Consider the following 100,189-nt stretch of genomic DNA (forward strand, 5'->3'; position numbering starts at 1 on the left):
CCCGAACAACATGATCAACAACCCATGACACATCTATCGGGACTTCACCTTGACACATGTCTCGGGACAGCACAGTTCGCGCGGAACGGAAACTGTCCAAGATCTCCCCGTCGGTGAGGCCCGGACGATGACGGGTGGCGACGGCCGTCTGCCGGCAGCGGCACATCCGTCGCAGTGCGGGGTGTGGGTGCGTCGCGGGGTGGTCGAGTAGTTCACCCACCGCGTCGCCAGCCAGGAACGACCGCACGTCAGCCCGCACATCGTCCCGGCCCAAACCGGGCTGCACGTCAGGCCCTTTCCGGTCCGTTCGATCTGGACCGAGACGCCGACGGTGGTTGGGTGGGGCACATGGAACATCAGATTGACGGTCTCGTGGTCGATGGCGACCATGAGGTGGCTACGCTGCTGGCGCGCTGGGAGATGATCAGAAACGGTGCGTTGTCCCGCCGCCAGTCGATCGAGCTGATGAAGGAAGTTGTGACCTCATGGACCTGACCGGTGCACGCTGGCGCACGTCCAGCCGTAGCGGCAACGGAGAGTGTGTCGAGGTGGCGGACAACCTGCCCGGACTGGTGGGGGTGCGAGACAGCCTGGTGGGGGTGCGAGACAGCAAGGACTCGACCGGCCCGGTGTTGGTCTTCGCGCCGGCCGCGTGGCGGGCATTCGTGGCCACCGCTCCTCGTCCCACCGCCTGAGCCGGGAGGTCTCTGTGCCACAGCACGACAGGTCCGGCGACGACCCGGACGTGACCCCCAATCCCCTGCCGGCGAAGACGCCACCGCCAGCAGACGCGTCACCGCCGGCAGAGACGCCACCGCCAGCAGAGACGCCACCGCCAGCAGACACGGCACCGCCAGCAGACACGTCACCGCCAGCAGACGCACCACCGCCGGTACCGGTCCCCGCTCCGGGAATCGACCCGGACGCGCCGCCGGCGGTCCCGTCCGGAAAGTTCGGCACACCGGGGCGTCCGCTGCGCCGCAGCAGCTTCCTGATCGGGTTCACCGGGGCGCTGGGCGTGCTGCTGGCGTACACCCTCTATCTGGGGATTCGCAATGCCGGCGGCATCCTGGTGCTGGTGGTGATCGCACTGTTCCTGGCGGTCGGCCTCAACCCGGCGGTGGTCCGGCTACGCCGCTGGGGTGTGCCGCACGGCCTTGCGGTGGCGGCGGTCGCGTTGGTCGTGGTGCTGCTGCTCTGCGGTGGCGTGGTGGCGCTGGTCCCGCCGATCGTGACGCAGTCGGGGCAGTTCATCGACCAGATCCCGAACCTGCTCGACGAGTTGCGGCGCAATCCGACTGTCAATGACCTGGTGGAGCGGTACGACGTGGTGGAGCGCGTGCAGGGCGCGGCCAACGCGGAGACCGTCGGCCGGGCGCTCGGCGGGGTGCTCGGCGGCGCACAACTGATCTTCGGCACGGTGTTCCGGACGCTAACCGTGCTGGTGCTGACGATCTATTTCCTGGCCTACTTCAACAAGCTTCGCGCCCTGGGCTACTCGTTGGTGCCCCGGTCGCGGCGGGAGCGGGTGCAGCTGATCGGCGACGAAATCTTGGCCAAGGTCGGGGCCTACATGGTCGGCGCGCTCAGCATCGCGGTGCTGGCCGGCGCGACCACCTTCGTCTTCGCGCTGATCGTCGGGCTGCCGTACCCGTTCGCGCTGGCCGTGGTGGTGGCGGTGACCGACCTGATCCCGCAGATCGGCGCCACCCTGGGCGCGGTGATCGTGAGCCTGGTCGGCTTTGCCACCGACCTGCCCACCGGCATCGCCTGCGCGATCTTCTTCCTGGTCTACCAGCAGGTGGAGAACTACCTGATCTACCCGAAGGTGATGCGGCGCTCGGTGGAGGTCAACGAGGTGGCCGCCCTGCTGGCCGCGCTGCTGGGCGTGGCGCTGCTGGGCGTGGTGGGAGCGCTGATCGCCATCCCCACGGTGGCCGCGCTGCAACTGATCCTGCGCGAGGTGGTGCTACCCCGCCAGGAGACCCGCTGAGCGCCAGCCAGCCCGACCGGCGGCCGGCGCGCAGACGGACGGGTCAGCCGACCAGGCCGCGGACGGACGGGTCAGCCGACCAGGCCGCGGACGGACAGGTCAGCCGACCAGGCCGCGGGCGAACGGGTCAGCCGGCCTGCCCGGCGGCCGGGCCGGGGACGGGCGTGTCGGCGAACGAGGCCACCGTCCGGTCGGCGTACGCGCTGACGTCGCCGGCCTCCATCGGGCCGTCCCAGGTCGTGGGCAGCGGCACGTCGACGGCCGGGTTGACCCGCCGGACGATCTCGTCGAGCACCGTCTCCGCGTCGCCCACCCAGAGGTGCTTGGCGCCGGGCACCCCGACCACCTCGGCCTGCGGCACGGCGGCGAACCGTTCCCGCGCCTCGGTCGGGCGCAGGTAGTCGTCGAACTCGGGCACCAGCGCCGTCAGCGGCCGACCCGAGGCGGCCCAGGTGGCCAGGTCCGCAGGTGTCGAGAAGCGCAGCGGCGGGGAGAGCAGGATCGCTCCGGCGATCGCCGGGTCGCAGCCGTACTTCAGGGCCAGGTCCGTGCCGAACGACCAGCCGACGAGCCAGATGTTGGGCAGCTCGGCGAACTCCGCGTACTCGATGGCGGCGGCCACGTCGTACCGCTCCCCCACCGCGCCGTCGAACGCTCCCTCGCTGGTGCCACGCAGGCTGCTGGTGCCCCGGGTGTTGAACCGCAGCACGGCCAGGTCGGCCAGGGCGGGCAACCGCCAGGCCGCCTTACGGAAGACGTGGCTGTCCATCATTCCGCCGTGGGTGGGCAGCGGATGCAGGCAGACCAGGGTGGCCACCGGCGGCCGGTCGGCCGGCAGGGCCAGCTCACCGACCAGGCGCAGACCGTCGGCGGTGTGCAGCTCGATGTCCTCCCGGCTGCCGGGCAGGATGGACGACGCGCGAATCGCTGTGCTCACCGCCCAAGTCTGTCGCGAAGTCACCGCCGCCGCCCGCCCAGGCACAAACAGCGTGACCCAGGTCGCTGAGCCGCGCCAGGACACACCCCGACCCGGTCGGTCAGTAGCGCGGGGCGCCCCGGCCGCGTTGCACCGCCGGCCCGCGCCGGTCCCGGGCTCGCCAGCAGCCGCTGTGCCAGTGCCGTCGGTCGGTCAGGTCACCCAGGCCGTCGGACGGCCAGGCCACCAGGTGGGCCACTCCGGGTGGGATCTCCTGGTTACAGCCGGGGCAGCGGTACGTCTTGACGGACGCCCCGGCGCCGATCCCGCGTACCTGCCAGGCGCCGTCGGCCCACTGCTGCACCGAGGCGACACCCTGCCGGACCCGGTCGGCGTCCAGGTTGGCGTTCTCGTCCCGGCGAGGGCGATTGCGACGGGGGCTCACAGTCACCAAGCGTACGGTCCGTCTGGTGGGGCGGCCCGGTCGGTCACCAGGACGCGGGCTCGTCCAGCGGCTCGGCGACCTGCGCACCGCCCAGCACCGCTGCCGCGTCCTCCTCGTCGTACCCCTGTGCCGGCCAACCGAAGTTGGCGGTCAGGTGTGCCCTGGGAAAGCCGAGCAGCTCAAGTTCGCCAACCTGGGGGTCGATATGCGCTGGTTTGCCATTGACAGTCCGATTCCCTTCGGTGCGGGTGCCGGCGATGCCCGTCGCGTACTGCAACTCGACCTGGATCGCGCCCGGGGTGCTCCCGGAGACCATCATCTGCACGCCGAACGCCGCCGGGAACGGCGCCACCGTCACCGCGCACCTCGTGAGCCGCGTGCCCGCCGGCAGCGTGGTGAGCCGCAGTGGGCCACCGCACCGGTGTGCCTGGTCGAGGCGCAGCGCGGCGGCCACGTCGAACAGGTCCCGCTCGTCGGGGCCGCTGCTGCTGGCCCTGGCGTACACCCCGGGGGCGGGTTGCCAGTGCCGCAGCCAGGCCAGGACGCCGTAGGGCCCCTCGGCGTGCGACACCGACCCGTCGTAGACGCCGTCCTTGATCAGCTCCGGTACCAGGGCCGGCAGGCCCTGGGCGCGCATGGGCAGGGCGTCCGCGGAGGCGGCCAGCTCCACGGTGACGGCGCGCCCGTCGATGTCGACCCGCGCCATCTCCACGCCGTTCTGCACGGACCAGGAGAGGTACCGGGGGCCGTCCGGGGCGAACCCGAAGTGCAGCACGTTCGGGTCCGCGCCGACCAGGTCGGGTCGGGCGGCCGCACCCGGTACGCCGTCGAGCCGGGGCGGCGTCACGGCCTCCACGGCGTCGCTCGGCAGGCCCAGACCTGGAATGACGACGCGCGGGCCGGAGTCGGTGAGGTCCACCGGGCCGAGGGCCACGCCCGCGCCGAGGACGGCCACCACCCCGAGCACCGCGCCGGTGGTGGTGCGTCGGCGGCGGATTCGTCCCCGGCCCCGGGCCACGGCGACGGCCAGCAGCCGGTCGGTGTCCACAGTGCCCTCGGCGTGCTCGCGCAGCGTCTGGTCGATCCGCTGGTCGAGGTCTGTCACGGTCGGCTCCCGTTCGTGGCCGGGGCGCCGCAGCGCTCCCGGAGGTTGGCGAGCGCCCGCATCGCGTGGGTGCGGACGGTGACCGGCGCGCAGTCCAGGATCTGGGCGATCGTCGCGTCGTCGAGGTCCTCGTAGTAGCGCAGCACCAGCACCGCCCGCTGGCGGTCGGGCAGGCCGAGGATGAGCCGCCACATCTCGTCCCGGTCGGCCGCTTCGCCGCCGAGGTCGCCGCGGTGGGCCCGCTCGGCGAAGGAGTCGACGACGAGCTCGCGGCTGGACCGGCGACGCCACCAGGAGTGGTTGGCGTTGACAAGCATCCGGCGCACGTACACGTCGGGCCGGTCGGCGCGGGCGATCCTGCGCCACTGCACGTACGCCTGGGACAGCACCTCCTGGGTGAGGTCCTCGGCCCGGTGTTCGTCACCGGTCAGCAGCCGGGCGAGCCGGACCAGCGCCGGTCCCCGGCTGCTGACGTACTCCTCGAAGGTCACACCCTGCAGACGCCCTGGGCACCCTGCGGCGTTGACCCGGTCAGCGGTGCGAGTGGTCGCGGAAGCCGCGGCGGGTCTTACGACCCAGGTAGCCGGCCGTGACCAGGTGCTCCAACAGTGGCGCGGGTGCGAAGCCCGGCTCGCGCAACTCCAGGTACAGCTCGCGCTGGATCGCCAACGCGACGTCCAGCCCGACCACGTCGAGCAGCTCGAAGGGGCCCATCGGGTAGCCACAGCCCAGCTTCATGGCGTGGTCGATATCGTCGGCGGTCGAGTAGCTGGCCTCGAGCATCTTCACCGCGTCGTTCAGGTAGGGGAAGAGCAGCGCGTTGACGATGAACCCGGACCGGTCACCGCAGACCACACCGGTCTTGCCCAGAGCGGCGCAGACGGCGCGGACGGTGGCGGTGGCCTCCGGGGAGGTGCGGATCGTGCGGACCACCTCGACGAGCGGCATGACCGGCGCCGGGTTGAAGAAGTGCAGCCCCACCACGTCGGCCGGCCGGTGGGTGGCCATCGCCACGTCGATCACCGGCAGGGACGAGGTGGTGGTGGCCAGCACCACGCCGGGCTTGCAGATCTCGTCGAGGCTCGCGAAGAGCGCCTTCTTCACGCTCAACTCCTCGACCACCGCCTCGACCACCAGGTCGACGTCGGCGAGGTGGTCGAGGGTGGCCGACCAGCTGATCCGGCCGAGTGCGGCGTCCCGGTCGGCCTCGGTGAGCCGGCCGCGCACCACGCCCTTGTTCAGCGAGGTCTTCACCGCCTCGCAGACCGTCGCGGACTTCTCCGCGCCGCGGGTCACCGACACGACCTCGTAGCCGGCCTTCGCGAAGACCTCGATGATCCCGGTGGCCATCGTCCCGGAGCCCACGATGCCGACTTTGGTCACGACTGCGGGGCTCGCAAGCTCACTCCTCGCGCTCCCGATGCCGACCTCCGCGTAGATGGCCCGCGCGCCGTCGGCGACCGCCGCGTCCGTCGCCGGCGGCGTCGCCCCATCCGGTACGACCACCGGCGAGCCGGGCCGTTCGTAGGTGTAGAAGCCCCGACCGGACTTCCGGCCGAGCAGCCCCGCCGTCACCATCTGCTTGAGCAGCGGCACCGGTGCGTGCCGGCGGTCCCGCCCGCCGCGCCGGTACATGGTGTCCAGAATCTCGTACGCGGTGTCCAGGCCGATCAGGTCCATCAGCGCCAGCGGGCCCATCGGCAGGCCGCAGCCGAGCTTCATCGCGGCGTCGATGTCCTCCCGGGCGGCGTAGTGCGACTCGACCATGGCGACCGCGTGGTTGAGGTAGCCGAAGAGCAGCGCGTTGGCGATGAAGCCGGCCCGGTCGTTGATGGTGACGTCGACCTTGCCGAGCCGGGCGCAGAGGGCCTCGACGTCGGCGACCACCTCGGGCGAGGTGACAACGGTGCGGACCACCTCGACAAGCTTCATCACCGGGGCCGGGTTGAAGAAGTGGATGCCGATCACCTGGTTGGGCCGGGTGGTGGCCACCGAGATCTCGGTGACGCTCAGCGACGAGGTGTTGGTGGCGAGGATGGCCTCCGGCCGGCAGACCCGGTCCAGCTCCGCGAAGATCCGCTGCTTGAGGTCGAGGTGCTCGGGCACCGCCTCGATGACCAGGTCGACGGAGTGCAGCGCGGGCAGTCCGACCGCGAAGTGCACCCGCTCGTGCAGGGCGTCGCGGTCCGCCGGGGCGAGCTTGCCCTTGGCGACCGCCCGGTCGGTGGAGGCGGTGAGGGTGGCCCGGCCGCGTTCCAGCGCCGGCTCGGAGATCTCGACCGCGACCACGTCGATGCCGTTTCGGGCGAAGACCTCGACGATGCCGGCACCCATGGTGCCCAGCCCCACCACACCCACGGTGCTGAACTCGCGCGCCACGACCGGCCTCCCCAGACACTTCGCACGGCTCCTGAACGGCCGCTAAGGCTATGCGCGCGAGTCTGCCATGTGACGCTTGGTTGTCGAGACGCCGTGGCATATTTCACCGCCGACGGCGTCGGGCCGCTAGGCGGCGGGTCCGGTGGTCAGTGCCAGCAGTTCCGCCACGAACTCCGCCGGCCGCTCCAGGTGCGGGCTGTGTCCGCAACCGGGCAACACCACCTCCTGGTACGTGCCGCCGGCCGCCGCGTACCGCTCCAGCACCGACCGGGTCTGGCCGACCATCGGCTGCGGCGGGCAGGCCTCCGCGCCGGGCCAGCCCGGCACGAGACCCAGCGAGCCCAGGTACGCCAGGTCGAACAGCGAGGTGTCCGAGACGATGGCGTCGGCGTCGCCGCGTACCCAGGTGACCGGGGGCTTGTCGGCGACGGCCACCAGCTCGTCGGCGAGCCGGAACCAGGTCGGCGCGAGCGCGTTGAGCACGCCGCGCTTCCCCGGCGCGATGCCCGGCCAGTTCTCCGACGGCGCCGCCGTGCCCGGGTAGTTGTCGTCCCCGGTGGCGGTGGAGAGCACCGTGTCCAGGAGCAGGTCCTCGTCCGCGCCGAGCGCCGCCGGATCGGCCACGTAGGTGGCGCGCAGGACGGCGCGTGGGCTGGCCGGGTTGTCCGTGCTCCGATCGCCGGCGGCGAGCCGGGCGACGAAGTCCGGGTTCGCCGTGCCCGCGCCGGTGCCGGCGAAGTCGGGAGTGGTGGGTGTGCCGGTCAGGTCGCGGGTGCCACCGAAGCCGTACGGGGAGACCGGTGCCGCGAGCAGCAACGCGCCCACCCGGTGTGGGTGGTCGACGAGCAGTGTCATCGCCACTCCGCCGCCGAGGGAGTGCCCGACCACCACCGGGCGGGTGTCGGTGGCGCCGAAGAGCGTCGGGTCGTCCAGCAGGGCGGCCACGTCGTCGGCGAAGTCCCGCAGGCCCCGGGTGGCGTCCACCGGGGCCGTCGCGGAGTCGCCGTAGCCGCGCAGGTCGGGGGCGACCACCCGCAGCGTCGGCGGCAGCCGCCGGACCAGCGGCTCCCAGAACAGGGCGGCCGAGCAGTTGCCGTGGATCAGCAGCACCGGGATGCCGTCCGGTGGTCCGGCCACCCGGACCGCCTGGGTGATGCCGTTCGCCGTGACGCTCCGCTGCTCGGTTTCCATCCGCGGGATGGTGCCACGCCCCCCGGTGCCGGTCCAGGTGGCTGACAGCCATCCCGGGCGCGGCCCAGGTGTGGGCCACGCCCGGGTCGGCGTGCGTCGGTCAGCGGCGGGCGCCGGGCGGCGCGGCCAGCGGCAGCGGCAGCGTCGGTCGGACGTCCCGCCGGGACGGGCCGAAGCTGAGCCCCACCGGATCGGTGTGTGCCACCCCCGGATCGAACAGGCGCAGTTCGGTACGGCCGAGTCGGATGACGTCGCCGTCGGAGAGACGCTCGACGTCGGTGATCCGGCGGTCGTTGAGCCAGGTGCCGTTTGTCGAGCCGAGGTCCCGCAGCGACGGGCCCTCCGGGGCCAGCCACACCTCCGCGTGGCGGCGGCTCAGGTGCGGGTCGCTGATGACGACGTGGCCGGTCGGTGCCCGACCGACCACCTGCGGTTCGACCCGAAGTCGAAAACTCGCTCCGCGCATCGGCCCACCCGCCACCGTCAACAGCGGCATAAGTTCCGGATGTTCCTCCATGGACAGTCAGCCCTCCACCCCACACCGTTACTCCGCGCGTCAGCCTGCCATCAGACGGTAATCATCGACACCGACCGGCCGGTCAGCTCCTCGCCACCTCCCGGCTACCTGCCGTTCGACGATTCGGGCGGGTCCCGTTCTCCATCAACAGCTTGACCTGCACTGACAAACGATCAGGCACAGCGGTACGACTACGGGCCGCGAGGTTGCGATCCGGACCTACCGGCGAGTAATCCTCGGGTCTAGACTTCCGCCATGACGGCTGTGCAGGTCCCGGGTCTTCCGGTCATCGAGGCGGGTCGGCTGGTCTCCACCAGCCCGGCCACCGGCGCTGAGGCCGGCCGCTTCCCGGTCGCGACCGACGCCGACGTGCGGCGGGCCGTCGAGGACGCCCGCGTCGCCGGGGGGTGGTGGGCCGGGCTCGGCTTCACCGACCGCCGCGAACGGATGCTGCGGTGGCGGGCACTGCTCGCCAAACGCATCGAGGAGTTGGCCGAGCTGGTGCACGTCGAGGGTGGCAAGCCGACCGCCGACGCGATCGTCGAGATCGTCACGGCGATCGAGCACATCGACTGGGCCGCCCGCAACGCCAACCGCGTGCTGGGCCCGCGTCGGGTGCGGTCCCGGCTCATCCTCGCCGAGTTCTCCGGTCACCTCGAATACCAGCCGCACGGCGTGGTCGGCGTGATCGGGCCGTGGAACTATCCGGTCTTCACGCCGATCGGTTCCGCCGCGTACGCGTTGGCCGCCGGCAACGCCGTGGTGCTCAAGCCGAGCGAATACACCCCGGCCGCCGGCCAGTGGCTTGTGGACAGCTTCGCCGAGGTGGTGCCCGAGCATCAGGTCTTCACCGCCGTGCACGGGCTGGGCGACGTGGGTGCCGCGCTGTGCCGCTCCGGGGTCGACAAGCTGGCCTTCACCGGTTCGACCGCCACCGCCCGGAAGGTGATGGCCGCCTGCGCCGAGACGCTGACCCCGGTGCTGATCGAGGGCGGCGGCAAGGACGCCATGATCGTGGACAGCGACGCCGATCTGGACGCCGCGGCCGAGGCGTGTGTCTGGGGCGGCATGACGAACGCCGGACAGACCTGCATCGGCATCGAGCGGGTGTACGCGGTCGACGCCGTCTTCGACGCCTTCGTCGACAAGGTGGTGGCCCGCGCCGGTCGGTTGACCGTCGGGCCGGAGGGCACCGACATCGGCCCGATCACCATGCCGACGCAGATCGACGTGATCCGCCGGCACATCGACGCCGCGATCACGTCCGGCGGGCGCGCGGTGCTCGGCGGCCCGAGCGCGGTGCAGCCGCCGTACGTGCACCCGACCGTGCTCGTGGACGTCCCGGAGGAGTCGGCCGCCGTCCGCGAGGAGACCTTCGGCCCGACGCTGACCATCAGCCGGGTCCGCGACGCCGACGAGGCCGTGACCCGCGCCAACGCCCTGCCGTACGGGCTGGGGGGTTCGGTCTTCGGCCGGCGGCGGGCGGTGTCCATCGCGCGGCGGCTGCGCTCCGGAATGGCCTCGATCAATTCCGCGCTGACCTTCGCCGGCATGTCCACCCTGCCGTTCGGTGGGGTCGGCGACTCCGGCTTCGGGCGGATCCACGGCGAGGACGGGCTGCGTGAGTTCGGCCGGGCCAAGGCGGTCACCCGCCGTCGGGCCCGGTCGCTGTTGCCGTCGATGACCTTCGAACGGACTCCGACCGACGTGGCGCGACTCGTCAAGGCCATCAAGATCATGTACGGAAGGTGAGTGTCGGATAACCGATCTTCAACAAAGATCAGCGTATCCACATGTTTATACGCGGTGTCGGCGGCGGTACATTGCGTTAAATGGGCCCCAATCGATTGCGCTACCGCCTTGTCGACAGCGACCAGTCGTGGAGTGCGCGGCGGCGCCGGCATCGCTCGGACTGGTTGGCGCGCACTTTTCCCGACATTGGCGACATGCACGTGGTCGATCTCGGCGGCCGGCTCGGCACCTGGCACCGCGCGACGGTCCGTCCGGCCCGGGTGACAGTCATCAACCTGGAGCAGCCGCCCGCCGTCGTGCCGGACTGGGCCCACGTCGAACAGGCCGACGCCTGCGATCTGCCCCCGCGCCTCGCGAAGACCGAATACGACCTGGTCTTCTCCAACTCGGTCCTGGAGCATGTGGGCGGGCACGAACGCCGGCTGCGCTTCGCCGCGGCCGCCCGCGCGATGGCCGACCGGCACTGGGTGCAGACGCCCTACCGCTACTTCCCCATCGAGCCGCACTGGATCGCGCCCGGGATGCAGTTCCTGCCGGTGCGACTACGCACCGCGCTCGCCCGCCGCTGGCCACTGGGCCACAAGCCGACCCGCAGCCACGACGCCGCCATCCACCAGGTGCTCTGGACCGAGTTGCTGGACCGCTCGCAGATGCGCCACTACTTCCCCGACTCGACAATGCTCGTCGAGCGGGCGTTCGGCCTGCCCAAGTCGCTGATCGCGGTGCGTGCCGGCGGGTGAGCCGATGAGAGCCGGCGGGTGAGCCGATCAGAAGAGCGTCAGTTCGTCCTTCTCGATGCCCCGCAGCCGGTCGTAGTTGACGACCACGCACCGGATGCCCCGGTCGGCGGCGAGCACCCGGGCCTGCGGCTTGATCTCCTGCGCCGCGAAGACCCCGGCCACCGGGCTGAGCAGCGGATCGCGGTTCATCAACTCGAGGTATCGGGTGAGCTGCTCCACACCGTCGATGTCGCCGCGCCGCTTGACCTCGACGGCCACGGCGCCGGAGTTGGCATCCCGGCAGAGCAGGTCGACCGGGCCGATCGCCGTCATGTACTCGCGACGGACCAGCGTGAACCCCTCGCCCAACGCACCGGGGTTGGCGGCCAACAACTCCTGCAGGTGCGCCTCCACCCCGTCCTTGCGCAGGCCCGGGTCCACACCCAGCTCGTACGAGGTGTCCTGGAAGATCTCCTCCAGGGTGATCCGCAGCTCCTCGCCGGCCTTGTTGACCACCCGCCACACGCCGGGGGCCTCCTCCAGCCGGCAGGGCGGGCTCATCCAGTTCAACGGCTTGTACGCCCGGTCGTCGGCATGGATCGACACCGACCCGTCCGCCTTCACCATCAGCAACCGAGTGGCCGGCGGCAGGTGAGCCGAGAGCCGTCCGACATAGTCCACCGAGCACTTCGCAATGACCAACCGCACCCGACGAGGGTAGCCGAGGACCCACCGGTCACCGCCGAGCGGCACTGGCGCGTCGGTGCGATGCTGAGACGGTGTTCGAAGTCCTCACCGGCACCGGCCTCGCCGCCTCAGCGGGGCTGAACGCCTACATACCCCTGCTCGCCCTCGGCCTCCTCGGCCGCTACACCGACCTGATCGACCTGCCCAGCGGCTGGACCTGGCTCGGCAACGGCTGGGTCATCGTCATCCTGGCCGTGCTGCTCGCCGTAGAGATGGTCGCGGACAAGGTGCCCGTCGTCGACCACATCAACGACGTGGTGCAGACAGTGGTCCGACCCACCGCCGGTGGTCTGGCCTTCGGCGCCGGATCCTCGTCGGAGACGGTGACGGTCAGCGACCCGGGGAGTTTCTTCTCGTCGCACCAGTGGGTGCCGGTCGTCACCGGCGTGCTGCTGGCGTTGGGCGTACACCTGCTCAAGTCCGCGGCCCGCCCGATCATCAACGCGAGCACGGCCGGGTTCGGCGCACCGGTGGCCAGCACCGCCGAGGACGCCACGAGCGTGGTGGTCTCCCTGGTGGCGATCATCCTGCCGGTGCTGGTGCTGGCTTTCCTGCTCGGTCTGGTGGCCTTCGTCTACTGGTTCCTCCGGCGACGCTCCGCGCGCCGCCGGGAACGTGAGGCGGCCCGCGCCGCCGGCTTCCGCGTCTGACGATTCGCCGCCGCACGGCGGGACGGGCCTCCCCCTCTGGGCCGTCCCGCCGTACGATCCGGTTGCGCTCAGCGCCAGGGATCGTCGCACTCGACCTGCGACGAGCCGGTGTAGGTGCAGGCGCGGGCCCACAGGTTCTTGGTCGGGTAACGCGCCCTCGACCAGTAGATCGGCGAGGTCCCGCCGTCCGCTGAATTGGTGTCGCTGAGGTAGTTGCGGTTGTGGGACACCCATTTGCCGTTGATCCAGACGTCGTACTTGATCTGGAGCACCGCCCGCAGCCCGTCCGCCCCGGTGTCCTCGACGTAGCCCAGCACCCAGACGTCGTAGCCGCTCCAGCAGATGCTGGTGTCGGTGTCCGCGCCCCAGATGACGCTGTGGGCGAGCCGACACTGCCCGCTCTTGGCGCCCACGTTGTACCAGTCGTCGCTGGCTTGGGCGGCCGTGGTCGTCGCGGCGAGGCTGACCCCCGCAAGCGCGGCGACGGCCGCGGCGCGGCCGGCCCAGCGTCTGATCCTGACCCCTGTCGTCATCGTGCCCCTCCTCCTGGTCGGGCCGGCGAAAGGTCGCCAACCACAGCGAGGACGCTACGGACGCGACTACGTCGGATCGTCCCGCGGGAGATTGACGTTCGTGGAAACCTTGGCGGTACCGGCGCGGTGGCGACCGGCATCGGAGGGTCGGGAGCCCCATATCTGCGTACAACCAGAGCGGTAGGGCGAAAGCCCGTCACGGGTTGACGACCCGCGTACGAGGGCTGCGTTACCGTGCGCGCATGGTCGCTCATGCGGCACGGTGGCCGGGCCGCCTGCGGCGTCTCGTCGCTCACCGCCCGCTCCTCGTGGACGGGCTGCTGGCCGGCGCGACGGTCGTCGTCGGCCTGGCGTTGGCCAGCCAGCAGCCACCGGCGGGGATTCGCCCGATGGACCTGCCGGGTTACGCCCTGACCTGCCTGCTCGGTGCGCTGCTGGTGGCGCGGCAGCGGGCACCGATGGCCGTTCTGGTGGTGTACTGCGCCGTCTGGGCCGGCTACATCGACCTCGGCTACTGGCCGGTGGTGAACAGTCCGGGCATGCTGCTGGCGCTCTACACGGTCGCCGCGAAACGCCGGGTCCGCACGGCGCTCACCGCCGCGCTGATCGCGGCCACGGTCTGGGTGTACGCCGGCCACGAGTCCCTGCTGGTCGCCGTCGTGCAGGGCGTGGCGTGGACCGCCACGATCGCGTGGATCGGGCACGGCGCCGGGCAGCTGGCCGCGAGCAACAAGCGGCTCGCCCGGGTGGCCCGGCAACTGGAGTACGAGCAGGAGCAGCGCGCCCGTCGTGCCGTGGTCGAGGAACGGGTCCGGATAGCCCGGGAGCTGCACGACGTCGTCGCCCACCACATGTCGGTGATCTCGGTGCAGGCGGGGCTCGCCCGGTACGTCCTCGCCTCCGACCCGCAGACCGCCCGGGCCGCGCTGGGCACGGTGCTGGAGACCAGCGGCGAGGCGCTGGACGAGTTGCGTCGACTGCTGCACCTCCTGCGTCTGAACGCGGAGGGCACCGGCGACGAGAACGGCTCGTACGCCCCGGCGCCCGGGCTGGATCAGCTCGACGAGTTGGTCCAGCGGGTCCGGGCCGCCGGCGTACGGGTCGAGGTGACCACGGGTGGCGTCGCACGACAGTTGCCGCCCGGCACCGACCTCTGCGCGTACCGCGTGATCCAGGAGGGTCTGACCAATGTGCTCAAACACGCGCCGACGGCGGCGGCGACGGTGGCCCTGCTGTACGGCCGGGACCGGCTGACCGCCCGGGTCCGGGACGACGGCGGGCCGGAGGCGGGCCCACGCGGCGGCACCGAGGGTCATGGTCTGGTCGGCATGCGGGAACGCGCGCACCTCTACGGCGGCACGCTCACCGCCGGCCCACACCCGGAGGGCGGCTTCGAGGTCGTCCTCACCCTGCCGATACCTGCGATGGTGGACGACGAACGCGCCGACCCGGGGAGGGAGCTCACATGATCACCGTGCTCGTGGTGGATGACCAGGTGCTCATCCGTGCCGGCCTCTCGGCGCTCATCAGTGCCGCCCCCGGCCTGGAGGTGGTGGGCCAGGCTGCCAACGGTCACGAGGCGGTGGCCCTGGCGGGGTCGACCCGCCCGGACGTCATCCTCATGGACATCCGAATGCCGGGCCTCGACGGCGTCCGGGCCACCGAGCGGATCCTCGCCGCGGCTGGCGACACGCCACCCCGGATCCTCATCCTCACCACCTTCGACCTGGACGAGTACGTCTACGCCGCGCTGCGCGGGGGCGCGAGTGGCTTCCTGCTGAAGGAGACGCCGCCGCAGCGGCTGCTCGCCGCCATCCAGACAGTTGCCGAGGGTGAGCTGCTGTTCGCGCCGACGGTGACCCGGCGGCTGATCGAGGCGTACACCCACCGCGACCGGGACCCGGCCGGGCCGTCACCCGACCTGGGGCCGTTGACCGCCCGGGAGCTGGAGGTGCTGCGGCTGGTCGCCAGGGGGATGACGAACGGCGAGATCGCCGACACCCTGGTACTCAGCGAGGCGACGGTCAAAACCCACATCAACCGGACCATGACCAAGCTGAACCTGTGCAGCCGTGCCCAGGCGGTGGTGGCCGCGTACGAGGCGGGCCTGGTCGTTCCCCACGGGTCGGCCCGCCGCCAACCGAGCTGACCCGCCCCGTCACGCAACCCGGGCCGATCATCCAGGCCGGTGACTGGGCGGGGCGGCCAAATCGGGGTTGGGTGGGTCGGCAAAAGCCTAGGATCAGGGCAAAGGCCTAGAGGAGGTTGGCATGACTGCAGCGTTGGAGATGCCCCGAGTCCAGGAATGTGTCGTTGCCGCTTGCGCCTACAACCAGTCGGGCGACTGCCACGCCTTCGCGATCACGATCGGCAGCATGGATCACGCGCACTGCCACACCTTCGTCGAGTCGCCGATCCGGGGCGGCGTGGACGGCATGACCGCCCAGGTCGGCGCCTGCCAGCGTTCCGACTGTCGGCACAACGAGCAGTTGGAGTGCCACGCGTCGTCGATCAAGGTCGGCCCGGACAACGACCTGGCCGACTGCATGACCTACGCCGGCCGCTGACCCGCCCACAGCGGGGTCAGGGCAGGTCGTTGGCGTGCCGGATGACCGTCACCAGGTCGTCGATGATGTCGGTGAGGGCGAAGTCCCTCGGGGTGAAGACCCGGGCCACCCCGGCCGCCCGCAGCGTGTCGGCGTCATTGGCGGGGATGATGCCGCCCACGACCACCGGCAGGTCCGCCCGTCCGGCGGCGCGCAGCCCGTCCAGCACCGCGGGCACGGCGGCCAGGTGGGACCCGGAGAGCACGGACAGCCCGACCAGGTCGACGTCCTCCTCGACGGCGGCGGCGACGATCTGCCCCGCGGTCAGCCGGATGCCCTGGTAGACGACCTCGAAGCCGGCGTCGCGGGCGCGTACCGCGATCTGCTCCGCGCCGTTCGAGTGCCCGTCCAGGCCGGGTTTGCCGACCAGCAGCCGCAGCCGGCCGCTGCCCAACTCGCGGGCGGTGGCGACGACCCGCTCGCGGACGGCGGCGAGGCCCGCGTCTCCGCCGCTGGCGGTGGCGCCGGCCAGGCCGGTCGGCGCCCGGTACTCGCCGAAGACCTCCCGCAGCGCACCGGCCCACTCGCCGGTGGTCACCCCCACCCGGGCGCACTCCAGGGTGGCGGGCATCAGGTTGGCGGTGGTCGCGGCGTCCGCGCGCAGCCGGGCCAGTGCCGCGTCGACCGCGTCCGCGTCCCGATCGGCCCGCCACCGCCGTACGCCCTCCGCGGCGGCCGCCTCGACCGCCGGGTCGACCTGCTCGACGGCCTCCGCACCGGCTGCGGTCAGCGGGGAGGGTTCGGTCTCGGCGTACCTGTTGACCCCGACCACCACGTCCGCGCCGGACTCCATCCGGCGGCGGCGTTCGGCGAGCGAGGCGACAAGCGCGCTCTTGAGGTAGCCGGTCTCCACGGCGGCGACCACACCGCCCAGCTCCAGCACCTTGTCCAGCTCGACCCGCGCCCCGGTGACGACCTCGTCGACGAGCGCGGTCATCACGTACGAGCCGGCGAAGAGATCGGGATATTCGAGCAGATCCGACTCGTACGCCAGGACCTGCTGCATCCGCAGCGACCACTGTTGGTCCCAGGGGCGGGGCAGGCCGAGCGCCTCGTTCCAGGCGGGTAGCTGCACCGCGCGGGCCCGCGCGTCGCGGGACATCGTCACGCCGAGCATCTCCAGCACGATGCGCTGGATGTTGTTCTCCGGCTGCGCCTCGCTGAGGCCGAGCGAGTTGACCTGCACGCCGTAGCGGAAGCGCCGCTGCCGGGCCTCGGTGATCCCGTACCGGTCCCGGGTGATCTCGTCCCAGAGCACGCCGAACGCGCGCATCTTGGCGACCTCCTCGACGAAACGCACACCGGCGTTGACGAAGAACGAGATCCGCTGCACCACGTCGCCCATCCGCTCGGCCGGCACCTGACCCGCGTCCCGGACCGCGTCGAGCACGGCGACCGCGGTGGCCAGCGCGAAGCCGACCTCCTGCACGGGCGTGGCCCCGGCCTCCTGGAGGTGGTACGAGCAGATGTTGACCGGGTTCCACCGGGGCATCGTCTCGAGGGTGTGGGCGATGACGTCGGCGGTGAGCCGCAGCGACGCGGCCGGCGGGAAGATGTAGGTCCCCCGGGACAGGTACTCCTTGATGATGTCGTTCTGGGTGGTCCCGGAGAGCATGGCGGCGGTCGAGCCCTGCTCCTGGGCGACGATGCCGTAGAGGGAGAGCAGCCACATGGCCGGGGCGTTGATGGTCATCGAGGTGTTCATCTCGGCGAGCGGGATGCCGTCGAAGAGGGCCCGCATGTCGCCGAGGTGGGCCACCGGCACCCCCACCCGGCCGACCTCACCGACGGCCAACTCGTGGTCCGGGTCGTACCCGGTCTGGGTGGGCAGGTCGAAGGCGACCGAGAGGCCGGTCTGCCCCTTTGCCAGGTTGCGACGGAAGAGGGCGTTCGTCGCGGTGGCCGACGAGTGGCCGGCGTAGGTGCGCATCAACCACGGGCGGTCCCGCTCGGGCAGACGCAGCGCAGATGCCGTCTCATCCATGGCTGGAGCTTAAGTTACCGCCCGGTAAAACGGGCTGTGGAAAACCACACAGGTCCATGTCGGGGACGTCCGGGGGCGAAGCGCCCGTGGTGGCGCGCACCGCTACACCCCGGGGCACCGCGGCGACCGGGTCAGGGCGCACACTTGACGGCATGGATGACGAGCTGGCCATCTCCGTCCGCGGGCTGCGCAAGGCGTACGGCGACAACGTCGCGGTGGCGGGCGTGGACCTCGACGTACGCCGGGGCGAGGTGTTCGCGTTGCTCGGCCCGAACGGCGCCGGCAAGACCACCACCGTGGAGATCCTGGAGGGTTACCGACGCCGGGATGCCGGCGAGGTCTCGGTGCTCGGCACGGACCCGGCGCACCCGGACGCCGACTGGCGCTCCCGCGTCGGCATCGTGCTCCAGGGCACCGGGGAGTTCGACGAGTTGACGGTGGCCGAGGTGATCCGGCACTTCTCCGGTTTCTATCCCGACGCCGACGACCCGGACAAGGTGATCGCGCGGGTCGGGCTGGCCGACAAGGCGAAGGCCCGTACGCACACCCTCTCCGGCGGGCAGAAGCGCCGCCTGGACGTGGCGCTGGGCATCGTCGGTCGCCCCGAGCTGCTCTTCCTCGACGAGCCGACCACCGGCTTCGACCCCGAGGCGCGCCGCGAGTTCTGGGAGCTGATCCGCGACCTCGCCGCGGCGGGCACCACAATCGTGCTGACCACTCACTACCTGGACGAGGCGGAGGCGCTCGCCGACCGGGTCGGGGTGATCGCCGGCGGCCGACTTGTCGAGGTGGCCGCCCCGAACCAACTGGGCAACCGGCAGGAGGCCCTCGCGACGGTCTCCTGGCGTACCCCGGACGGGACGCCGGAGAGTGCGCAGAGCGCGACGCCGACGGCCCTGGTGGCCGAGCTGGCCGCGCGTTACGGCGGCGAGGTTCCCGGCCTCACGGTGACCCGGCCGACCCTGGAGGACGTCTACCTCACCATGATCGGACACGCGCGATGACCACCACGACGAAGCCGGCGACGCCTGTCGCCGCGACCCCGGGCCGTCGGCCGTCGGCCGGCGCGCTCGCCCTGCGTCAGGGCCGACTGGAGATCACCCAGTTCCTGCGCAGCCGGGAGTCCGTGGTCTTCACCATGGGCTTCCCCATCATCATGATCCTGATCTTCGCGTCGATCTTCAGCGGGGAGATCGGGGGCGGGGTCAAGTTCACGCAATACTTCATCACCGGCATGATCGCGACCGGCCTGATGACGGTGAGCTTCCAGAACCTCGGCATCTGGATCCCGATCGAGCGGGACCGGGGTGTGCTCAAGCGCTACCGGGGCACGCCGATGCCGAAGTGGGTCTGGTTCGCCGGCAAGGTGATCATGGTGGTGGCGATCGGCATCGCCGAGACCGTGCTGCTGCTGGCCGTCGCGGTGGCGTTGTTCGACCTCGACCTGCCGGGCACCGCCGCGAAGTGGTTCACCTTCGGCTGGGTCGCCGCGCTCGGGGTGACCGCCTGCACCCTGTGCGGCATCGCCATCTCGTCGCTGGCGCGCACCGCCCGCAGCGGCTCGGCCGTGGTCACCCCGGTCGCCCTGGTCCTCCAGTTCATCTCCGGGGTGTTCTTCGTCTTCACCGACCTGCCCACCTGGATGCAGCAGGTGGCGGCGCTGTTCCCGCTCAAGTGGATGTGTCAGGGGCTGCGGTCGGTGTTCCTGCCGGAGAGCTTCGGCACCCAGGAGCCGGGCGGCTCGTTCGAGCTGGGCCGGGTCGCCCTGGTGCTGGCCCTGTGGTGCGTGATCGGCGTGGTGCTCTGCCTGACCACCTTCCGCTGGACCACCAAGCGCGACGGCTGAGTGGTCGACCGGGGCGGGCGGCCCGCCCCGGTCGCCGTGCCTCAGTACGTGTAGAAGCCCTTGCCGGTCTTGCGGCCCAGGTCGCCGGCGGTGACCATCCGCTGGAGCAGCTCCGGCGGAAAGAACTTCTCGTCGGCCGTGTCGGTGTAGATGTTCTTCGAGGCGTGCAGCAGCACGTCCACGCCGGTCAGGTCGGTGGTGGCCAGCGGGCCCATCGCGTGCCCGAAGCCCAGGCGGCAGGCCGTGTCCAGGTCCTCGGCGGACACCACGCCGGACTCCACGAGCTTGACCGCCTCCATCACCAGGGCGGAGATCAGCCGGGTGGTGACGAAGCCGGCGATGTCCCGGTTGACGACCACCACCGTCTTGCCGATCTCCTCGGCGAAGGACCGCGCGGTGTCCAGCGTCGCGTCGCTGGTCTTGTAGCCGCGCACCAGCTCGCAGAGCTGCATCATCGGCACCGGGGAGAAGAAGTGGGTGCCGACGACCGCCTCGGGCCGCTCGGTCACCGCGGCGATCTGGGTGACCGGAATGGCCGAGGTGTTGGTGGCGAGCACAGCGTCCGCCTTGCAGATCTTGTCCAGGGCGCGGAACACCTCGTGCTTGATCTCCAGCCGCTCGAAGACCGCCTCGACCACGATGTCCGCGTCCGCCGCCGCCTCCAGCTCGGTGGTCGGGGTGATCCGCGCGAGCGTCGCCTCGACCTCGGACGCCTCGATCTTGCCCTTCTCGGCGAACTTCTCCAGTGACTTCCGGATGCCGCCGAGCCCACGGGTGGTGGCCGCGTCGTCCAGGTCGCGCAGCGTCACCTGCCAGCCGGCCTGCGCCGCCACCTGAGCGATGCCGGAGCCCATCAAACCCGCCCCGACGACCGCGAGTCGACCCGCCATCTGCTTCTCCCTCGCTGCGATTGAGTGCCTCACTGCACCCTAGTCGGCGAGCCTGAACGATGACTAAGCGAGTTGCCGGGCGGTCGACGTCGGCCGTGACATGATGCCCCGCGCCGGCGTGACAAATTAACGACTCCGCGCGGCGAACAAAACCGCCTGCGGGCGCATCGAACCCTACGACAGCAACCCAGTGCAATGAGCCAGGAGTCAACGATGCGTGCAATGCCTGTGGTCGGAACCCTCACCTGCCTCCTGTTCGTGGGAGCGTGCGCGTCACCCACGCACCGGAGCGGTGGCGCGGCGCCGGCCGGTTCCCCGGAACAGACGGCCAGCGCGCCCACCACCGGGACGCCGGCGTCGTCCGCGCCGTCCTCACCGTCCGCGCCGCCCGTGCCGTCCGGCGACGCCGCCAGCACCGCCCTCGTCCTGGGACCGAACGGGCTCGGCCCACTGAAGCTCGGCATGCCCCGCCAGCAGGCCACCGCGACGGGACTGCTGCGCCCGCTCACCGACTTCGTGGGCGATTGCACGACTACACAACTGAAGTCCGCCCCGACCGACGAGGGGTATGTCAACCTCTCCCGGGCGCTGGGGATCGCCACCATCGACGCGTACGGCAGCATCAAGACGCCCGAGGGAGCGGGAGTCGGCATGTCCAGCGCCGACATGCTTCGCGTCTACCCGGGGTGGTCGGCGGCCGACGGGGACGCGACAAACGGTCGCGGCGTCGTCAAGGCCCCCGGCAACAACAAGGCCGTCTACCGCATCGAGACGGTCAAGGGCACCGTGGCCCAGCTGACCCTGCAGTACGCGAACCAGGACTGCTACGAGTAGACGGACCCGAACCGGCCGGCCTGCGGCGCCAGCGAGCTGGACATCCGCAGGCTGGCCAGGATCTCGTCGGTCAGGTCCGCGTCGCCGACCTGTTTGATCTGCAGGTAGACGCCATAGCCGCGCTGCGGCACGGAGAGCACCACCTCGCTGAACGAGACCGAGGCGCCACACGACGTCCACCGCCGTACCCGCGCCGGGTTGCCTCCCACGTCCACGGTCCGGTCGGGCTGCTGGACGCAGGAGGTGTGGCCGGGCAACGCGGGTGCCGCGCCGTCGGCGAGCAGTCCCTTGCTCGCACCGACGAACACACCGGGTATCCCGCTCGCCGGATCGGGCCAGACGTCAAGATCCGGGGCGACCACGAGACCCGGCGCCTCGCCAGCGGGAAGTCGCAGCACCGAGGGATCCCAGCCGGCATCCCTCACCTCGCCGGCCCAGCTCGACGGCACCGCGACCGACAGGGCGCCAGAGTCATCGTGGACGCGTACCCAGCCTGACCCTGGCGCCGACGTGGAGCTGGAACCCGCCGTCGCCAAGAGCGCGACAAGTGCGACAGCGACGCCGCCGACCCGTGCCAACCGCCGCGCGACCCGACCACGGCCCGTGTCCCGGTCCATCGCCGCGATGACCCGGTGCAACTCCTTCAGCAGCACCGCGGCGGACGACCAGCGTTGCCGGGGGTCCGGATGCAGCGCACGTCGCACCAGATCGTCCACCGTGGACGGGATGCCCGGCCGCACCTGGGACGGCCTGGGCAACGACCGCCCGCCCCGGCCGGCGCGTCCGGCCTGGTCGGGAGGGCTCCCGGTGAGCATGTGGTACATGGTCGCGCCGATGGCGTACACGTCGGCGCGGATGTCCAGGCCCCCGCCGGGGGTGGCCTGCTCGGGTGGCATGTAGCCGGGCGTGCCGGCCGCGATGGTGAAGCCGGACGCGTTCGCGAGCGCCTTGGCCAGGCCGAGGTCCGCGACGAGCACCCGATCCCGACCCGCGGCCGGCTGGAACAACACATTCGACGGTTTGAGGTCCCGGTGCAGCACACCGGCCTCGTGCAGCACCGTGACGGCACATGTGATGTCGGCCGCGACAAGCAGGGCCTCCCGTACCGGCATCGGCCCCGAGACGAGCCGATCCGCGAGGGTGCCGCCGGCCGCGTACGGCATCACCAGGTACGGCCGCCCATCCGGCAGCTCACCGACGTCGAGCACACGCACGAGCAGGCTGGAATCCGTCCGCCGCATGATCCGCGCTTCCTGCTCGAAGCGTTCCCGCAGATCGGCGTGGTACGACCAGTTGTCCGCCAGCACCTTGATCGCCACCGACGCGTCCAGGGCATCGTCCGCGCCGAGCCACACGGTGGCGAACGCGCCGGAACCGATACGCCGCAGCACGCGATATCGGCCGATCTTGTCGGGTACTGACACGCCCGTATTATGACCTCCAATACGGGGAGGAACGGGGCCTGGGCATGGCAGATGATCTTGAAATCGAAACGCTCGCCGGCCGGGCCGCCACCGGCGACGTCGCCGCTCTCGACGCGCTGCTGATCAGGATCGGTCCGCAGGTCCTGCGGCAGTGTCTGCGCCTGCTCCCGTGCCGGCAGGACGCCGAAGAGGCGTGCCAGGATGCCCTTCTGCAGGTCGCTCGCAAGATAGACGGCTTCGCGGGACGGTCGAAGTTCTCCACCTGGCTCTACATCGTCACGGCCAACTGCGCCCGGCAGACGTACCGAAGCCTCAAGCGCCGGGCCGACGAGCAGGCCGTGCCACTGCTTCCGCTCGATGCCGCCGACCCGCGCACGACGAGCGTGATCGCGGGTTCCCGCCTCGACCTGCTGGACGCACTGGAACGGCTGGAGGCGCACCGACCCGAACTTGTCGCCCCGCTGGTGATGCGTGACCTGTGCCAGTTGACCTACGACGAGATCGCCGACCACCTCGCCATTCCGATCGGCACCCTGAAGTCACGCATCCACGACGCACGACAGCACGTACGCGCCTCGCTGCGGCCCGCCTGACCTCGCTGCGGCCCGCCTCACCTCGCGAGAAAGCACGACAGCACGCGGTGCGACCGCCTCAGATCTCCAGCGACGGTTCGTCCGGGGTGGTGCCCCGGTCGACCGCCACGCCGAGGGCGCGGAGATCGGCCACGAAGTCCGGGTAACCCCTGTCGACGTGATGCACGTGGGACACCTCGGTGACCCCCTGCGCGCACAGCCCGGCGATGATCAGCCCGGCACCGGCGCGGATGTCGGTCGCCTGCACCGGTGCGCCGGAGAGCCGACCCCGCCCACGGACCACCGCGTGGTGCCCGTCGGTCTTGATGTCCGCGCCGAGTCGCATCATCTCGTTGGCGAACATGAACCGGCCGTCGAAGATGTTCTCGGTGATCAGCGAGGCGCCATCGCTGACCGCGGCCAGCCCGATCGCCATCGGCAGCAGGTCGGTGGCGAAGCCGGGGTACGGCAACGTCACCACGTCCACCGCCCGGGGCCGGTCGTCCATCCGTACGCGGAAGCCGTCCCCCCGGGTCTCCACCAGGCCACCGGCCGCCACCACCTTGTCCAGCGCGACCTCCAGGTACGCCGGGTCCAGCCCGGTCACCGTCACGTCGCCCCTGGTCATCGCCGCCCCGAACGCCCAGGTCCCGGCGACGATCCGGTCCCCCACCGTGGCGTGCCGGACCGGGTGCAGACCCGGCACCCCGGTGATCCGCAACGTGGACGTGCCCGCGCCGGAGATCCGCGCGCCCATCTGGTTGAGCATCGTGCAGATGTCGACGATCTCCGGCTCCCGGGCGGCGTTGTCGATCATCGTGACGCCCTGCGCCAGCACCGCCGCCATCACCAGGTTCTCGGTCGCGCCCACGCTGGGGAAGTCCAGCACGATGTCCGCGCCGCGCAGCCCGTGCGGGGCGGAGGCGATGACGAAGCCGTGCTCACCGGAGATCTCCGCGCCCATCCGGGTCAGCCCCGAGACGTGCATGTCCAGCCCTCGTGACCCGATGGCGTCGCCGCCGGGGTGGGCCACCCGCACGTACCCCCGGCGGGCCAACAGCGGGCCGAGCACACAGATCGACGCGCGCAACCGTCGGACCAGGTCGTAGTCGGCCTCCGCGCCCGGCTGCTCCGGCACGTCGATGGTCACCGAACGGGACCGGGCCACCCCGCCGCGGGCGACCATCGGGTCGACCGGGTCGTCCGCGTCGAACCGGACGCCGCAGCCCAGCCGGCGCAGCACCTCGCCCATGATCGCGATGTCGGTGATCCGCGGGACGTTCGTGATCACGCTGCGGCCCGGGGCGAGCAACGCGGCGGCCATCAGCTTCAACGCCGAGTTCTTGGCCCCCACCACGTGCACGGTGCCGGCGAGCCGGGCGTCACCGTGCACCCGGATGACGTCGACGTCGTTGACCGCCGGGTCGCCCGCGTCGCCGGGGCCCACCACCACCGGCCAACTCGTCGCGCTGTCCGGCCGCGCCGGGATCGTCAGGTCGGGAATCCGTAGGCTGTGCGTCATGGCCGTCCACCTCACGCGCATCTACACCAAGGCCGGCGACGCCGGCATGACCAGGCTGAGCAACAACGAGCAGGTGCCGAAGACCGATCCACGGATCGCCGCGTACGCGGATGTCGACGAGTGCAACGCCGCGATCGGCGTCGCGCTCGCCCTGGGTGGGCTCGACGAGGAACTGCGGGGCGTGCTGGGGTCGGTGCAGAACGACCTGTTCGACGTCGGCGCCGACCTGTCCACCCCCGTCGAGCCGGAGCCGAAGTACCCGCCGCTGCGGGTGACCGAGGAGTACGTCGAGCGCCTCGAGGGCTGGTGCGACGAGTACAACGCACGCCTGAGCAAGCTCGACTCCTTCATCCTCCCCGGCGGCACCCCCGGTGCGGCGCTGCTCCACGTGGCGCGGACCACCGCCCGGCGCGCCGAACGCGCGGCGTGGGCGCTGGTCAGCCACGATCCGGAACGCACCAGCACCCTCCCGGCAAAGTATCTCAACAGGCTCTCCGATCTGCTCTTTATCCTGTCAAGAACGGCAAATCCGGCGGGAGATGTGCTATGGGTCCCGGGCGGCAAGCGCTGACCGACGGGTCACCGCACCACGTCCAGCTAGGGATTCCCACTCTGCCCGCCACCACGCGTAGCCGGGACCGCTTCTAGGCGCACGTGCCGAGTCGGCCTGCGTGGCGAGTGCGTCGGACGGGGTGGCGCGTGCGTCGGACGGGGTGGCGCGTGCGTCGGACGGGGTGGCGCGTGCGTCGGACGGGGTGATCGACTCGGTTTCCTTGATGTCGGGGTGTTGTGCTGGCTGGGATGGCCCGACATCGAGGAAACCGAGTCGATCTAGGCGCTGCTCGGGCCTGGCTTGCCGCCGAGGCAGGACTCAACCAAACCGGTAACGGCAGGTGATGAAAACCGCGCCAGACCGGCGCACCGCAACAACCACGGGTTTCCGGGGGAGCCCGCCCGGCGCAGGGATCAAGCCTGACCGCCCGGAGCCGGGTGGGCTCCCCCGGAAACCCCCAAGCGCAACCACCGAGCACCCCAAGCACCCCGAGCAGCCCAAGCACCCCGAGCAGCCCAAGCACCCTCAGGCAGCAGGCCAATCCTGGGAGGCCATACGCGGCGAGACCGCCCCCGGAGGAGCGGCCTCGAGCCAAGAGAGGAAACCGGTAACCGTGGACCGCGCCATGGCGATCTCCACCGGTGCATGGTGACTGGTACAGCGGAGGATCACCCAGTCGGCCGGCATGGAGAGCCGTTCCTGACCTTCCGGCAACCGGCGGCGCTCCACGGCCAATCCCTTGCGGGAGAGCACCCGCTTGGGTCGGATCGCGAAGCTGAACATTCGGTACCACCGCAGCTCGTCACCGGCGAACCGGCCGAAGCCGGGCGACCAGCCACGGCCGTCGAGCATTGTGGTGACTCGGACGCTGAGCCGGATGATGCCACCGCTGCGGGTGACCAGGGCTCGCCGGACGAAGAGGGTCAGCAGCGCGCCGAGGATGACGACAACGCCGATCCCGATTCCTTCGACGATGTCCATCCCCGGTGTGGCTCAGCGGCTCTGCGCGGAGACCGGGGTTGCGCTCTCGGCCAGCACGGTGACGCCGTCGGCGCTCACCGAGAGGAAGCCGCCGGCCACCTCGTAGGAGACCTGCTCACCGCCGGCGAGCTTGATGCGGACCTGACCGGGCTCCGCGAGCTGGCCGAGCAGCGGCGCGTGCCCCGGCAGGACACCGAGCTCGCCTTCGGTCGTCCGGGCGACGACCATCTCGGCGTCACCGGACCAGACCTTCTCCTCGACGGCGACGAGCTCGACGTGAAGCTGCTTTGCCACGCTGTCTCCTTGCTGCGGCGACGGATTGCCGAAAGTCTAGCCTGACGCGCACGCGCTCCCCACGCGGGTGGGAGAACCCGTGCCACGACTACTTGGTCTTGTTCAGGAAGTCCGGATGCTCCAGCAGGAAGGGGTCGAGCTGCTCGCTGTGCAGGGCGGTGAAGAAGTCCCGGACATCCGGCTGGAACTGCTCACCGAGGTAGGCACCCCTGCTGCTCTTCAGCTCACCACCGGCAAGCTTGATCATCTGGATGGTGTTGGGGCGGATGTCCTTCAGGGCGAGCCCGAAGTCGACAACGCTGCTGCCCCGGCCGTTGAAGATCAGCGACTGGCCGGCGGCGCGAAGCACCTTGTCCAGCTTGATCGGGTTGGCGACCACGTCGGCGCTGAACGCCTGGCCGACCATGGCCTTGACGAACTGCTGCTGGTGGCGCTGCCGGCCGTAGTCGGAGTCCGGGACACCGTTCTTCGGGTAGCGCTGCCGGACGTAGTCCAGCGCCTGCCACCCGCTGAGGTGTTGGTTGCCCTTCTTGTAGACCGCCTGCGGACCCACGTAACCCTCGCCCCACGTCTTGCCCGGCCGCGCCTTGCCGTCCGGCTGCTTGTGCTCGGACTTGACCTCGCGCTCGATGTACATGTCGACGCCACCCATCGCGTCGACGATCTTCTGGAAGCCGGTGAAGTTGATGATGGCACCCGCGTCGAAGCGCTTGATGCCTGTCACGTTCTGCACGGTGGTGGCCAGCAACTCGAAGCCCCGCGCCGCGTCGGGGTTGGCCCCCGGCACCTTGCTGCCGAACGACATGGCAGCGTTGATCTTCGTGGTCTCGCCGGGGAAGTCGGCCTTCTTGAACTCGGGGATCTGCACGTAGAGGTCGCGCGGCAGGGAGAAGAGGTAGGCCCGGTCCATCGACGCCGGCACGTGCAGCACCATGATCGAGTCGGCGAGCGGCGCGGCCGTCGGCGTACGCGGGTCGATGCCGACGAGCAGGATGTTGAGGGGGCCCTTGATGTCGCTCTTCTTCGGCTGGGCGCCCGCCGCCTGGTCACCGAACAGGTCCGCCTTGCCGACCGCACCCTCGTAGCGGGCCATCAGGGCCTCCGTGCCGACCAGCACCGCTCCGCTGAGCACGACCAGCACGGTGCCGAACACCGTGCAGATCCTCGCCCAGCGCGGCACGCCGCGCCAGACGGATGACTTGCGGCCACGCTTGCCGGCCTTACCCACGAGCAGCTCCGTTCGTTACGCCCACGCGAGGGAAGACGGGCGCACGTCGTCGAAAGGTTGCGAAGATCAACGCTCGTTCGGGTGAGCGTGCGGATAGAACGTATCTCGGGTTTTGGGTACGGACGACCCCGAGTAACGGACCGCGACGATGGTAAGACGCGAAGATGAACAAAAGACTGCCCCGGCGTGGCCGGGGCAGTCTTTTTGGTTGCGGGACGAATCGGGCTTGTCAGCCCTTCATCAGCTCCTCAGCCTTGCGCTCCAGGTCCTCAAGACCGCCGCACATGAAGAACGCCTGCTCGGGGAAGTGATCGTACTCACCCTCGCTGATCTTCCGGAACGCCTCGATGGTCTCCTTGATCGGGACCGTCGAGCCCGGTACGCCGGTGAACTGCTCCGCCGCGTAGGTGTTCTGCGAGAGGAAGCGCTCGATCCGCCGGGCCCGGGCCACGGTGATCTTGTCTTCCTCGGAGAGCTCCTCGATACCGAGGATGGCGATGATGTCCTGCAGGTCGCGGTAGCGCTGCAGGATCCGCTTCACCTCGGTGGCCACCTGGAAGTGCTCGGCGCCGACGAACTCCGGGGCGAGGATCCGGGACGAGGACGCCAGCGGGTCCACGGCCGGGTAGATGCCCTTGTCGGAGATCGACCGCTCCAGGTTGGTGGTCGCGTCCAGGTGGGCGAACGTGGTGGCCGGGGCGGGGTCGGTGTAGTCGTCCGCCGGCACGTAGATCGCCTGCATGGAGGTGATGGCCTGGCCCCGGACGGAGGTGATCCGCTCCTGGAGCTCGCCCATCTCGTCGGCCAGGGTCGGCTGGTAACCCACGGCGCTCGGCATACGGCCGAGCAGGGTGGACACCTCCGAACCGGCCTGCGTGAAGCGGAAGATGTTGTCGATGAAGAGCAGCACCTCCTGCTTCTTCACGTCCCGGAAGTACTCCGCCATGGTCAGCGCGGAGAGCGCCACCCGCAGCCGGGTGCCCGGCGGCTCGTCCATCTGGCCGTAGACCAGCGCGGTCTTGTCGATGACGCCGGACTCGGTCATCTCGGCGATGAGGTCGTTGCCCTCACGGGTGCGCTCACCCACGCCGGCGAACACCGACGTACCACCGAAGTTACGGGCCACTCGGGTGATCATCTCCTGGATGAGCACCGTCTTGCCCACGCCCGCGCCGCCGAACAGGCCGATCTTGCCGCCCTTGACGTACGGGGCGAGCAGGTCGATGACCTTGATGCCGGTCTCCAGCATCTCGGTCTTCGGCTCCAGGTCCGCGAAGGCCGGGGCCTTGCGGTGGATACCCCAGTGGTCGTCCGGGGTCAGGGTCTCGCCCTCTTTGAGGTTGAGCACCTCGCCGATCGCGTTGAACACGTGGCCCTTGACGGCGTCGCCCACCGGCACGGTGATCGGCTCGCCGCGGTCACGCACCTCAGCGCCACGAACCAGGCCGTCCGTCGGCTGCATCGAGATGGCACGGACCAGGTTGTCACCCAGGTGCTGGGCGACCTCCAGGGTCAGCGTCTTCTCACCGCCGGACAGGTTCACCGTCACGTTGAGCGCGTTGAACAGGGGCGGCATGGCGTCGCGCGGGAACTCGGCGTCGACGACCGGGCCGATGACCCGGACCACGCGACCCGTGGCCGTCTTGGTCTCTACTGGTGCAGTCATCACACTTCACTTCCCGACGCGGCCAGCGCGTTCGCGCCGCCGACGATCTCGCTGATCTCCTGGGTGATCCCGGCCTGGCGAGCCGAGTTCATCTCGCGCGTGTACTTCTCGATCATGTCTTCGGCGTTGTCGGTGGCGCTCTTCATCGCCCGCCGCCGTGCCGCCGACTCACTCGCCGCCGACTCGATCAACGCCGCGTAGATCCGCGTGTTGATGTACCTCGGCAGGAGCGCGTCGAGCAGCGCCTCCGCCTCCGGCTCGAACTCGTACGCCGGCAGCAGCCCCTCGGAGCGCGGCCGGTCCTCCACCTGCATCGGACCGATGACCTTGGTGACCGGGTTCTGCGTCATCAGCGAGTGGAACTCGGTGTAGACGATGTGCAACTCGTCGACGCCGAGCACCCCGTCCGCCCCGGCATTGCCGTCGGTGTCGTCCGCACCGGCCGTGAACGCCTTGATCAGCGTCTCACCGACGGTACGGGCGTCCTCGAACGACGGCTGCTCGCTGAACCCGGTCCAGTTCGCCTCGATCGGCCGGTTGCGGAACCGGTAGAACCCGACACCCTTACGCCCGATGACGTAGAGCACCGGCTCCTTGCCGTCCGCCTTGAGCCGCGCGACGAGCGACTCGGCCATCCTGATCGCGTTGGAGCTGTAGCCGCCGGCCAGACCACGGTCGCTGGTGACCAACAGGACGCCGGCCCGCCGCACCCGCTCGCGCGGGGTGAGCAGCGGGTGGTCGATCCGCGCGTTGGACGCCAGCGCCGTGAGCACACCGGTGATGGCCTGGGCGTACGGCAGGGACGCCTGCACCCGGGCCTGAGCCTTGGCGATCCGGCTCGTCGCCACGAGCTCCATCGCCTTGGTGATCTTCTTCATCGACTTCGCCGAGCGGATTCGTTGACGAAGAACGCGTACCTGGGCCGCCACGGGATCAGCTCTCGGCCGGGCGGTCGGTCGCGCCGTCGCGGAAGCGGGTCACCGTCTCGCGGTTCTCGTCGCCCTCAAGCGGTGCGGCCGGCGCGTCGTTGACCTTGCGCTCGTCGTCCTTGTTGAGGAAGACCTGCTTGAACTCGGTGATCGCCGCGTCCAGGGAGCCGACGATGTCGTCGCCCCACTGGTTGTCGGCGATACCGGCCAGCACACCCTCGTGCTTGTGCCGCAGGTACTGGAGGAACTCCGCCTCGAAGCGACGAACCTCGCCCACCGGGATGTCGTCGAGCTTGCCCTCGACACCGGCCCAGACCGAGACGACCTCCTGCTCGACCGGGAACGGCGAGTAGTTCGGCTGCTTGAGCAGCTCGACGAGGCGTACACCGCGGTCGAGCTGGGCCCGGGAGGCCCGGTCCAGGTCGGAGGCGAAGGCGGCGAACGCCTCCAGCTCGCGGTACTGCGCGAGGTTGAGTCGCAGCGAACCGGCGACCTTGCGCATCGGCTTCACCTGCGCGGCGCCACCGACCCGGGAGACCGAGGTGCCGACGTTGATCGCCGGGCGGACGCCCTGGTTGAACAGGTCCGTCTCCAGGAAGATCTGGCCGTCGGTGATCGAGATGACGTTCGTCGGGATGAAGGCCGAGATGTCGTTGGCCTTCGTCTCGATGATCGGCAGACCGGTCATCGAGCCGCCACCCAGCTCGTCGGAGAGCTTCGCGCAGCGCTCCAGCAGACGGGAGTGCAGGTAGAAGACGTCACCCGGGTACGCCTCACGGCCCGGCGGGCGACGCAGCAGCAGCGACACGGCCCGGTACGCCTCGGCCTGCTTGCTCAGGTCGTCGAAGACGATCAGGACGTGCTTGCCGCCGTACATCCAGTGCTGCCCGATGGACGAGCCGGTGTACGGGGCCAGGTACTTGAAGCCGGCCGGGTCGGACGCCGGGGAGGCCACGATCGTCGTGTACTCCATCGCGCCGGCCTCTTCGAGCTGGCCCTTGATCGAGGCGATCGTGGAGGCCTTCTGACCGATGGCGACGTAGATGCAGCGGACCTGCTTCTTCGGGTCGCCGGTGCGCCAGTTGTCCCGCTGGTTGAGGATCGCGTCCAGGGCGACGGTGGTCTTACCGGTCTTGCGGTCACCGATGATCAGCTGCCGCTGGCCCCGACCGATCGGGGTCATCGCGTCGATGGCCTTGATGCCGGTCTGCAGCGGCTCGAACACCGACTGGCGGGACATCACGTTCGGAGCCTGCAGCTCCAGCTCGCGGAAGCCCTCGTTGGCGATGTCACCGAGCCCGTCGATCGGCTGGCCGAGCGCGTCGACCACGCGGCCGAGGAAGGCGTCGCCGACCGGAACGGAGAGAACCCGCTCGGTGCGCTTGACGCGCTGCCCCTCCTCCAACTTGGCGGAGTCACCGAGAACGACGACACCGATCTCCCGGACGTCGAGGTTCAACGCCACGCCGAGCGTGCCGTCCTCGAACTCCAGGAGCTCGTTGGTCATGGTCGAGGGCAGGCCCTCGACGTGGGCGATACCGTCGCCGGTGTCGGCGACGGTGCCGACCTCCTCGCGGGAGACGTCGGACGAGTAGGAGGAGACGTAGCGCTCCAGGGCGCCGCGGATCTCCTCCGTCGAGATGGTCAGCTCGGCCATCCTCTGCTTCCTTAAAATTCAGGGGCCCGGGATACCAAGTACCAACCGGTCCGAATGGCGTCTGTCAATCCGGGCGCTGCGGCGGCGAAGCCCGCCCCAAACGCTGAGGCGGCGAAGCCACCGCATTGCTTGGGCGGCGAAGCCACCGCATTGCTGGACGGCGAAGCCGCTCAGCGCTTCGCGAGCGCGTTGCGGGTCTCGTTGAGGCGGCGCAGGATGGTGCCGTCGTACAGGTCGGAACCGACCCGCACGCTCACGCCACCCAGGACCTGCGGGTCGACCGTCTGCTTGACGGAGACCTCTCGACCGTATATCGCGGTGAGGCTCGCACCCAGTCGGCGCTCGTCCTCGTCACTCAACGGGGCCGCCACGATCACGTACGCCACCTGCCGGTCGCGTCGCTCGGCGGCGAGTTCGACAAGCCGGGTCAGCGCGCCGGTGAAGGAGCGCCCCCCGAACCCGCCGAGGGCCACCTCGACGAGGCGGACGGTGACCGGACGGGCCTTGTCGGCGAGCAGCTCGCGGGCCAGGGTGGCCCGCTGCTCGACCGGGGCGACCGGGTCGGCCAGCGTGTTGCTCAGCGCCGACTGACCCGAGACGACCTGGCCGAAGCGGAACAGCTCGTCCTCGACCTCGCCCAGCTCGCCGGCTTTGTCGGCGCTGGCCAGCAGCGCTTCCACACCGAGGCGCTCGGCGCCGTCGAGCAACTCCGACGGTGCCGACCAGCGGCCGGAGACCAACGCCACGAGCAGGTCGAGCGCGTCGGCGCCGATCCGTCCGCCCAGCATGTCGCCGAGCAGGGCGCCGCGGTCCTCGCCGGAGCGAGCCGGCTCGGACAGGGCCCGGCGCAGCCGCGGCTCACGCCGCAGCAGGGTCGCCACGGAGAGGATGGCGTCGGCGGTGGAGGTCACCGCCGACGGCTCCGCGCCGCGGACGTACGCGTCGAGGCGTTCGGCCGCGACCTTGTACGACTCCCGGCTGGCGGCCTGCATCAGCGGGCCCCCGTGCTCTCGAGGCCGCTCAGGAACCGGTCGACGGTGCCCTTGCGTCGCGCCTCGTCGGCCAGCGACTCGCCCACGATCTTGCTGGCCAGGTCCACCGCGATGGTGCCGACCTCGGCACGCAGCTCACGCACGATGGTGGCCCGCTCCGCGGCGAGCGCGTCCTTACCGGCCTGGATGACCCGGTCGGACTCTTCCCGCGCCTTCGCGAGGATGTCCTGTCGGATCCCCTCGGCGTCGGCCCGCGCGTCGTCACGGATCTTGGCGGCGTCGGTCCGAGCCTCAGCGAGCTGGGCACGGTACTGCTCGAGCAGCTGGTTCGCCTCGGCCTGGGCGGCCTCGGCGCGCTTGATGCCGCCCTCGATCGCGTCGACCCGAGCCTGGAACGTCTGCTCCATCCGCGGGAAGACGAACTTCATCAGCACGAAGCAGAGCACGGCGAAGGCGACAATGCCGACCACGATCTCCTCGGGAATGGGGATGATCGGGTTGTGGTCTGACTCACCACCCTCAGCGGCGAGGAAGTACATGGGTGACCTCCCGGTCGACGAGCGGATTAGAGCTCTCCCTGCCAGATGAAGCCGAAGGCGATGCCGAACAGCGCGAGCGCCTCGATGACGGCGAAGCCGATCCAGACGTACGGCAGGGTCATCCGCGACGACTCCGGCTGGCGGGCGGTCGACTGGATGTAGGCGGCGAACACCAGACCAACGCCGATGCCCGGGCCGATGGCCGCGAGGCCGTAGCCGATGGCGGCGGTGCTGCCAACGACACCTTCTGCGGCGGCGACGTAATCCATTAGTGGTTCCTCCTGGTTATCACGCGTGTCTCTCACGCGGGACGACAACGGATGGTGCGTGGATCAGTGCTCTTCGGCGAGCGCGCCCTGGATGTAGCTGGCGCTCAGCACCGTGAAGACGTAGGCCTGCAGGACGATGACAAGCGCTTCGAGAAGGGTCAGCGCCACGGTCATCACCCAGGAGACCGCCGAGATCGGCGCCAGCCAGGCGTTGGCGTTGATCATCGCGAAGCCGCCCAGCGTGAAGACCAGCAGGAGCATGTGGCCGGCGAACATGTTCGCGAAGAGACGGACGGCCAGTGAGAACGGCCGGATGATGAAGGTCGAGAACGCCTCGATCGGGATCAGCAGCGGCAGGATGTACCACGGTGCCGGCGGGATCAGGGCGTGCTTGAAGTATTTGGCGAAGCCGTGGTGCCGGATGCCGATGTAGTTGAACAGCACGTAGCTGATCACCGCGAGGATCGCCGGGAAGGCGATGTGCGAGTTCGGCGAGATCTGGAAGAACGGGATGATCGCGAATGCGTTGGTCACCAGCACGAAGCAGAACAGCGTCGTGAAGTACGGAGCGAACCGCACGCCCTGGTGACCGATCATGTCGACCGAGATGTTGTTGCGCACGAAGCCGTAGATCGACTCGGCGAACCACTGCTTCTTGGTCGGCACCAGCTTCGGGTTCCGGTAGGTCGCCAGGAAGAAGATGATCAGGACACCGACCGCGATCCAGACCATCAACGTGAACTTGGTGAACCAGTAGGAGTTCTCCACGTCCCAGGGCAGGATGCTGGGCAGGTAGAAGTCCTCCTTGCTAGGTGGGAATTCTGCCTGGCCCGCTGCCAGGACGTTCGCCTGTCCGAACACCGCGTCCCTTCCTAAGTAGGCGTGCCGAGTCGGCGGATGACCAGGATGACTCCCCCGGCCATGCCGAGCACGAAGCCGATCCCGGTGGCGACGCCACCGGTGTCGAGCCACTGGTCGACCAGCCAGCCGATGAAACCCCACACGAGCATGCCTCCGATGAGGTAGCTGAGTGCGGTCCAGCCCTGACCGGCACCGGACGGATAATCGTCCGGTTGACCGGGGGGACGGGGGGTTTGGTCATCAGCCATGACGGGGCGAACGATATCAGCCGGGAAGACGAGGCTGTGCCTCACCCCCCGCACAACCATCGTTGTGTGGGCTTCTCGTGGGCGCCGTCGTCTGTGGGCACGCTACTCCCCTTCCGCCCGTCGGAAAATGACCGGAGGCCGACACATTGCGGCGCGTCCGCTGGTTGGGACGACCGCCGGGTCAGCCGCGCGGTCGGCGAGCGTGCACCGTGGTCAGCCACCAGAGGTGCACCGCTGTCCACACTGCCACTCCGACGACGATGCCAAGGCAAAGAGGGATCAAACCGGGCCACCCGGTCGACGCCACCGCCACCAGCACCGCACCCAACAGGCTGAACTTCAACACGTACAGGCCCAGGCCGAGCGGCAGCAGCAACTGCGGGTTGATCTGGTCGGCCCGGGCCAACACCACGGTGGTGAGCGTGTAGCTGAACACCGTGACGCCCACGCCGGCCGCCGCGCCGAGCGCGGCAGTCACACCGCCGGTCAACCCGCCCACCACCGCGGCGACCGCGGCGAGCGCCGCCGACGCGGCCAACAGCACCGGCAGGTGCCGCAGCCGCCACCGCCGGTCGGTGTCCGGCTCGACCACCCCGGGCTCAGCCACGGGGGTACGCCGGAAACGCCGCGACCAGCTCGGCCACCTCGGCACCGAGTCGGGTCAGCTCGTCGGCGCCGCCCGGCGCCCCGGGATCGGTGCGCACCGCGCGGGCGATCAGGGTGGCCACCTGCCGCAGCTCCCCCTCCCGCATGCCCTGGGTGGTGACGCTCGGGGTGCCCACCCGCAGACCGGAGGCCACCATCGGGGGCTGCGGGTCGTACGGGATGGCGTTCTTGTTGAGGGTGATCGACGCGGCGTCGCAGCGTCGCTCGGCCTCCGCGCCGGTCACCCCCATCTCGCGCAGGTCGATCAGGGCGAGGTGGGTGTCGGTGCCGCCGGACACCTGACGCATCCCCTCGTCGGCGAGCCCGGCCGCGAGCGCCTGGGCGTTGCTGACCACCTGCCGGGCGTACGTCTGGAACTCCGGCTGGGCGGCCTCGCGCAGGGCGACCGCCTTGGCCGCGACCGCGTGCATCAGCGGACCGCCCTGGGTGAACGGGAAGACGGCCTTGTCGATCCGCTGCGCGAGCGACTCACGGCAGAGGATCATGCCGCCGCGTGGGCCGCGCAGCACCTTGTGGGTGGTGGCGCAGACGACGTCCGCGTACGGCACCGGGGACGGGATCGCCCGGCCGGCCACCAGGCCGATGAAGTGCGCGGCGTCCACCATCAGGTACGCCCCGACCTCGTCGGCGATCTCCCGGAACCGGGCGAAGTCGATCAGCCGGGGGTACGCGGTGGCGCCACAGATGATCAGCTTGGGCCGGTGCGTCCGCGCCAGATCGCGTACCTCGTCGTAGTCGATCAACTCGGTGTCCGGCCGGACCGGGTAACCGACCGCATGGAACCACTTGCCGGAGAAGTTCACCCGGCTGCCGTGGGTGAGGTGCCCACCGTGCGGCAGGTCCATCGCCAGCACCGTGTCCCCCGGCTGCACCAACGCGGCGTACGCGGCCAGGTTGGCGCTCGCCCCGGAGTGCGGCTGGAGGTTGGCGTGCTCGGCACCGAAGAGCTCCTTGGCCCGGGCGATGCCGATCTCCTCCGCCCGGTCCACCTCGGCGCAACCGCCGTAGTAGCGCCGGCCCGGGTAGCCCTCGGCGTACTTGTTGGTGAGGGTCGAACCGAGCGCGGCAAGCACCGCCGGCGAGGTCAGGTTTTCGCTGGCGATGAGCTGCAGGCCACCCCGCAACCGGTCCAGCTCGCCGAGGACCACCCCGGCGATCTCCGGGTCGGTGGCCCTGAGCTGGGCGAAATCCGGCCCCCAGAAGGTGCTCGTCTCGGTCTCCACAGCGAACGAGTCTAAGGGGCCGCAGACTGGACCTCGTGAGATGCCTCGTGACCGGAGCCACCGGATACATCGGCGGGCGGCTGACGCCGCTGCTGCTCGCCGAGGGTTACACCGTGCGGTGCCTGGCCCGGAAGGCGGTCCGGCTGCGCGACGTGCCCTGGGCCTCGGCGGCCGAGATCGTCGAGGGGGACCTGAGCCGACCGGACACGTTGCCCGCCGCCTTCGCCGACGTGGACGTCGCCTACTTCCTTGTGCACTCCCTCGGCCGGCCCGACTTCGAGGCGGCCGACCGGACGGCGGCGACGAACTTCGCGGCGGCGGCGCGCGCGGCCGGCGTACGCCGGATCGTCTACCTGGGCGGGCCGGAGCCGGCGTCCGAGGCCGAGGTCCCCTCCCCGCACCTGCGGTCCCGAGCCGAGGTGGGCCGGATCCTGCTGGGCAGCGGGGTGCCCACCGCCGTGCTGCGGGCCGCGGTGATCATCGGGTCCGGCTCGGCGTCGTTCGAGATGCTGCGGTACCTGACCGAGCGGCTGCCCGCCATGATCACCCCGCGCTGGGTCCGCAACCGGATCCAACCCATCGCGGTCCGCGACGTGCTGCGCTACCTGGCCGGCTGCGTCGCGCTGCCGCCGGAGGTCAACCGGGGCTTCGACATCGGCGGACCGGACGTGCTCACCTTCCGCGAGATGATGCAGCGCTACGCCCGGGTGGCCGGGCTGCGCCGACGGATCATCGTGCCGGTCCGCCCGCTCACCCCGTCGCTCTCCTCGCACTGGGTCGGCCTGATCACCCCGGTGCCGAACGCGATCGCCCGCCCCCTGGTGGAGAGCCTGATCCACGAGGCGGTCGCGCACGAGCACGACATCGCCAGGTACCTACCCGACCCGCCCGGCGGGCTGACCGGCTTCGACGACGCGGTGGCGCTCGCGCTCGCCAAGGTCCGGGACGCCCAGGTGGAGACCCGCTGGTCGACCGCGAGCGGCCCGGACGCGCCAGCCGAGCCGCTGCCCAGCGACCCAAAGTGGTCCGGCGGCAGCGTCTACACCGACGTGCGCGAACGGGCGGTGGACGCCCCACCGGCGGCGCTCTGGCGGGTCATCGAGGGGGTCGGCGGCGAGCACGGCTGGTACTCGTTCCCGCTCGCCTGGTCGGTCCGCGGCTGGCTGGACCGTCTGGTCGGCGGGGTCGGGCTCCGTCGGGGCCGACGCGACCCGCACCGCCTCCAGGTCGGTGAGGCGCTGGACTTCTGGCGGGTCGAGGAGATCGTCCCCGGTGAGCTCCTGCGACTGCGCGCCGAGATGCGGCTTCCCGGCCGGGCCTGGCTGGAGATGCGGGTGCTGCCCACCGACGGCGGGCGCAGCCGCTACCAGCAACGCGCGGTCTTCCTGCCCCGCGGGCTGAGTGGCCACGCCTACTGGGGGTCGGTCGCCCCCTTCCACGCGGTGGTATTCGGCGGCATGGCCCGCAACATAGCCCGCAACGCCGAACAAGCCCCCTGACGCGCCACCTCCCCGCCCCTGCTCCCCGCCCCTGCTCGCCGCCCCTGCTCCCCGCCCCTGCTCGTCGCCCCTGCTCGCCGGCCCCACCCTCCCGCGCCCCGAAAGCCCGTCCCCGCACCCCGCGCCCCGGAACGCCCGGCGCCCCACACCCCGCACCCCGGCACGCCCGGCGCCCCACACCTCGCACCCCCGCACCCCCGCGCCCCCGCGCCCCCGCACCCCCGCACCCCCGCACCCCCGCGCCCCGCGATCTTGCACTTTCTGTCGCGACAAAAGCTGCATATGCGAACCAATCAGCAACACAAAGTGCAAGATCGGCGTGGGCCAGCGGGGTGGGGCGGGGTGGGGTGGGGTGGGGCGGGGCGGGGCGGGCCGGGGTGGGGTGGGGGGATGGTTAGTTGCCGGTGCGGGCTCCGGTTAGTTGGAGGGCGGTTCGTTCGCTCGGCGGGACGAAGTCGCGCACCGGTTGGCCGCGCAGGGCTGTGGAGAGCACCTCGCCGACCGCGTCCACCATCCGGGCCTGCACGGCCTGACCGACCGCGTCCCGGGGGTCGTCCGGGTTCGCCGCCATCGAGGCGATCGCGAGCTGCGGCGTGAACGCGACGACAGTCTCCGTCTCGTACCGTTCCGAACTGCCGGTCTTGCCCGCCACCGGCCGGCCGAGCCGCGCCCGCAGCCCGGGTGCGGTGGCACCGTCGCAGCGCCCGTACATCGACTGGTCGCCGACCGGGCAGCGAGCCGCGTCGGTGGCCGCCCGAGCGACGTCGACGTCGAGCACCTGGCGGCAGTCCGGTTTGGCGGCGTCGACCGGCCGGCCGCCCGCGTCGGTGATCGACACCACCGGCAGCGGCGCGCACCAGGTCCCCTCGGCCGCCACCGTGGCGTACGCGGTGGCCAGGTCCAGCGGCGTGGTCGCGGCGACGCCCAGGGTGAACGCGCCCCAGTCCTTCGCGCCGTACCGGGCCAGTCGGGCGTCGGCGTCGGCCCGCAGCACGATGCCGAGTCGCTCGGCCATCTCCACCACCCGGTCGGCGCCGACCTTCTCGGTCAACCAGGCGAAGTACGTGTTCACCGACCGGCCGAAGGCGCTCCACATGGTGCGCGGGCCATCCATCGAGGACGGGCTGGCGTTCGAGGGGCACCAGTGGCCGTCACAGCTCGCCTCCCCGGTCACCGGGAAGCGGGTGAGCAACTGGGTGGGCGCCACGAAGTCGGTCGACAGCGGCAGGCCCGCCTCGAGCGCGGCCAGCATCGTGAAGAGCTTGAACGTCGAACCGCCCTGGTATCCCTCGATCGCACCGCCGCCGCCGATCAACTGGTTGACCGTGTTCGGGCGGTTCTTCTGCCCGACGGGGTTGTCCCGCACGCTGTAGGTGCGGTTCACCGACATCGCGAGCACCCGCCCGGTGCCCGGTTGCACCACAGCGGTCGGCACCGCCTCGGCCGCCGACGGCTGGTAGATCTTGCGTACCTGCTCGGTGGTGGCCCGCTGCACCCCCGGGTCCAGCGACGACACGATCGAGAACCCGCCCCGGCGCAGCGTGCGCTGCCGCTCGTCGGCGGTCGCCCCGAACGCGGACTGGCTGCTCCACCAACGGGTGAACCAGTCGCAGAAGAATCCCCAGTCGTTGAGCGCCTCGGGCACCGCCGTGCAGTCGTTCGGGGTCGCGCTCGGCCGTAGCTGCAGTGGCTCGGCCCGCGCCGCCGCCGCCGCGTCCGCCGACACCTGCCCCGACTCCACAAGCCGCTCCAGCACGTACGACCGCCGCGCCAACGCGCTGTCGGCGTCGCCGTTGATCGGGTCGTCGCTGTCCGGCGACTGGACCAGACCCGCCAGCAGCGCCGCCTGGGCCAGGGTCAGCTTTGCCGGAGACCGGGAGAAGTAGCGCTTGCTGGCCGCCGCGATGCCGTACGCCCCGGCACCGAAGTAGGCGATGTTGAGGTAGCGGGTGAGGATCTCCTCCTTGTCGAGTTCGCGTTCCAGCGCGAGCGCGTACCGCATCTCCTGGAGCTTTCGGGCGGTGGTGACCTCGGTGGCGGCCACCCGCTGCGCCTCGGTCAGCCGGGGATCGCTGCTGAGCACGTTGCGGACGTACTGCATGGTCAGCGTGGAGGCGCCCTGCCGGGTCTGCCCGTCCCGCTTGTTGACGGTGAACGCGCGCACCACGCCCCGCAGGTCGACGCCGCTGTGCTTGTAGAACCGGACGTCCTCGGCGGCCACGATGGCCTGGCGCATCACCTGGGCCACCTCGCGCAGCGGCACGTCCACCCGGTCCTCCTGGTAGAAGGAGGTGATCAGGGTGGTGCCGTCGTTGGCGTAGAGGTTGGAGCGCTGCGCGGTGGGCGGCGTCCGCAGTGTGTTCGGCAGCTCCGCGTACGGCGTCGACAGGGCGCTGAAGCCGATCCCGAACACCAGGGCCACCGGTAGGGCGGCTGCGGCCAGCACGAGCCCGGCCAGCACTCCGGCGATCACCACGGTCAGCAGTTTGTCGAGATGGGCCCGGATCATCAGCTCTCCCCGCAGGAGCCGGTCACGCTAGGACCCGTTCAGAATGACCCGGAACGCCGCTTTCGCCCCGGGTTTTCCCCAAACCCGGAGGAAACTCGCACCGCGCTCAGGGCAGCAGTGCCCCGGCCAGCGGGTGAACCGCCTCCTCGATCTCGTCGGCGACCCGACTGAAGCACTGGTCCCCACGGCCCCACGGGTCGTCCAGATCGTCCGTGGCCAGCGCCGACGCGCCCAACCGGGCGTCGTGGGCCGCCGCCACCAGGGCCACCCCCCGGGCGTACACGGCCTCCGGGGTCGCGTCACCCGGCGGCAACGCGGCCGCGTCCACCGCGGCCAGCAGCCGACCGAACTCGCCGAGCACGAACGTGCGGGCCGCCGCGTCCGGCCGCAACGCCACCACGTAGTCCTGCTGGTCGGCGGTGGCGGTCAGCACCAGGTCGGCGGCGTCGATGTGATCCGACCGCAGCTTGCGCGCCGTGAACCCCTCGACCTCCCCACCACGGGCGGCGACCTGCCGGGCAGCCGGCGGATTCATCTCCTCGCCCGCGTGCCAGCCACCCGTGCCGGCACTGTGGCTGTGCACCAACCCGTCGGCCTGGGCCGGGTCCTGCGCACGCCGCGTCAGCCGCTCCCGCACCGCGAGAGCGAGCAGCCGCTCGGCCATCGGGGAACGGCAGATGTTGCCCATGCAGACGTGCAGGACCGTGAACGGGGGCACTCAGACCGCCCGGCCGTCGATGAGGTCCGGCACGACGTCGCGCAGCTTCTCCAACGGGATCGCCCCGGCCCGCAGCAGTTGTGGCACCTCGCCGGTCAGATCCACGATCGTGCTGGGCACCGGGTCCGGGCAGGGCCCGGCCTCCAGGTAGGCCCGCACCGAGTAACTGAGCTGGTCGCGTGCCTCCTCGGCGGTCACCGCGGCGGGCTGGCCCGTCTTGTTGGCCGACGAGACCGCCATCGGGCCGGTCTCCCGCAGCACCTCCAGGGCCACCGGGTGCAGCGGCATCCGCACCGCCACCGTGCCCGTCTTGTCGCCCAGGTCCCACTGGAGGCTCGGCGAGTGCTCGACCACGATCGTCAGCGCACCCGGCCAGAACGCCTCCACCAGGTCCCGGGCGGCAGTGGGCAGCGAGAAGACCAACCCGTCCAGGGTGTGCCGCGAGCCGATCAGCACCGGCGGCGGCATCTGCCGACCCCGGCCCTTGGCATCCAGCAGTGCCTTGACCGCGTACGGGGTGAACGCGTCCGCGCCGATCCCGTAGACGGTGTCCGTGGGTAGGACGACAAGCTCGCCGTTCTTGACCGCCTCGATGGCCGCAGCGATGCCGCGGTCCCGATCGGCGGGCGACCGGCAGTCGTAGAGCATCACGAGGAGTCAGTCTGCCACGCCACCCCGATCGGGGCGTGCTGGCCGTCCGCCCGTCGGGACGCGGTGGCGTAACGGGGACGTCCGGCGAGGTCCAGATGCGCCGTGACAGCCGTGAACCCGCCGTCCTCGGCCAGCAGCGCGGGGACCGCCGCGCCGTGGGTGTCGTCGTGCTCCACGCCGAGAACACCGCCCGCGCGCAGCAGCACCGCCGCCCGGCTGACGACGGGACGGATCACCGCCAGACCGTCCGCGCCGCCGAAGACCGCCTCCGCCGGATCGTGCCCGGCCACCTCCGGCGGGACCACCACGTCGTCCGGCACGTACGGCGGGTTGCAGAGCAGCACGTCCACCGCGCCGACCAGCTCCGCCAGCAGGCCCGGCGCGGTCACGTCCGCCTCGACCACCTCGATCGGCCGGTCCCCCGCCCCGGCCCGCTCCGCCGCGTTGCGCCGCAACCAGGCCAGCGCCTCCGGGGACCGCTCCACCGCGATCACCCGCGCCCCGGGCAGCTCCTGAGCCACCGCGAGGGCGATCGCGCCCGAGCCGCTGCAGAGGTCGACCACCACCGGGTCGGTCCGGCCCCGGGCCTGCTCGACACCCCAGCCGGCCAGCAGCTCCGTCTCCGGCCGAGGCACGAAGACACCCGGGCCGACCGACAGGTCGAGGTGCCGGAACCCGGCCCGGCCGGTCAGGTGCTGCAACGGCTCCCGCGCGGCACGCCGACGCGTCAGACCGTCCAGCCGCGCCACCTGCTCGCCGCTGAGGTCGTCGGCGAGCGCCAGCCGACCACGGGGCACCCCCAGCACGTACGCGGCCAGCACCTCGGCCTCCACCCGGGCCGAGCCGACCCCGGCGGCGGCGAGTGCGCGGGCCACCCGAGCCACCGCTGCGGACGGGCGGACGGGGCCTGTCCCTTCGGGGGGGTGTTGCGGCAGAGTGGTCACGCGATAATCATGATGCGTCGCGGGCGGCGCGACCAACGGGTGCGCGGACGGCGCACACGACAGGAGGTTGGCGGGTGGGCTGGCTCGACCGGGTCGATGACCAGGTTGATGCCCTCATGCGCGCCCGGGCACTGCAGGAGGCCAGTCGCTCCGCGGAGTCGTACGTCCTGCTGGAACGTGTGATCCGCACCACCACCGACCCGGCGGCGCGGGCGGACGCGATGGTGCAGCGCCTCTCCGCACTGATCAATCTCGGTCGGACGGCGGAGTTCACCCGGGCCATCGAGGAGGCGTCGGCGGCCGTCCGCGATCTCGCCGAGCCGTACCTGCACGGGCACCTCAACGCGCTCGCCGCCCTCGCCGCACACCACCAGGGCGCACTTGACCGCTGCGTCACGCACCTCGTCCGAGCCGCCCGCGCGCTGGGCGCCGTCGAGGACCCGGACCGGGACACCGCCTGGGGCTGGCACGACCTCGCCATGGCGTACAGCTATCTCAGCTTCCACGGGTACGCCCTGGGCGCCATCGAACGGGCCCGGCAGCTCGGGCTCGTCGCCGGGATCCCCGAGGAGACGTTCGCCGCGCCGGGCATCCGGCTGCGCAACGCCGTTGCCCTGGACCACAACGGCGACAGTGACGGCTGCCTGCGGGTGCTCCGGGACGTGGCCGCCGACCTGGCCCGCTTCGTACGCTCCGGGCGGGCCGGCCGGCTGCGCCCGAGCAGCCTCGCCGCGTACGGCTACGCGGCGGCCCGCCAAGCCGCGCTCGGTGACGAGGTGGAGACGGACGGGAAGTCCGGGCCGGCCCGCCTGATGAGCCACGGTGGGGACAGCTCCCGTGCCCGCGACATGCGTCAGCTCGGGCAGGTGTGCCTCGCCGTCGCGGCCGGACGGCCGATCGAGGCGGTCACCCGGTTGGACACCATCCACGTGTCCAACGAGACACTCGGGGCGGCCGAGCCGGCCCGACTGCGCAGCATCGCGCTGGCCCGTGCCGGCGACCACGCGGCGGCGCACCGAGCCGACCGACTGGCGTTCCGGCTCGCCGCCCAGCGCAACGATCGGCTGCGCGACGTCTACATCGACGGCATCGCCGCCCGGATCGACCACGAGGAGATGCGTCGCGAAGCGGCGCGGTTCGAGGGCGAGGCGTTGACCGACCCGCTCACCGGGCTGCCCAACCGACGCCGGTTGGAGCGCTACATCACGGCGGTGGTCACCCGAGGCGACCGGGTGGTGATCGGTGTCTGCGACCTGGACGGCTTCAAGGCGGTCAACACCCGCCACGGGCACCACTCCGGCGACCTGGTGCTCCAACGCGTCGCCGGAGTCATCAACCGGGTGATGCGCCGGGGTGACTTCGTGGCCCGCTACGGCGGCGACGAGTTCGTGGTGGTGCTGCCGGACACCGGCATGCACGAGGCCACCGAGGTGGCCCGCCGGATCGAGGCCGCCGTCCGACTCGAAGACTGGGAGTCACTGGTGCCGGGGACCCCGGTCGGGGTGAGCATCGGCTTCGCGGAGGTCTCCGGCGGCGGCGGGTTGCGAGACGCGCTCAGCGTCGCCTTCGAGCAGGCCGACCGGGAAATGCTCCGCGCCAAGTCCCGCCCCCGCGCAAGCTGACCGCCCGCGCACCCGCGGCGGCGCGTCCGGCCGGACGGCCGCCGGGTGCGGTCAGCGGCGGGTCAGTTCGGTGTCGCCGGCCAGTCGGGCGGCGCGGTCGGCCTCGGCGAGCGCGTCCAGCACCCCGTCCAGGTCGCCGGCGAGCGCCAGGTCCAGGTTGTACGCCGTGTAGCCGATCCGGTGGTCGCTGATCCGGTTCTGCGGGTAGTTGTAGGTGCGGATCCGCTCCGAGCGGTCCACCGTACGCACCTGCGCCTTGCGGGCGTCCGAGGCGGCGGCGTCGGCCTGCTCCTGGGCGGCGGCGAGCAGCCGGGCCCGCAGGATCCGCAGGGCCTGCTCCCGGTTCTGCAACTGGGACTTCTCGTTCTGGCAGGAGACGACGATGCCCGTCGGCAGGTGGGTGATCCGCACCGCCGAGTCGGTGGTGTTCACCGACTGGCCACCCGGGCCGGACGAACGGAACACGTCGATGCGCAGATCGTTCTGGTCGATGGTGACGTCGACGTCCTCGGCCTCGGGCAGCACCAGCACCCCGGCGGCGCTGGTGTGGATGCGGCCCTGCGACTCGGTGACGGGAACCCGCTGCACCCGGTGCACGCCGCCCTCCCACTTGAGTCGCGACCAGACGCCGTTGCCGCCCTCCGGCACACCCTTGGTCTTGATCGAAAGGGAGACGTCCTTGACCCCGCCGAGGTCGGAATCCTGCGCGTCGATCACCTCGGTGATCCAACCGTGCCGCTCGGCGTAGCGGGTGTACATCCGCAGCAGGTCAGCGGCGAAGAGCGCCGACTCCTCGCCCCCCTCACCGGCCTTGATCTCGACGATCACGTCCTTGGCGTCGTGCGGGTCGCGTGGGATGAGCAGCTCGGCGAGGCGCTCCTCGAGCGCGGGCACGGACCCGGCGATCGACTCCGCCTCGCCCGCGAACGACGGGTCCTCGGCAGCCAACTCACGAGCCGCGGCCAGGTCGGCGCGGGCCTGCTCCAGCTCACCGGCGGCCTTGTGCAGCGGCACCAGCTCCGCGTAGCGGCGACCCACCCTGCGCGCGGTGGCCTGGTCGGCGTGGATGGCCGGATCGGCCAACCGCTTCTCCAGCTCCGCGTACTCGTCGAGGAGACCGGCCAGACGCTCGCTGCTCATGCTGCGGATGCTCCTTCGACGGTGCGACGCCGGCCGGGCCGGGCCGAAGGCCGGCCGCCGGGTGCGTAACAGGGCACAACGCGTACGGCGCCCGCGTCCGGTGGGAAACCGGACGCGGGCGCCGAACGAGGAGTTACTTGGCCTTCTTGGCCTGAACCTTGGCGTACTTCTGCTGGAACTTCGCGACCCGGCCGGCGGTGTCGAGAACGCGCTGCTTACCGGTGTAGAACGGGTGGCAGGCGCTGCAGGTCTCGACGTGGATCGCCCCGCCCTTGGCGGTGCTGCGGGTCGTGAACGTGTTGCCACAGGAGCAGCTGACCTCGGTGGTCACGTACTCCGGGTGGATGTTTGCCTTCATCTCGCCTCGGTCCTCTCGTTGGTGGTCGCCGGGTCGCCGTCATCACTCGTCGCGCCGTACACGACGGGCTCGGGCGTGAACCGGAACCGGTGGCCGATTGACAAGTGTGCCATGGGCCGGAGCCGACCCGGTAATCGGGCCGCACACCTCGTCCGGCATCGTCAACACGTGCTCCCCCATCCGCATTCCCGCTGCCCGACGGGGCATTCGCCCACCCGGCGGGCCGCCGCCGCGTACCCCGCCGGGGGTACGTCCACGACGCCGCGGGGACGCCGATGACCCGCCTGATCGCCACCCGGGGACTGCCCGCCTCGGGCAAGACGACATTCGCCCGTACGCTCCAGCCGTCCGTGGTCCGGGTCAACCGGGACGACCTGCGCCGGATGCTGCACGGCGAGCGGCTCTTCACCCAGTGGGCCGAGGCCCAGGTGACGGTCGTCCAGCGGGCCCAGGTCGAGGCGTTGCTGCGGGCCCGGGCGGACGTCTGCGTGGACGACACGAACCTGCGCTCGCGGACCCTGCGCGACTGGGCTGAGCTGGCCGCCCGGCACGGCGCGGAGTTCGAGGTGCACGACTTCACCGACGTGCCGCTCGACGAGTGCCTGCGCCGCGACGCCGCGCGCCCGCCCGCCGACCAGGTCGGCGCGGAGGCGATCCGTCGGCTGCACGAGCGGTACCTCGAGGGGCGGACACTGCCGTTGCCGGTGCCACAGGCCCGCACCGGACGCCCCGCCGCCGTGCACGCACCGTCGGCCGCGCCACCCGAGATCGTCCTGGTGGACATCGACGGCACCGTCGCGTTGGCCGTGTCCCGCAGCCCGTACGACATGAGCAGGGTGGGTGAGGACCAGCCGAACACGGCGGTGATCGCGGCGGTCCGGGCGATGCACGCCGCCGGGTACGGGGTGGTCTTCTGCTCCGGGCGGGACGCCTCCGCCCGCGCGGCCACCGAGGAATGGCTGGCCCGGCACGTCCGGGTCCCGTACCTCGGTCTGCACCTGCGTGCGGTCGGCGACTCCCGGAAGGACTCGATCGTGAAGCGGGAGATCTACGACCGGGAGATCCGGGACCGTTACCGGGTGGCCGGCGTCTTCGACGACCGTGTCCAGGTGGTGCGGATGTGGCGAGCGCTCGGCCTCACCGTCTTCCAGGTGGCCGACGGCGACTTCTGAGCCCGGCCACGGCGGGGCGGGACACGGCGCGATGGGCGACCGGCGGGAAACGACGAAGGGGCACGGCCACCGCGGCCGTGCCCCTTCGTCGTCGGTCAACCGGGACCTGTTACTCCCCCGGCGTCGACTTCGCGATCTGCATCAGGAACTCGATGTTGGTACGGGACTGCTTGAGCCGGTCCAGCAGGAGATCCATCGCCGCCTGCGAGTCCAGCGAGTGCAGCACCTTCCGGAGCTTGTGGATGATGGCCAGCTCCTCGGGTGCGAGCAGGACCTCCTCCTTACGCGTACCGGACGGGTTGATGTCGATGGCCGGGAAGGTCCGCTTGTCGGCGATCTTCCGGTCCAGCTTCAGCTCCGCGTTGCCGGTGCCCTTGAACTCCTCGAAGATGACCGTGTCCGCCATGGACCCGGTCTCCACGAGCGCGGTGGCGATGATGGTCAACGACCCGCCGTTCTCGATGTTGCGGGCCGCGCCGAGGAAGCGCTTCGGCGGGTAGAGCGCCGTGGAGTCGATACCACCCGACATGATCCGGCCGCTGGCCGGAGCCGCCAGGTTGTACGACCGACCGAGCCGGGTCACCGAGTCGAGCAGCACGACCACGTCGTGTCCAAGCTCGACCAGACGCTTGGCCCGCTCGATGGCCAGCTCGGCCACGGTGGTGTGGTCCTGCGGCGGACGGTCGAACGTGGCCGCGATGACCTCGCCCTTGATCGACCGCTGCATGTCGGTGACCTCTTCGGGCCGCTCGTCCACAAGCACCACCATCAGGTGGCACTCCGGGTTGTTGCGGGTGATCGCGTTCGCGATCGCCTGCAGCACCATCGTCTTACCCGCCTTCGGCGGCGACTGGATGAGTGCCCGCTGGCCCTTGCCGATCGGCATGACCAGGTCGATGACCCGGGTGGTCAGGATGTGCGGCTCGGTCTCCAGGCGCAGGCGCTCCTGCGGGTAGAGCGGGGTGAGCTTGTAGAACTCCGGACGACGCCGGGCCTCCTCCGGCTCCATCCCGTTGATCGTGTCCAGCCGCATCAGCGGGTTGTACTTGTCGCGCCGCTGGTCACCGCTGTTGCCGCCCTCGCGGGCCGCCCGCACCGCGCCGGTGATCGCGTCACCGCGGCGCAGGCCGTACTTCTTGATCTGGGACATCGAGACGTACACGTCGTTCGGGCCGGCCAGGTAACCGGTGGTCCGCACGAAGGCGTAGTTGTCGAGCACGTCGATGATGCCGGCCACCGGGACGAGCACGTCGTCCTCGCTGACCTGCGGCTCACGCCCACCGGTGTCGGTGCCGGTCTCGGTGCGCTCGCCGCGCCCGCGGCGACGGTCCCGGAAGCGGCTGCGCCGGCCACGCCGGCCGCCGCCCTCACCGTCATCGTCGTCGTTGTCCCGCTCGGCGCGCTGACCACGATCGTTGCGATCGCCCCGGTCGTTGCGGTCGTTGCGCTCGCCCCGGTCGGAGCGCTCCGTGCGCTCGTTGCGCTCGCCGCGCTCGGCACGATCGCCCCGGTCGTTACGCTCGCCCCGGTCGGTGCGGTCGGTGCGCTCGGCACGCTCGCCCCGGTCCGCACGCTCGGTGCGCTCCGGACGGTCGGTCCGCTCGGTGCGCTCGGCCCGCTCCGGACGCTCGACCCGCTCCGGACGCTCGGTGCGCTCGGCACGTTCCGGACGCTCGGCCCGCTCCGGACGCTCGGTGCGCTCGGCCCGCTCCGGACGCTCGGCCCGCTCGGCACGTTCCGGACGTTCGGCCCGCTCGCGGCGGTTCTCGCCACGGTCGGCCCGCTCGCCGGCTTCCGCCTCGTCGGTACGCGTCTCGGTCGGACGTGCCGTCTCGGTCGAACGCGCCTCGGACGGACGCGTCTCCGCCGCTGCGGCCCGGCTCCGCCGGGTGCGACCACGGCCCTCGGTCTCGGTGGCTGGCTCGGCCGACGCCGGCTCGGCGCCACGCCCTTCGGCGGCCGGCCGCTCGGCGGTCTCCCGCACCTCGGCGCGCACCCCCTCCCGGGTCGGGGCGGCCGCGGCAGCGACCTCGGCCCGCGGTCGAGGGGTCCCGGCGGCGTTGCCGCCCTGCCGCTCGGAGATCGCGGCGATCAGCTCGCCCTTGCGCATGCGAGCCGTGCCGGAGATGCCGAGCGACGCAGCCAGGCTCTGCAGCTCTGGCAGCAGCATCGCCGACAGACCGGTGCCGCTACGCCGACGACGGGCGGGAGCGGCGGCGGTGGCATCGCCAGCGACGTTGGAAACATCCGACGTCACGTCGGTGGTGTCGCTCAATGGAATCCTTCCCTCGATAAAGGCCGGGACTGCCCGGAGTCGGAACTCAGGTGGCCGGGCGGCCTCGGTGCACCCGCCTCGCAAGGACGCGTCGCGGGAGTCTGTGACACAGCAGCCGGTCGGTATCCCGACTCACCAACGTCGGTGAGCAGGTCTCGCCGTCTGCGGCGACCTGTGGAATCTGCGGTGCGGCGTAGGCCTTTGGCAGGGGTGTGACGGGCTGACCGCCGAGAGCTTCGGGGGTGCGCCGCCTCGCAGGAGATCGCGTGCTTCGCGGCTGTGCTAGGTCTAGAGCGTAATCAACTCTTCCGACCTGCGGCAACAGGGTCCCGCTCGGCGTGTCCAAGTCTACCCCGAGCAACCCGCGCGCCGCTGACGTCTATCGGTAACTGCCAGATCTCCCAGTCTGTTCCCGTTCCGAAGCCTGCCGGAGGCTCGCCGAACGCCAGCACCGTGGGGCCGGCCCCACTGACCACGGCCGCCACACCAGCCGCTCGCAACGCTCTGACCAGGGCCGATGTGCCTGGCATCCCGGATTCCCGATAGTCCTGGTGGAGACGGTCGACGGTCGCCGGCAGCAGCAGACCCGGGTCGGCGGTGAGCGCGTGCACCAGCAGGGCCGCCCGTCCTGCGGTCAACGCAGCGTCGCCGTGCGGCACGGTGGCCGGCAACGCGGCCCGTGCGGCAGCCGTCAATCCGCGCTCCGCCGGGACGAAAACCGTGGGCCGTACCCCGTCCGCGACCGGCAGGGACACCGCCCGCGCACCCGTCGACTCGGACCAGGCCACCGTGAAGCCGCCGAGCAGACACGGCGCGACGTTGTCGGGATGGCCCTCGATCTCGGCGGCCAGCCGGAGCGCTGCCGAGTCGTCCAGCAGGTGCTCCCCGTCGGTGACCAGGGCGCGGGCCAGCAGCACCCCGGCGACGATCGCGGCGGACGAGGAGCCCAGCCCGCGCGCCTGCGGGATCCGGTTGACGCACTCCACGCCCAGGCCCTCGGGGTGGGCGCCGAGCACGTCGAACGCGGCCCGCATGGCCCGCACCACCAGGTGCCGGTCGTCGTCCGGCAGCTCACCGGCACCCTGGCCGCTCACCGTCACGCGGACCCCGCCCGGCGCGACCTCGGCGGACACGTCGTCGTAGAGCCCGAGGGCGAGACCCAGCGCGTCGAAACCCGGGCCCAGGTTGGCGCTGGTCGCGGGGACCCGGACACGAACCGGCCCGGCGGTGAAGTTCGTCGCCACGCGCTCATGCTAGGGCGTGTGTCAAAGTCCTCGGCCAGGGGCTTTGACACACACCCTGGGGCTCGGCGCCGACGATCCGGCCCGCTGCCCGCTGCCCGGGATCGACAGACTCAGCCGGCCGGGTTCGGCACCGGCTCCGGGACCGGGTCGCTGAGCGTGAGCCGGCGGGTGGCGATCCGCCAGCCGACCGCGTACACGAGGGTGATCAGCCCGCAGCCGGCGAGCACGACCCGTTCGTCCACCACGTCCACGACCAGGGCGACCGCCAGCTGACTCACCGAGATCGCCAGCGTCGCGAGCATCATGTCGGTGGCGAAGACACGCCCCCGCAACCGGTCCGGCACTTCGCCCTGGAGGGCGAAGTTCGACATCACCCAGTTGCTGCCGCCGGCGAAGTGCGCGACGAAGACCAGCAGCAGCACCAGCGGGAACCAGCGCACCACCGACGCGCCCAGATAGGACAGCCCGTAGAGCGACATCGACAGCGCGAGCCCGGGCAGCAGCCACGCCCGATTCGTGAGCACCCGGCGCATCAGGATCGGCCCCACCAACGCGCCGGCCCCGCGCACCGCGAAGAGCAGGCCGGCGCCGAGCGGGCCGACACCGTACACGCTGGCCAGCAACGGGAACACGGTCAGCACGCCGTTGCCCAGGCCCACCGCCGACTTCACCGTGACGAGCGCGAGCACCCGGGGGCGGTGCCCGATGTAGCCGAGCGCCTCGCGGACGGCGGCCCAGGTCCGCTGGGCCGGCCGGTCGGTGTCCCGTGGCGCCTGCAACGGGCGGCGGATGCGGGTGGCGAGGCCCGCGGCCAGCGCCAGGGCCACCGCCGCCACCCAGAAGCAGGCGTACGGGCCGGCAGCGGTGCTGAGCACGCCACCGAGCGAGGCGCCGACAACCGTCATGGTGCCCCAGGCCGAGCCGGCGACCGCGTTGCCGGCGGCCAGCTCGTGTGGCTCCAGCACGTTCGGCAGCGCGGCCTGCGCGGCCGGCGAGTAGAACGCCTTGGCCACCGCGACCACCCCGATCGCGACGAGCGCCAGCCACGCCGTTCCGGCGCCCCGCACGCCGAGCAACAGCAAGACGCCGGCCAGCGCGGCCACGTTGGCCGCGATCATGATCTTCCGGCGGTCGAAGCGGTCGGCGATCGTGCCGGTGTACGGCAGCAGCAGCGCCACGATGCCGGTGTCCACCGCCAGGACCAGCGCGCCCCAGACCCCGCTGCCGGTCAGGTGCGGCAACAGCACAAGTAGCGGCACCATGACGAACCAGTCGGCGCCAAAGACCACCAGTTCGGCCAGGAAGAGGTTGCGGAAGCTCCGATTGCCGGTCAGGACCGAGAGGGTGGACGCCACGGAGCGGCACCTTACCTGGTCGGTGTCGGGGCCACACTCGCTCTCAGCAGCGCCGAAACCGTGACGAAGGTGTAACCCCGCGACCGTAGCCCGTTGATCATGTCGGTCAGGCCGCGCAGCGCGACGAGCCGCCGACGCGCCCCCACGTCGTGGCCGAGAACAATCGTTCCCGGTCGGACCTCGTTCACGATCCGCCGGGCGTGGCCGGCCGGATCATCGGGAAACTCCCGCTCCACCATCTGCAGCGACCAGAGCACCAGTTGGTAGTCCAGCCGGGCCGCCGCGTGCAGCACCGCCCCACCCATCTGGCCAAACGGCGGGCGAAGCAGCGTGGGCTGGGTGCCGGTCAGTTCGGCGATCGCGTCGTGGCTTCGACGCAGGTCGTCGTACGCCTCGGTGGGGTCCAGCTCGGCCAGGTTCCGGTGGTCCCAGCTGTGGTTGCCTACCTCGTGCTCCGCGAGCCGGTCGCGGACGACGTCGGCGTGCCGGCGGACCTGCGCTCCGACCATGAAGAAGGTGGCCGGAACCCGGTGCCGGGCCAGGGTGTCGAGCACCATCGGAGTCCACTGTGGCGCGGGGCCGTCGTCGAAGGTGAGGGCCACCAGGCGCTGGCTGGTCCTTCCTGACCAGAAGACCTCCAGCGCACCGGAGCCGACATCCTGCTGCCCGTTTCCGACAGTGGCAGCGCCTGGGCCGGCGGCGACCGGTGCCCGGCGATGAGTTGCCCACCACGCCTCGGAGGTCCCCGCGCCGACGACCACGCCGCCGACGACCAGCACGCCACGGCGCAGCAGGTCACGTCGCCCCCACCCGCGCACGCCTTCGGCCATCCGTCTGCCCCGTTCCACCCGCACCCCCAAGTACCTAGGAGGAGTATGCAAGAAGTCACTTAAGTGTGGGGGTGGTCAAGTCGGAGTATTTCGGGCAGGTACGCCTGGAATGCCCCCGGCAGGACCCTGCCGGGGGCATTCCGAGGTGCGGTCCGACCTACTCGGTCGGCTCCGACGGGGGCAGCGGCGAGGTACGGCTCCGAGGCAGACGCAGCACCTCGAACTGGTCCGTACCCTCCACCAGCGCGGCCGACGGCGCGGACCGCCCGGCCGGCTGCGCGCCCTGGGCGGGAGCCGGGGCGGGCGCGCCACTGGGCACCGACACCTGGTTCGGAGCGGACACCTCGTCGGTGTCCGCCGTCTCCGCCGACCTGCCGGCGCGCCGCCGGTCACGTCGACCCCGCAGGGACTCCTTGGTGTGCTCCACCATCGCGTAGAGCGTCGGCACCAGGATCAGGGTGAGCAGCGTGGAGCTGAGCAGACCGCCGATCACCACCACCGCCAGCGGCTGTGAGATGAAGCCGCCCTCACCGGTCAGCCCGAACGCCATCGGCAGCAGCGCGAAGATGGTCGCCACCGCGGTCATCAGGATCGGACGCAGCCGGCGCCGGCCGCCCTCGACCACCGCCTCCCGAACGCCCATGCCCTTCGCCCGGTACTGGTTGATCAGGTCGAGCAGCACGATCGCGTTCGTCACCACGATGCCGACGAGCATCAGCACACCGATCAGCGCCGGCACGCCGAGCGGCGTCCCGGTGATCAGCAGCAGACCGATCGCGCCCGTCGACGCGAACGGGATGGAGATCAGCAGGATCAGCGCCTGGGTGAGGCTGCGGAACGTGGCCACCATGATCAGGAAGACGATCGCGATCGCCACCAGCACCGCCAGGCCCAGATCACCGAAGGCGTCCGCCTGGTCCGCGCTGACGCCACCGATCGTGAAGCTCGCGCCCGGCACGTTTATGGCGTCCAGCCGCTTCTGCAACTCCTTGCTCGTCGCGCCCAGGTTCGAGCCGGTCGCCGAGCCGGTCACCGACACGCTGCGCTCACCGTCGATCCGAGCGACCTGCTGCGGCCCCTCGCCCTGCGTGACGTCCGCGATGTCGTCGAGCTTGGCCGACCCCACCGGCAGCGCCCGCAGCTCCTCCGCCGTCGTCGGCGGACGCGTGCCCAGCCGCAGCACCACGTTCTGCTGCTGACCGTCGAGGGCGACCTGACCCAGCGGCGCCCCCCGGAACGCCTGCGACACCAACTGCCCCACGGCGGCCTCGGTGAGCCCGGCCCGACCGGCGGCGACCCGGTCGACTGTCACGTCGACCCGCGGCACCCGCTCGGCCAGGCTGGTGGAGACGTCCTCGACGTCCGGGACGCCGGCCATCGCGGCCCGCGCCTCCTCGGCGGCCCGGGTCAGCACCTCCTGGTCGCTGGCCTGGACGACCACCTCAAGCTGGCTGGTGGACGCCTCCTGCCCGCCACCGAAGCTGATCTCACCCACGCCGCTGCCGAGCTTGTCGAACTCCTTGCGCAACACCTCACGCATCTGCTTCGCGTCGGTGTCACCATCGAGCGCCAACGACCAGCTGGCGACGTTGTTGCCGCCTCCACCCGCCCACGGGTTGTCCCCCGCGCCGGCGGTCACCTGGTACGTCTCGACGCCCTTGGTGGCCGACAGCACCGACTCGACCTGCTTGGCCGCCGCGTCGGTGGCCGCCAGGCCACTCCCGGCCGGCAGCTCCTGGCTCATGTTGAGGGTGTCCTGGCCGGAGTCGTCCAGGAAGTTGGTCTCCAACTTCTGGGCCAGACCGAAGGTGCCGAAGAGCACCAGCAGGCCGAGGCCCACGGTGATCCACCGGGTCGACCGCTTGCGGGTGGCGAACCCGACCACCGGCAGGTACGCCCGCTGCAACGGGCTGCGCAGCTCCTTCTCCTCCGCGGCGCGCCGTACCGCCTCGTCGTCCGCGGTGCCGCCACGCGGCTTCAGGAACCAGTACGCGAGCACCGGGATCACGGTCAGCGACACCAGCAGCGAGGCGAGCAGCGCCACCGTCACGGTGATCGCGAACGGTGCGAAGAGCTGGCCCACGAACCCGCCGACCAACGCGATCGGCGCGAACACCGCCACCGTGGTGAGGGTGGACGCGGTCACCGCACCGGCCACCTCGCGGACGCCGGTGACGATGGCGTGCCGCTTCTCCTCGCCGTACTCCAGATGTCGTTTGATGTTCTCCAACACCACGATCGAGTCGTCCACCACCCGGCCGACCGCGATTGTCAACGCGCCGAGGGTGAGCAGGTTGAGCGAGTAGTCACCGATCCACAGGGCGATCAACGCCACCAGCACGGAGAGCGGGATGGAGACCGCGGTGACCACCGTCGAGCGCACCGACAGCAGGAAGACGAGGATGACGATGACGGCCATCACCAGGCCGAGCAGGCCTTCGGTGGTCAACGACTCGATCGACTTCTCGACGAACGGCGCCTGGTCGAAGACGACTGTCAGCTCCGCCCCGGAGGCGTCCTTCAGGTCGGCGAGCCGGTCGCGGATCTCGTGCGAGATCTGCACGGCGTTGCCGTCCGGCGCGGCGGTGACCGCGATGCCGAGACTGTCCTTGCCGTTGGTCCGGGTGATCGCGGTAGCCGGCGCGAGCTGCTGCTCGACAGTTGCCACGTCACCGAGGCGGACCGGCGTCGCGCCCGGGCTGATCACGATGCCGCGCAGGTCCTCCAGGCTGGCGATCGGCGTACCGACCTGCACCGGGAGGGCCAGCCCGCCGTCGGTGACGGTGCCGGCCGGAACGGCCACGCCGTTCGTCTTCAGCGCCGCGCCGATCGCCGTCGGCTGCACCTGGGCAGCGGCCAGCTTCGCCGGGTCCGGGGTGACCACCACGACGTCGTCGCGGGTGCCGGTCACCTCGACCGTGCGGACGCCCTCGATGCCCTCCAGCTCCGGCACCACCGTCGCCCGGAGCTTCTCGGCGAGCGCCCGCTCGTCCGCCGCGCCGGCCGCGGCCAGCACGACCGCCGGCAGGTCGTCGGTGCTGCCCGCGATGACCTGGGGGTCGACGCTGTCCGGCAACTGGGCGTCGATCCGGCTCAGCGCGGTCTGCATCTTGTTGACCACGTCGTCCAGGTCGGTGCCGAACTCGTACGTCACCTGGACGGTGGCCGAGCCCTCACGGGACGTGGAGGTGACCTTGTCCAGCCCCGGGATGCCCTGGAGGGCGTTCTCGATCGGCTCGGTGACCTGCGACTCGACGATCTCGGGGCCGGCACCGGGGAAGGGGGCCACGATGAACGCGGCCGGGAACTCGAGCGACGGCAGCAGTTGCTGCTTCAGCGACGGCACGGCGAACACTCCGAACACCGTGGTCACCACCGCGATGAGGGCGATCAGCCCTCGGTTGGCGAGGCTGAATCTGGCGAGCAGCGACATCGGCCTGGTTCACTCCTGAACGAGTCTGCGGGCGGGGGGATACGTGAAAGTGTGCCGGATTCGATCACCGCAACCCCCGCCGCCCCCGGCGCAGTCCCACCGTCCGACCGCCGTCGCGTCCGCGTGGACGCCGGCGGCCCGCCTCAGGCGAGGTCGAGGGCGCGGGCGGCGGCCATCGGATCGTTGCCGATGGTCAGCGGCGCCGGCGCGGTGGAGATCGCCCACTCCGGGTCTTTGAGGCCGTGGCCGGTCACCGTGCAGACCACTGTCGAACCGGGCGGCACCGCGCCCGCCGCGGCCTGCTGGAGCAGGCCGGCCACGCTTGCCGCGCTGCCCAACTCGACGAAGACCCCCACCTCGCGGGCGAGCAGCCGGTACGCGGAGAGGATCTCCCGGTCGGTCACCGCGGCGATCAGGCCACCGGAGGCGTCCCGGGCGTCCATCGCCTTCGTCCAGCTCGCCGGGTTGCCGATCCGGATCGCCGTGGCGATCGTCGACGGCTCCGGCACCACCCGGCCGGTCACGATCGGGGCGGCGCCGGAGGCCTGGAAGCCGTACATCTTCGGCGTGCGGGTGGTGGTGCCGGCGTCCCGCTCCTCCGCGTAGCCCATCCAGTACGCGGAGATGTTGCCGGCGTTGCCGACCGGCAGGCAGTGGATGTCGGGCGCGTCACCGAGCGCCTCGACGATCTCGAAGGCGGCGGTCTTCTGGCCGTGCAACCGGTCGATGTTCACCGAGTTGACCAACGCGACCGGGTGGTCCTGGGCCAGCTTCGCGGCGAGCGACAGGCAGTCGTCGAAGTTGCCACTGACCTGGAGCAGCTTCGCGCCGTGCACAAGCGCCTGGGCCAGCTTGCCCAACGCGATCTTGCCCTGCGGCACCAGCACCGCGCAGGTGAGCCCGGCCCGCGCCGCGTACGCCGCCGCGGAGGCGCTGGTATTGCCGGTGGAGGCGCAGATGATGGCCTTGTTACCGGCCTCGACCGCCTTCGACACCGCGAGGGTCATCCCCCGGTCCTTGAACGAGCCGGTCGGGTTGGCACCCTCCACCTTGAGGTGCACGTCGCAACCGAGCCGGGCGGACAGCACCGGCGCCGGCAACAGCGGGGTGTTCCCCTCGTGCAGCGTGACGACCGGCGTGGCCGCGGTGACCGGCAGCCGATCCCGGTACGCCTCGATCAGACCCCGCCACATGTCGTTCTCCTCGCTTCTACCGTCGCGCTGACCCGAGCATCAGGGTCACCTTGGACCAGCCTGCCGGAGCTGTCGATGGCACACCCCGGCTTACCCACCTGACGGGACGCGCGAGCCGCCCCGTCGAAGGTGACAACGAATCAGGCGCCGCCCTCGACCCGCAGCACACTGGTCACGGACCGGACAATGTCCAGACCGCGCAGCTCGCCGACGGTGGCGGCGAGCGCGGCGTCCGGTGCCACATGGGTGACGATGACCAGCTCGGCGTCGCCGTCGCGGCCGGGCGACCCACTCGCCGAGCCCTGCCGCACCGTCGCGATCGACACGTCGTGCCGGGCGAACACACCCGCCACGGCGGCCAGCACACCCGGGCGGTCGGCCACGTCGAGGCTGACGTGGTAGCGGGTCAGCGCCTCGCCCATCGGCCGGACCGCCAGGTCCGCGTACGCGCTCTCGCTGGCCGCGCGCACCCCGGCGAGCCGGTTGCGGGACACCGCGACCACGTCACCGAGCACGGCGCTGGCGGTGGGCGCGCCCCCGGCGCCCCGACCGTAGAACATCAGCTGCCCGGCCGCGTCCGCCTCCACGAAGACCGCGTTGAACGCGTCGCCGACGCTGGCCAGCGGGTGGCTGCGCGGAATCATCGCCGGGTGCACCCGGACACTTACCGTCTCCCGGCCGCTCGCGTCGACGCCCCGGGCCGCGATGCAGAGCAGCTTGATCGTGCAGCCCATCGCCTGGGCGCTGGCCATGTCCGCGGCGGTCACCTCGGTGATGCCCTCCCGGTGCACGTCGGCAGCGCCGACCCGGGTGTGGAACGCCAGCGAGGCGAGGATCGCCGCCTTCGCCGCCGCGTCGAAGCCCTCGACGTCGGCGGTCGGGTCGGCCTCCGCGTAGCCCAGGGCGGTGGCCTCCTCCAGGGCCTCGGCGAAGCCGGCGCCGGTCGCGTCCATCGCGGAGAGGATGAAGTTCGTGGTGCCGTTGACGATGCCGGTGACCCGGTTGATCCGGTCGCCGTGCAGCGACTCGCGCAGCGGGCGCAGCAGCGGGATCGCCCCGGCCACGGACGCCTCGTAGTAGAGGTCGCCACCGCCCTCGGCCGCCGCCTCGTGCAGGGCCACCCCGTCCTCGGCGAGCAGCGCCTTGTTGGCGGTGACCACGCTCTTGCCGGCCCGCAGCGCCTCGACCAACCAGCCCCGGGCCGGTTCGATGCCGCCGACGACCTCGATCACGACGTCCACGTCGTCGCGCTTGATCAGGCCGAGCGCGTCGGTGGTGAACAGCGCCTCGTCGACAGGCAGGTCTCCCCGGTCGCGGCCGAGCCGACGGACGGCGATGCCGGCGATCTCCAGCGGAGCGCCGATCCGCGCGGCCAGGTCGGCCGACTGCTCGTGCAGCAGCCGGACCACCTCCTGGCCGACCGTGCCGCAGCCGAGCAGTGCCAAGCGCACAGGTGACGTCATCCCACATCCAAAGCGAGCAGGTCCTCTTCGGTTTCCCGCCGGACGATCAGGCGCGCCTGGCCGTCGCGCACCGCCACCACAGGTGGCCGCGGCACGTGGTTGTAGTTGCTGGCCATGCTCCGGCAGTACGCACCGGTGCCGGGCACCGCGACAAGATCTCCGGGCTGCACGTCGGCGGGCAGGAATTCATCCTTCACCACGATGTCCCCGGACTCACAGTGCTTTCCCACCACGCGGGCGAGCAACGGCTGCGCGGTCGAGGCCCGCGAGGCCAGCGTCGCCGAGTAGGACGCGTCGTAGAGGGCGGTGCGGATGTTGTCGCTCATCCCGCCGTCGACGCTGACGTACGTCCGCAGGCCGTCGAGCGCCTTGACGGTGCCGACCTCGTAGAGGGTGAACACGGCCGGCCCGACGATGGCCCGGCCCGGCTCGATCGACAGGTGCGGCACGGCCAGGTTCTCCGCCGCGCACTCCGAGTCGACGATCTTGCGCAGCCGCTTGGCCAGGTCCTGCGGGGTGGCCGGGTCGTCCTGGGTGGTGTACGCGATGCCGAAGCCGCCACCCAGGTCCAGCTCGGGCAACTCCACCCCGCGCGCGTCGCGGATCTGCGCCTGGAGGGCGAGCACCCGGCGGGCCGAGACCTCGAAGCCGCTGGCGTCGAAGATCTGCGAGCCGATGTGCGAGTGCAGCCCGCGCAGCTCCAGCACGCCCTCGTCGAGGATCTTGAAGGCGGCGTTCGCGGCGGCGCCGCCGGCCAGCGAGAAGCCGAACTTCTGGTCCTCGTGGGCGGTGGCGATGAACTCGTGGGTGTGCGCCTCCACGCCGACGGTCACCCGGACCAGCACCCGGGGCCGGACTCCGCGCTCGCGGGCCAGCGCGGTGAGCCGGTCGATCTCGGTGAACGAGTCGACGATGATCCGACCGATCCCGGCGTCCAGCGCCCGGCCCAGCTCGGCGACCGACTTGTTGTTGCCGTGGAAGCCGATCCGCTCCGGCGGCATCCCGGCCGACAACGCGGTGGCCAGCTCACCCCCGGTGCAGACGTCCAGGTGCAGCCCCTCCTCGGCGATCATCCGGACCACCGCCCGGCAGAGGAACGCCTTGCCCGCGTAGAACACGTCCTCGGTGGGGAAGGCCGCCCGGAAGTCGCGGCAGCGCGAGCGCAGGTCGGCCTCGTCCAGGACGTACACCGGGGTGCCGAACTCGGCCGCGATGTCGCGGACGCTCAGGCCCGCGACGGCGACCGCGCCGTCCGCGCCACGCGTCACGCTGCGCGGCCACAGCGCCGGCACGAGGGCGTTGACGTCGGCCGGGGCACGCAGCCAGGCCGGCCCCCGGTCGCTGATGTCCGCGTGCAGCGCACCAGCCTCATGAGCCCTCATGTCACATCCTCTCGGGTGCGGAGACGCCAAGCAGGTACAGGCCGTTGGCGACCACCGTGCGGGTCGCGTCGTTGAGCCAGAGCCGGGCCCGGTGCAGGTCGGTGATCTCCTCGTCGCCGCGCGGCAGGATCCGGCAGTTGTCGTAGAACCGGTGGTAGGACTGCGCGACGCTCTCCTCCAGGTAGCGGGCCACCCGGTGCGGCTCGCGCAGCTCGGCGGCGGTGGCGACCACCGCCGGGAACTCGGCGAGCGCCTTGAGCAGCTCGTTCTCCTTCTCATGATCGAGCAGCTCAGGGCGGAAGTCCTCGGGCGCGCCCCGAGTCAGCCCCAGATCGGCGGCGTTGCTGGACAGGTTCGCCGTCCGCGCCCCGACATACTGCACGTAGTGGACCGGGTTGTCGTTCTTGGCCCGGGTCCACAGCTCGATGTCGATGTCGATCGGGGAGTCGCTGGAGTAGCGGGCCAGCGCGTACCGGGAGGCGTCCACGCCGATCGCCTCGACCAGGTCCTCCAGGGTGATCACGGTGCCGGCCCGCTTGCTCATCCGCATCGGGGCACCGTCGCGCAGCAGGTTGACCAGCTGCCCGATGAGGATCTCCAGGTTGCGCTCCGGGTCGTCGCCGAAGCAGGCAGCCATCGCCTTCATCCGGCCGATGTAGCCGTGGTGGTCGGCACCCAGCATGATCACGACCCGCTCGAAGCCGCGCTCGCGCTTGTCCAGGTAGTAGGCGCAGTCCGCGGCGAAGTACGTCCACTCGCCGTTGGACTTGCGCAGCACCCGGTCCTTGTCGTCACCGAAGTCGGTGGTGCGCAACCAGGTCGCGCCCTCGGACTCGTAGAGGTGCCCCTGCTCACGCAGCCGGTTCAACGCGAGGTCCAACTCGCCCCGGTCGTGCAGGTCCTTCTCGTTGAAGTAGGTGTCGAACTCCACCCCGAAGTCGCGCAGCGAGGAGCGGATCTCGTCGAACATCAGCGCGACGCCCTCGACCCGGAAGACCTCCTGGGCGGCATCGTCGTCGAGCGAGCGCACCTCCGGCCGGCGGGACTGCACCTCGGCGGCGATCTCGGCGATGTACGCCCCGCCGTAGCCGTCCTCCGGGGCCGGCTCGCCCTTGGCGGCGGCCAGCAGCGAACGGGCGAACCTGTCGATCTGCGAACCCGCGTCGTTGAAGTAGTACTCCGTGCCGACGTCGGCGCCGGTGGCCCGCAGCAGCCGGCTCAACGCGTCGCCGACGGCCGCCCAGCGGACCCCACCGATGTGCACCGGCCCGGTCGGGTTGGCCGAGACGAACTCCAGGTTGATCCGCTCACCGGCGAGGCGGTCGCTGCGGCCGTACTCCGCGCCGGCCTCGACGATCACCCGGGCGAGCTGACCGGCGGCGGCCGCGTCGAGCCGGATGTTCAGGAAGCCCGGACCGGCGATCTCGACCGATTTGATGCCGGCTGACCGGCCCAGCGCGTCGGCCAGGGCAGCGGCCAACTCCCGGGGCGGAACACCCACCTTCTTGCTCAACTGCAGGGCCAGGGTCGAGGCGTAGTCGCCGTGCTCGGGATTGCGCGGTCGCTCCACCACCGTGTGCTCCGGCAGGGCGGCGCGGTCCAGCCCACGCTCGACGAAGACGGCGTGGGCGGCGGCAAGGACGACCGAGGCGAGTTCTGCAGGAGTCACCCAGCCATGTTATCGGGGGTAGACTCGGGCACTCGGCGGCTACCCTGCGCGTCATCCGGTCCGCCACTCCCCTGCCCGACCCGACTTGACGAGGCACGATGAGCATCAGCACCCCCGGTGGCCCTGAGCGCCGCCCGACCGTGGTCAGCACCGGCAAGAAGCCGGCGGCCGGCCGGCCGGCGTCCGGCGCCAAGGCCGGTTCCGGTAAGCCGGCGGGCACCCCGCGGGCCGGCGGCAAGGGCCCGCGCAAGCCGGTCACGCCGGTCAAGGTGAGCCAGGGTCGCGCCTGGGGCCCGATCGCGCTCTTCGTGGCCGTGGGCGTGCTCGCCGTCGGCATCATCGGTTGGGGCGCCTACGCCTCGTTCCAGGGCTCCAAGCCGTGGGACAAGCGGGCCAACGCCATCGACGGCATCGCCAACATCCGCAAGAGCGACGGCGAGAGCCTGAAGTACGAGTCGCACAAGTCGGGCCCGCTGACCTGGAAATACTCGCCGCCGGTGGGTGGCGTGCACAACGCCGCCTGGCAGAACTGCATGGGCGACGTCTACGACGCCCCGATCGCCAACGAGCACGCGGTGCACAGCCTGGAGCACGGCGCGGTGTGGATCACCTACCGCCCCGACCTGCCCAAGGACCAGGTCGACAAGCTCGCCGGCAAGGTGCGCGGCAAGGAGAAGATGCTGATGAGCCCCTACGAGGGCCTGGACAAGCCGATCTCGCTGCAGGCCTGGGGCTACCAGCTCAAGCTCGACAACGCCGACGACTCGCGGATCGACGAGTTCATCAAGGACCTGCGGGTGAACGCCTCCGCCGAGGGCCCGACGGCGCTCTGCAACACCGGCATCACCGCCACCGGCACCACGCCGCGTGAGCTTCCGCAGCAGCAGCAGCCCCAGCAGTAAGGACGCCGATGACCGCCCCCACCACCACCGACAGCGAGTACGACGACACCCCGGCCGCCCCGGACGAGGACGGCCGAGCTCCGGCGTCGCGTTACGGCGTGCTGGCGCTCGCCGTCATGGTGGTGGTGGGGTTGCTCCTCGGCTATGCGGGCGGCCTGCTCACCCCACGGCTCACCCGACCCGGTGACGCCTCCGTCGAGGCGGGCTTCGCCCGGGACATGACGACCCACCACGCGCAGGCGGTGGAGATGAGCCTGATCGCGTACCGGTCGGCGACCCTCCCCGAGGTGCGGCAGATCGCCGTCGACATCGCCACCGGGCAGCAGGGTGAGATCGGCGCCATGCAGACCTGGCTGCGCGAGTGGGACCTCAGCCCCACCGGGTCGAAGCCACCGATGTCGTGGATGTCCGACGGGGCCACCGTCAAGGACGGCCTGATGCCGGGCATGGCCACGCCGCAGCAGATGACCGCCCTGCGCGACGCCAAGGGGATCGAGGTCGACAGGCAGTTCCTGACCTTGATGTACGACCACCACCTGGGCGGCATCCACATGATCGACGCGGCGCTCGACGAGACCGACAACGCCGAGGTCGTGCGGGTGGCACAGACCATGAAGAACACCCAGCAGACCGAACTCAACAACCTCCGGCAGCTCCAGGCGCAGGCGGCCAAGGGCTGACCGACCCGCCGGGCACATCGGGCCCGCGTCCCGCCGCACACCGGCGGAACGCGGGCCCGCCCGCTTCATCGACTCGGTTCAAGGAAGTCGGGCTGTTGCGCGACCGGGACACCCCCGCCGCACGGAATCCGAGTCGATCAACGCCGCAACCTGCCCGCTTGCGCTGCGTGTGTACCAGTTTGGGAGTTATGGCCGGTTAGCGAGGCACAGGCGATTACGTAGCTTCGAGACTTTTCTCCCCACATATCGTGACCAGTTGCGATTCGTGCTCGTTGCCCAAGACGTGGGGGTTGCACTCAGAGACGCACGGCGTTCGGTCACCAGTTGGTGCCGACGCCACACCATCGGCGGTGACGGGGCGGTGGCAGCCGTCCGTCGCGGACAGCGGCAGGGCGAGCCGGGAATGCTCAGCCGCGAACAGGAACTCGAACTGATCGACACACTGCGGGGCGTCCACCCGGACGAGTTCGGCCTGGACGAGGAGCTGTGGACGCGGCAGAGCCTCACCACGCTCATCCAGCGCCGATTCGACATGCCGTTGGACGTCGGGGCGGTCGGGGCGTACCTGCGGGCCTGGGGGTTGGGTCCGCGCGAGCCGCGCGAGCGGGCCTGTGGGCTCTGCGTCAGCGCGGTCGAGCGCTGGGTCCGCAGCGACTACCCGACGATCACCAGGGCCGCCCAGGAGCACCTGGCGGAGGTCTACTGGATCGGTCGGATCCGGCTGCGCGGCACCATGCCGGCAGCGGACGTGATCTCCGCTGTCTCGTCCCGAGGCCGGGTGCGCTTCATGATCACCACGCCGACGGTGGACCCGCCGCTCCCCCGCGACTTCGTGCTGCGACTCAGCGGCGAGGAGCAGCGCACCGTGCACCTGATCGTGGACGGCTCCTGGCCGCGCAACGAGTGGCCCCGCCGACTCCCCCGGCGAATCGTCCTGCACCCGCTGCCGAGCTGCGGGCGGGCCGTCGCGGCCGCCTGAGCACCGGGCGGGCCGGTCGCCGACACGATCGGCTCGCCCGATACCGATTCGGCGTACGCGGAGGAGGTTTGCTAGTCTTCTCCAGTCGCTGAGCCCCCGTAGCTCAGGGGATAGAGCACCGCCCTCCGGAGGCGGGGGCGCAGGTTCGAATCCTGCCGGGGGCACACTTGCCAAGAAATCTCTGATTGCACCAAAAGGCCTCTGACCAGGTAAATCCCGGTCAGAGGCCTTAGCTATGTGTTCCGACCGCGGCTGCCGAGCACCGGTTGTCGTTGGCGCCTACGCGCCGGGCGGGCCGGCCACCATGCTCGCGCGCAGGAGTTGGTCGCGGACCGGTATCGCGTACCGCAGGTGGGTCATCCGTGCGGCCAGGCCAGCCATGCGGGCCAGCCTCTGGGTGGCCGGCCGACGCCGGCGATCGTATTCGTGCAGGGCCTGCTCGACAGTGGGCGTCTCGCGCAGGTGGGAGGCCAGCGCCACCGCGTCGATCATCGCCTCGCACGCGCCGCGCCCCAGGTCGGGTGTCATGGCGTGGGCGGCGTCGCCGAGGAAAGCCACCGTGCCGCGCGTGAAGGACGGCAGCGGCGGCGTCACGTACACGTCGTGGCGCAGCACCGCGGGTTCGTCGATCGCGTCCAGGACGGTACGCACCGGCGGCACCCAACGGCCGAACATGCTCCGCAGTTCGGCGAGCTCCTCGCCCGGGCGGAACCGGCCCTCCGGTGCCGCCGCCGACGCGTACCAGTTGGTGCGACCGCCCTCCTGCGGTGTCACACCGAACTTGAGGCCCCGGCCCCACATTTCCACGAACATGTCGGTGGGCATGTCCTCCACCACGCCGCGCCACGCCGTGCTGCCGGAGAATCGTGCTCGATACGCCGGGCCGAACACCTTTTCGCGGGCCTGGCTGAACACGCCGTCGGCCACCACGACCAGCTCGACATCGCCCACCTCGGTGACGTCGTCCACCGGATCGCCGGTCCGCAGCTCCACCCCCGCTTCCATCGCCGTGTCGTGCAGGATGGCGAGCAGTCCCGGCCGGGACAACAGGTAGACATGGTCGCCGGTGCGCCGGTGCAGCCGTTTTACGTCGATCGTCGCGATGCGGGAGCCGTCCGGACGCAGGAAGACGCCGGCCTGCTGTCGTCGCCCGGCCTGGCGGACCAGGTCGCCGACGCCGATCGCGTCCAGCGCGCGCAGCGCCACGGGCCACATGCCGAGCGCCGTGCCCGTGCTCGGCAACTCCCTGTCCCGCTCCCGGACGGTGATCGTCCAGCCCGCGCGCCGCAGCGCGATCGCCGCCGTCAGCCCACCGATGCCCCCGCCGATGATCACCGCACGTCTCTCCATCTCCCCACGCTACAACACCTGTTGTTTTGAGACTACGGATGTTGTGGATCGAATAGGGTGAGGCCGTGCCATCCCGCGAAGAAACCCTGCTCGATGCCGCCATCGGCATCCTCGGACGCCACGGCGTACGGGCGTTGACACATCGCGCGGTCGACGCCGCCGCCGCGGTGCCAACCGGTTCCACGGCGAACTACTTCAAGACCCGCGACATGCTGATCAGCGCCGTGGCCGATCGATTCGCCGACCGTGACCGCGCCACCTGGCAGGCGATCGCGGGCTTCGTCCGCCCCACCACCGCGGTCGAGTTGGCGGCTGCGCTCGCCGCGTACGTGCACCGTGCGCTCGGCCCGGAGCGCGCCCTGACCATCGCCCGATATGGCCTGTTCGTCGAGGCGGCGCTGCGCCCGGAACTACAGGGGCGACTTGCCGAGGCGGCCCTCTCCGTCCGGACGTGGGGCACGGAGTGGCTGCGCGCGATCGGCTCCACCGACCCGGAGAGCGAATGCGCGGCGATCCTCGACTACCTGGACGGTCTCATCTTCCACCAGCTCACGTTTCCCGGCCCGGCCGACACGGTGGAGGCGGCGATCACGCAGACGGTGTGCCGTCTGTGCACCACTGCGACGTGACCGGCGAACGGCCGGACAACGACCTACCGCTGATCAGGAAGGCCGGGCGCCGGCGTGGGACCGGCGGCCGAGGTGGAGCGCAGTCCGCGGTCGACGAAGGCGATGAGCCACTCGAAGCTTTCGTCGATGTCGGTGGACCACTGGAATCCGTTGGTGGCCTGCAGGGTGGCGAAGCCGTGGAAGATGCTGCGCAACGCTCGCAGGGCGTGGGTCGTGTCCTGCGGGGCGATGTCGTATCCCCGTAGGACCGCCTCGAAGGGTCCGAGCCCTCGCCTTTCCGCGATCACGATGGGGTCGTCCGGACCGGTGGGGGCGATGCCGATGGTGGCCGCGTACCGGCCTGGGTGTGCGACCACGAAGTCGCGGAGCGCACGGGCGGCGGCGGCCAGCGCGTCCCGCCCGGAGCGGCCCTGGGTGGCCGCGCCGATCGCGTCGGCGGCCTCGGCGATGGCGAGGGCAGCGATGCGTCGGTTGAGGTCGTCCTGGCTGGCGATGTGCTTGTACAGCGACGGGGTGCGCACCCCGACCCGTTCGGCCAGCCGGGCCATGGTCAGCTCGGCGAAGCCGACCTCGTCGGCGAGCGCGGCGCCGGCCGCGACGACCGTGGCCGGGTCCAGGCCCGCCCTAGGCACGGACGCCGGCCAGGAAGGGCAGGACCACGGCGAGGGTCTGCTCGGGGTACTGGACGTGCGGGTAGTGACCGGCGCCGTCGATCATCGCCAACCGACCCAGTCCGCTCGGCAGGTCGGCGACGATCGCCTCGCCCTCGGCCCGCGGTGAGACCCAGTCGGGGTCGAGGGCGCCCTGCACGATCAGCGTCGGGCAGGTGACGTTGCCGAGCTGCTCGCCGGCGTCGACGGGAGAGATGGTGCCCATCTTCTGCAGGACCTTCATCCGGCCCGGCTCCCGCAGCATCGAGATGATCTGCCCCAGGCGGGAGTCCCAGTCCACGGGCTTGGTGCCGGGGTAGGCGAGGTCGAGGTACCTGGACCACTGCTTGGTGCTGCCGAGGATCGTCGTTCCCATCAGGGCGGTCGCGCCGCGACGGTAGGCCGCCACGCGCATGTCGCCGAGCTTGACCTGCTGCTTGCGGGTGAAGGGCGCGAGTTCGACAAGTGCGGTGATCAGCTCCGGGGCCAACGCCCCGGCGATCGTGGCCGCGCCGCCGGCGATGGAGTGCCCGATGAGCACGGCCGGCCCGCCGAGGTGCTTGACCAGGGCGATCAGGTCACCGGCGAGGGCGGTGCGGGTGTAGGAGGTCCACCCGACGCTGGACTCCCCGTGGCCGCGCAGGTCCATCGCGGCGACCCGGTAGCCGGCCTGCACCAGTGCGGGAGCGAGGAACCGGTAGGCCTCGCGGCTGTCACCCATGCCGTGGGCAAGCACCACCAGCGGGCCGGTGGCGCCGGTCACCTCGTAGGCGATGGTCCCGCCGTCGACGTTCAAGAACTCAGTCATGACTACCTCCAGGTGGCCCGTTAGCGCGTCGGCTAACCGCGTTAGCCAAAAGCTATCAGCATTAGCTTACGGAGGTCAAGCCCGGGTGCGCCGCCGCCACCCGCACCCAGCGACGCCCTGCGGACGTAAATGATCAACAATGGCGTCATGCTGTTTCTCGGGTTGCTGCTCGCCGCGCTGGCCGGGGCCGCCATCGCGACGGTCCTCACCGTTCGCGGGCTCCGCGCGGTGTTCCGGAACAACGAACGGCTCCGGGCGGCGGCGCTCCTCGCCGGTGCGGCCACGGTCGGCGTGTATGCCTGGGGCCTGCTCCACCTCGGCTACGCGGTGCTGCAGGCGGAGGACGGTGGAGCCGGCTCGTTCCCGATCGCACCCTGCCGCGAGGCCGGGCCGCAGCGGGCAAGCCAGGTCGACGGGTACGACGTCAGCTACCTACCGCTGCGCTTCGAGTGCCACCTGAGCGGTGGGGGCGCCTACGTCACCTCGACCGTGCCCGGGTACGTCAACCCGGGCACGGTCGGCCTCGGCCTGCTCACCGCCACCTGCGGAATCCTCGCCACGACAACGGCACGACGAGTCCGGCCGCCGGTGGCGTGACGTCCGGACGAAGTCAGCTGCCGACGTACGCCGCCAGGTGCTCACCGGTGAGGGTGGCGCGACCGGCGACGAGGTCGGCGGGGGTGCCCTCGAAGACGATCCGACCACCGTCGTGGCCGGCCCCGGGACCGAGGTCGATGATCCAGTCGGCGTGCGCCATGACCGCCTGGTGGTGCTCGATGACGATCACCGACTTGCCGGCGTCGACGAGGCGGTCGAGCAGGCCGAGCAGTTGCTCGACGTCGGCCAGGTGCAGGCCGGTGGTCGGCTCGTCGAGGACGTAGACGCCGCCCTTCTCAGCCATGTGGGTGGCCAGCTTGAGGCGCTGCCGCTCGCCGCCGGACAGGGTGGTGAGCGGCTGGCCCAGGCTGAGGTAGCCGAGCCCGACGTCGGCGAGCCGGTCGAGGATGGCGTGCGCGGCAGGCGTACGTGCCTCGCCGGTGCCGAAGAACTTCTCGGCCTCGGTCACCGACATCGCGAGCACCTCGCTGATGTCGCGTCCGCCGAAGCGGTATTCCAGCACCGAGGCCTGGAACCGCTTGCCCTCGCAGTCCTCGCAGGGTGCGGCGACGCCGGCCATCATCCCGAGGTCGGTGTAGATGACGCCGGCTCCGTTGCAGCTCGGGCAGGCGCCCTCGGAGTTGGCGCTGAACAGCGCCGGCTTCACGCCGTTGGCCTTCGCGAACGCCTTGCGGATCGGGTCGAGCAACCCGGTGTACGTGGCCGGGTTGCTGCGCCGCGAGCCACGGATCGCGCCCTGGTCGATCGAGACCACGCCGGCGCCGGCGGGGATCGAGGAACGCACGAGCGAACTCTTGCCGGAGCCGGCGACGCCGGTGACGACGACGAGCACCCCGAGCGGCACGTCGACGTCGACGTCCTGGAGGTTGTTGGCCGTCGCGCCGCGGATCTCCAGTGTGCCGGTGGGCGTGCGTACCGTCTCCTTGACGGCGGCCCGGTCGTCGAGGTGGCGGCCGGTGCTGGTGCCGCTGGCGCGCAGGCCGTCCAGGGTGCCCTCGTAGCAGACGGTGCCGCCGTCCGTGCCGGCGCCGGGACCGAGGTCGACGACGTGGTCGGCGATGGCGATGGCCTCCGGCTTGTGCTCCACGACCAGGACGGTGTTGCCCTTGTCGCGCAGTTGGAGCAGCAGCTTGTTCATCCGCTGGATGTCGTGCGGGTGCAGCCCGATCGTCGGCTCGTCGAAGACGTACGTAACGTCGGTGAGCGACGAGCCGAGGTGGCGGATCATCTTGGTGCGCTGGGCCTCGCCGCCGGAGAGGGTGCCCGACGGCCGGTCGAGCGAGAGGTAACCCAGGCCGATCTCCTCGAACGAGTCGAGGAGGTGTTGCAGCCCCGCCAGCAACGGGGCCACCGACGGCTCCTCGATCCCCCGGACCCAGGCGGCGAGGTCACTGATCTGCATCGCGCAGGCGTCGGCGATGTTCTTTCCCCTGATCTTCGACGACCGGGCCTCCTTGCTGAGGCGGGTGCCGGCGCACTCGGGACAGGTCGTGAAGGTCACCGCCCGCTCCACGAAGGCGCGGATGTGCGGCTGCAAGGCGTCGATGTCCTTGGCCAGGAAGGACTTCTGGATCGACGGGATCAGACCCGAGTACGTCAGGTTGATCCCGTCGATCTTGATCTTGGTGGGCTCCCGGTGGAGCAGGTCGTGCTGCTCCCGGTTGGTGAACTTGCCGATCGGCTTGTCCGGGTCGAAGTAGCCGCAGCCGCGGAAGATCCGGCCGTACCAGCCCTCCATGCTGTAGCCCGGGATCGTGATCGCACCCTCGTTGAGCGAGAGGCTGTCGTCGTACAGCGCCGACAGGTCGATGTCGTTGATCGACCCCATGCCCTCGCAGCGCGGGCACATCCCGCCGAGCCGGGTGAAGGTCGCCTTCTCGGTCTTCGTCTTGCCCACGCCACGGTCGACGGTGATCGCACCGCTGGCCTTCACCGAGGGGACGTTGAAGGAGTACGCGTTTGGCGAGCCGATGTGCGGCTGCCCGAGGCGGCTGAACAGGATGCGCAGCATCGCGTTGGCGTCGGTGGCGGTGCCGACGGTGGACCGGGAGTTGGCGCCCATCCGCTCCTGGTCCACGATGATCGCCGTGGTCAGGCCGTCCAGCAGGTCGACCTCGGGCCGCGCCAGCGTCGGCATGAAGCCCTGCAGGAACGCGCTGTAGGTCTCGTTGATCATCCGCTGCGACTCGGCGGCGATGGTGCCGAACACCAACGAGCTCTTGCCGGAGCCGGAGACACCTGTGAACACGGTCAGCCGGCGCTTCGGGATCTCGACGCTGACGTCCCGGAGGTTGTTGACGCGCGCGCCCTGCACACGGATCAGATCGTGGCTGTCCGCGACGTGCGGCGTGGACGGCGGGGTGGCCGTGCTCATCAGGTCTCCATCTGTCCGGGGTCGGACGGGTCAGCGCGCTTCCTGGATGCGGATCAGATTGCCGGCGGGATCGCGGAAGGCGCAGTCCCGCACGCCGTACGGCTGCTCGGTCGGCTCCTGGACGACCTCGGCGTCGGTGGCCTCCAGCTTGGCGAAGGTGGCGTCGAGGTCGGTGGTGGCCAGGTTGACGCCGAAGTAGCTGCCCTTCGCCACAAGTTCGAGGATGGTCTGCCGCTCGTCGTCGGTGATGCCCGGGTTGGCGGCCGGCGGGTGCAGGACGATGGCCGTGCTGGGCTGGCCGGGGGGCCCGACGGTGATCCAGCGCATCCCCTCGTAGCCGACGTCGAGGCGGACCTCGAAACCGAGGATGTCGCGGTAGAAGGCCAGGGAGGCGTCCGGGTCGGTGTGCGGCAGGAAGCTCGAGTGAATGGTGATGTCCATGCTGGTCACGCTAGTTGCGGCACGGTGACCCGCGCTTCTCGATTCCTGACCGGTCTGGTCACCTGCTTCACCACGCACGACGGCAGCCCCGCCGTCGCCTGTGCCGCCTGCCGCCGGTAGACGCTCGGCGGCACACCGACCAGCTCGGTGAAGCGGGTGCTGAAGGTGCCCAACGACGAACAGCCGACCGCGAAACAGACATCGGTGACGCTGAGGTCGCCACGACGCAGCAACGCCATCGCGCGCTCGATGCGCCGCGTCATGAGATAGCTGTACGGAGATTCGCCGTAGGCGAGCCGGAACTCGCGGCTGAGGTGCCCCGCCGACATGTGCGCGCCCCGGGCGAGCGCCTCGACGTCCAGGGGCTGCGCGTACTCCCTGTCGATCCGGTCGCGGACCCGGCGCAGCCGCGCGAGGTCGCCCAGTCGCTGGGTCGCGTCGGGTTTGCTGCTCACCTGGGAAATCGTGCCACAACCCACCGACAACGGGCCGTCCGCCGGGCGCGGGTGGGGGCCGGCGATCCTGGTCAGCCGGCCTCGCGGCGGGCGCGAGCCCGACGCTTTCCCTCGTGCATGGCCTGCACCCGGGCCACCGGGATCATCCGGCCCTCGGCGACCAGGTCGGCGGGGAGCGCCTGCGGGGCCGGCATCAGCGCGGCCCACGGATCACCGTCGCCGAGCAGTGCCGGCGCGGTCCGGATGGTGAAGTCGGCGGGGGTCACCTCGGTCAGGTCGGCCCAGTCGACCGGGAAGGAGACCGGCATCCCGGGGCGCAGTCGGGGGCTGTACGTGGCCACCACCGTCGCGCCACCCGCGCGGGTGGCGTCCACGAAGACCCGACCACCCCGGTCCTCCTTGATGTACGCGGTGGTGGCCAGCGCCGGGTCGAGCCGCTCGGCGCGCACGGCGAGCGCCCGGGTGGCCGCGGCCAACTCCTCCGCCGTGGGGTCGCCGGCCACCGGGACGAACACGTGCACGCCCTTGGCACCACTGGTCTTGACCGCACCGGCCAGGCCGGCGTCGGCGAGCGCCTGCCGGACCAGCAGGGCCGCGGCGACGGCCGCCCGGAAGCCGTCGCCCTCCGGCGGGTCGAGGTCGAGCACCAGGTGCGTCGGGCGGTGCGGATCCGCCGTGGTGGCAAGTGTCGGGTGGTACTCCACCGCCCGCTGGTTGGCGAACCAGAGCAGGGTGCGGCGGTCGTCGCAGAGGGCGTACGAGATCTCCCGGTGTGACGCCTCCGCCCAGACCGGCACCCGGCGGACCCAGTCCGGGGTGTAGCGGGGCAGGTTCTTCTGCATGAAGGGCGGCTGGCCGGGGCGGACCCGGATCACCGACAGCGGGCGGTCCCGGAGCTGCGGAAGGATCCGCCCACTGACGGCGTCGAGGTAGTCGACCAGGTCTCGCTTTGTCGCGTCGTCGCGGTCGGACAGCGGCTGGTCCAGGTTTGTCAGGGCCACGCCGTCCCGGGTCTCGTCAGCCTCGCTCACCCGACCACCTTCGCGGCCCGGGTGCCGTCGGTCAACCGGACGCGGCGCTCGGGAACGGATCGGTTCCGGCCCCCAGCGTGGCCGGCCCCGACGGATCGGCGTCCGGTCCGAGCCCGGCGGGGCGTCGGGGCAGTGTCGTCACCGCTACCAGCAGCGCGGCGACCACCAGGGCGGCGGCCACGGCGAACGCGGTCCGGTAGCCGGCGGCCAAGGCGGCCGTCTCGGCCCAGCCGGCGGCCCGTAGTCCGTCGGCGCGGGCGGCGGCCAGGGTGGCAAGCGCGGCCAGGCCGACCGCCCCACCGACCTGCTGGGTGGTGTTGGCCAGGCCGGACGCGAGCCCGGCGTCCGCGTCGGTCGCGCCGGCCATGGCCAGGGTCGTGACGGCCGGCAGGGTCAGACCGCCGGCCACTCCGAAGATCAGCATCGCCGGGAGTACGTGGACGACGTAGGCCCCGTCGGCGGGCAGCCGGGCGAGCAGCAGGAAGCCGACGGTGGCCAGGCCGAGCCCGGCCACCAGCACGGTCCGTGCGCCCCAGCGGGCGATCAACCGACCGGCCAGCCCGAGTGACACCACCGCGATCACCACCGGGGTGGGCAGGAAGGCCCAACCGGTCGCGGCGGCGTCCAGTCCGAGCACCAGTTGCAACTCCACGGCGAGCAGGAACTGGAAGCCGAAGTACGCGCAGACCATGAGGAACTGCACGGCGTTCGCCGCCACCAGACCCGGAACGCGCAGCACCCGGCCCGGCACCAGCGGGGTCGCCGCCGCCCGTTGGCGGAGCACGAACGCGCCGAGCAGCAGCGCCGCGAGGGCGACCGCGCCGAGGGTCCGCGGGCTGGTCCAGCCGTGTTCGCCGGTCCCCACGATGCCCAGCACGGCGGCCATCAGCCCGGCGGTGACGAGCAGCGCGCCGGGCAGGTCCAGGCCAGCCCGCAGGCCGATGCCCCGTTCGGCGGGGAGCCGGCGGACGGCCGTGAGCAGGATGGCCGCCCCGATCGGGAGGTTGACCAGGAAGATCGCCCGCCACCCGGCCACCTCGGTGAGCACGCCACCGGCGACGGTGCCGACCGACGCGCCGGCCGCGCCGGTGAAGCTGAACACGGCGATCGCGCGGGCCCGTTCGGCGGGTTCGGGATAGAGCCGGACGATCATGCCGAGGCTGACCGCCATGGCCAATGCCCCGCCGACGCCCTGGCCGAAGCGCGCGGCGACCAGCAGCGTCGGGCCGGTGGCGACCGCGCAGGCCAGCGAGGCCAGGGTGAACAACGCGACACCGGCCAGGAAGACCCCCCGCCGGCCGAGCAGGTCGCCGAGCCGGCCGGCGAGCAGCAGCAGCCCGCCGAACGCGACCAGGTACGCGTTGACCACCCACGCCAGGCCTGCGGCGGTGAAGCTCAGATCGCGTTGTACGGCGGGCAACGCCACCGCCACGACCGTGCCGTCCAGGATGATCATCAGGCTGCCGGCGCAGAGCACGAGCAGCGCCGGCCAGCGCGACGGAACGACGCGGTCCATGAAAACTCCTCCTTGGTGCACGGTTTGTTACCGAGGTCATCGTCTGTGACCATGAACCGGAGCGGAAGGAGGCACTCTGATGTCCCAGAGGAACAGCGATGTGTCCGCGCTGGCCACCGAGCTGACCTGCACGGCCGAGAACGTGCCGTTCGCACCGGGGCAGGCTCGGGCGTGCACCGTCCGCCAGGTGCTCGACCGGGTCGGCGGCAAGTGGAGCATCGGCATCCTGGTGGCCGCCTCGAACGGGCCGGTGCGCTTCACCGAGCTGGAGCGGCACATCGAGGGGATCAGCCGCCGGATGCTCACCCTGACGCTGCGCAACCTGGAACGTGACGGCCTGCTGCGCCGCACGGTCTATCCGACAGTTCCGCCAAAGGTCGAGTACACCGCCACCCCGATGGCCCTGGAGCTGTACGAGTCGCTCGTGGCACTGACCGCCTGGGCCGAACGGCACCGCCGCGCCATCGCCGAGGCGCGGACCAGGTACGACGCCGAACACGCCTGATGAAACCCGGCCGAGGTGTGGTGAACGCCACCGCCTTCCTCTGACCGATCGGTCAGGGTCTGACCGATCGGTCAGGCATGCTGGTTTGCGGGAGGTGGACCGACCATGATCAGAGCGGTGTCCGACACGCACGGCGAGATCCTCGCCGCGGCGGCTCGGCAGTTCACGGTGAGCGGCTACCGGGGCACTTCCCTGCAGGACATCGCCCGCGAGGTCGGCTGCTCCAAGGCCACCGTGCTCTACCACTTCGCCAACAAGGAAGCCCTGCTCGCCGAGCTGATGGCCCCGGCGATCGGCGTGCTGCGCGACCTCGACGACCGACTCACCGGCCAGACCGGTTCGGCCGCGCAGGAGGTCGCCGCGAAGGGCTTCGTCGACCTCGCGGTCCGGTTCCGGCGGGAGATCGCGGTGCTGCGCGGCGAGTTCCCGGAACTGCTGTGCCAGCCCGCCTTCGCGCACATCCAGCAGATCTCCGACCGACTGCGCGACGCGTTGGCCGGCCACTCCGACAAGCCGGGCGCCCGGATCGCCGCGCTGGTGCTGCTCGCCGGCATCTCCGAGGCGTGCGGCGAGTTCAGCGACATCCCCGACGACGACCTGCGCTCCGCCCTGCTCACCCTCGTCCGGCGGGCCGTCGAACCCGTCGACGCACCCCTGCCCCAACCACCCACGACCGAGGACAAGGACTCCTGATGGCCACCCTGCTCTACCGGCTCGGCCGGGGCGCGTTGCGCCGGCGACGGCTCGTCGTCGCGCTCTGGCTCGTCGTACTCGTCGTCGCCGGCCTGGCCGCGGCGACCCTGCGCGGTCCGACGGCGAGCAACTTCACGATGCCCGGCACCGAGAGCCAGCGCGCGCTCGACCTGCTCGCGGAGCAGTTCCCCGCGGCCAGTGGCGCGACCGGCACCATCGCGGTCAAGGCGCCCGCCGACGGCCAACTGGCCACCCCCGAGGGCCAGGCCGTGGTGCAGGAGCTGGTCCAGGAGGCCTCGGCCCTGCCCGGCGTGGTCGGCGCGGTCAACCCGCTCCAGGTCGGCGCGGTCTCGCCCAACGGCCGGTACGCGCTGGTCCAGGTCCAGTTCGCCAGCGGCGGCGACGACGTGACCGACGAGCAGCGCACCGCGTACGAGGAGGTCGGCGCCGCCGCCGAGGCGAAGGGTTGGCAGGTGGCCCCCGGTGGCGAGGTGCTGGGTGGTGAGCCGGAGATCGGCTCCACCGAGGCGCTCGGCGTCCTGGTCGCCGCGATCGTCCTGATCATCACGTTCGGCTCCCTGGTTGCCGCCGGAATGACGATGCTCAACGCGCTGATCGGCGTGGGCGTCGGCATGGCCGGCCTGTTCGCGCTCAGCGGCGTCATCGAGTTGACGAGCACCGCGCCGATCCTGGCGCTGATGCTCGGCCTCGCCGTCGGCATCGACTACTCGCTGTTCATCACCTCGCGGCACCGGCAGAACCTGCTCGACGGCCTGTCCCCGGAGGAGGCGGTCGGCCGAGCGGTCGGCACCGCCGGGTCCGCGGTGGTCTTCGCGGGCGCGACGGTGGTCATCGCGCTGGCCGGACTGGCCGTGGTGAACATCCCCTTCCTCACCGTGATGGGTCTCGCCGCCGCCGGCACGGTCACCGTCGCGGTGCTCGTCGCGATCACCCTCCAGCCGGCGCTGCTCGGCTTCGCCGGTCGCCGGGTACTCCCCCGCCGGCTGCGGGCAGCGGTCACCGACGACACGACCGCCGACCCCGGCGCGGCCGTCGACCACTCGGGCCACCTCGACCGGCCGGCCGCCCAGACCGCCCCCGCCGAGGACGAGTCCCGGTTCGGGTTCCGCTGGGCGCGACTGATCACGCGGTTCCGCGTACCTGTCATCCTGGTCGGTCTGCTCGGCCTGGGGCTGCTCGCGCTGCCCACGCCGGACATGCGGCTGGCCCTGCCGGGCGCCGCGACGGCCGCCGTCGGCTCACCCGCCCGGGTGGCGAACGACCTGACCGTCGAGGGTTTCGGCGCGGGTTTCACCGGCCGCCTCGCGGTGGTGATCGCCGGTGACAGCCCGCAGGCCACCTCGGCCGCCGTGCCGCAGGTGACAGCCCTGTTGCAGCGCACCGAGAACGTCCTCGCGGTGGCGCCGCCCCAGCTCAGCCCGGACGGCCGGACCGCGCTGCTCGGCGTGGTGCCGAAGACCGGCCCGACCGACGAGGCCACCGAAACCCTGGTGCACGACATCCGCCGCTCGGTGAGCGGTATCCGGGACGCGGACGTCCTGCTCACCGGCGTCACCGCCATCGGCATCGACGTCTCCGAGAAGCTCTCCGACGCGCTACCGATCTACCTGCTGCTCGTGGTCGGGCTCTCGGTGCTGCTGCTGATGCTCGTGTTCCGCTCGTTGCTGGTGCCGATCAAGGCGGCGCTGGGCTTCCTGCTCACCGTGGCCGCCACGTTCGGCATCACGGTGGCGGTCTTCCAGCAGGGGCACCTCGCCGACCTCGTCGGACTGGACACGCCCGGCCCGCTGATCAGCTTCCTGCCGATCCTGCTCATCGGCATCCTGTTCGGGCTCGCCATGGACTACGAGGTGTTCCTGGTGTCCCGGATGCGGGAGGACTTCGTCCACGGCAAGTCCGCCCGACAGGCCACCATCAGCGGCATGGGGCACGGCGCCCGGGTGGTCACCGCCGCCGCGCTGATCATGATGTCGGTCTTCGGGGGCTTCGTCTTCCTGGAGGACCCGGTGATCAAGTCGATGGGCTTCGCGCTCGCGGTCGGCGTCGCCATCGACGCGTTCGTGGTCCGGATGACAATCGTCCCCGCGGTGATGTCGCTCCTCGGTGACCGCGCCTGGTGGCTGCCGAAGTGGCTCAACCGCGCCCTCCCGAACGTCGACATAGAAGGCGAAGGCCTCCGCACCCACCTGGAGGAAAAAACCCCAGCCCGGGTCTAACCCCGCCCCCAACCCCACCCGGTCGACCATGGAGTTGTGGTGCCCGTCGTGCCCCGATCCGAGGCCTTCGTCGCGCACCACAACTCCATGATCGACGCGATCGGGCACCGTTGTCAGACGCCCGCCGGGTACGTCTCCATCTCGCCGGGTGCCGCCGGCACCGGCAGTGGGTGCAGGGCTGTGGTGTCGTCGCACCAGATGAAGGCGTCGTAGCGGTCGCCCAGCCTGGTCGGCACGTAGTTGCCCCACGACTCGAAGGACGGGTCGTAGACGACGCCGATCGCCCGGTGGTCCACGGTGTCGGTCACCCAGCCCGGTTGGTCGTCCCCGCCGAAGATCAGCACAGCCCGGTCCGGCATCAGCTCGTGCAGCCGCCGCTCGACCGACCCCTCCCGGGCCGGCGGCACCACCATCGGCTCCGGGGGCGAACCCCACCGGGGAGCGGCGATCACCGTGCCCCGGTAGCTGCCGAAGCCGACCAGCGCCACGGCATCGTCGCCGTGCCGTTCCCGGGCCAACTGACCAATGTTGACCATCCCGTCGGCAGCCATGTCGGTGGCCCGCGCATCCCCGACGTGCGTGTTGTGCGCCCAGACGATGCCCCGGGCGTCCGGGCCGTACCGGTCCAGCAGCCGGTCCAGGGTGTCCTGCATGTGGGTGTCTCGGATGTTCCACGAGTCCGGCCCGCCGGCCACCATCGCCCGGTAGTACCGCTCCGCACCGGCCACCACCTCCGCGTTCTGCCAGGCCGAGAAGCGGTCCGGGCCGTCGGAGAGGGCGTGCTCACGGGTACGGGCCAGCAGCCGGACCACCTCCTCCTCACAGCGGGCGGAGACGAACCGACTGGCCGCGCCGTACTCCTCGACCCGCTTGCCGTACGGCTCGAAGCAGCGGTACGCGTCCTGCGCCGCCTCCAGCGACGTCGGGTCCTCCTCCCCCAGGTAGTCGAAGATCGCCTGCATCGACTCCCAGAGGCTGTACACGTCGAGCCCGTGGAATCCGGCGCGTCGATCCTCCGGCCGCTCCACGTTCCAGGCCCGCAACCAGGTGGCGAACCGGGCCACCTCGGCGTTGGCCCACATCCAGGTCGGCCACCGCTCGAACTGCTCCAGGGCGAGCTGCGGTTCGAGGGCGCCACCCGGCGCGGCGGTCACCGAGCGGTGCACCCGGTCACAGTCCGGCCAGTCGCCCTCCACCGCGACGAAGGAGAAGCCGCACTCCGCGATCAACCGACGGGTGAGCTGCTCCCGCAACCGGTAGTAGTCGTAGGTGCCGTGGGTGGACTCGCCGATCATCACCACCCGGGCGTCTCGCACGCGTTCCAGCAACGGGTCGAAGTCGCTCGGCGCGCCGAGCCGCTGAACCAGCATGCCAGCGGCTACCCGGCGGCCGATGGGACAAACCGTGGGCGCGTCGAGGGCCGACACGCCGACCGCCGGCCGGGCCGCCGTGCGTGCCAGCCCCGACGGTGTACGCCCACCGCGAGCGGGTAGCCGGCCGACATGACCGTCACCGGCGTGCAGTTGCAGGAGTACCTGGCCGGACTCGACTACCCGGTCTCCCGGGAGGACCTGGTCCGCTGGGGACAGGAGAACGGGGCCAGTACGGCAATGTTGCAGATGTTGCAGGCGTTGCCACCTGAACAGTTCGCCTCACCCGACGAGCTAGCCGCCGCCCTAACCACACTCTCCTAACCACCCACCCCCCTTTCGCCCCACCGCCCGCCCACCGCCCGCCCACCGCCCACCACCCGCCTACCGGCCACGCGCCCACCCAGCCCGCCGGCCCCGCCGGCCCCGCCGGCCCCGCCGGCCCCGCCGGCCCCGGTGATCATGAGGTTATTGCCGTCCGGCGCGGCGTGTCGTGGCAATAACTCCATGATCACCGGGTCTGACGGGTGGGGTGGGGTGGGGTGGGGTCGAGGGTGGGGTGGGGTGGGGGTTTAGGGGAGCAGGACTGTGCGGGATTCGGTGCGGGCGGTTTCGGCGGCGGCGAGGATGCCGACGACCTCGCGGCCGAAGCGCACGTCGCAGCGGTGGTCGCGGGTGCCGGTCCGCACCTGCTCGACGAGCTGGTCGATCGCGACGCCGAACGCCGTGGCGGCGTCGTTCTCGCCGAACGGGACGTTCTCGATGCCGTTCTCGCCGTAGAAGACGAACTCCCGAGCCATCGACTCCGTCGGGGCGTCCAGGGAGAGCGACGCGCTGCTCGTGGCACCGCCCTCGTGGGTGAGCAGCAGGTGCACCATTCCGCTCGGCCCGTCCATCGCCGCCACCTGGGTCACCCGGCCCAGCACCGGCAGGAGGATGGACAGCGCGTGCGGGGCGATGTCCCAGAGCGCACCGTGCTCGCGGCGCCACAACGAACCGCCGTACGGGCTGCCGTCCTGGAAGATCGAGGCGAACGCGGTCGTCCGACCGTGCTGCCAACCCCCGACGGCGGCGGTGGCGGCGAGGAAGGCTGTCACGTTCGGCTGGAACCGCTGGGTGAAGAAGACGACCGAGGCGACCCCGGACTCCTCTGCGGCGGCCACGACCCGGTCGGCGTCGGCCACGCTCAGCGCCAACGGCTTGTCCAGCAGCAGGTGCCGCCCGGCGGAGGCAGCCCGGACCGCGATGTCGGCCTGGACGTCCGGTGGCAGCGCGACGGCGACCGCTTCGCACTGCTCGATCAGGGCGTCGACGTCGCCGTACGCCGGCACCCCGTACCGCTCGGCGAGCGCGGAGGCACGCTCCGGGTTACGCCCCCACACCCCGACCAACTCGGCGTCCGGATGGGCGTGCAACGCCTTCCCGTGCGTCTCGATCGCCCAGTGACCGGTGCCGAACAATCCGAACCGCAGCACGTGTACCTCCGCTGTTTCCCCACCCCGTGGCAACGCCACGGGCGTGATCCACGCTAGTCGCCGGGGCGGGCGCACCGGTGGCGGGTCGACCAACCGGGGCAGGTCAGGTCCCGCGCCGTACGGCGGTGACCCGGTGCGGCGAGTGCCTGTAGAACCGCGGACGAAGCCGCACTGCTGTCGGCACCGACCACCGCCCGCCGATCGCCGCCGAGGAAGCCGCGCCGCCGAGCAAGCCGCGCCGCCGGGCATGTCGCGCCGCCGGGCATGTCGCGCCGCCGGGTCGATTCCGCGACCGATGGCGTGGTTCGGCCGGTGATGGTCCGCAGATCTTGGACACTTTCCGTTCCGCGCGAACAGTTCCGCGCGAACGGAAAGTGTCCAAGATCTCGCGACGCGCGGCCGAAGCACCGCCGAATCGCGGCCGAAGCGCGACGGGCGGTGCAGGACAGCCGGCCCCGAAGGCGGCCAAGCAAAAGATGGCCACGCCGAGGGCGGCCACGCCGAGGGCGGCCACGCTGACCACGACCACGCCGAACGCGGCGAGGTGGGGTCACTTGATTACTACGACGGTTAGTAGGCTGTGCCGGTGACCGAGGCAACGACGACCGGGCAGGTCCGGTGGCGAGCGTGAGCGCCGACTCGCCGGTGGACGGCATCGTCGCGACGGTGTCGATCGTGCTGTCGCTGCTCGTCGCGGTGTGGGCGCTGGTGGCCGCGGTACGCCAACGGCCACCGGACCGGGTGCAGTTCATCGGCCTTGGCGTACTCGAAGTGGCATTGCTCGTGTTGAGCGTGCTGGCCCTGGTCGCGGTCGGCGGCGGCGAGCGGCCCGGTGAGCCCGGTGCCTTCTTCGGTTATCTGGTCACGCTCGTGTGTCTGCCGCCGTTGGCCTGGGTGCTGGCCCGGATGGAGCCGACCCGTTGGGGTTCGGCGATCGTCTGCGCGGTCTGCCTGGTGGCCCCGGTGGTGGTGGTCCGGTTGCAGCAGACCTGGGAGGTGCTCGGTGGTTGAGACACGACCGGCCGGACGCGCCACGAACGCCGGCCCCGGTCGGCTGCTGATCGCGGTCTACCTGCTCTTCGCCATCGCGGCGACAAGCCGGGCCGGTCTGCAACTCGCCACCAAGTTCGACGAGGCCCCGGTGGCGTACCTGCTCTCCGGGGTGGCGGCGCTCATCTACATCGTGGCGGCGGTGGGGTTGGCCCGGGCCGGGCACACCGGCCGACGGGTCGCGCTGGCCTGCTGTTCCGTGGAGTTGGTAGGGGTGGTCGCGGTCGGCATCCTGAGCCTCGTCGACAAGGAGCTGTTCCCGGACGAGACGGTCTGGTCGCAGTTCGGCAGCGGGTACGGCTACATCCCGCTTGTGTTGCCGGTGCTCGGCCTGATCTGGCTCTGGCGCACCCGTCGCGCCCCCGCCTGAAAGAACGGACCGTCGCGGGCTCACCCGCCACCCGCCACCCGCGGCAGCGGGCAGCGGCGACGGCAGCGGCCAGCGGCAACGACAGCGGCCAGCGGCGACGAGGGCACCCCTTCCCGAAGGAGCGCCCTCGTCGGGACGTGTCAGTCCCGGGGCCCGCCGGCGACGTAGATGACCTGACCGGAGACGAAGCCGGCACCCTCGCTCGCCAGGAACGAGATGGTGTGCGAGACGTCCTCCGGGAACCCCGGTCGACGCACCGGGATCTCGGACGCCGCGTGCTTCTTGAAGTCCTCGAAGTCGACCTTCATCCGGGCGGCGGTGGCAGCGGTCATGTCGGTGACGATGAAGCCGGGCGCGACCGCGTTGACTGTCACCCCGAACGGCCCCAACTCGATGGCGAGCGTCTTCGTGAAGCCCTGGAGGCCGGCCTTGGCGGCGGCGTAGTTCGCCTGGCCCCGGTTGCCCAGCGCGGAGGTGCTGGAGAGGTTGACGATCCGCCCCCACTTCCGGTCCACCATGTGCTTCTGGGCGGCCTGGCTGAACAGGAACGCGCCCCGCAGGTGCACCCCCATCACCGTGTCCCAGTCGGCGTTCGTCATCTTGAACAGCAGGTTGTCGCGGAGCACACCGGCGTTGTTGACGAGCACGGCGGGCGCGCCCAGCTCCGCCGCGACCCGGGCCACCGCCGCCTCGACCTGGTCCCGGTCGGACACGTCGGCGCCGACTCCGAGCGCTCGGCCGCCGGCGGCGGCGATGGCGTCCACCGTCTCCTTGGTGGCTGTCTCCTCGATGTCGACCACGGCGACGGCCATTCCGTCGGCGGCCAGCCGCCGGGCGGTGGCCGCGCCGATACCGCGTGCGGCTCCGGTGACGATGGCGACGCGGGGCTCCTCCGACATGATTACCTCCCGGTAACGTGGGGTCGATCGGAGGAGCTTAACGTCAACAGGCCGGCCCCCGGCATAGGCGAATCCACCGGTATCCGTGGCCGGAGACCTTCACCGCGCCCAGCTTGCCCAACTCGCCGTAGCCACGGTCGGTGAGCACGTCGATCGGCATGTCGGCCTCCGGTTCGAGACTGCTCAGGTCCACCTCGACGTCGTCGGTGCCCAGGTTGTGCACGAAGACCATGGTCCCGGTGGGCCCGTCCGCCCGGTGCGTCAGCACGCCGGGCGGCACCGGCACGTCGATGTGGGTGGTCGAGCCGGAGCCGATCTCCGGAGCCTCCCGCAGCGTACGGATCATGCGCTCGAACCAGGCGAGCAGCGACTTCGGGTCGCTGCGCTGGGCGGTGACGTTGATGTTCTGGTAGCCGAACTCACCCTTGTCGATCACCGGGCGGATCAGCTTCTCCGGGTCCGCCGTGGAGAAGCCGGCGTTCGGCTTGTACGACCACTGCATCGGGGTACGGATCGCGTCCCGACCGCGCAGCGACAGGTCCTCGCCCATCCCGATCTCCTCGCCGTAGCGCAGCACGGGCGTGCCGCGCATGGAGAACTGCAGCGCGTACGCCAGCTCGATGCGCCGTCGGTCGTTGCCGAGCATCGGGGCGAGCCGGCGACGGATGCCCCGGTCGTAGATGCGCATGTTCTCGTCCGGGCCGAACTCCGCGTACACCTGGTTGCGCTGTTCGGTCGTCAGCCGGGACAGGTCGATCTCGTCGTGGTTGCGCAGGAAGGTGGCCCACTGCCCACCGACGGGCAGTTTCGGGGTGTCGTGCAACGCGTCGATCAACTGCTCCGGGTCCTGCCGGGCCAGGGAGAGCATGAGTCGCCCGTTGAGCATGAAGTCGAAGAGCATGTGGATCCGGTTGCCCGACCCGCTGGTGTCGCCGAAGAACGTCGGCAGTTGGTCCGGTTCGACGTTCGCCTCGGCCAGCAGGACGGCGTCGCCGCGACGCCACTGCACGTGCTGGCGCATCTCGGTGAGGAACTCGAAGTCCTTCGGGGAGTTCGGGTTGCCCGGCTCGGTCAGCTCGATGATGAACGGCACCGCGTCCATCCGGAAGCCGGAGACGCCGAGCTGGAGCCAGAACGACATGATCTTCTTGATCTCGGCCCGGACCTGCGGGTTGGCGAAGTTGAGGTCCGGCTGGAACTTGTAGAACCGGTGGTAGAACCACGCCTTGGCGGTCCGGTCGTAGCTCCAGGTCTCGTCCTGCTCACCCGGGAAGACCATGCCCTGGTGCCGGTCGGCCGGCTCGGTGTCGGACCAGACGTACCAGTCGCGGTACGGCGAGTCCGGCGAGGACCGGGCGGACTGGAACCACGGGTGCTCGTCGGAGGTGTGGTTGACCACCAGGTCGATGATCACCCGGATGCCCCGGTTCTGGGCCTGGTGCAGCAGCTCGGCGAAGTCGCCGAGGGTGCCGAAGCGCGGGTCCACGTTGTAGAAGTCGGTGGCGTCGTAGCCGTCGTCGCGGTTGGGCGACGGGTGGATCGGGTGCAGCCACAGGCAGGTCACGCCGAGCCGGGCCAGGTAGTCGAGCCTCCCGATGAGCCCACGGATGTCACCGACCCCGTCGCCGTCGGAGTCGGCGTACGTGTCGATGTCGAGGCAGTAGACGACGGCTTCGGAATACCAACGGTCACCCATGCCGGAGGAACATCTCCGTTCGATCACCGCGGCAAACCCTTGGCTATCGTGCCTGTCATGGGAAACGACCTCGTACCGCCGAGCGAACCGTTGGACTGGTCTGCGGGCCGGTGGCTGCACCCGCCCGTACGCGTCGAGGAGGGCCCGACCGGCCAGTTCGTCGTCGAGCCGGCGGCGGAGAGCGACTTCTGGCGGCGGACCAGCTACGGGTTCGTCCACGACAACGGCCCGGCGCTGCTGGCCCCACTGCCGGTGGGCACCGCCATGGAGGTGAGTTTCCGGCTCGACTTCGCGGAGCAGTTCGACCAGGCCGGTGCGTTCGTCCGTGTCGACGAGCGGACCTGGACCAAGGCCGGCGTCGAGATCAGCGACGGTGAGGCGCAGGTCGGCGCGGTGGTGACCCGGGAGTTCTCCGACTGGTCGGTGGCGCCGGTGCCGCAGTGGGCGGGCCGGGAGGTGACCGTCCGGGTCAGCCGGGCCGGTGACGCGCTGACCGTCCGCGCCCGCGCCGACGACGAGCCGTGGCGACTGGTCCGGCTCACCCCGCTGGATCCGGCGGCCGAGGCGGTGGCCGGGCCGTTCTGCTGTGCGCCGTCGCGCGCCGGTCTGACCGTGGTGTTCACCGGCTGGCGGCAGGGGCCGGCGGACACCGCGCTGCACCCCGAGGTGTAGCAATCGCCTTACCGGGTAAGACCTTCTGATCCCCGACAGCCGACCGGAAGGACGACCCATGGCGTACGCCCAGAGTGGCGACCCGGCCGAGTTCACCGGGTTGACCGGTTGGGTGGCCTCGGTGATCGAGGTGATGGGCCCGGTGGGCGTGGCGCTGTTGGTGGCGTTGGAGAGCATCGTCCCGCCCATTCCCAGCGAGATCGTGTTGGCGCTCGCCGGCTTCCTGGCCCATGAGGGCCAGTTCAACGTCCTGCTCGTGATGCTTGCCGCGACGGTCGGCTCGCTCGTCGGCGCGCTGGTGCTGTACTGGCTCGGCGCGGCGCTCGGCGAGGAGCGGCTCAAGCGGTGGTTGGACCGCATCCCGCTCGTCGACAGCGACGACCTGGAGAGGGCCGACAAGTGGTTCGAGCGGCACGGCCGGTGGGCGGTGCTGATCGGTCGGGTGGTGCCGGTGGTCCGCAGTCTGGTCTCCGTTCCGGCCGGGGCCAACCGGATGCCGCTGGGCGAGTTCATCCTGTTCACCACGATCGGCAGCGGCGTGTGGAACGGTCTGATCGTCGGGGCCGGCTACGGGCTCGGGAGCCGTTGGCAGGACGTGGCGCGCTACAGCGACTGGTTCAACTACGCGATCGGCGCGGTCTTCGTGGTGATGGTCGCCAGTTGGGTGATCCGCAAGGTTCGCAAGCGTCGGGAGCGCGACGACCGGCGGTCGGTGACCGCCGGTCGCTGATCCGCGTCTTACCTGTCGGCTGGCGCCGCCACGGCCTGCGGCCGGCGGAGGATCGCCTGCTCGACCGCCGACCACACGCTCGTGGTCACGAGATAGATGACCGCGGCGAGCGGCAGCACCAGCGCCACCAGCACAGTCGTGAACGGCAGCAGGGGCAGCAGCCGCCCGAGCACGGCCGCCCCCGGCCCCTCGGTGGGCGTACCGGCCACCGTGCCGACGGCCGCCGACGCACGCCGTGCCCGCCGCGACGACCACCAGGCCACCGCGACCAGCACTGCCAGCAGTACGGCGAAGAGCGGGCCGGCCGCCCCGGTCACACCGTCGGTGAGGTGGTGGCCCAGCGGCACCCCGGCGAGCCGCTCGTCGAGCAGCCCGGTGCCGCCCTCGTTGGTGCTGAACAGCCGGTAGAGCACGAGCAGGAACGGCGCCTGGAGCAGCAACGGCAGGCAGCCGGTGATCGGGTTGGCGCCGGCCTCCCGGTACAGCGCGAACACCTCGCGCTGAAGCGCCGCCGGGTCGTCGGCGTACCGCCGCTGGAGGTCGCGCACCTGCGGGGCGAGCGCCGCGCGGCGCCGCTCGCCGCGGACCTGCGCGACGGTGAGCGGCGAGATCAACAGCCGGACGGCGATGGTGAACAGCACGATGGCGGCGGCGGTCGCCATGCCGCCGGCGAGCGGTGCGAGCAGGTCGGTGAGCCAGGACAGTGCCGTGCCGGCAGCGCCGACGACGTCGTGAAGTGGTGCGAAGGCAAGCATGGACAACCCCTCGGGTCCGATTCCGGTGGGGTCCTCCCCCGAGCGACGGCAGACAGCACGAGCGACGCTCGACAGGGGGACCGGTGACGGCGGGATCGGCCGCGCGGCGGCGTGGCGCTACGCGGCCGAGGGGTGTCCCGGTGCACGGGGGCGAGGGCGACCGGCGGCGTCCGGGTCGATCTGCCGGGGCATTCGGCGACCACGGGACCGGGCTCGCAGCCCGGCCCACCGCGGCCCGGTGCCGGGCGTGCCCGATCTGCCGAGCACCCGCGCCGCGAGCACCACGGCGAGCAGCACCAGGGCGGTCAGCGCGGCACCCGCGAGCAGGTCGGTCGGACGGCCGGCGAGCAGGGTGAGCTGGGCGAACGCGACCATCCACGCGACCCCGACAAACCCCAGTGGCACCGGCACGGGCTCAGCATAGGACCCGCTGTCACGTCGTCTCGCCGAAACCGGCGGCACGCCCGGGCACGGCAAGCCACGCCACGTTTCCCGGTGTCGCCACGTTGGGTAACCAGACAGGGCACCGACGCGGATGGACCGCGAACGGTAGGAACGGACGGTGGTGTCGATGACCGGTCAGGTGGCGGAGGCGCCCAGCGAGATGGCTGGGGCGACCGGATTGCTCACCGTGGGTGTCGAGGAGGAGTTCCTGCTCGTCGACCCGCACACCGGGGCCGCGGTCCCGGCCGTCGACCTGGTCATGGAGCAGGTGCCGGCCGAACTTCGCGGGCAGGTGGAGCGGGAGTTCCAGACCAGTCAGATCGAGATCGGCAGTCCGCCCGGCCTCGAGCTTTCGTCGATCAGGCACTCCCTCGGCGTACTGCGGCGGGCACTCTCCGACGCCGCCGAGCGGGCCGGCGTACGCCTACTCGCCATCGGCACGGGTCCGGTGGACGGTCCGGTGCCGCCGGTGGTGGACAAGCCCCGCTTCGACCGGATGATCGAGCGGTTCCGGCTGCTCGTCCCGGGTCCGGGCAACAACGGCATGCACGTGCACGTCGGTGTCCCCGATCCGGAGACCGGTGTGCAGGTGCTCAACCACGTACGCCCCTGGCTGCCGATGCTGCACGCGATGACCACCAACTCCCCGTTCTCCCGGGGCGAGGACACCGGTTACGCGAGTTGGCGCTCGGTGGAGTGGGAGCGCTGGCCCTCGGTGGCGCCGACGCCGTGGCTGGAGTCGCACGAGCACTACCAACGGCTGATCCGTCAGTTGATCTCCAGTGGGGTGATGCTCGACGAGGGGATGCTCTACTGGTACGCCCGCCTGTCGGCGAAGTACCCGACGGTGGAGCTGCGGATCGGCGACGTCTGCCCGTCGGTGGACGACGCGGTGCTGGTCGCCGCCCTGGTGCGGGCCCTGGTGGCCACCGCGATGGCCGATGTCGAGGCCGGCCGGCCGGCGTTGCAGACCGACCACCACCTGCTGGTCGGCGCACACTGGCGCGCCGCGCACGACGGCCTGGAAGGCGACGCCGTCGACGTCACCACCGGCGAGGTGCGCCCGGCCTGGGAGCTGCTGGACCGGTTCGTCGAGCGGCTGCGGCCGGCGCTGGAGCAGCACGGCGACTGGGCCGAGGTCACCGACCTGCTGGGTGGGTTGCGTCGGCACGGCAGCGGCGCGGCCCGGCAGCGCGCGGTGTACGAGCGCACCGGCCGACTCACCGACGTGGTGCAGGACGTCGCACGACAGACCCGCGGCTGATCACGACGTGACAGGATGAGGCCGTGGCGCAACGGCTGATCGTCATCGGCGGGGACGCCGCCGGCATGTCGGCGGCGTCCCAGGCCCGACGCCGCCGCGACCGCGACGACCTGGAGATCGTGGTCTTCGAGCGGGGCCACTTCACCTCCTACTCGGCGTGCGGCATCCCGTACTGGATCAGTGGTCTGGTGGACGGCCCGGAGGCGTTGATCGCCCGGGACCCGGAGACGTTCCGCACGAAGTACGCGATGGACGTCCGGCTGCGCCACGAGGTCACGGCCATCGACCTGGACCGCCGCGAGGTGGTCGCCCGGGACCTGGAAGGCGGCGGCGAGGTCCGCGAGCGCTTCGACGACCTGATGTACGCCACCGGCGCGGTGCCGGTGCAACCGCCCTGGGCGGCCACCGACGCGGGCGGCGTGTTCGGCATGCAGACCCTCGACGACGGGGCGGCGCTGCGCGAGTGGCTGGACGCCGAGCCGCGGCCGGGCCGGGCCGTGGTGGTCGGCGGCGGCTACATCGGCGTCGAGATGGCCGAGGCGCTGATCCTGCGCGGCCTGTCGGTGACCCTGATCGAGGCGGGCTCACAGCCCATGGCGACCGTCGACGGCGACATGGCCGAGCTGGTCGCCGCCGCGATGCGCGACGTGGGTGTCACGATCCGTACCGGCCTGCCGGTGACCGGCCTGGACCAGCGGGACGGCCGGGTGTCCGCGGTGGTCACGGCCGAGGGGCCGATCCCGGCCGACGTCGTGGTCCTGGGCCTGGGAGTACGCCCCAACACCGCGCTCGCCGAGGCTGCCGGTTTCCCGATCGGGCCGACCGGAGGAATCCGGGTGGACCGCCGGATGCGGGTGGCCGGGTTGTCCGGCGTCTGGGCGGCGGGCGACTGCGTGGAGACGTTGCACCGGGTCAGCGGGATGCCTGTGCACGTGCCACTGGGCACGCACGCCAACAAGCAGGGCCGCGCGGCCGGGATCAACATCGGCGGTGGGTACGCCACCTTCGCCGGCGTGATCGGCACGGCCGTGACGAAGGTCTGCGACCTGGAGGTGGGGCGCACCGGCCTGCGGGAGCGGGAGGCCACCCTGGCCGGGTTCGACTTCGTCTCGGTGGTCGCCGAGTCGACGAACCGGGCCGGCTACTACCCCGGCGCCCGGCCGATGACCGTCAAGTTGATCGCCGAACGGCCCAGCGGCCGGTTGCTCGGCGCGCAGATCGTCGGCTGGTCCGAGGCGGCCAAACGGATCGACACGCTTGCCGTGGCACTCTGGAACGGCATGACGGTGGACGATATGACATCACTGGACCTGGGCTACGCTCCGCCGTACGCGCCGGTGTGGGATCCGGTGCTCGTCGCCGCCCGGAAGGCGGTCGACGCGCTCGCTGCCCTCGACCGCTGACCGGTGCCCGCCGTGGAGGACCACCCGTGACCCAGACTCCGACCCGGCCGACGACGCGTCGGCGCCCGACGATGGTCGACGTGGCCCGGCACGCCGGGGTCAGCCTGAAGACGGTCTCCCGGGTGGTCAACGACGAGCCGGTGGGTCAGGAGCTGGTCAACCGGGTGCTGGCGGCCATCGCCGAGCTGGGTTTCCGGCGCAACGACATCGCCCGCAACCTGCGGTCCCGGCAGCTCAACGCCACGGTGGGGCTGCTCATCGAGGAGATCGCCAACCCGTTCTACGCGACGATCGCCAGCGTCGCTGCCGAGATCGCCGCCGCCCACGGCACGATGCTGATCACCGCCTCGTCGGAGGAGGATCCGGAGCGGGAACGCGCCCTGCTCCAGGACTTCACCCAGCGTCGGGTCGACGGGCTGCTCGTGGTGCCGGCGGGCCTCGACCACTCGTTCCTGAGGCGCGAGGTGGAGCTGGGGATGCCCGTGGTGTTCCTGGACCGGCCGCCGCAGGGGCTGCACGCCGACGCCGTGTTGTTGGACAACCGGGGCGGCAGCCACGCCGGTGTCGGCGCGTTGCTCGACCAGGGGCACCGCCGGATCGGCCTGCTGCTCGGCGCGCCGAGCGTGCCCACGATGCGCGAACGACTGGCCGGGGCGCGGGCGGCGCTGGCCGGGGCCGGGGTCGACGCGGACGATTCGCTGATCTGCGAGCGGCTCATCGCGCCCGAGGAGGCCGGGCGGGCGGTCGCCGCGCTGCTCGACCGGGCGGACCCGCCGACGGCCTTCTTCTGCGCCAACAACCGGCTCACCGTCGGCGCGCTCCAGGAGCTGCACCGCCGGGGCAGTGCCGCCGCGCTTGTCGGCTTCGACGACTTCGAACTGTCCCACCTGATGCCCCGGCCGCTGACCGTGGTCGCCTACGACACCCGAGAGCTGGCCCGGGTAGCCACCGAGCGGCTGTTCCAGCGAATCGCCGGCGACGACGACACCCCGCCGTCCACCACGGTCCTCCCCACCAAACTCCTCAAACGAGGCCTAACCTAACCCGCCCCGCCCCGCCCCGCCCCGCCCTCGCCCCGCCCCCGCCCCCGCCCCCGCGATCTTGCACTTTCGGTTGTCGTTTCGCCCTAGATAGGGCGGTTCATCACCGCAGAAAGTGCAAGATCGCGGGGCAGGGTGGGGGCAGGGGTTACGGGGTTGGGGTGAGGAGGGCTTGGACTTCTGCTTTGCGGGGCGGGTCGGCGCCTTGGCGGGCGCAGGTCAGCGCGGCCACCGTCGCGGCCTGTCGGAGCACCGCGTCCCACTGCTGCTCGGTCACCCCGGCGAGCCGGTCGGCCGGCCGGTCGCCGAGCGCGTCGAGGTCGGCCAGCGCGGCCAGCAGACCGCCGGTGAACGAGTCACCGGCCCCGACGGTGTCGACCACTGTGGTGCGTACCGCCGGTTGCTCGTACAGCGATCCGTTCGGGGCGAGCAGCCAGACGCCCTCGCCACCCCGGGTCACCAGCGCGCAGGACACCCCGGCGTCGCGCCACTCGGCCAGTACGTCGCCCACCGATCGGTCCGGGTAGAGCCAGGCCAGGTCCTCGTCGCTGGCCTTCACCAGGTTCGCGAGGGGCACCTGGCGTCGTACCCTGGCCTGCTCGGCCGCCCGGTCGGTGACGATGCTCGGCCGCAGGTTGAGGTCGATCGAGACGGTGAGCCCGTTCCGGCGGTGTTCGCGGGTGAGCAGGTCTTCCAGCACCTGCGCTCCGGGCGCCAGCGCGAGCGCGAGGGACCCGGTGTGCAGCGCGGTCGCCGGCGACCCGGTCAGGTCGGGCAACTCCTCCGGCGTCCACTGCCAGTCTGCGGTGCCCGCCAGCCGGAACTCGTAGCTGGCCTGCCCGTTGGCGTCCAACGTCGCCACCGCCACCGAGGTGGGCTCCGGGGCGCGGACCGCCCAGTCCAACTCCACCCGGTTGGCGCCGAGGTGCGCGGCGAGCTGCCGACCGTACTCGTCGGCGCCGAGCCGGGCCAGCAGCCGCACCGGCTGGTCGAGCCGGGCCAGGGTGACGGCCACGTTCGCCGGGGAGCCACCCGGCACGGCCCGCTCCCCGTCGGCGGTGACCACCAGGTCGATGAGCGCCTCACCCGCGACCACGATCATGCGGTCACCTCGCCCGGCGCGAGCGGGCCGGGGCCACCGAGCCCGGTGGCCGAGCGGGACAGCAGCACCGCCTGGTACGCGTGGTAGACGTCCGGCCGACCGTGCCAGACCGTGTCGGCGGGCAGGTTCCGCGCGTCCAACTCGTGCCGCCAGCCGGTGCCGTCGACCAGGTAGCGGCGCGCGTACGCCCAGAAGGCGCGGTACCAGTCGGCGTAGACGTCGTCGCCGGTGCGGCGGTGCAGGGTCACCGCCGCCCCGACGGCCTCGGCGAGCACCCAGTGCATCCGGGAGCGCACCACCGGCCGGTCGTTCCAGTCGATCGTGTAGACGAAACCGTCGGCGCCGTCCACGGCCCAGCCCCGGCGTACCGCGGCGGCGAACAGGTGACGGGCGTCGGTGAGCAGCCAGCGGGGCGGATGCGGCAGGACCGCCTCCAACTCCAGCAGCAGCCGGGCCCATTCCAACCAGTGGCCCATCGTCGAGCCGTACGGCCGGAACTGGTCGGCGGGCTGGTCCTGGTTGTAGTCGAGCTGCGGTGTCCAGTCGGCGGTGAAGTGCTCGGGCAGCCGCCAGTCGTGCCGGGCGGCCTCGGTGTGCACCAGGTGGTAGGCGATCCGCAGGGCGCGGTCGGCCCAGTTCGCGTCGCCGGTGGCGGCGGCAGCGGCGAGGAACGCCTCGACCATGTGCATGCTGCTGTTCGCGCCGCGGTAGTCCTCGGTGACCGTCCAGTCCCGGTTCCACGATTCGCGGACCGCGCCCACCTCGTCGTCCCAGAACCGGTCGCGTACCACGGTCAGCACGTCGGCGAGCAACTCCTCCGCGCCGGGCCGGCCGGCGCGCGCGGCGCTGGATGCGGCGAGCAGCACGAACGCGTGGTCGTAGCCGGCCTTGCGGTCGTCGACGGGCGTCCCCTGCTGGTCCACCGCGCCGAACCAGCCGCCGTACCGGTCGTCGCGCAGCAGGGTGCCGAGCGCGGCGATTCCGTGGTCGACAAGGGCGGCGGCGTCCGGGTCGCCGCCCAGGTGGGCGAGGGCTGCCACGTGGGTCATCCGGCAGGTGATCCAGGTGTACACCGGTTCGCCACGGTCCGGGGTGCGGTCGTCGGTCAGCCACCAGAAGCCGCCCTCGGCCCGGACCGCGCGGCGGGCCGTGTCGAGCAGCGTGCGGGTCTGGTCGGCGAGGAAGTCGTCCAGGTCGGGTAGGTCGGGTGACCCTGCGGGAGCCGGGGTCGGGGTGGCGTCGGGTCGGGGCACGTCGGTCATCTCAGCTGGTCACCGTCGGGTAGGAAAGGGACATACGGCCAGGATCGGCGGACGGACCGGGTCCGCGCCGCAAAACCGTCAACGGTACGGCCTCACGCCGCAGGCGCAACGAAGGATCATGAGCGTTTTCCTCCCGTTTGCCCGTTGACATCGTTGTCACACCTCAACCCTGCTCCGACAGCCGGCCGACTGTCAATTCCGGCCCGCCACGCTGGCTGACCCCCACAATCCATCAGGCGCCCCCGAGGTCGGTCAGGCCGATCTCGGCAGGGGGAAGGTCTTGGATGTCCGGGCCGGCACGCAGACCCTCGAGCATGAGGATCAGGAAGCGGTCCACGCTGCGTTGGGTGAGTTCGGCGCGCAGGCCGGGCAACGGCCGCAGCAGCAGCGCCATCATGAGGGTCAGGTCGCCGGCGTCCACGTCGCGACGCAGATCACCGTCGGCCTGGGCACGGCGGACGAGCCGGTCGAGGATCTTCAGCAGGGCTTGACGCAGCCGCTGCTCCTCGGGCTCGGCGTGCAGTTGCTCCCAGGTGCTGGTGAACCAGATCGACAGCCAGGTGGCCAGCCGCAACTCGGCGGCGGCCCGGCGGACGAAGCGTGCCAGCGCACGCCACGCGTCCGGCTCCTCGTCCTCGGCATCGCGCGCGATGGCGACCACACGGTCGAAGCCGTCAAGTGCCACCCCGCGCACCAGAGCCTCACGGTCGGGAAAGCGGCGATAGAGGGTGGCGGCCCCGACACCGGCACGGCGGGCCACCTCCTCCATCGGCACGTCGACGCCCCGCTCGGCGATGAGCGCGCGGGCGGCCTCGATGATCTGCTCGCGGTTGTGCCTGGCGTCGGCCCGGAGCCGAGGGCTCTCGTTCTTCACCCAGCCAGTATACGGATGGAAGTCTTTCACTTACACTTCGCAAGTGGAGGAACAACTATCACTTAGGAGTCCGCCGATGACCACCGAACTGGCTCAGACGCTGCACCGAATCGGGCACCACGGGCGCGTGGCAGCCGATGTGGAGACGCTGTTCGCCCTGCATCAGGCCTGGCGGCAGACCGTGCCGTACGAGAATCTCGACATCCAGCTCGGCCGGCCGATCGCCCTCGACGCGGAGTCGCTCTTCGACAAGCTCGTGCGGCGCCGACGCGGCGGTTACTGCTACGAGCAGAACGCCGGCCTGGCCATGCTGCTGCGTCTGGCCGGCTTCCAGGTGACCATGGTGGAGGCCGCGGTGCTGCGCGCGACCCGAGGCGAGGCGATGTGGGGCAACCACAACGCGCTCCTGGTCGACCTCGGCGATCGGCGCTGGCTGGCCGACGCCGGCATCGGCGACGGGTTCGTCCAGCCGTTGCCGTTGCGGGAGGGTGCACACGTGCGGGGACACCTGACCTACCGGCTCGAGCGGCTCGACCCGGACACCTGGCGCTTCCACCACCACCCCGGCGGCACCATCGCCTCCTACGACTTCCGCCTGCGGCCACGGGACATCGCCGACTTCGCGGCCCGCTCCCGGGACATGTCCACGTCCCCGACCTCGGCGTACGTCACCACGCTCATGGCCGCCCGGCCGATCGCCGGCGAGACCCTGATCCTGCTGTCCCGGACTCTGCGCCGGCTGGGCGCCGACACCAGCAGCCCGCAGACGATCACCGACGTCGACGAGTTCGCCCGAACGCTGTCCACGCACTTCCTCGTACCCCTCGACGACCTCGGCCCGGACGGCGTCGCGCACCTCTGGCAGAAGGCAGGCGCGCAGGACGACCTTTGGCGCGCACGCGTCCGCAACACGTCCTGAGCGGGGGCGGCGGCCCTCGTCAGGACGTGGACGACGCGTGGTCGCGGGGCGCGGTGGACAGCAGCGTGGTCCAGTCCTGGGCGGCGGCCCAGCCGGCGAAGCCGTGCCAGCCGACCTCCGGGTAGTCGCGACGCAGTCCGGCGACGTCGAGGTGCAGGCCGACATCTGTGAAGTACGCGAACATCGCCGCCAGGTCGGTGGACCACTGTCGGACGCGGTCCAGGGGCACCCGCCGATGGTTGATCTCGGAGCCGATGACACCGGCGAGGATCTCGGCCATCTCCGCGGGAGTGCGCTGATCGGAGGCGATGTCGATCCGACGGCCGGCGAACTCGTCGGCGCTTTCCAGGACGAGCGCGGCGAACGCGCCGATGTCGACCGCCGGAATGAGGGCGAGCGGCTGGTCGGCGGGCATCGGCCACGCGAAGACGCCCTCGCGCAGGCCGTCGAGGGTCCAGCCGCTGGCGTAGTTGTCCATGAACGCCGCCGGCGCGACGACCGTCCACGGCACGCCGGATTCGCGCAGGTGCCGTTCGACAAGGCTCTTGCTCTCGTAGTGCGGGACGCCGGTGCCCCGGTCGGCGTGCGCGACAGTGGTCAGCACGATGTGGTCGAGGCCAGCGGTCGCCGCGGCGTCGACGAGGGCTCTGCCGTGCCGGACCTCGGTGGCCAGGTCGGTGCCGAACGGGGTGGTGACCGCGAACAGCGAGTCGGCTCCGGCGAGCGCGGCGTCCAGGGAGGCGCGGTCGCCGAAGTCGGCTCGGCGCACCTCGGTGCCGAGGTCGCGCAGGACGTCGGCGGCCGGGGAGGTGGGTTGGCGGGTGAGCGCGCGTACCCGGTGGCCGGCCTTCAGCAGGGCGCGGGCCGTGGCCCCGCCCTGCGCTCCGGTGGCTCCGCTGACGGCAACGGTGAGCATGAGTCCTCCTGAGGTAAGATAGCTGCGTGACGCATTAACTGCGCCACGCAGCAGATTAGGAAGAATCGCTGCGTCGCGCAACTAATTCGGAGGTGATGTGGGTGACCCCACCGCGTCGGGCCCGGCTGTACGAGGAGCTGTCGACGGCGTCCCGTCGCTATCTGGCCTCGTACGTGCTGTTCAACCAGGCCATCGCCGACCACCTCGGCCTCCACCCGACCGACGTGCAGTTCCTGAGCCTGCTCACCGCGGCGCCGGGTCCGCGCACGGTGCGAGAGATCGCCGAGATGACCGGCCTGACCACGGGCTCGGCCACCCGCCTGGTCGACCGACTGGAACGCGGTGGCTACGTGGAACGCACGCCCGACCGGGAGGACCGCCGCCGGGTGCTGGTCAGCCCCGTGCCGGAGCGCGTCGACCGGGTCACGGCGGTCTGGGACGACCTCGGCCAGTCCTGGCAGGCGATCCTCGACGACCACACCGACGAGGAGCTTGAGGTGATCACCCGCCACCTGGCGCGCGCACACGACCTGAGCCACGCCCAGATGGCACATCTGCGCTCCCGGCCGAAGCCCGACTGAGCCGCGACGGCGGCCCTCACCGGTCCGGTCAGTAGTAGTTGTCGATCGGCTGACGCGCCTCGTCGAACAGCGCCGGCCCCTCGTAGCGGACCGGAGGCAGCGGCGGGGTGGCCGGCTTGACCTCCTCGAACTGCTCGCCGGACAGGGCGTACACCACACGCCCGAGCCCGGAGCGGTCGATCGCCGTCGCGCACATCGGGCAGGGCTGGCAACTGGTGAACATGGTGGTGCCGGCGGCCACGTCGGGCGCGAGTTCCCGGGCGGCCCAGCGGGCCAGCTTGAGCTCCGGATGGGCGGTGATGTCCGAGTCGGAGACCACCGTGTTGTGGTCCTCGATCAGGACCGCGCCGTCCGCGCCGACAAGCAACGAACCGAACGGCCGCTCGCCGGCAGCCCCCGCCTGGCTGGCGATCTCCACGGCACGGCGGAGAAACCTCTCGTCGTCGGGCGTCATCGAACCTCCTGGGTCTTGGCGTACGCGGCCACGGCCGCGAGGGTCCGCCAGGCGCGTTCCGGTTGGCGGATCTCGGCCAGGTCACCGTTGAACGGGTCGAGCACCACCGCCTCCGCGCCGAGCAGCCGGATCTGGTCGAGGTCGGCGATGATCTGCTCGATGGTGCCGACACCGGCGAGCCGGTCCGGGGCGGTGACCGGATCGCGGGTCTCCTGCAGCGCGATGCGCGGCACCAGCGCCGGCGCGGGAAGGCCCAGCTCGTCGGCGACGGCGCCGAGGCGCCCGGCCGCGTCCGCGAGGTCGCCGGGCGTGAGACGCAGCGGATGCCACGCGTCGCCGAGTCGAACGGCGCGACGCATGCCCGCGTCGCTGTTGCCGCCGACCCAGATCGGGATCGCCGGGCTGTCGTAGTCGTCGGTGTCCTGCCAGGCGTCGCGCATCGCGCGCAGATGGTCGTCGGTCAACGCGCCGCGCCGTTGGAACGGCACGCCGAGCGCCTCGAACTCCTGCCGGGCCCAGCCGACCCCGACCCCGAGGACGAGCCGGCCGCCGCTGAGCCGGTTGAGGTTCGCCGCCATCCGGGCGGTGAGCAGCGGGTGCCGGTACGGGACGATAAGCACCGTGGTGCCCAGCCGGACCCGGCGGGTCATCCCGGCCAGCCAGGACAACGTGGTGAACGGCTCGTAGAACGGCGTCGGGTACTGCTGGGCCACGTCCGGAGTCACCGCGATGTGGTCGGAGACCATCAGCAGGTCGAACCCGAGGCCCTCGACCGTCTGCGCCCACCGTCGCAGCACGTCGGGGTCGGTGCCCGGGCCAAAGTTCGGGACGTTCACGCCGATCTCCACGGGCCATACGCTAGCCACTGTGGACGAGCGTGTGAACGCCCTGCACCAGGATGGCCGGATGGAGCTGCCCGAGGGCCTCGACTGGGTAGGCGCAACACCGGCCGGTCGGGCCTGGCTCGCCACCCTCCCGACGCGGCTGGCGGAGTGCGCCGAGCGGTGGTCGCTGCGACTCGGCCCACCCTTCCGACAGGCCCACGCCTCGCTGGCGCTCCCGGCGGACCTACCGGACGGCACGGCTGCGGTGCTGAAGCTCCAGTACCCGGACGACGACAGCCGGCACGAGGCCGACGCGCTGGCCCACTGGGACGGCGACGGAGCGATCCGGCTGCTCGCACACGATCCGGAACGACGCGCCCTGCTTGTAGAGCGCTGCCGGCCCGGCAGTCCGCTGCACGAGTTGCCGATGGACCGGGCGCTGGACGTGGTGACCGGGCTGCTCCCCCGGCTCTGGCGACCCGCTGGCACACCGTTCACCCCGCTCGCCGAGGAGGCCGCCGGCTGGATCGACCGGATGCCCCGGGCCTGGGAGCGGGCCGGCCGCCCGTACGAGCGGCGGCTGCTGGACGCGGCGCTCGCCCTGCTCACCGCTCTGGTGTCGAGCCAGGGCGAGCAGGTGCTCGTCAACCAGGACCTGCACGCCGACAACGTGCTCGCCGCCGACCGGGAACCGTGGCTGGCGATCGACCCGAAGCCGCTGACCGGCGAACGCGAGTTCTCGGTCGTGTCGATGGTGCGTGGTCCGGAGCTGGGCCACTCACCGGCCGCCGTCCGGCACCGGCTGCGCCGGCTCAGCGCCGACCTCGGACTGGACCGGGAGCGGGTGTGGGGTTGGACGATCGGGCACACGCTGGCCTGGAGCGTCGCCGACGACGGCGTCTTTCCGCACCAGATCGAGGTGGTCCGCTGGCTGCTCGACGGGCAGTGACGCACGCTGGGCTCGATCCCGGGCGGCCAGCCCATGATCGTGCTCGATCATTGTTGTAGTGGTATCCGCGCGCCGGGAGGCCACTACAACCTTGTTGCAGCACGATCAAGCGCGGGGCGGGGGCCGGCAACCCCGTTGCAGCACGATCAAGCGCACTGCGGGGCCGGCTTCGGCGGATCAACCGGCCTGGCAGGTACGGCACCAGTAGAGGTTGCGCCCGGCCAGCTCACCGCGGCTGACCTCGGTGCCGCAGACGTGGCAGGGCGCGCCGGGGCGGCGGTAGACGTACACCTCGCCACCGTGCCGGTCGACCCGGGCCGCCCGGCCCATCGCCTCCGGCAGGTGCGCGTCCCGCACGGTGTCGATCCGGCCGTGCGCGACCGCGAGCCGCATCAGCCCGACCAGGTCGGTCCAGAGCGCGTCCCAGCTGGCGCGTCCCAGCCGGCGGCCGGGCATCGTCGGGGGCAGTCCGGCCCGGAACAGCGCCTCGGTCACGAAGATCAACCCGGTGCCGGCCACCACCGACTGGTCGAGCAGCAGCGCCGCGAGGGGTGTCGGGCTACGCGAGATCCTCCGGTACGCCCGCTCCGGGTCGGCGTCGGCACGCAGCGGATCCGGTCCGAGGCGGTCCCGCAGTGCGGCCACCTCGGGTGGGGTGATCAGCTCGCAGGCGGTGGGCCCCCGCAGGTCCAGCCAGTGTCGATCGCTGGCCAGCCGCAAGCGCACCTGACCGACGGGCTCGGGCGGCTCCCCCGACCCGTCGGTGAACTTGCCGTACAACCCGAGGTGCACGTGCAGGGTCAGCTCACCGGCGTAGTGGTGTAGCAGGTGCTTGCCGTACGCCTCGGTGCCCTCCAACACGATGCCGGAGAGCCGGGCCGCGCCATCGGCGAAGCGACCCTGCGGGCTGGCGGCGTGCACCTTGTCCCCGGCGAACAGCTCGGCGTGCCGGGCCGCCAGGCGGTGGATCGTGTGTCCCTCTGGCACAAGCGCCAAGGATAGCCAGCGCCGCCCGACCGGGCCGCGCACCGATCCACGCGGGCCCCGCCGCCGCGCAGGTCGACCCAGGCCCCGCCGCCGCGCA

At 71.3% G+C, this 100,189-nt stretch carries 98 protein-coding genes and 1 tRNA gene; 37 read left to right on the forward strand and 62 right to left on the reverse strand.

Annotation, left to right across the window (positions count from 1 at the left end; translation table 11 throughout):
• The first annotated feature begins 339 nt into the window (after window positions 1–339).
• From ACPXBU_RS16900 to ACPXBU_RS16910, 3 genes are all read left to right on the forward strand, one after another.
• On the forward strand, window positions 340–495 hold the full coding sequence (locus ACPXBU_RS16900) for a hypothetical protein (RefSeq protein WP_425758776.1): 156 nt from the start codon (window positions 340–342) through the stop codon (window positions 493–495).
• Window positions 486–695: a DUF397 domain-containing protein gene (locus ACPXBU_RS16905; protein ID WP_425758777.1), complete on the forward strand. Its 210-nt coding sequence runs from the start codon at window positions 486–488 to the stop codon at window positions 693–695. Before ACPXBU_RS16900 ends, ACPXBU_RS16905 begins: the two co-directional genes overlap by 10 nt.
• Before the next feature lie 218 nt (window positions 696–913).
• The gene (locus ACPXBU_RS16910) at window positions 914–1,993 is read left to right on the forward strand and encodes an AI-2E family transporter (RefSeq protein WP_425759016.1); all 1,080 of its coding nucleotides are present in this window, start codon (window positions 914–916) and stop codon (window positions 1,991–1,993) included.
• A 127-nt stretch (window positions 1,994–2,120) separates the two neighbouring features.
• Here ACPXBU_RS16910 and ACPXBU_RS16915 read toward each other — a convergent pair whose 3' ends face one another.
• From ACPXBU_RS16915 to ACPXBU_RS16945, 7 genes are all read right to left on the reverse strand, one after another.
• A complete protein-coding gene (locus ACPXBU_RS16915) occupies window positions 2,121–2,930 on the reverse strand; it encodes an alpha/beta hydrolase (protein WP_425758778.1) in 810 nt (269 codons plus the stop codon).
• 100 nt (window positions 2,931–3,030) lie between these two features.
• Window positions 3,031–3,360, reverse strand: coding sequence for a hypothetical protein (locus ACPXBU_RS16920; protein WP_393375832.1), 330 nt, complete (start codon window positions 3,358–3,360; stop codon window positions 3,031–3,033).
• Between the two features lie 37 nt (window positions 3,361–3,397).
• Entirely contained in the window at window positions 3,398–4,459 is a 1,062-nt protein-coding gene (locus ACPXBU_RS16925) for a hypothetical protein (RefSeq protein ID WP_425758779.1), read from the reverse strand.
• Window positions 4,456–4,950, reverse strand: a complete 495-nt coding sequence (locus tag ACPXBU_RS16930; protein ID WP_393375827.1) for a SigE family RNA polymerase sigma factor — start codon at window positions 4,948–4,950, stop codon at window positions 4,456–4,458. The genes ACPXBU_RS16925 and ACPXBU_RS16930 overlap by 4 nt, the downstream gene beginning before the upstream one ends.
• Before the next feature lie 40 nt (window positions 4,951–4,990).
• Window positions 4,991–6,838: a 3-hydroxyacyl-CoA dehydrogenase family protein gene (locus ACPXBU_RS16935; RefSeq protein ID WP_425758780.1), complete on the reverse strand. Its 1,848-nt coding sequence runs from the start codon at window positions 6,836–6,838 to the stop codon at window positions 4,991–4,993.
• 126 nt (window positions 6,839–6,964) lie between these two features.
• Window positions 6,965–8,029, reverse strand: coding sequence for an alpha/beta fold hydrolase (locus ACPXBU_RS16940; RefSeq protein ID WP_425758781.1), 1,065 nt, complete (start codon window positions 8,027–8,029; stop codon window positions 6,965–6,967).
• 100 nt (window positions 8,030–8,129) lie between these two features.
• The gene (locus ACPXBU_RS16945) at window positions 8,130–8,495 is read right to left on the reverse strand and encodes an FHA domain-containing protein (RefSeq protein WP_393375819.1); all 366 of its coding nucleotides are present in this window, start codon (window positions 8,493–8,495) and stop codon (window positions 8,130–8,132) included.
• Window positions 8,496–8,801: 306 nt separating this feature from the next.
• On the opposite strand from ACPXBU_RS16945, the gene ACPXBU_RS16950 reads away from it, so the two are divergent.
• Window positions 8,802–10,298: an aldehyde dehydrogenase family protein gene (locus tag ACPXBU_RS16950; protein ID WP_425758782.1), complete on the forward strand. Its 1,497-nt coding sequence runs from the start codon at window positions 8,802–8,804 to the stop codon at window positions 10,296–10,298.
• A gap of 80 nt (window positions 10,299–10,378) precedes the next feature.
• The gene (locus ACPXBU_RS16955; RefSeq protein ID WP_425758783.1) at window positions 10,379–11,038 is read left to right on the forward strand and encodes a class I SAM-dependent methyltransferase; all 660 of its coding nucleotides are present in this window, start codon (window positions 10,379–10,381) and stop codon (window positions 11,036–11,038) included.
• A gap of 27 nt (window positions 11,039–11,065) precedes the next feature.
• On the opposite strand, the gene nucS is transcribed toward ACPXBU_RS16955, so the two are convergent.
• Window positions 11,066–11,725: an endonuclease NucS gene (gene nucS / locus ACPXBU_RS16960; protein WP_357246312.1), complete on the reverse strand. Its 660-nt coding sequence runs from the start codon at window positions 11,723–11,725 to the stop codon at window positions 11,066–11,068.
• A 71-nt stretch (window positions 11,726–11,796) separates the two neighbouring features.
• On the opposite strand from nucS, the gene ACPXBU_RS16965 reads away from it, so the two are divergent.
• Entirely contained in the window at window positions 11,797–12,414 is a 618-nt protein-coding gene (locus ACPXBU_RS16965; RefSeq protein WP_393375811.1) for a DUF4126 domain-containing protein, read from the forward strand.
• Window positions 12,415–12,482: 68 nt separating this feature from the next.
• Here ACPXBU_RS16965 and ACPXBU_RS16970 read toward each other — a convergent pair whose 3' ends face one another.
• Window positions 12,483–12,947: a hypothetical protein gene (locus ACPXBU_RS16970; protein WP_425758784.1), complete on the reverse strand. Its 465-nt coding sequence runs from the start codon at window positions 12,945–12,947 to the stop codon at window positions 12,483–12,485.
• Between the two features lie 242 nt (window positions 12,948–13,189).
• Between ACPXBU_RS16970 and ACPXBU_RS16975 the strand changes: the two genes are divergently transcribed.
• From ACPXBU_RS16975 to ACPXBU_RS16985, 3 genes are all read left to right on the forward strand, one after another.
• On the forward strand, window positions 13,190–14,416 hold the full coding sequence (locus ACPXBU_RS16975) for a sensor histidine kinase (RefSeq protein ID WP_425758785.1): 1,227 nt from the start codon (window positions 13,190–13,192) through the stop codon (window positions 14,414–14,416).
• Entirely contained in the window at window positions 14,413–15,096 is a 684-nt protein-coding gene (locus tag ACPXBU_RS16980) for a response regulator (protein WP_425758786.1), read from the forward strand. Before ACPXBU_RS16975 ends, ACPXBU_RS16980 begins: the two co-directional genes overlap by 4 nt.
• Window positions 15,097–15,217: 121 nt before the next feature.
• A complete protein-coding gene (locus tag ACPXBU_RS16985; protein WP_393375808.1) occupies window positions 15,218–15,514 on the forward strand; it encodes a DUF1540 domain-containing protein in 297 nt (98 codons plus the stop codon).
• Window positions 15,515–15,530: 16 nt separating this feature from the next.
• Here the strand turns inward: ACPXBU_RS16985 and ACPXBU_RS16990 are convergent, their stop codons facing one another.
• The gene (locus tag ACPXBU_RS16990; protein ID WP_393375806.1) at window positions 15,531–17,537 is read right to left on the reverse strand and encodes a protein meaA; all 2,007 of its coding nucleotides are present in this window, start codon (window positions 17,535–17,537) and stop codon (window positions 15,531–15,533) included.
• Window positions 17,538–17,689: 152 nt separating this feature from the next.
• Between ACPXBU_RS16990 and ACPXBU_RS16995 the strand changes: the two genes are divergently transcribed.
• Both ACPXBU_RS16995 and ACPXBU_RS17000 read left to right on the forward strand, forming a co-directional pair.
• On the forward strand, window positions 17,690–18,541 hold the full coding sequence (locus ACPXBU_RS16995) for an ABC transporter ATP-binding protein (RefSeq protein WP_393375803.1): 852 nt from the start codon (window positions 17,690–17,692) through the stop codon (window positions 18,539–18,541).
• Window positions 18,538–19,383: an ABC transporter permease gene (locus tag ACPXBU_RS17000; protein WP_393375800.1), complete on the forward strand. Its 846-nt coding sequence runs from the start codon at window positions 18,538–18,540 to the stop codon at window positions 19,381–19,383. Before ACPXBU_RS16995 ends, ACPXBU_RS17000 begins: the two co-directional genes overlap by 4 nt.
• Before the next feature lie 41 nt (window positions 19,384–19,424).
• On the opposite strand, the gene ACPXBU_RS17005 is transcribed toward ACPXBU_RS17000, so the two are convergent.
• On the reverse strand, window positions 19,425–20,273 hold the full coding sequence (locus ACPXBU_RS17005) for a 3-hydroxyacyl-CoA dehydrogenase family protein (RefSeq protein ID WP_393375798.1): 849 nt from the start codon (window positions 20,271–20,273) through the stop codon (window positions 19,425–19,427).
• Between the two features lie 222 nt (window positions 20,274–20,495).
• Here ACPXBU_RS17005 and ACPXBU_RS17010 point away from each other — a divergent pair, with 222 nt between their 5' ends.
• Window positions 20,496–21,107 (forward strand): hypothetical protein, encoded by a 612-nt coding sequence (locus tag ACPXBU_RS17010; protein ID WP_393375795.1) that lies wholly within the window; start codon window positions 20,496–20,498, stop codon window positions 21,105–21,107.
• Here ACPXBU_RS17010 and ACPXBU_RS17015 read toward each other — a convergent pair.
• Complete coding sequence (locus ACPXBU_RS17015) at window positions 21,098–22,531, reverse strand: serine/threonine-protein kinase (protein WP_425758787.1); 1,434 nt, start codon at window positions 22,529–22,531, stop codon at window positions 21,098–21,100. The genes ACPXBU_RS17010 and ACPXBU_RS17015 overlap by 10 nt on opposite strands.
• A 44-nt stretch (window positions 22,532–22,575) precedes the next feature.
• On the opposite strand from ACPXBU_RS17015, the gene ACPXBU_RS17020 reads away from it, so the two are divergent.
• Window positions 22,576–23,124, forward strand: coding sequence for an RNA polymerase sigma factor (locus ACPXBU_RS17020; protein WP_425758788.1), 549 nt, complete (start codon window positions 22,576–22,578; stop codon window positions 23,122–23,124).
• 58 nt (window positions 23,125–23,182) lie between these two features.
• On the opposite strand, the gene murA is transcribed toward ACPXBU_RS17020, so the two are convergent.
• On the reverse strand, window positions 23,183–24,625 hold the full coding sequence (murA, locus tag ACPXBU_RS17025) for a UDP-N-acetylglucosamine 1-carboxyvinyltransferase (protein ID WP_425758789.1): 1,443 nt from the start codon (window positions 24,623–24,625) through the stop codon (window positions 23,183–23,185).
• On the opposite strand from murA, the gene ACPXBU_RS17030 reads away from it, so the two are divergent.
• On the forward strand, window positions 24,624–25,196 hold the full coding sequence (locus ACPXBU_RS17030; RefSeq protein WP_355030779.1) for a cob(I)yrinic acid a,c-diamide adenosyltransferase: 573 nt from the start codon (window positions 24,624–24,626) through the stop codon (window positions 25,194–25,196). The genes murA and ACPXBU_RS17030 overlap by 2 nt on opposite strands.
• Window positions 25,197–25,703: 507 nt before the next feature.
• Here the strand turns inward: ACPXBU_RS17030 and ACPXBU_RS17035 are convergent.
• From ACPXBU_RS17035 to glyA, 13 genes are all read right to left on the reverse strand, one after another.
• Window positions 25,704–26,159 carry a DUF2550 domain-containing protein gene (locus tag ACPXBU_RS17035; protein WP_357246350.1) on the reverse strand — a complete coding sequence of 152 codons (456 nt, stop codon included), beginning with the start codon at window positions 26,157–26,159 and terminating at the stop codon, window positions 25,704–25,706.
• Window positions 26,160–26,171: 12 nt separating this feature from the next.
• Window positions 26,172–26,453: a F0F1 ATP synthase subunit epsilon gene (locus tag ACPXBU_RS17040; protein WP_357412305.1), complete on the reverse strand. Its 282-nt coding sequence runs from the start codon at window positions 26,451–26,453 to the stop codon at window positions 26,172–26,174.
• A gap of 88 nt (window positions 26,454–26,541) precedes the next feature.
• Window positions 26,542–27,687: an LCP family protein gene (locus ACPXBU_RS17045; protein ID WP_393375851.1), complete on the reverse strand. Its 1,146-nt coding sequence runs from the start codon at window positions 27,685–27,687 to the stop codon at window positions 26,542–26,544.
• Between the two features lie 223 nt (window positions 27,688–27,910).
• Window positions 27,911–29,347 carry a F0F1 ATP synthase subunit beta gene (atpD, locus tag ACPXBU_RS17050; protein WP_393375783.1) on the reverse strand — a complete coding sequence of 479 codons (1,437 nt, stop codon included), beginning with the start codon at window positions 29,345–29,347 and terminating at the stop codon, window positions 27,911–27,913.
• The gene (locus ACPXBU_RS17055; protein ID WP_393375781.1) at window positions 29,347–30,276 is read right to left on the reverse strand and encodes a F0F1 ATP synthase subunit gamma; all 930 of its coding nucleotides are present in this window, start codon (window positions 30,274–30,276) and stop codon (window positions 29,347–29,349) included. Before ACPXBU_RS17055 ends, atpD begins: the two co-directional genes overlap by 1 nt.
• 4 nt (window positions 30,277–30,280) lie before the next feature.
• Window positions 30,281–31,933 (reverse strand): F0F1 ATP synthase subunit alpha, encoded by a 1,653-nt coding sequence (gene atpA, locus ACPXBU_RS17060; RefSeq protein ID WP_393375779.1) that lies wholly within the window; start codon window positions 31,931–31,933, stop codon window positions 30,281–30,283.
• A 170-nt stretch (window positions 31,934–32,103) separates the two neighbouring features.
• Window positions 32,104–32,925 carry a F0F1 ATP synthase subunit delta gene (locus ACPXBU_RS17065; RefSeq protein WP_425758790.1) on the reverse strand — a complete coding sequence of 274 codons (822 nt, stop codon included), beginning with the start codon at window positions 32,923–32,925 and terminating at the stop codon, window positions 32,104–32,106.
• Window positions 32,925–33,464, reverse strand: a complete 540-nt coding sequence (locus ACPXBU_RS17070; RefSeq protein ID WP_425758791.1) for a F0F1 ATP synthase subunit B — start codon at window positions 33,462–33,464, stop codon at window positions 32,925–32,927. The genes ACPXBU_RS17065 and ACPXBU_RS17070 overlap by 1 nt, the downstream gene beginning before the upstream one ends.
• Window positions 33,465–33,490: 26 nt before the next feature.
• Complete coding sequence (locus ACPXBU_RS17075) at window positions 33,491–33,733, reverse strand: ATP synthase F0 subunit C (protein WP_357246371.1); 243 nt, start codon at window positions 33,731–33,733, stop codon at window positions 33,491–33,493.
• A gap of 63 nt (window positions 33,734–33,796) precedes the next feature.
• Entirely contained in the window at window positions 33,797–34,594 is a 798-nt protein-coding gene (atpB, locus tag ACPXBU_RS17080; RefSeq protein ID WP_425758792.1) for a F0F1 ATP synthase subunit A, read from the reverse strand.
• A gap of 11 nt (window positions 34,595–34,605) precedes the next feature.
• Window positions 34,606–34,842 carry an AtpZ/AtpI family protein gene (locus ACPXBU_RS17085; RefSeq protein WP_357246376.1) on the reverse strand — a complete coding sequence of 79 codons (237 nt, stop codon included), beginning with the start codon at window positions 34,840–34,842 and terminating at the stop codon, window positions 34,606–34,608.
• Between the two features lie 181 nt (window positions 34,843–35,023).
• Window positions 35,024–35,449 (reverse strand): hypothetical protein, encoded by a 426-nt coding sequence (locus ACPXBU_RS17090; RefSeq protein WP_425758793.1) that lies wholly within the window; start codon window positions 35,447–35,449, stop codon window positions 35,024–35,026.
• Window positions 35,442–36,731 (reverse strand): serine hydroxymethyltransferase, encoded by a 1,290-nt coding sequence (glyA, locus tag ACPXBU_RS17095; RefSeq protein WP_425758794.1) that lies wholly within the window; start codon window positions 36,729–36,731, stop codon window positions 35,442–35,444. The genes ACPXBU_RS17090 and glyA overlap by 8 nt, the downstream gene beginning before the upstream one ends.
• Before the next feature lie 35 nt (window positions 36,732–36,766).
• Here glyA and ACPXBU_RS17100 point away from each other — a divergent pair, with 35 nt between their 5' ends.
• A complete protein-coding gene (locus ACPXBU_RS17100; protein WP_425758795.1) occupies window positions 36,767–38,230 on the forward strand; it encodes an SDR family oxidoreductase in 1,464 nt (487 codons plus the stop codon).
• Window positions 38,231–38,624: 394 nt separating this feature from the next.
• Here ACPXBU_RS17100 and ACPXBU_RS17105 read toward each other — a convergent pair whose 3' ends face one another.
• The 4 genes from ACPXBU_RS17105 to prmC form a co-directional block, all read right to left on the reverse strand.
• Window positions 38,625–40,739 carry a transglycosylase domain-containing protein gene (locus ACPXBU_RS17105; RefSeq protein ID WP_425758797.1) on the reverse strand — a complete coding sequence of 705 codons (2,115 nt, stop codon included), beginning with the start codon at window positions 40,737–40,739 and terminating at the stop codon, window positions 38,625–38,627.
• 106 nt (window positions 40,740–40,845) lie between these two features.
• Window positions 40,846–41,457: a phosphotyrosine protein phosphatase gene (locus ACPXBU_RS17110; RefSeq protein ID WP_393375761.1), complete on the reverse strand. Its 612-nt coding sequence runs from the start codon at window positions 41,455–41,457 to the stop codon at window positions 40,846–40,848.
• Window positions 41,458–42,105, reverse strand: coding sequence for an L-threonylcarbamoyladenylate synthase (locus tag ACPXBU_RS17115; protein WP_088949923.1), 648 nt, complete (start codon window positions 42,103–42,105; stop codon window positions 41,458–41,460).
• Window positions 42,105–43,052 carry a peptide chain release factor N(5)-glutamine methyltransferase gene (gene prmC / locus ACPXBU_RS17120; RefSeq protein WP_425758798.1) on the reverse strand — a complete coding sequence of 316 codons (948 nt, stop codon included), beginning with the start codon at window positions 43,050–43,052 and terminating at the stop codon, window positions 42,105–42,107. Before prmC ends, ACPXBU_RS17115 begins: the two co-directional genes overlap by 1 nt.
• Before the next feature lie 74 nt (window positions 43,053–43,126).
• Between prmC and ACPXBU_RS17125 the strand changes: the two genes are divergently transcribed.
• Entirely contained in the window at window positions 43,127–44,674 is a 1,548-nt protein-coding gene (locus tag ACPXBU_RS17125) for a diguanylate cyclase domain-containing protein (RefSeq protein ID WP_425758799.1), read from the forward strand.
• A gap of 51 nt (window positions 44,675–44,725) precedes the next feature.
• Here ACPXBU_RS17125 and prfA read toward each other — a convergent pair whose 3' ends face one another.
• Both prfA and rpmE read right to left on the reverse strand, forming a co-directional pair.
• Complete coding sequence (gene prfA / locus ACPXBU_RS17130) at window positions 44,726–45,814, reverse strand: peptide chain release factor 1 (protein WP_393375754.1); 1,089 nt, start codon at window positions 45,812–45,814, stop codon at window positions 44,726–44,728.
• Between the two features lie 133 nt (window positions 45,815–45,947).
• Window positions 45,948–46,172: a 50S ribosomal protein L31 gene (gene rpmE, locus ACPXBU_RS17135; protein ID WP_007464546.1), complete on the reverse strand. Its 225-nt coding sequence runs from the start codon at window positions 46,170–46,172 to the stop codon at window positions 45,948–45,950.
• 275 nt (window positions 46,173–46,447) lie between these two features.
• Here rpmE and ACPXBU_RS17140 point away from each other — a divergent pair, with 275 nt between their 5' ends.
• The gene (locus ACPXBU_RS17140; protein WP_425758800.1) at window positions 46,448–47,344 is read left to right on the forward strand and encodes an AAA family ATPase; all 897 of its coding nucleotides are present in this window, start codon (window positions 46,448–46,450) and stop codon (window positions 47,342–47,344) included.
• Window positions 47,345–47,453: 109 nt separating this feature from the next.
• Here the strand turns inward: ACPXBU_RS17140 and rho are convergent, their stop codons facing one another.
• From rho to argS, 9 genes are all read right to left on the reverse strand, one after another.
• Window positions 47,454–49,619: a transcription termination factor Rho gene (gene rho, locus ACPXBU_RS17145; RefSeq protein WP_425758801.1), complete on the reverse strand. Its 2,166-nt coding sequence runs from the start codon at window positions 49,617–49,619 to the stop codon at window positions 47,454–47,456.
• A gap of 299 nt (window positions 49,620–49,918) precedes the next feature.
• The gene (thrB, locus tag ACPXBU_RS17150; protein WP_425758802.1) at window positions 49,919–50,863 is read right to left on the reverse strand and encodes a homoserine kinase; all 945 of its coding nucleotides are present in this window, start codon (window positions 50,861–50,863) and stop codon (window positions 49,919–49,921) included.
• A gap of 110 nt (window positions 50,864–50,973) precedes the next feature.
• Entirely contained in the window at window positions 50,974–52,218 is a 1,245-nt protein-coding gene (locus tag ACPXBU_RS17155; RefSeq protein ID WP_393375744.1) for an MFS transporter, read from the reverse strand.
• An 11-nt stretch (window positions 52,219–52,229) separates the two neighbouring features.
• A complete protein-coding gene (locus ACPXBU_RS17160; RefSeq protein WP_425758803.1) occupies window positions 52,230–53,048 on the reverse strand; it encodes a polysaccharide deacetylase family protein in 819 nt (272 codons plus the stop codon).
• Between the two features lie 157 nt (window positions 53,049–53,205).
• A complete protein-coding gene (locus ACPXBU_RS17165) occupies window positions 53,206–56,481 on the reverse strand; it encodes an efflux RND transporter permease subunit (RefSeq protein ID WP_425758804.1) in 3,276 nt (1,091 codons plus the stop codon).
• A 143-nt stretch (window positions 56,482–56,624) separates the two neighbouring features.
• Entirely contained in the window at window positions 56,625–57,674 is a 1,050-nt protein-coding gene (thrC, locus tag ACPXBU_RS17170) for a threonine synthase (protein ID WP_393375738.1), read from the reverse strand.
• Between the two features lie 140 nt (window positions 57,675–57,814).
• Window positions 57,815–59,125, reverse strand: a complete 1,311-nt coding sequence (locus tag ACPXBU_RS17175) for a homoserine dehydrogenase (protein ID WP_393375849.1) — start codon at window positions 59,123–59,125, stop codon at window positions 57,815–57,817.
• 8 nt (window positions 59,126–59,133) lie between these two features.
• Complete coding sequence (lysA, locus tag ACPXBU_RS17180) at window positions 59,134–60,519, reverse strand: diaminopimelate decarboxylase (protein WP_393375736.1); 1,386 nt, start codon at window positions 60,517–60,519, stop codon at window positions 59,134–59,136.
• Window position 60,520: 1 nt separating this feature from the next.
• Entirely contained in the window at window positions 60,521–62,188 is a 1,668-nt protein-coding gene (gene argS / locus ACPXBU_RS17185; protein WP_425758806.1) for an arginine--tRNA ligase, read from the reverse strand.
• 98 nt (window positions 62,189–62,286) lie between these two features.
• Here argS and ACPXBU_RS17190 point away from each other — a divergent pair, with 98 nt between their 5' ends.
• The 4 genes from ACPXBU_RS17190 (at window position 62,287) to ACPXBU_RS17205 (ending at window position 64,913) form a co-directional block, all read left to right on the forward strand.
• A complete protein-coding gene (locus ACPXBU_RS17190; RefSeq protein ID WP_393375730.1) occupies window positions 62,287–63,090 on the forward strand; it encodes a DUF3105 domain-containing protein in 804 nt (267 codons plus the stop codon).
• A gap of 8 nt (window positions 63,091–63,098) precedes the next feature.
• Window positions 63,099–63,770, forward strand: coding sequence for a DUF305 domain-containing protein (locus ACPXBU_RS17195; RefSeq protein WP_393375727.1), 672 nt, complete (start codon window positions 63,099–63,101; stop codon window positions 63,768–63,770).
• A 283-nt stretch (window positions 63,771–64,053) separates the two neighbouring features.
• Window positions 64,054–64,749 (forward strand): winged helix-turn-helix domain-containing protein, encoded by a 696-nt coding sequence (locus ACPXBU_RS17200; RefSeq protein WP_393375846.1) that lies wholly within the window; start codon window positions 64,054–64,056, stop codon window positions 64,747–64,749.
• Window positions 64,750–64,841: 92 nt separating this feature from the next.
• Window positions 64,842–64,913 (forward strand) — tRNA-Arg (locus ACPXBU_RS17205).
• Between the two features lie 115 nt (window positions 64,914–65,028).
• On the opposite strand, the gene ACPXBU_RS17210 is transcribed toward ACPXBU_RS17205, so the two are convergent.
• The gene (locus ACPXBU_RS17210; RefSeq protein WP_425758808.1) at window positions 65,029–66,099 is read right to left on the reverse strand and encodes an FAD-dependent oxidoreductase; all 1,071 of its coding nucleotides are present in this window, start codon (window positions 66,097–66,099) and stop codon (window positions 65,029–65,031) included.
• A 65-nt stretch (window positions 66,100–66,164) separates the two neighbouring features.
• Here ACPXBU_RS17210 and ACPXBU_RS17215 point away from each other — a divergent pair, with 65 nt between their 5' ends.
• Window positions 66,165–66,728 carry a TetR/AcrR family transcriptional regulator gene (locus ACPXBU_RS17215; protein ID WP_425758809.1) on the forward strand — a complete coding sequence of 188 codons (564 nt, stop codon included), beginning with the start codon at window positions 66,165–66,167 and terminating at the stop codon, window positions 66,726–66,728.
• Between the two features lie 23 nt (window positions 66,729–66,751).
• On the opposite strand, the gene ACPXBU_RS17220 is transcribed toward ACPXBU_RS17215, so the two are convergent.
• Together ACPXBU_RS17220 and ACPXBU_RS17225 are read right to left on the reverse strand one after the other, a co-directional pair.
• Window positions 66,752–67,360, reverse strand: a complete 609-nt coding sequence (locus tag ACPXBU_RS17220; protein WP_425758810.1) for a TetR/AcrR family transcriptional regulator — start codon at window positions 67,358–67,360, stop codon at window positions 66,752–66,754.
• Entirely contained in the window at window positions 67,353–68,186 is an 834-nt protein-coding gene (locus tag ACPXBU_RS17225) for an alpha/beta fold hydrolase (RefSeq protein WP_425758811.1), read from the reverse strand. Before ACPXBU_RS17225 ends, ACPXBU_RS17220 begins: the two co-directional genes overlap by 8 nt.
• Before the next feature lie 147 nt (window positions 68,187–68,333).
• On the opposite strand from ACPXBU_RS17225, the gene ACPXBU_RS17230 reads away from it, so the two are divergent.
• A complete protein-coding gene (locus tag ACPXBU_RS17230) occupies window positions 68,334–68,783 on the forward strand; it encodes a hypothetical protein (RefSeq protein WP_425758812.1) in 450 nt (149 codons plus the stop codon).
• A 13-nt stretch (window positions 68,784–68,796) separates the two neighbouring features.
• Here the strand turns inward: ACPXBU_RS17230 and ACPXBU_RS17235 are convergent, their stop codons facing one another.
• From ACPXBU_RS17235 to ACPXBU_RS17255, 5 genes are all read right to left on the reverse strand, one after another.
• The gene (locus ACPXBU_RS17235) at window positions 68,797–71,178 is read right to left on the reverse strand and encodes an ATP-binding cassette domain-containing protein (RefSeq protein WP_425758813.1); all 2,382 of its coding nucleotides are present in this window, start codon (window positions 71,176–71,178) and stop codon (window positions 68,797–68,799) included.
• 30 nt (window positions 71,179–71,208) lie between these two features.
• Window positions 71,209–71,619 carry a VOC family protein gene (locus tag ACPXBU_RS17240; protein ID WP_393375706.1) on the reverse strand — a complete coding sequence of 137 codons (411 nt, stop codon included), beginning with the start codon at window positions 71,617–71,619 and terminating at the stop codon, window positions 71,209–71,211.
• A gap of 5 nt (window positions 71,620–71,624) precedes the next feature.
• A complete protein-coding gene (locus tag ACPXBU_RS17245; RefSeq protein WP_393375704.1) occupies window positions 71,625–72,074 on the reverse strand; it encodes a helix-turn-helix transcriptional regulator in 450 nt (149 codons plus the stop codon).
• A gap of 71 nt (window positions 72,075–72,145) precedes the next feature.
• Complete coding sequence (locus tag ACPXBU_RS17250; RefSeq protein WP_425758814.1) at window positions 72,146–73,105, reverse strand: DNA polymerase domain-containing protein; 960 nt, start codon at window positions 73,103–73,105, stop codon at window positions 72,146–72,148.
• A gap of 31 nt (window positions 73,106–73,136) precedes the next feature.
• Window positions 73,137–74,621, reverse strand: a complete 1,485-nt coding sequence (locus ACPXBU_RS17255; protein ID WP_425758815.1) for an MFS transporter — start codon at window positions 74,619–74,621, stop codon at window positions 73,137–73,139.
• A gap of 76 nt (window positions 74,622–74,697) precedes the next feature.
• Between ACPXBU_RS17255 and ACPXBU_RS17260 the strand changes: the two genes are divergently transcribed.
• The 3 genes from ACPXBU_RS17260 to ACPXBU_RS17270 all read left to right on the forward strand — a co-directional run bounded on the left by ACPXBU_RS17260 (window position 74,698) and on the right by ACPXBU_RS17270 (window position 78,056).
• Window positions 74,698–75,126 (forward strand): winged helix-turn-helix transcriptional regulator, encoded by a 429-nt coding sequence (locus ACPXBU_RS17260; protein ID WP_425759017.1) that lies wholly within the window; start codon window positions 74,698–74,700, stop codon window positions 75,124–75,126.
• A 105-nt stretch (window positions 75,127–75,231) separates the two neighbouring features.
• Window positions 75,232–75,819, forward strand: a complete 588-nt coding sequence (locus ACPXBU_RS17265; RefSeq protein ID WP_393375698.1) for a TetR/AcrR family transcriptional regulator — start codon at window positions 75,232–75,234, stop codon at window positions 75,817–75,819.
• Window positions 75,819–78,056, forward strand: a complete 2,238-nt coding sequence (locus ACPXBU_RS17270; protein WP_425758816.1) for an MMPL family transporter — start codon at window positions 75,819–75,821, stop codon at window positions 78,054–78,056. Before ACPXBU_RS17265 ends, ACPXBU_RS17270 begins: the two co-directional genes overlap by 1 nt.
• Before the next feature lie 113 nt (window positions 78,057–78,169).
• Here the strand turns inward: ACPXBU_RS17270 and ACPXBU_RS17275 are convergent, their stop codons facing one another.
• Window positions 78,170–79,426 (reverse strand): erythromycin esterase family protein, encoded by a 1,257-nt coding sequence (locus tag ACPXBU_RS17275; protein ID WP_425758817.1) that lies wholly within the window; start codon window positions 79,424–79,426, stop codon window positions 78,170–78,172.
• Window positions 79,427–79,558: 132 nt separating this feature from the next.
• Here ACPXBU_RS17275 and ACPXBU_RS17280 point away from each other — a divergent pair, with 132 nt between their 5' ends.
• Window positions 79,559–79,750, forward strand: a complete 192-nt coding sequence (locus tag ACPXBU_RS17280) for a DUF2795 domain-containing protein (RefSeq protein ID WP_357246473.1) — start codon at window positions 79,559–79,561, stop codon at window positions 79,748–79,750.
• Window positions 79,751–79,998: 248 nt separating this feature from the next.
• Here ACPXBU_RS17280 and ACPXBU_RS17285 read toward each other — a convergent pair whose 3' ends face one another.
• Window positions 79,999–80,901: a Gfo/Idh/MocA family protein gene (locus ACPXBU_RS17285; RefSeq protein WP_393375690.1), complete on the reverse strand. Its 903-nt coding sequence runs from the start codon at window positions 80,899–80,901 to the stop codon at window positions 79,999–80,001.
• 618 nt (window positions 80,902–81,519) lie between these two features.
• On the opposite strand from ACPXBU_RS17285, the gene ACPXBU_RS17290 reads away from it, so the two are divergent.
• Window positions 81,520–81,912, forward strand: coding sequence for a hypothetical protein (locus ACPXBU_RS17290; RefSeq protein WP_393371792.1), 393 nt, complete (start codon window positions 81,520–81,522; stop codon window positions 81,910–81,912).
• Entirely contained in the window at window positions 81,905–82,321 is a 417-nt protein-coding gene (locus tag ACPXBU_RS17295; RefSeq protein WP_393371795.1) for a hypothetical protein, read from the forward strand. The genes ACPXBU_RS17290 and ACPXBU_RS17295 overlap by 8 nt, the downstream gene beginning before the upstream one ends.
• Window positions 82,322–82,461: 140 nt before the next feature.
• On the opposite strand, the gene fabG is transcribed toward ACPXBU_RS17295, so the two are convergent.
• Together fabG and ACPXBU_RS17305 are read right to left on the reverse strand one after the other, a co-directional pair.
• The gene (fabG, locus tag ACPXBU_RS17300) at window positions 82,462–83,220 is read right to left on the reverse strand and encodes a 3-oxoacyl-ACP reductase FabG (RefSeq protein WP_425758818.1); all 759 of its coding nucleotides are present in this window, start codon (window positions 83,218–83,220) and stop codon (window positions 82,462–82,464) included.
• Window positions 83,221–83,263: 43 nt separating this feature from the next.
• Window positions 83,264–84,916 carry an alpha-amylase family protein gene (locus tag ACPXBU_RS17305; protein ID WP_393371800.1) on the reverse strand — a complete coding sequence of 551 codons (1,653 nt, stop codon included), beginning with the start codon at window positions 84,914–84,916 and terminating at the stop codon, window positions 83,264–83,266.
• Window positions 84,917–84,973: 57 nt separating this feature from the next.
• On the opposite strand from ACPXBU_RS17305, the gene ACPXBU_RS17310 reads away from it, so the two are divergent.
• Both ACPXBU_RS17310 and ACPXBU_RS17315 read left to right on the forward strand, forming a co-directional pair.
• Window positions 84,974–85,588 carry a DUF1349 domain-containing protein gene (locus ACPXBU_RS17310; protein ID WP_425758819.1) on the forward strand — a complete coding sequence of 205 codons (615 nt, stop codon included), beginning with the start codon at window positions 84,974–84,976 and terminating at the stop codon, window positions 85,586–85,588.
• 58 nt (window positions 85,589–85,646) lie between these two features.
• Window positions 85,647–86,318: a DedA family protein gene (locus ACPXBU_RS17315; RefSeq protein ID WP_393371806.1), complete on the forward strand. Its 672-nt coding sequence runs from the start codon at window positions 85,647–85,649 to the stop codon at window positions 86,316–86,318.
• A gap of 8 nt (window positions 86,319–86,326) precedes the next feature.
• Here the strand turns inward: ACPXBU_RS17315 and ACPXBU_RS17320 are convergent, their stop codons facing one another.
• Both ACPXBU_RS17320 and ACPXBU_RS17325 read right to left on the reverse strand, forming a co-directional pair.
• On the reverse strand, window positions 86,327–87,073 hold the full coding sequence (locus tag ACPXBU_RS17320) for a YidC/Oxa1 family membrane protein insertase (RefSeq protein WP_393371808.1): 747 nt from the start codon (window positions 87,071–87,073) through the stop codon (window positions 86,327–86,329).
• 117 nt (window positions 87,074–87,190) lie between these two features.
• Window positions 87,191–87,484 (reverse strand): DUF6412 domain-containing protein, encoded by a 294-nt coding sequence (locus ACPXBU_RS17325; protein WP_357246498.1) that lies wholly within the window; start codon window positions 87,482–87,484, stop codon window positions 87,191–87,193.
• Window positions 87,485–87,644: 160 nt separating this feature from the next.
• On the opposite strand from ACPXBU_RS17325, the gene ACPXBU_RS17330 reads away from it, so the two are divergent.
• The 3 genes from ACPXBU_RS17330 to ACPXBU_RS17340 all read left to right on the forward strand — a co-directional run bounded on the left by ACPXBU_RS17330 (window position 87,645) and on the right by ACPXBU_RS17340 (window position 91,227).
• Entirely contained in the window at window positions 87,645–88,781 is a 1,137-nt protein-coding gene (locus ACPXBU_RS17330; RefSeq protein WP_393371811.1) for a carboxylate-amine ligase, read from the forward strand.
• A 23-nt stretch (window positions 88,782–88,804) separates the two neighbouring features.
• Window positions 88,805–90,184 (forward strand): FAD-dependent oxidoreductase, encoded by a 1,380-nt coding sequence (locus tag ACPXBU_RS17335; protein ID WP_425758820.1) that lies wholly within the window; start codon window positions 88,805–88,807, stop codon window positions 90,182–90,184.
• Window positions 90,185–90,255: 71 nt separating this feature from the next.
• The gene (locus tag ACPXBU_RS17340) at window positions 90,256–91,227 is read left to right on the forward strand and encodes a LacI family DNA-binding transcriptional regulator (RefSeq protein ID WP_393372418.1); all 972 of its coding nucleotides are present in this window, start codon (window positions 90,256–90,258) and stop codon (window positions 91,225–91,227) included.
• A 145-nt stretch (window positions 91,228–91,372) separates the two neighbouring features.
• Here the strand turns inward: ACPXBU_RS17340 and ACPXBU_RS17345 are convergent, their stop codons facing one another.
• From ACPXBU_RS17345 to ACPXBU_RS17355, 3 genes are all read right to left on the reverse strand, one after another.
• Window positions 91,373–92,326 carry a carbohydrate kinase family protein gene (locus ACPXBU_RS17345; protein WP_425758821.1) on the reverse strand — a complete coding sequence of 318 codons (954 nt, stop codon included), beginning with the start codon at window positions 92,324–92,326 and terminating at the stop codon, window positions 91,373–91,375.
• A complete protein-coding gene (locus tag ACPXBU_RS17350; RefSeq protein WP_425758822.1) occupies window positions 92,323–93,588 on the reverse strand; it encodes an AGE family epimerase/isomerase in 1,266 nt (421 codons plus the stop codon). Before ACPXBU_RS17350 ends, ACPXBU_RS17345 begins: the two co-directional genes overlap by 4 nt.
• 232 nt (window positions 93,589–93,820) lie before the next feature.
• Window positions 93,821–94,462, reverse strand: a complete 642-nt coding sequence (locus ACPXBU_RS17355; RefSeq protein WP_425758823.1) for a TetR/AcrR family transcriptional regulator — start codon at window positions 94,460–94,462, stop codon at window positions 93,821–93,823.
• Between the two features lie 76 nt (window positions 94,463–94,538).
• Here ACPXBU_RS17355 and ACPXBU_RS17360 point away from each other — a divergent pair, with 76 nt between their 5' ends.
• A complete protein-coding gene (locus ACPXBU_RS17360) occupies window positions 94,539–95,381 on the forward strand; it encodes an arylamine N-acetyltransferase family protein (protein WP_425758824.1) in 843 nt (280 codons plus the stop codon).
• Between the two features lie 19 nt (window positions 95,382–95,400).
• On the opposite strand, the gene ACPXBU_RS17365 is transcribed toward ACPXBU_RS17360, so the two are convergent.
• On the reverse strand, window positions 95,401–96,297 hold the full coding sequence (locus ACPXBU_RS17365; RefSeq protein WP_425758825.1) for an NmrA/HSCARG family protein: 897 nt from the start codon (window positions 96,295–96,297) through the stop codon (window positions 95,401–95,403).
• A 101-nt stretch (window positions 96,298–96,398) separates the two neighbouring features.
• On the opposite strand from ACPXBU_RS17365, the gene ACPXBU_RS17370 reads away from it, so the two are divergent.
• Window positions 96,399–96,878, forward strand: a complete 480-nt coding sequence (locus tag ACPXBU_RS17370; RefSeq protein ID WP_425758826.1) for a MarR family winged helix-turn-helix transcriptional regulator — start codon at window positions 96,399–96,401, stop codon at window positions 96,876–96,878.
• 28 nt (window positions 96,879–96,906) lie between these two features.
• Here the strand turns inward: ACPXBU_RS17370 and ACPXBU_RS17375 are convergent, their stop codons facing one another.
• Together ACPXBU_RS17375 and ACPXBU_RS17380 are read right to left on the reverse strand one after the other, a co-directional pair.
• Window positions 96,907–97,332 carry a nucleoside deaminase gene (locus tag ACPXBU_RS17375; protein WP_425758827.1) on the reverse strand — a complete coding sequence of 142 codons (426 nt, stop codon included), beginning with the start codon at window positions 97,330–97,332 and terminating at the stop codon, window positions 96,907–96,909.
• A complete protein-coding gene (locus ACPXBU_RS17380) occupies window positions 97,329–98,180 on the reverse strand; it encodes an LLM class flavin-dependent oxidoreductase (RefSeq protein WP_393371834.1) in 852 nt (283 codons plus the stop codon). The genes ACPXBU_RS17375 and ACPXBU_RS17380 overlap by 4 nt, the downstream gene beginning before the upstream one ends.
• A gap of 19 nt (window positions 98,181–98,199) precedes the next feature.
• On the opposite strand from ACPXBU_RS17380, the gene ACPXBU_RS17385 reads away from it, so the two are divergent.
• Window positions 98,200–99,105, forward strand: a complete 906-nt coding sequence (locus tag ACPXBU_RS17385; protein ID WP_425758828.1) for an aminoglycoside phosphotransferase family protein — start codon at window positions 98,200–98,202, stop codon at window positions 99,103–99,105.
• Between the two features lie 177 nt (window positions 99,106–99,282).
• Here the strand turns inward: ACPXBU_RS17385 and ACPXBU_RS17390 are convergent, their stop codons facing one another.
• Window positions 99,283–100,092, reverse strand: coding sequence for an Fpg/Nei family DNA glycosylase (locus tag ACPXBU_RS17390; protein ID WP_425758829.1), 810 nt, complete (start codon window positions 100,090–100,092; stop codon window positions 99,283–99,285).
• Between the last annotated feature and the right edge of the window lie 97 nt (window positions 100,093–100,189).

It is taken from the genome of Micromonospora sp. DT231, from assembly GCF_049847025.1.
GTDB lineage: Bacteria > Actinomycetota > Actinomycetes > Mycobacteriales > Micromonosporaceae > Micromonospora.

Excerpts from the sequence above, each read along its gene's own strand:
- ACPXBU_RS16905 (WP_425758777.1), top strand. The coding sequence starts at position 486 with ATGGACCTGACCGGTGCACGCTGGCGCACGTCCAGCCGTAGCGGCAAC.
- ACPXBU_RS16940 (WP_425758781.1), bottom strand. The coding sequence starts at position 8,029 with ATGGAAACCGAGCAGCGGAGCGTCACGGCGAACGGCATCACCCAGGCG.
- ACPXBU_RS16945 (WP_393375819.1), bottom strand. The coding sequence starts at position 8,495 with ATGCGCGGAGCGAGTTTTCGACTTCGGGTCGAACCGCAGGTGGTCGGT.
- ACPXBU_RS16950 (WP_425758782.1), top strand. The coding sequence starts at position 8,802 with ATGACGGCTGTGCAGGTCCCGGGTCTTCCGGTCATCGAGGCGGGTCGG.
- ACPXBU_RS16955 (WP_425758783.1), top strand. The coding sequence starts at position 10,379 with ATGGGCCCCAATCGATTGCGCTACCGCCTTGTCGACAGCGACCAGTCG.
- ACPXBU_RS16970 (WP_425758784.1), bottom strand. The coding sequence starts at position 12,947 with ATGACGACAGGGGTCAGGATCAGACGCTGGGCCGGCCGCGCCGCGGCC.
- ACPXBU_RS16975 (WP_425758785.1), top strand. The coding sequence starts at position 13,190 with ATGGTCGCTCATGCGGCACGGTGGCCGGGCCGCCTGCGGCGTCTCGTC.
- ACPXBU_RS16980 (WP_425758786.1), top strand. The coding sequence starts at position 14,413 with ATGATCACCGTGCTCGTGGTGGATGACCAGGTGCTCATCCGTGCCGGC.
- ACPXBU_RS16985 (WP_393375808.1), top strand. The coding sequence starts at position 15,218 with ATGACTGCAGCGTTGGAGATGCCCCGAGTCCAGGAATGTGTCGTTGCC.
- ACPXBU_RS16990 (WP_393375806.1), bottom strand. The coding sequence starts at position 17,537 with ATGGATGAGACGGCATCTGCGCTGCGTCTGCCCGAGCGGGACCGCCCG.
- ACPXBU_RS16995 (WP_393375803.1), top strand. The coding sequence starts at position 17,690 with ATGGATGACGAGCTGGCCATCTCCGTCCGCGGGCTGCGCAAGGCGTAC.
- ACPXBU_RS17000 (WP_393375800.1), top strand. The coding sequence starts at position 18,538 with ATGACCACCACGACGAAGCCGGCGACGCCTGTCGCCGCGACCCCGGGC.
- ACPXBU_RS17005 (WP_393375798.1), bottom strand. The coding sequence starts at position 20,273 with ATGGCGGGTCGACTCGCGGTCGTCGGGGCGGGTTTGATGGGCTCCGGC.
- ACPXBU_RS17010 (WP_393375795.1), top strand. The coding sequence starts at position 20,496 with ATGCCTGTGGTCGGAACCCTCACCTGCCTCCTGTTCGTGGGAGCGTGC.
- ACPXBU_RS17020 (WP_425758788.1), top strand. The coding sequence starts at position 22,576 with ATGGCAGATGATCTTGAAATCGAAACGCTCGCCGGCCGGGCCGCCACC.
- ACPXBU_RS17030 (WP_355030779.1), top strand. The coding sequence starts at position 24,624 with ATGGCCGTCCACCTCACGCGCATCTACACCAAGGCCGGCGACGCCGGC.
- murA (WP_425758789.1), bottom strand. The coding sequence starts at position 24,625 with ATGACGCACAGCCTACGGATTCCCGACCTGACGATCCCGGCGCGGCCG.
- ACPXBU_RS17035 (WP_357246350.1), bottom strand. The coding sequence starts at position 26,159 with ATGGACATCGTCGAAGGAATCGGGATCGGCGTTGTCGTCATCCTCGGC.
- atpD (WP_393375783.1), bottom strand. The coding sequence starts at position 29,347 with ATGACTGCACCAGTAGAGACCAAGACGGCCACGGGTCGCGTGGTCCGG.
- atpA (WP_393375779.1), bottom strand. The coding sequence starts at position 31,933 with ATGGCCGAGCTGACCATCTCGACGGAGGAGATCCGCGGCGCCCTGGAG.
- ACPXBU_RS17065 (WP_425758790.1), bottom strand. The coding sequence starts at position 32,925 with ATGCAGGCCGCCAGCCGGGAGTCGTACAAGGTCGCGGCCGAACGCCTC.
- ACPXBU_RS17070 (WP_425758791.1), bottom strand. The coding sequence starts at position 33,464 with ATGTACTTCCTCGCCGCTGAGGGTGGTGAGTCAGACCACAACCCGATC.
- ACPXBU_RS17075 (WP_357246371.1), bottom strand. The coding sequence starts at position 33,733 with ATGGATTACGTCGCCGCCGCAGAAGGTGTCGTTGGCAGCACCGCCGCC.
- ACPXBU_RS17085 (WP_357246376.1), bottom strand. The coding sequence starts at position 34,842 with ATGGCTGATGACCAAACCCCCCGTCCCCCCGGTCAACCGGACGATTAT.
- ACPXBU_RS17105 (WP_425758797.1), bottom strand. The coding sequence starts at position 40,739 with ATGATCCGGGCCCATCTCGACAAACTGCTGACCGTGGTGATCGCCGGA.
- ACPXBU_RS17115 (WP_088949923.1), bottom strand. The coding sequence starts at position 42,105 with ATGCTCTACGACTGCCGGTCGCCCGCCGATCGGGACCGCGGCATCGCT.
- prfA (WP_393375754.1), bottom strand. The coding sequence starts at position 45,814 with ATGAGCAGCGAGCGTCTGGCCGGTCTCCTCGACGAGTACGCGGAGCTG.
- rpmE (WP_007464546.1), bottom strand. The coding sequence starts at position 46,172 with ATGAAGGCAAACATCCACCCGGAGTACGTGACCACCGAGGTCAGCTGC.
- ACPXBU_RS17140 (WP_425758800.1), top strand. The coding sequence starts at position 46,448 with ATGACCCGCCTGATCGCCACCCGGGGACTGCCCGCCTCGGGCAAGACG.
- ACPXBU_RS17160 (WP_425758803.1), bottom strand. The coding sequence starts at position 53,048 with ATGGCCGAAGGCGTGCGCGGGTGGGGGCGACGTGACCTGCTGCGCCGT.
- ACPXBU_RS17165 (WP_425758804.1), bottom strand. The coding sequence starts at position 56,481 with ATGTCGCTGCTCGCCAGATTCAGCCTCGCCAACCGAGGGCTGATCGCC.
- thrC (WP_393375738.1), bottom strand. The coding sequence starts at position 57,674 with ATGTGGCGGGGTCTGATCGAGGCGTACCGGGATCGGCTGCCGGTCACC.
- lysA (WP_393375736.1), bottom strand. The coding sequence starts at position 60,519 with ATGAGGGCTCATGAGGCTGGTGCGCTGCACGCGGACATCAGCGACCGG.
- ACPXBU_RS17190 (WP_393375730.1), top strand. The coding sequence starts at position 62,287 with ATGAGCATCAGCACCCCCGGTGGCCCTGAGCGCCGCCCGACCGTGGTC.
- ACPXBU_RS17195 (WP_393375727.1), top strand. The coding sequence starts at position 63,099 with ATGACCGCCCCCACCACCACCGACAGCGAGTACGACGACACCCCGGCC.
- ACPXBU_RS17210 (WP_425758808.1), bottom strand. The coding sequence starts at position 66,099 with ATGGAGAGACGTGCGGTGATCATCGGCGGGGGCATCGGTGGGCTGACG.
- ACPXBU_RS17225 (WP_425758811.1), bottom strand. The coding sequence starts at position 68,186 with ATGACTGAGTTCTTGAACGTCGACGGCGGGACCATCGCCTACGAGGTG.
- ACPXBU_RS17230 (WP_425758812.1), top strand. The coding sequence starts at position 68,334 with ATGCTGTTTCTCGGGTTGCTGCTCGCCGCGCTGGCCGGGGCCGCCATC.
- ACPXBU_RS17235 (WP_425758813.1), bottom strand. The coding sequence starts at position 71,178 with ATGAGCACGGCCACCCCGCCGTCCACGCCGCACGTCGCGGACAGCCAC.
- ACPXBU_RS17240 (WP_393375706.1), bottom strand. The coding sequence starts at position 71,619 with ATGGACATCACCATTCACTCGAGCTTCCTGCCGCACACCGACCCGGAC.
- ACPXBU_RS17255 (WP_425758815.1), bottom strand. The coding sequence starts at position 74,621 with ATGGACCGCGTCGTTCCGTCGCGCTGGCCGGCGCTGCTCGTGCTCTGC.
- ACPXBU_RS17265 (WP_393375698.1), top strand. The coding sequence starts at position 75,232 with ATGATCAGAGCGGTGTCCGACACGCACGGCGAGATCCTCGCCGCGGCG.
- ACPXBU_RS17270 (WP_425758816.1), top strand. The coding sequence starts at position 75,819 with ATGGCCACCCTGCTCTACCGGCTCGGCCGGGGCGCGTTGCGCCGGCGA.
- ACPXBU_RS17275 (WP_425758817.1), bottom strand. The coding sequence starts at position 79,426 with ATGCTGGTTCAGCGGCTCGGCGCGCCGAGCGACTTCGACCCGTTGCTG.
- ACPXBU_RS17280 (WP_357246473.1), top strand. The coding sequence starts at position 79,559 with ATGACCGTCACCGGCGTGCAGTTGCAGGAGTACCTGGCCGGACTCGAC.
- fabG (WP_425758818.1), bottom strand. The coding sequence starts at position 83,220 with ATGTCGGAGGAGCCCCGCGTCGCCATCGTCACCGGAGCCGCACGCGGT.
- ACPXBU_RS17305 (WP_393371800.1), bottom strand. The coding sequence starts at position 84,916 with ATGGGTGACCGTTGGTATTCCGAAGCCGTCGTCTACTGCCTCGACATC.
- ACPXBU_RS17310 (WP_425758819.1), top strand. The coding sequence starts at position 84,974 with ATGGGAAACGACCTCGTACCGCCGAGCGAACCGTTGGACTGGTCTGCG.
- ACPXBU_RS17315 (WP_393371806.1), top strand. The coding sequence starts at position 85,647 with ATGGCGTACGCCCAGAGTGGCGACCCGGCCGAGTTCACCGGGTTGACC.
- ACPXBU_RS17320 (WP_393371808.1), bottom strand. The coding sequence starts at position 87,073 with ATGCTTGCCTTCGCACCACTTCACGACGTCGTCGGCGCTGCCGGCACG.
- ACPXBU_RS17330 (WP_393371811.1), top strand. The coding sequence starts at position 87,645 with ATGACCGGTCAGGTGGCGGAGGCGCCCAGCGAGATGGCTGGGGCGACC.
- ACPXBU_RS17340 (WP_393372418.1), top strand. The coding sequence starts at position 90,256 with ATGGTCGACGTGGCCCGGCACGCCGGGGTCAGCCTGAAGACGGTCTCC.
- ACPXBU_RS17345 (WP_425758821.1), bottom strand. The coding sequence starts at position 92,326 with ATGATCGTGGTCGCGGGTGAGGCGCTCATCGACCTGGTGGTCACCGCC.
- ACPXBU_RS17350 (WP_425758822.1), bottom strand. The coding sequence starts at position 93,588 with ATGACCGACGTGCCCCGACCCGACGCCACCCCGACCCCGGCTCCCGCA.
- ACPXBU_RS17360 (WP_425758824.1), top strand. The coding sequence starts at position 94,539 with ATGACCACCGAACTGGCTCAGACGCTGCACCGAATCGGGCACCACGGG.
- ACPXBU_RS17365 (WP_425758825.1), bottom strand. The coding sequence starts at position 96,297 with ATGCTCACCGTTGCCGTCAGCGGAGCCACCGGAGCGCAGGGCGGGGCC.
- ACPXBU_RS17375 (WP_425758827.1), bottom strand. The coding sequence starts at position 97,332 with ATGACGCCCGACGACGAGAGGTTTCTCCGCCGTGCCGTGGAGATCGCC.